Genomic DNA, 114,349 nt, shown 5'->3' on the forward strand with positions numbered 1-114,349 from the left:
GACCCGTTCGGTGATCTGTTGTTGCAGGAAGTTTTCTATCCGATCGTGCAGCACGATAGCCTGGTCCAATACCGGGTCGGTGCCGGGGGCGTAGGCGCCGACGCTGATCAGGTCGCGGCTGCGCTCGTAACGCGAAAACAACTGTTTCAGGTGGCGCGCGCGTTGCTGGTGCTCGTGCGTGGTGATCGAGTGCATGGCGCGGCTGATCGATTGTTCGATGTCGATGGCCGGGTAGTGGCCCGACTCGGCCAGTCGGCGGTTGAGCACGATGTGGCCGTCCAGGATCGCCCGCGCCGAGTCGGCGATCGGGTCCTGTTGATCGTCGCCCTCGGTCAGCACGGTGTAGAAGGCGGTGATCGAGCCGCCGCCGACCTCGCCGTTGCCGGCCCGTTCGACCAGCACCGGCAGCTTGGCGAACACCGACGGCGGATAGCCCTTGGTGGCCGGCGGCTCGCCGATGGCCAGCGCGATCTCGCGTTGCGCCATGGCGTAGCGGGTCAGCGAGTCCATGATCAGGAGCACGTTCTGGCCCTTGTCGCGGAAGTGCTCGGCGATGGCCGTGGCGTAGGCCGCGCCTTGCAGGCGCATCAGCGGCGGCGTGTCGGCCGGCGCGGCCACGACCACCGAGCGCGCCAAGCCTTCGGGCCCGAGGATCTGCTCGATGAATTCTTTCACTTCCCGGCCGCGTTCGCCGATCAGGCCGACGACGATGACGTCGGCCTCGGTGTAGCGCGCCATCATGCCCAGCAGGACGGATTTACCGACGCCGGAGCCGGCGAACAGGCCCATGCGCTGGCCGCGTCCCACCGTCAGCATGGCGTTGATCGAGCGCACGCCGACGTCGAGCGTGTCGACGATGGGCGCGCGGCCGAGCGGGTTGGCGGGGCGGGTGTTGATCGGCGCGCTGTCGGAAGCGTTGAGCGGGCCGAGGTTGTCGAGCACGCGGCCGGCGCCGTCGAGCACGCGGCCCAGCAGCTCGGGGCCGACCGGCAGGTGGCGCGCGCGGTCGCTGGGGCGGCGGCGCGGATGGGCCACGGTGCCGGGTTTCGGAATGGCTGGCTCGACCGGGAACACGCGGGTGCCCGGCACCACGCCTTCGACATCGCTTTGCGGCATCAGGAACAGGCGGTCGCCTTCGAAGCCGACGACTTCGGCCTCGATCTTGCCGCCGCCGGGCAGCGGCACGGTGCAGGCGGCGCCGACGGCCAGGCGCAGGCCGACCGCCTCCATGACCAGGCCGGCCACGCGGGTGACGCGGCCGGAGATCTGCATCGGTTCGACGAAGCCGACCAATGCGCCGCAGTCGCCCAGGTAGGATTTCCAGCGGCCGGCGTGCGGGCTGGCGGCGGCTGCATCGTCGGGTTTTTTGTCGCGGGCGGCGCTCATGTCAGTCCAGCCAATCCACTTCTTTGCCCAGCGCGTGGCTCAGGCGTTGCCAGCGCGCGGCGGCGGTGGCGTCGATCTGGTTGGTGGCGGTGTCGACCTTGCAGCCGCCGCGTCCGACGTTGGCATCCTCGATCACGCGCCAGCCGCTCTTGTCGAGCTCTTCGCCGATGGCGGTGCGCACGATGGCGGCGTCGTCCGGATGCAAATGCAATTGCGCCGGCTGTTGCAGCGCCGGCAGGTAGTCGATGGCGTCGCGCACGATCGGCAGCACCAGTTCCGGCTTGACCTGCAGCGCGTTTTTGAGCATGCCCTTGGCCAGTTGCAGCGCCAGGTCCAGCACGTCGTTGGCGATCAGCTGGTCGGCGTCGCGCAGGGCGCCGCTGAAGCCGTCGGCCAGCGCGCGCATCTGTTGCAGTTCTTCCCTGGTGGCGATTTCGCCGGCGGCGATGGCGTCGGCGTGGCCGGCCGCGTGGCCTTCCTCGTAGCCGGACTGGCGCGCCTCTTCGCGGATCTGTTCGAGTTCTTCGACAGTCGGATACTCGAGCGGCGGCGGCAGCGGCGGGCCGATTTCGACCAGTTCCTGCTGCTCCAGCAGCGCCTCGTGCACGCGCTGCTCGGCTTCGATGCGCGCGTTCTCGGCGTCGCGTTCGCGTTGCTCGGCGTCGCGCAGCGCTACCACGCTGGGGCGCTCGTCGCCGAACGAGCGCATTTCCCAGCGCTGGAATGCGGTTTGCTGCTCTTTGGGCAAATTAGACAAACGAATCCTCGCCTTTGCCGCCTAACACGATCTGGCCTTCGTCGGCCAGGCGGCGGACGATTTGCAGGATCTGCTTCTGTTGCGTTTCGACTTCCGACAGGCGCACCGGGCCTTTCGATTCCAGGTCTTCGCGCATCATCTCGCTGGCGCGCGCCGACATGTTCTTGAAGATCTTGTCGCGCAATTCCTGCGACGCGCCCTTGAGCGCGATGATCAGCATTTCCGACTGCACTTCCCGCAGCAGCAACTGGATGCCGCGGTCGTCGATGTCGATGAGGTTGTCGAACACGAACATCTCGTCCATGATCTTCTGCGCCATGTCGTTGTCGTAGTTCTTGATGTTGTCCATCACAGAACCTTCCTGCTCGCCGCTCATGAAGTTGAGGATCTCGGCGGCCGTGCGCACGCCGCCCAGCGACGATTTCTTGATGTTCTCGTTACCGGACAACAGCTTGGTCAGCACGTCGTTCAGTTCGCGCAGCGCGGCCGGCTGCACGCCGTCCAGGGTGGCGATGCGCAGCACGGCGTCGTTGCGCAGGCGGTCGGTGAAGTGGCTGAGGATTTCGCAGGCCTGGTCGCGCTCCAGGTGGACCAGGATGGTGGCGATGATCTGCGGGTGCTCGTTGCGGATCAGCTCGGCGACGGATTGCGAATCCATCCACTTGAGCGACTCGATGCCGGAGGCGTCCTTGCCGCCCAAAATGCGCGACAGCAGCACCGAGGCCTTGTCGTCGCCCAGCGCCTTGGTCAGCACCTGGCGGATGTACTCGTCCGAATCGAGGCCGACGGTGGAGGCGGCCGCGACCATCTCGCGGAAGTTGTCCAGGGTGCCGACCACTTCCTCGTGCGGCACGTTCTTCATGGTCGCCATTGCCGCGCCGAGTTTCAGCACTTCGCGCGGGCCGAGGTATTTCATCACTTCGGCCGCTTCGCTCTCGCCCATCGCCAGCATCAGGATGGCGGCTTTTTGGAGTCCGGTATTCTCAGTCATTTGCGCCTATCCATTCCTTGATGACGTTGGCAACGATGCGTGGGTCTTCGACGGCGAGTTTTTTCGCCATCGCCAGGTTTTCGCGGTAAGTCTTGACGGTGTTCTCTTCCATCTTGCGCAGTTCTTCCTCGGCGATGAGGGCCTCGTCGGGGCCTTCCTCGACGACTTCCTCCGGCTCTTCCGGTTCCGGCTCCGGCGCGTTGATCTCGTCGATCTTCTTGAAGACCGGACGCATCATCGGACGCACGATGCGCAGCACGATGTACAGCAGGATCAGCGCGGTGATCAGGAACTTGGCCAGGTCCTTGGCCATCGGCAGGTTGGCCGGATCGCGCCACCAGTCGAGCGCCGGCTCGAACGGACGGTCGACGCCGTCGAACGGCGAGTTGGCCACGCTCACGGCGTCGCCCCGGTCCTGGTTGTAGCCCATCGCCTGCTTGACCAGATCGTTGATCTTGGACATCTCTTCTGGAGTATAGGCTTTAATGGTGACTTTGCCGTCCTTGTCGACCAGGCGTTTGTAATTGACCACAACGGCGACCGTCATGCGGCGCAGGCCGCCCATGCCGCGCGTCTCGTAGCGCACGGTCTTGTCGACTTCATAATTGGTAGTCGATTCCTTGTGCTTCGGACCGGCCGCATTGGCGTTAACGCCGCCCGGCGGGGTGCCCGGCGCCGGCGCGTTGGGGCCGTTGGCGACGGCTTGGTCGAGCGGGGCGGTGGCGGTGCCCGGCGGCTGGTTCGACAGCGCGCCCGGAATGCCGCCCGGATTGGCGTTGGCGTCGCCGCTGGTTTCGCTGCTTTGCTGGCTGCGGATGGCCGAGGCCGCCGGCGGCGAGTTCGGCTTGTAGGTTTCGGCGGCCTGCTCGACTTTTGAAAAATCGACGTCGGCGGTCGCCTCGGCGCGCACATTGCCTTCGCCGACGATAGGGATGATGATCGATTCGACCTGCTTGATGACTTGCAGCTGCATGTCCTTGACATACTTGAGCTGGGTTTCATCCATGTTCTTGGCGTTCAGGCCGCCGCTGCCGTTCTTGTTCTGGTCCGAGATCAGGTTGCCGGCCTGGTCGACCACGGTGACGTTGGCCGGCATCAGTTCCGGCACGCTGGAGGCGACCAGGTGGACGATGGCGGCGGTCTGGGCCGGGTCGAGCATGCGGTTCGGGTGCAAGGTCAGCAGCACCGACGCTGTCGGTTTTTGCTGGTCGCGCACGAACACGGACGGCTTCGGCAGCGCCAGGTGGACGCGGGCGTTCTCGACGGCGGCCAGCGACTGGATCGAGCGCGCCAGCTCGCCTTCGAGCGCGCGCTGGTAGTTAACCTGTTCAAGGAACTGGGACACGCCCAGTTTCTGGTTTTCCATCAGCTCGAAGCCGACGTTGCCGCCCTTGGGCAAGCCTTGCGCGGCCAGTTTCAGGCGGGCGTCGTGGACCTGCTCGGTCGGCACCAGGATGGCGCCGCCGTTGTCCGAGAACTTGTGCTTGATGTTCAGCTTATCCAGCTCGGCCGTGATGGCGCCGCCGTCGCGGTCGGTGAAATTGGAGAACAGCACGCCGTAATCGGGCGGTTTATTCCACAAATACAGGCCGATCAGCAGCGCCACGATCGCGGCGGCGGCGGCCGCGCGCATGAAGTTGCGGCCCATCGGGGTCCGGATAAAGGGCAGCCGTTCCGCACCGTCGTCGCCGGATGCTGGCGGGGCTGCTGTGTCGTTATCGATTGCTTCGGCTGCGGCCATGATGGTTGGGTTCCGGGTAACTGGGTCTGAAATGGGGGAGTGCAGAACAGATTATTGCTTGTCGTCCGGAAATTTAATGCTTGGAATAGAGCGCCCTTTACCGTCTTGCTCGTGCATGTGGTGTTGCGCCGGGCTTGGTATTCTGGCAGGACTGATAGAGCCGTTCCGTATTGTAACGCCGGGTTCGGCCATGTCGCGGAATTTGTTTCGCGACAGCAACAGATAGGAGTATCAAATGAAAACAGGTGGCATCGACAGCAGCCAGATCCAGGCCATGATCGCCCAGTTGAAGGCGCACGCCACGCGCCCGAGCCTGACGCCGCCGGTGATCCAGACCGAGGCGCCGGCCGTGCCCAAGGCGCAGTTCTCGGACGCGTTGGAAAAATCGCTGGCGGCGGTCAACGCCAGCCAGGTGCAGGCGGCGGACATGGGCAAGCGCTTCGCCATGGGCGACGACAGCGTCAGCCTGTCGGACACCATGATCGCCATGCAAAAGGCCAGCATTAACTTCCAAGCAACGATCCAGGTGCGCAACAAGCTGGTGTCGTCGTATCACGAGATCATGAATATGCAAGTCTAACCCGGGGGTCAGTGCCGACATTCGGACACGAGCTCTACTCTACAAAGCTTTTACCGATCAGCCCGTGTCCGAATGTCGGCACTGACCCCGCTGGTGTTACTGACCCCGCTGGTGTTAGTCTTGGTTTCGGGCGCGCTGGTTGGAGAGATAGATGTTGTCGCGCTCGATGGTTTTGCCCTCTTGCATGGCCTTTACCCAGTCGGCGGTGCTGGTCACCGCCGCGAAGTTCGAGTGAAACACCGTGCTGTAGACCCGGTGGATCTCCTCAGCACTGGCCCTGCCCGCCGCGTTTTGGTACGGCAGCGAGCCGGTCGCATCGGCCAAAAACTCCACCGTCAGACCGTCGTGCGCGGCGTGGTAGATCGTTGCCGCGTCGCAGTTGTGCGTCATGTAGCCGGCGATGGTCAGGGTGTCGATTTGCTTGTCTTTGAGCCATTGCGCCAGATCAGTGCCGGCGAACACGCTCGAGGCTTGCTTGTGGATGTGATGGTCGGCGCGGCGGCCTGCCACATCCGGGTGCAATTGCCATGCCGGCGAGCCGACCGCGAACACCGGCGACTCGGCGGGCGCGTCATGCTGGACCGTGATTACCGGGATGCCCGCCGCCGTGGCGCTGTCCATCGCCAGCGTAATGTTGGGCAGCGAAGTCGATACGGGCGGGAACTCGATCGGCAACTGGCCGCTGAAGTATTCGTTTTGCACGTCGATGACGAGCAGGGCGCGGCGAGGGGAGGTGGACATGGTGGCTTCCTTGGATGGTGGATGATAGGTCCATTGTCGGCCCATGCCGCGCGCGCGGCCAGTGGCCCGAAGGCACTGTTGCGATATAATCGGGCCATGACCACTTCAGACCGTCCCATCAGCGTCGCCGTGATCGCCTTCGACGGCATCACGCCTTTCCATCTGTCCGTGCCGTGCCTGGTGTTCGAAGCGGGCCAGGAAGCGGGGCAGGCGGGCTTCGACGTGCGCGTCTGCGCGGCCGATGGCACGCCGCTGCGCACCTCCGCCGGCTTCGCCATCGCCACCGACTACGACCTGGGCGCGCTCGACGATGCCGACATCGTCATCATGCCGTCGTGGCACAACGATTGCCGGGCGGCGCCGCCCGTGCTGCTGGCGGCCCTGCGCGCCGCCCATGCCCGTGGCGCCCGCGTGGTGGGGCTGTGCCTGGGAGCGTTTCCGCTGGCCGAGGCCGGCCTGCTGGACGGCAAAACCGCGACCACCCACTGGCAATTCGCCGCCGCGCTGGCCGCGCGCCATCCTGGAATCGCGGTCGATCCCGACGTGCTATATGTCGATGCCGGGCAGGTGTTGACGTCGGCGGGTGTCGCCGCCGGCCTCGATTGCTGTTTGCATCTGCTGCGCCAGCTAAGCGGCGCCGATGCGGCCAACCGGGTGGCCCGCCAGCTGGTGATCGCGCCGCACCGGCAGGGCGGCCAGGCGCAGTTCATCGAGCGGCCATTGCCCGTGTCCAGCAGCGATGGCCGCTTTGCCGACGTGCTGGAATGGGTCACGCAGCGCCTCGGGCAACCCCACAGCATCGACGCGCTGGCGGAACGGGCGGCCATGAGCCGGCGCAACTTCACCCGTCATTTCCGCCAGGCGACCGGCACCTCGTTCAAGCAGTGGTTGCTGGGCCAGCGGCTGGCGCACGCCCAATGGATGCTCGAAAGCGGCGACGCCTCGATCGAGGTGGTGGCGCAGGAGGCGGGATTCGGCTCGGCGTTGTCGTTGCGGCAGCATTTCCGCGCGGTGTTGCAGACCTCGCCGTCGGCCTACCGTGGGACGTATCGCCGCTAACCCTGACTACATCATGCCGGCGATGCGGGCGTTACGTTCGCGTTCGAGCTTGGTGATGTAGCGCTGCACATAGGCCAGCGTGCTGCGCTGGATGTTGACGAACTCGCAGCCGAGGCGGCGGTTGGTCTTGTTGTTGAGCAGGGTCAGGTCGAGCGAGTTGCGCACCTGGAGCGCGGTGGTGACTTGCCCAATCTCCGGCAGGTCGATGCGGCAGTTCGGATATTCCTTGCCGATGGCGTCGCCCAGGATCATCTTGTTGTCCAGGATAGCGATGCCGCCGCAGCTGATGTCGGCCAGCGGGAAGGTGGTGATGCCGCCCAGTTCCTCCGGGAGCGTGACGACCACGCGCACCGGATTGGTCACCGGCGTGGCGATGCGGTAATACTCGCGCCGCTGCAGACGGATCAGCGTGGGCGGCACGGCGATCTTGAAGACCGGATTGCCTTCGAAAACGGCCGCTTCGACTTTTTCGGCGGCGAACAGGATGCGTACCTTGTCAAGCGTGGTTTCAAACGACAAGCCTTGCGAGGCCAGGATGCGCTTGTTTTGCTCCGGATCGATCGAGCAGTCGAGCACGACCGTGTCGAGCTGGTCGTCGACGTCGAGGATGGCGGTGACGCAAACGTCGGACTCGCCCTGGATCAGCATGCGGATCAGCTGGTTTTTCTCACCGATGCCGCGCAGCAGGGAAATGATCTCCTTGCGCGACTCGATTTCATAGTCATGCCAGTTTTCCAATTCGACATCCTGAAAGTGTGGATACATCTGGGGCCGGCGTCAAATTTCGGTGAGTGGGAGGCTGGTGTCCGGTGCTTCGGGAAGCGGCAAGCCGGACTTTTGCGCTGATTCAATATGATATAGCCATGCCAATAGTTCCGCAATCGTCCTATAGAGGGTGGGCGGAATTTGTTGATCTAAATCCACATCCATGAGCAGAGAAACAAGTTCCCTGGATTCGTGGATAAACACGCCGGCCTCCTTGGCGACGCCGATGATCTGCTCAGCCACCAGCCCGCGCCCCTTGGCGACGACCTTGGGTGCTGGCGCGCCCTCCTGGTAGGCCAGGGCCACCGCCTGCTGCAGCGGCCGGCGCGGGGCGTCATCCGCCATCGCCGCCTCCGTTATCCTGGGTGATCAGCAGCGACGACAGCGGCGCCCCGGCCGCCTCCATCGCCTGCTCCAGCCGGCCGGCGTTGGTGCGCAGGGTGTCGGCGGTGCCGTCGCTACCGGTCTGCACCTGAATGTGGACTTGGTCGCCGACCAGCGTGACCGAGGCCGACACCTCGCCCAGCAGCGGGAAGCGGAAGCGCACGCCGCTGCGCCAGATCTGTTCCGGCGTGTCGTCGCCGGCGCCGCCGTCCTGCTTGCCTTTTTCGCGCTGTTCGCGCCGCACGTCCCACTGCATCGGCTGGCCCGGCCACGCCTCGCCCTGCCACTGGACGCGGCCCTGCTCGTGGGTGTGGAGCTGCTGGTTGATCATCTGCGCGGCCGTCAGGTCGGGGCCGTTGGCGGCCGCGCGCGCGGCCGTCTGCTCGCCGGCTTGCGCCATGCGCTGCATCTGCGGCTCGCGCATCAGTTCGGGCAGGGTGCGCTCGCCCTTGACCCATTCCGTGACATGGGACTCGTAGAACAGGCCGCTCTTGGAGATGGTGTCATGCAGCTTTTGCGCCAGCGCATCGGTGTCCGGCAGGCCGCTGCCGAGCAGTGCGGTCTTGCCGATCAGCGCCAGTTGCGCCACCTGGCCGCTCTGGGCCGTCGTCAGCACGGTGGTCAGCACGCGCGCGGTGTTGCTCAAGGTCGATTGCGGGGTGGTGTGGTCGAGCTCCGGCAGTTCGCTGGACGGCGTCAACGGCGCCTTGCCCAGCAAGGTGGCCGCCAGGCTTTGCGGCTTGACGGCGTCGGCGGGCAGCGGCGTGCCGGCCGCTTGCGCTGCTTGCGCTGCGGCTGGCTGGCCGGCGGCGGTGGGCAAAGCCCGTCCCGCCGGCCCGGCCGCTGCGGCGTCGGCGGGTTTTCCCTGCGCGGCCGCCGCTTGGGCCGCCTCCGTGCCCGGCCGCGCCACGGCGGGCTGCGTGGCGGGCTGGGCGGCCGGACCACCGGGCGCGACACCGGGGCGGGCCTGGCCGGGAACGGCGTCCGGGTCGGCGGCGGCGCCCGCTTCAGCCTGGGCCGGCCGGCCCGGCTCGCCGGGGACGGCGGCGGCCGGCGGCCGGCCGGTGCCGGCGGGCTGGCCGGCGGCTTGCTGCGATGGCAGCGACGGCGAATACAAGGCCTCGCCGCCCTCGGTGGCGGCGCCTTCGCTGTAGACCACGGTGGGGGAGGCGCCCGGTGTGCCGGTGCCGAGCTGGAAGGTCGGACGGGGCGAGGCGGATAGGACCGTCAGCGGCACCTGGTCGCCGACGTTGACGCCCGGCGGCAACATCATCCGCACCGCGTTGTCGGCCACCTTGACCAGCGAGCTGCCGTCCTTGAAGCGGGACATGACCTCGGCCGTCACCGACTGGCCGACCATGCTCTGCATGGCGCGCTGGAAGGCGACCTGGCGCTCCTCGCCGACGGCCGCGCCGGCGCCGATGCCGTCGGCCGGCCGGACGGGCATGACGGCGGCGTCAAAGCGCGGCAGCATGACGCCGGCCTGCTTTAAACGCTGCCGTAGGCGTTAACCACGCGCCGTTCCGTGCCCGTCGAGTTGATCAGTTTGGACAATTGCTCCATCCACGGCATCGTCAGGTCGCGGATCCGGCGGTCGGCGTTGAGCATCTGGCGTATCAGTTCGATCTTGCGTTCGCGCTCGGCGCCGCGCATCGGCGCCGGCGGCTCCTGCTCGCGCAGCGACTTGGCGTGGGCGGCCACGCGCTCCTCGAGCAGCGCCAGCATGTCCCAGTCGCTGCGGGTGGCGGCCTGCAACATCTGCTCGGTCAGGGCGGCCATGGCGGCGTACACGGATAGAATTTCTTGGCTCGTCATCATGGATCAGGCGCTCGCGAGGTTGGGTTGTTTGATGCCGGTGACGGCGGGGGTGTCGGCGATGGCGTTCCAGGCGTCGCGCAGCTCGATGAGCAGGCGCTGCACTTCCTCCAGGATGGCCGGGTCGTTGGTGATGTTGGCCGTCACCAGGCGCCCGCTCATGTATTCGTACAGGGAGTCGAGCCCCTCGGCGATCTCGCCGCCGGCCTTTTTATCGAGCGCGGCGCGCAGGCCGCTGTCGATGATCATGATGGCCTTGGAGATCGACTTGCCTTTCTCGGCGATATTGCCACTGCGCATGCCGTTCAACGCCGTGCTCAGCGCGACCAGCGCGCCGTCGAACAGCATCACGATCAGCTTGTGGGGGCTGGCGGCCACTACACCTGTTTCCATGCCGACCTTGGCATAGGCATGCACGCCAGTTTGTCGAGATCCGAACATATTCCGTCTCCTGTGAATGGGTTCGTGTTACCTGTTGGCCGCCAGGGCGGCCAGTTGTTGGGTCAAGAACGACGTTGTCGTGTTCATGCTGGCGATCATGGTGTCGAGCGCCGAATACTGCTTGCGGTAGCGCGCCTCGATATCGACCAGGCGCACGCTGAAGGCGTCGCGCTGCTTGGTGATGTCGGCCACGGTTTTGTTCAGGCCGGAAGTGCGGCTGGTCAGCGCGCCTTGGGCGCCCAGATAGCCGGCCGCCAGCGTGTTGAGCTGATAGGCATAGCCTTGCGAGAAGCCGAAGGTGCCGCGCGAGCCGATCTTGTCGCCCTCCACCGTCAGTTTCAGGCCATCGACGTCGGCGCCGGGGGCGCCGGTGAGCGTCTGACCGTCACCGGTGGCGCTGAAGCCGCCGATGGTGCCGGCCACGTCGACACCCTTGACCGGGGCGCCGGCACCGAAAACGGTGGAGACCGGGCTGCCGCTGTCGCTCGAGACGGTGATGTTCGACTTGGAACCGTAGCGCGTCGATTCAAGCTTGAGCTTGCCGTCATCCCCTACCGTGGCCGCCACGGTCGCGCCGGCCGTGGAGAACTGGCTCACACCGTTGATCGCCGACTGCAGCATGGTCGCCAATTGGCTCGGGTTGTAGGTGCCGGCCGGGATGCTCACCGTTTGCGTGTTGTTCAGGTTGGCCGGCACGGTGTCGTTGAGCGTGATGGTCCAGCTGGTGCCGGCGTCGATCGTGGTTTCGGCCGGCAGCGCGGCGCTGCCTTGCAAGTTGCCCTTGGTGGCCAGCTGCGTGATATTGACCGCGTAATCGCCGGCCTTGGTCTTGGCGCTGGAGCTGACGAATTTCACCTCCGGATCGGTGCTGCGCCCGACCGCCGCAAACAAACCGGCGATATCGTTATAGTTGTTGTCGATGGCCTTTTGCAGCTTGGAACTGTCCAGGGTCAGCGTGCCGTCCTTTTGGAACGCGATACCGAGCTGCGACAGGTTCGTCAGGCTAGTCCCTTGCAAGCCCGTGATGGGGCTGGACATCTGGGCGCGGATCGACGCTTGCAGCGTGCGCAAGGTGGTGTCCCCAAGCAGCGGGCCGCCGGTTTTCGTGTCGGCGTTGTAGCCGCCCAGCGCGGTCATCTGCGTGTTGAGTTCGTTGTACGCCTTGACGAAACCGTTGACGGAATTGGTCAACGCCCCGGTGTCTTTGGACACCGTCAAGGTCGACGCGCCCACTTTGAGCGTGCTGATGGTTACGCCCTCGATCGCGCCCGAGATGCCGAGGCTGGAGCTGGTGACATCGATGCCGTTGACGGTGGCCTTGGTGTCCGAGGCGGCCGCTTTCTGGCTCAGGTTCTGCACGCCCTTGGGATCGTAGGCCAGCAGGCTCTCCAGCGCCGGATCGGCCGGGTCGCCGCCGGTGCCGGCCAGCGTGATTTTCATCGTCGAGCTCTGGCCGCTGTTGGTGGACGTCAGGATCAGGCGGTTCGGGGTGGCGTTTGGACCCGTCGAGCCGTCCTTGACGATGGAGGCGGTGACGCCGAAATTGCCTTTGTTGATGGCGTCCCGGATGCCCTCCAGCGTGTTGTTCGAGCTGTCGATGACGATGTTGCCGCTGGTCCGGTCGGCGTCGGCCGCGAAGTCGGCGCCCAGGTAGGCGCCGCCGGTGCCGGCGGTCAGGCCGGCGCCTTCCGGGTTGGTGCCGCCGATCTTGATCGGGCTGCCGTCGGCCGACACCAGTGAAATCGACGCGACCGCCGTGGTGCTCGAACCGATGTTGGCCGTGCCGCTGTTGCCGATGCCGCCGGTCACTGTGCCGGAGACCGCTTCGGCGACGGCGATGTTGCTGCCGTCGGCGTTGGTGAATTTCAATGTGCCGTCGGCGGCGCTGCCGGTGTAGGTGATGTTGGCGTCGGCCAGCGCGCGCGCGGTGGCCGTGTTGCCGGTCAGGGCGGCGTCGATCGAGGCCGCCGTCACGCCGGCCCCGCCTGCCACGCCGTCGGCCTGGACGGCGATTTCCACGCCGCCGACCGACAGCGAATAGGTGCCGCCGCCGCTGGTGTCGACCTGGCCGAAGCTCGACGCGCCGCCGGCGCCGAACAGGGTGGCGCTGGTGACGGTGGCAGCCGCCTTGGCCGACACCCCGGTGGTGGTGCTCTTGGCGTTGATGGCGTCGGCCAGCAGGCGCGCGCTGCGCGTGGTGCCGTCGGTGGCGATGGCCGTGCCGTTGATGCTCAGCGCGCCGGGCGTGAGGCCGCCGGTGTTCAGGCTGGCGCCGAGCGCGGTGCCGGTGATGCCGAAGGTGCCGCCGCTGACGGCGCCGAGCGAGAAATTGATGGTGGTCTTGGCGCCCAGGCCGATGGCGGCCGTGGTCGATTTGTAGCCGTTCGAGGCCAGCACCTGGGCTTGGGCGATCTGCGTGACGTTGACGCGGTAGCTGCCCGGTTTGGCGCTGCTGGTGGCGGTGGCGGTGAAAATGGAAGCGTCGCCCGGCGTCGTCGACATGGTCTGGAAGCCGCTCAGCGATGTCAGGCTCGACAGCGACGACTGGAACGCGCCGAGCGCGCTCGACAGGTTGCCGAACGCCGACACCTGCGCCAGATAGCTGGCCGACTTCTTGTCGAACTGCGCCAGCGGCGCCGATTCCGCCACCATCAGCTTGCTGATGATCTCGTTGACCGGAAGGTTCGAGCCGATGCCTGGTGATGAGATGGCCACAATGCGCTCCTAAGTAAAGCAATAATATAAGACAATATCGGCAGAATCAAACCGGACTTGAGAGGGGAGATTACCGGCCTGTTCGGGCAAAGCGGAAAAAACAGGCGGCAGCGCCGCGTCGGCGGGCGCCAACCACGTTGGCGCGAGGGGAAAAGCTGGGCATTGCCTCTAAGAAGCATGCCTGAAAAGAAGAAAAAGCGGCGCGCGCTCGGCGCGGCCGCTTCATGCGGTTTGCTGGATCAGCAAACCGGCGGTGCTGGATTTCGACTCCAGCGCTTTGGCAATTTCCAGCGCTTCCGGGGTCGGAATCTGGCGCAGCACTTCCTTGGTGGTCTGGTCGATCACCTTGACGACGGTGCGCTTGCTGTCATTGTCGATGGAAAACTCCAAGCCTTGCGACTTGTCCTGCGACGCCTTGTTGAGCTGCGAGACGGCCTCCTTGAGCTGCTCGGAGGTCGGCACGCTGGCCGGGCCCTTGACGGCGGCCGCCGTTTCGACCGCGGTGGCCGGCGCGCGCGGGGCGCCCAGCGACGTTGCCGCATCGCTGCCGACGGCGGCGCGATCGGCTTGGCGGGCCGGGGTGGCGGAGCCTATGGTATCGATAGTCATGATGCTTTTCCTTTACGAAAAATCCCCGGCTGACGAAAATCAGCCGGGGAACCTAGTCAGAGTGCGGCGCTCAGGTGCGCCGGCTCATCCCCGGATCTTAACCACGCAGCAGCGACAGCACGCCGTTCGGCAGCGAGTTGGCCTGGGCCAGCATCGCGGTGCCAGCCTGTTGCAGAATCTGGCCGCGGGTCAGGGTTGCCGTTTCCGCAGCGAAGTCGGTATCTTGAATCCGGCTACGCGAAGCGGACAAGTTTTCCGTCGTCGTGTTCAGGTTGGCGATGGTCGAAGCGAAACGGTTCTGGATCGCACCGAGCGCAGCGCGGTTGCTGTTGATCTGGTTCAACGCCGAGTCGATGGTTTTCAGTGCCGCGTTCGAGCCGGCGACGGTGCTGACGTCCAGCTTGGCAACCGATTGCAGATCCGAACCGAACGAGTCGGCCGCCGTACCGCCCAAAATCGCGGTGCCGGTCGAGCTGATCGAGAAACCCGAGTCCGACGAGAAAGCCAAGGTGCCACCCACGGTTGCCGAGGTGCCGGCCAAGGCCAGCGCGCCGGCCGGCGAGGCTGCGGTCGTTCCTACGGCCGGGGTATCGGCACCAGCCACTTCGGCGGCGGCCAAGGCATTGGTGGTGGCCGTGCCCAGCGAGTCGCTGATGTTGATGTCGTCGCCGTTCTTGTTGTTCAGCACGAGCGAGGATGCGCCGGTCGCGCCGTCTTTCTTGATCGAGGCGGTGATGGCGGTGGTGCCACTCTGGGCGTTGATCGCCTGTGCCAGGGCCGACAGATCGCCACCGACGACTTTGGCCGAGATCGTGACAGCTTTCGAGGTCGCGTCGTTGGCGGTCGAGTTAGCGCCGCGCAGGTCGAATTGCACCGAGCCGTCGCCGATCTTGGTCAACGTTGCGGTGGTCGACGCTTGGGCGGTGACGCCGGTCGTGCCGCTCAGCGCGTTGACGTTGGCGGCGATTTTCGCCGCGCTCGCACCGGTGGAACCGGCCACTGCCGCGTCAGGACCTTTGATCAGCACGCTGGTGCTGACGCCAGAGCCCGATTTAATGGTCAGCGTTTCATCGGCAGCGATGTTGTTGGCTTTGTCGCCGACAGCACCGATTTTGACTTGGGACAACGCAGTGGCGCTGCCTGCGCCGGTCGCCGATTTCAGCGAGTTATTGCCGAGGTCCGTCGCTTTGGCCGACTGCACGCCGACGTTGATGGTCTGGCCGGAGTTGGCGCCGACCTGGAACTGGGCCGAGGTCAGCGAGCCGTCCAGCACGTTTTGGCCGTTGAACTGGGTGGTGTTGGCGACGCGGTCCAGTTCTTGCGACAGCGACGAGACCTCGTTTTGAATCGATGCGCGGTCCGAATCGGAGTTGGTGCCGTTGGCGGACTGGACAGCCAGTTCGCGGATACGTTGCAGCAGATCGCCAGCAGTGCTCAAGCCACCCTCGGCCGTTTGAGCCAGCGAGATACCGTCGTTGGCGTTACGCGCAGCCGTTTGGTTACCGCGAATCTGCGACGTGAAGCGCTCGGAAATGGCCAGACCGGCGGCATCGTCCTTGGCGCTGTTGATGCGCAGGCCGGAGGACAGACGTTGCAACGAGGTCGACAGGGAAGCTTGCGAGGTGCTCAGGTTACGTTGCGAGTTCAGCGATGCGATGTTGCTATTGATGACTTGTGCCATGATGTTTCTCCAGAATACTTCGATTTGGGCTCGATGCTCATTTCACTTTGGTCTGTCTCCCTGTTCCGAGACAATCAAACCGCTGTTGTAATGATTAACGGTTGCCCTATGGGAAGCTTTAGGGTGGGAAACAGCATGAAATGTTCACGCCACCCCCTCAAGTTCGTCCGGTGTGCCCGCTTAAACGACCGCGAAACGGGAATCTTTAGGGCCAAAATAATTATTTTTCACCCGGATTTAGATGAAAAAAAAGCCCGGCGACGGCCGGGCTGGGGGCGTTTCGAAGGGCGGCAGCACCCGTTCGTGGTCGGTTTGACCACTAGTCGGCAGTCACCACCCGGTTCTTCCCGGTCTGTTTGGCAGTGTACATCGCTTTGTCGGCCCGTTTGACCAGTTCGGTTTGCTCCTCGTTGGGGCGGCGCAACGCCACCCCGGCCGAGAACGTGATCAAGACCTTCTCGTTATCGTGCAGGAAGAAGTGCTTGGTCAGCTCGCGCTGCAGGCGGGTCATCGTGGTGGCGGCCGCCTCGACCGAGGTCTCCGGCATCAGAATCAGGAATTCCTCGCCGCCGAAGCGGGCGATTACGTCCATCGAACGCAAGGTGTCCTTGACGATCTTGACCAGGTGCTTCAACGCCGCGTCGCCGGCGATGTGGCCGTAGGTGTCGTTGAGCTTTTTAAAATCGTCCAGGTCGAGGATGGCGATGCACAGCGGCGTGCCGCGGCGGTCGGCGCGGGCGGTCTCGCGTTCGAAGACGTCGTCCAGGCCACGGCGGTTGAGGCTGCCGGTCAGCTGGTCCTCGCGCACCAGTTCGCTCAAATGCTGCAGCTTGGCCTCGAGCGCGTGGATGCGCGACTCGGCGTCCTGCACCTCCTGGCGCGCCAGGACCATCTTGTCGCGCGCCTTGAGGGCCTCGCTCTGCACCAGGCGGGTTTCCTTGAGCACTTCGTCGAGGATGCTGTTGAGCTCGGAGATATTGTCGGCCTTGCTGATCTTTTCCGAGTAGCCGCCGATCTTCTCGTGGAAGTCGCCGGTCGAGGCGGCGACCTGGCCCAGGCGGTCGATAAAGGTCATCATCATGTTCTTGACGGTGAGCTTGACGTCCGACAGGCTGTGCTTGAGCTGGCCCTGCTTGTAGATGACTTCCTTGAGGCTGCGCGTGGCTTCCTCCAGCGCGCGCACGTCGAGCGGGCCGGCGATCAGGTTTTGCACCGATTCGATCTGGCCGCGCAGCCAGCTGTCGTCGTCGAGCAGCTCGCTGACGTTTTCCAGCAGCAGCTTGAACAGGCGCAGCAGCAATTCCTGCTGCTCGCCGCTGTCGCCGCCGCGCAATTCGATCTGGAAGCACAATTGTTTCAGCCGCAGGCCGATCTCGGACAAGGCCTCCTCGCTGTGGGCCAGCTTGGTGGCCGCGCCCAGCGATTCGGCCTCGGCCACGAGCACCGGCGCGCCGCTCAGCAGCGAGGCCACGGCGAAGGTCAGGGTGCGGCTGAGCAGGTCGCGCAGCACGCGGCTCTGGTCGTCGTCGGTGTCGACGCCGGCGATCTCGATGCCTTTTTTGGCGACGAAGTGGCGCTCGACTAGTTGCGACAGCGTCTTGGCGTAGCCTTCCCAGTCGCGCGTCTTGACGGCGCGGTTGAAGCGGCGGCCGAACTCGGCCAGGTCGCCGGTGTTTTCGGTCAGGCGCGTGGCGAACTGGCTCAGCACCGATTCCGGGCCGGGGTCGACGCTGCCCAGCGGCGCCGCCGCCGCTGCTGCGGCGGCGGCCGGCTCGGTGATGCCGGCGATCTCGTTATAAATATCCCGGTACGCTTCCGGCGTCGGCGCGATGCGCCGCACGGCCAGGCGCTTGAACGCCTCGCGCGCGATGTCGGCCGGATTCTGCTCGGGAGTGGATGGTTTGGACATAGATGACACGCGGCCTTTTAAAAGGTTTTCTGATTACACCATATTAAGACCGTGCGCCGCATCGCCATGCCCGGAAAAGGGGGCGGAAGATGCCTTTCATCACAGCATTAAATATGTGTAATCCGTCAACCATGCCGGTGGGGCGCCAGCGATGGATTACCCGCCATCTTACCCGCGCGGCCGGGGCGGCCGCGTCCGATTACTCGATCAGTTGGTTTTTGATCGCATAGTGCGTCAATTCGGCACTATTCTTCAGTTTCATCTTGACCAGCAGGCGCGCGCGGTATTCGCTCACGGTCTTGACCGACAGCGACAGTTCCTTGGCGATCATGCCCACCGTTTTGCCGGAGGCGATCATCGTCAGGGTCTGGTATTCGCGGTCCGACAAGGTGTCGTGGGGCGGCGCCTCGTGGTCCTCGCCGACGTGGTTGGCCAGTTCCTGCGCCAGCGCCGGGCTGATGTACTTGAGGCCGCCGGCCACCTGGCGGATCGCCGTCACCAGCTCGCGCGGCGCGCTCTGCTTGGTCAGGTAGCCGGAGGCGCCGGCCTTGAGCGAACGAATCGCGTACTGGTCCTCGCGATGCATCGACAGCATCAGCACGGCCAGCTCCGGCTTTTCCTTCTTGATCTGCTTGAGCACCTCGATGCCGCTGCGGTCCGGCATCGAAATGTCGAGCAGCATCACCTGGCATTCGGACTTGCGGAACAGCTTGACCGCGTCGAGACCGTTCTCGGCCTCGCCGGCCACCACGATGTCGCGCGTCTCGGCCAGGATTTGTTTCAAGCCCTCCCGCACGATGGCGTGGTCGTCGGCGATGAAGACCTTGATGATGGCTTTCTCTGTCATTATTGTTTTCTTTTACGTTTGCGCGATGCCCGCCGTGACATTATTTCACAATGGTAATGTTTTCTCCAGCTATTGTAGTGCCGGCCGCTGCCGCAATGAGGGTTTCGCGCGACGTATCTTGCTTAATCTTGATGGCAACAACGGTTCCGCCCCCGACGGCGTGGCTAAGCGTTAACGTTCCGCCCAGCGCGCGGGCCCGTTCGGCCATGCCGCGCAGGCCGAACGAAGCCGGCTTGGCGCGGTCGGCCTGGCGGATGCCGCGGCCGTCGTCGGTGATTTTGAGCGACACGTGGTGCCGCAACCGCGCCAGCTTGACCGTCACCCGGGTGGCGTTGGCGTGCTTGGCGATGTTGGTCAGCGCCTCCTGGGCGATGCGGAACAGCGCCGTGGCCTGGTCGTTGTCGAGCGCGATGTCGCGCTGGTTGGCGCAGAAGGTGCTCGGCACGCCGGCCTGCTTCTCGAATTCCTTGACCTGCCACTCCAGCGCCGCCACCAGGCCCAGGTCCAGCAGGGCGGGGCGCAGGTCGAGCGAAATGCGGTGCACGGCGTCGATGGTGCGGTCGACCAGCGCATCGACGTAGTCGGTTTTTTCGCGCAGCGCCGGATCGGCGTCGTCGAGGCGGGCCGCCAGCATGGCCAGCGCCATCTTGATCGCGGTCAGGTTGCCGCCCAGTTCATCATGGATTTCGCGGGCGATGCGGGTGCGCTCCTGCTCCTTGACGCGGTCGGTGTGGGCGCTCAGCTCGGCGAGCCGCGCGCGCGACTGGCGCACCTCCATTTGCTCCAGTTTGCTCTCGGTGATGTTGGTCATCATGCCGTCCCAGCGCACGTCGCCGCCGGGCAGCGCGTGCGGCGTGGCGCGCAGGTTGATCCATTTGACGTCTTTCCAGGCGTCGACCCAGATGCGGCCCTCCCAGTTCCAGCTCCACATCGCCGACGCCGACGCCTGCATGGCGTCGCGGTACGACCGGCGGTCGTCCGGCAGGATCAGGTCGAGGAAGCGGCCGGGCTCGGCGTGCAGCTCGGGCGCCGTCACGCCCAGTAGCGCCAGGCAGCCGTCGCTCAGGTAGGGGAAGGAGACGGCGCCGTCGGCGTGCAGCACGAACTGGTAGACCAGGCCGGGCGTGTTGGAGACGATGGCGTCGAAGCGAGCGCGCATCTCGGCCAGTTCGGCCGCCAGCGCCGCGCTGTCGTGGGGATTGTCGGAAGGTGCGTTCATGGGCAGGCCATCGATCATGGTGTCGGGGTAGGGCGCGTCAGCGCGCGCGGAAACGTTTCAGCAGGCGGCGAAAGCGCGCCGTCCAGCTGCCGGGTGCGGGGGCGGACATGGGCGCCGCCTGGCGCCAGCGCCGCACCCTGGCCGCGAAGGCGTCGAACTGGCGCCAGGCGGCCGTGGCGCGCAGGCTTGCAACCCAGCGCTGTTTCAAGGCCAGGAACCAGCCCAGCAGCCGGGCGAACCAGAGGATGGTCAGCAGCACCGGCCGCGTGAGCAGGTAGAGCCGCGCAACCGCCGCCGCGCCGACGAACTTGGCCACGACGATGACAATCAGGCCGGTCAGCGCATGGCCGTTGCCCATCGCCCACAGCGCCAGCAGCTTGACGGGAAACAGCAGCACCGCCGGCAGCGCGAACAGCACCAGCGCCGTGTACGGTCCCAGCCGGCAGATCCAGGCCTCGAGCCGGTGCAGCGGCGGCCATGCGGTGAGCCGGGCCATCAGGCGCGCGCCGAGCGTCCAGAGCCAGTCTTCCAGCAGCAGCAGCACGGCGGCGAGATACACCAGCGGCGCGAACAGTCTGCGTGCGTAGCGGCGGATGGGTTTCATTGTTTGTTATGTTGTTCCTCTGACAGCATGATACGTGAAAGCACCGCCGGCGCGGGGAATGTCGTCACGCGTGCGGCGCGGCGCGGCGTGGCGGGGGCGACAGGGGTTACAATGGCCCGCATGAATAAAGCATTTGTCAAAGAATCGGACGGGGACGACGACGAGGAAGCCGCCGCGCTGGCGCTGGCCATCCCGGCCGGGTCGAAGAACTACATCACGCCGGCGGGCTACCAGCGCATCAAGGATGAGCTGTTGCAGCTGATCGACGTCGACCGGCCGGAGGTGGTGCGCATCGTGCACTGGGCGGCGTCGAACGGCGACCGCTCCGAGAACGGCGACTATATCTACGGCAAGCGGCGTCTGCGCGAGATCGACCGGCGCATCCGTTTCCTCACCAAGCGCATGGATTCGGCGGCCATCGTCGATCCCAGCGTGCACCATGGCAGCGACCAGATCTTCTTTGGCGCCACCGTCACCTATTGCAACCAGAACGACGAGACCCGCACGATCACCATCGTCGGCATCGACGAGCTCGACCCGCTGAACGGCAAGATCAGCTGGGTGGCGCCGGTGGCGCGCGCGCTGACCAAGGCGCGCGAAGGGGACGTCATCACCTTCCAGGCGCCGCACGGGGTGGAGGAGCTGGAGATTCTGGAAGTGAGCTATCCCGCGCCGACAAGCGATTGACGTTGCGGATCACTTTGATCTTGCAACAGTTTTAACGGTGAAGGCGAGGGGCTTTCTCATGCCTTGTTGTCCCACGGCAGCAAGAGCCGGGAAAGCCGTTACAATGCCAAAATGAATATGGCAATTGTTAATATATCGCACGCCAAGGATGACGACGGGTCGCCCGGGATCGCCCGCCGGGCGCTCGGGCGCTGGCTGGCGGCATTGGCGATGCTGGCGCTGTGCGGCGCTCCGCTACACGCCGGGGCGGTCGATTCCTACACGCTGGACTTCAACTTCAGCCGGCCCAATTACCGGGATCGTCACGCCTTGCAGGTGTTGCAGGCGGCGTTGAAGGCGTCCAGCGCCAAATATGGTCCTTACGAACTCAGTGTTTCTCCTATGGTCATGGAGCGCGACCGCCTGGTGCTGGAAATGGTACGCGGCAAGCTGGTTAACCTGAGCGCGCAAATCTCGTCGCCGGAATGGGAGCGCAAGCTGATACCCATTCGTGTCCCCATCGACAAAGGCTTATCGAGCTATCGGATTTCGCTGATCAATGGCAGCCGCCAGGCGCAATTCGACGCGATCACCAGCGTGTCCCAGTTGAAGGCCTTTTCGTTGGGCGCCGGGCGGCAGTGGAGCTCGACCGCGGTGTTCAGCGGTGCCGGCTTCGATGTGGTGCCAGGCAATTCGACCGACAACCTGCACAGCATGCTGGCGGCGAACCGCTTCGTGCATTTTCCGCGCGGGGTGGACGAGGTGGTCTTCGAGTACGACAGCCACGTGGCGGCGTTTCCGGCGCTGGCCATCGAAAGCGGCATGGTCGTTTATATGCCGTTGCCGCGCTATTTCTTTGTCGCGCCCGGCCACAAGCGGCTGGCGCAGCGCCTGGAATACGGCCTGAATTTACTGGTCGCAGATGGCAGCTTCGACAAGATGTTTCACCAAGCCTATGACGGCGTGATCGAGAAGGTGGCGCTGCGCAAACGCCGCGTCTTCAAACTGCACAACCCCCTGCTGTCGCCGGAGACGCCGTTGGCCCACAAGGCGTATTGGTACGACCCGTTCGCACAAAAGTAGGCTACCCGCTTCGTTCGCCCATTCGTTTCATGGTGGAATCAGGAACTCGCTACAATGGACAAAATGAAAACGCCAATTGTCCAGAGGTCGGATCGGCATGATGACGGGCGCGCCCGCCGTCCGATCCGCCGCGCGCTGTTGGCGTCGACGCTGGCGCTGCTCTGCTGGGCGCCGCCGGCGCGCGCGCTCGATACCTATTCGCTCGACTTTGTCTTCGCCAACCCCGACTATCGGGACCGCTATGCGATGGGCGTGTTGACGGCGGCGTTGGAGGCGTCCAGCGCCAAATATGGACCGTTCGATTTGAACGTTTCAAAACGCATCATGGAGCGGGACCGCCTGATGCTGGAAATGGTCAGGGGCGACCTGGTCAACCTGACCGCGCAGATTACGTCGGTGGAGTGGGAGCGCAGGCTGATTCCGATCCGCATTCCGCTCGACAAGGGTTTTTCCGGTTACCGCATCTTCCTGATCGACGGCCGGCGCCAGGCGCAATTCAGCGCGGTGAACACGCTGCAGCAGTTGCAGGTGCTGCCGGTGGGATCGGGTCGGCAGTGGAGTTCGACGCCGGTGTTGCGCCACGCCGGCTTCGACGTCGTGGCCGGTCCTTCCACCAACGGCTTGCTCGCGATGCTGGCGGCCCAGCGCTTCGCCTACTTCCCGCGCTCGATAGAGGAAGCGTTGTTTGAGCGGGATTCGTTCGCGGCGGAGTTTCCCGCGCTGGCCGTCGAGGGCGAGCTGGCGTTGTACATGCCGTTGGCGCGGTATTTTTTTATCTCGCCGAGCCACCAGCGATTGGCGGAACGGCTGGAATATGGGATGCAGTTGATCGCCGCCGATGGCCGTCTGGACCGGTTGTTTCACCAGGCGTACGATGGGCTGATCGATAAGGTCGGCTTGCGCAAGCGGCGGATTTTCCGGTTGGAGAATCCGTTTTTGCCGCCCAAGACGCCGTTGGCGAACAAGGCGTATTGGTATGATCCGGTGGTTAAACCGTAGGGGTAATTGTCGCTTGGGGCCGCAGCCTAGCTGCGCTCGCGCAGGATGCGGTTGACGCCGGCCACGCGGCGCACGTTGCGCAGCAGGCCCGCCAGGTGCACGCGGTCCTTGACCTGGATCGTGAAGCGCAACTGGTGCAGCACGTGTTCCTTGTCCTCGTCCATGCCGACGTAGGTGATGTTGGCGTCGGACTCGCCGATTTCCGCCGCCACGCGCGCGAGGATGCCTTTTTCGTTGTTGATCAACAGCTTGATGCGGCTGTCGAAGCGGCGGTTCAATTCCGTGCCCCACTTGACGGCGATCCAGCGGTCCGGCTCCTTGATCTTCTGGCGCTTGGCCACGGTGCAGTCGTTGGTGTGCACCAGCAGGCCCTGGTCGCGGCGCAGCTGGCCGACGATCGAGTCGCCCGGGATCGGCAGGCAGCACGGCGCCAGCTGCACCGACACGCCCTCGCTGCCGCAGATCGTCACCGGATCGAGTTCGGCGGCGCTGTTGTGGTCCACCGGCGCGCTGGCCGATTCGCCGCCGCGCAGGCCGAAGATGTGGCGCGCCACCAGGGCCGCCATGCGCTTGCCGATGCCGATGTCGGCATACAGTTCGTCGAGCGACTTGGCGCTCGATTCGTTAAGCAGCCGGTCGATCAGGTGCTCTTCCAGGTCGGCGCCCATGCCCAATGACGTCAGCGCCTGCGACAGCAACTGCTGGCCGAGCGTGATCGATTCCGGCAGGTTGATGGTGCGCAGATGGTGGCGGATCGCCGAGCGCGCCTTGCCGGTGCGGACGAACGACAACCACGTCGGGCTCGGCCGCGACGACGAGTCGGTGACGATTTCGACGATGTCGCCGTTGCGCAGTTCCGTGCGCAGCGAGGCCGGCTCGTTGTTGATGTTGACCGCGATCGTGTGGTCGCCGATGCCGGTGTGGATCGAGTACGCGAAGTCGATCGGCGTGGCGCCGCGCGGCAGGGCGATGATCTTCGACTTCGGCGTGAACACATAGACCGAATCGGGGAACAGGTCGACCTTGACGTGTTCGAGGAATTCGGCCGAGTCGCCGGTCTGCTGCTGGATGTCGAGTAGCGACTGCAGCCACGCGTGGGTGCGCTGCTGCAGGTCGGTCAGGTTCGATTCGCCGTTTTTGTACAGCCAGTGCGCGGCCACGCCCGATTCGGCGGTGCGGTGCATTTCCTGGGTGCGGATCTGGAACTCGACCGGCGTGCCGTATGGGCCGATCAGGGTCGTGTGCAGGGACTGATAGCCGTTCAATTTGCGGATCGCGATGTAGTCCTTGAACTTGCCCGGCATCGGCTTGTACAGCGAGTGCAGGGTGCCCAGCGCGACATAGCAGTTGGGGAAGCTGTCGACCACCACGCGGAAGCCGTAGACGTCGAGCACCTGCGAGAACGACAGGTGCTTGCTGCGCATCTTCTTGTAGATGCCGTACAGGGTTTTTTCGCGGCCGTAGACTTCCGCCTCGATGTCGGCGATCTGCAGGGTGGTCTTGACCGAGTCGAGGATCTTCGACACCACTTCGCGGCGGTTGCCGCGCGCCGCCTTCACGGCCTTGGCCAAGGTGCGGTAGCGCAGCGGATACAGGTGCGAGAACGACAAGTCCTGCAGCTCGCGGTAGATGTTGTTCAGGCCGAGGCGGTGCGCGATCGGCACGTACACTTCCATGGTCTCGCTGGAGATGCGCGCCTTCTTGGCCGGCGCCATGACTTCCATCGTGCGCATATTGTGCAGACGGTCGGCCAGCTTGATGAGGATGACGCGCACGTCCGACGCCATCGCCAGCAGCATCTTGCGGAAGTTCTCCGCCTGCGCCTCGATCTGGCTTTGGAACTCGATTTTTTCCAGCTTCGACAGGCCGTCGACCAGGTTGGCGACCGGCGCGCCGAAGCGCTCGATCAACTCGTCCTTTTTGACGTCCTGGTCTTCCATCACGTCGTGCAGCAGCGCGGCCATGATGGCTTGCGCGTCGAGCTTCCAGTCGGCGCAGATCTCGGCCACGGCGATCGGGTGCGAGATGTACGGCTCGCCCGATTTGCGCACCTGCCCGAGGTGCATCTCGTCCGAGAAGCGGTACGCTTCCTTGACCTTTTTCAGGTCGGCGGCCGTCATGTACTCGGCCAGTTTTTCGGTCAGGTGCGTGACGGAGGCGACACCGGCGGTCAGGGTGGGCGTGGCCAGGGGCGACGAGGAAATCACTGGTTGAACGGGGGCTGGTGCGGAGGAGGCGATGGTGGAGGCAGTGCTGTCGCCCGCGTTGGCGCCCGACGTGGCTGCGGCCGGCGCTTTGGCCGGCTGCTTGCCCGGTTGCTTGGACCGGGGCTTGCCGCTTAGTGTCGGATCGGCGGGGATCAGATTCATACGTGTGCGTTCCGTCGTCATGAGAATGTCAATGTAAATACTACCTGATGGCGCGCGCTACTGCTCAACCGCTGCTCAATCGCTGCCAACGCGCATCATTCACATTGTTCGGGAACGCGGGCCCAACTTACATTGGGACCTTTTTCAACATTTCCAGACCGACCTTGCCGGCGGCGATTTCGCGCAGCGCGACGACGGTCGGCTTGTCCTTGGCTTCCACTTTAGGGGTGTGGCCTTGCAGCAGTTGGCGGGCGCGGTAGGTCGCGGCCAGGGTCAGCTGGAAACGGTTAGGAATGGTTTTGAGACAATCTTCAATAGTAATACGGGCCATGATAACTCCTAAAATCTTGTGTATTTATTCAGCGTGGATACCCAATTGGGCAAATAGCGAGATGTTGCGTGCCGCTTGTTGCGCAAACCGGCAACGGGCCGCTCTGACAATCGCCGTCAATTCCGACAGGGCGACCGCGAATTCTTCATTGATAATAGCATACTCGAACTCGGGAGCGTGGGCGATTTCGCCGCCCGCCGCCAGCATGCGGCGGGTGATCACGTGGGCTTCGTCGGTGGCGCGTTTTTTCAAGCGTTGTTCGAGCGCCTCGATCGATGGCGGCAGGATGAAAATGCCGGCCGCCTGCGGGAACTGCTTCTTGACCTGGCGCGCGCCCTGCCAGTCGATTTCGAGCAGGATGTCGGTGCCGGTTTTCATCTGCTGCTCGACCATGATGCGCGAGGTGCCGTAGTAATTGCCGTGCACTTCAGCCCACTCCAGGAACTCGCCGGCGTCGGCGCGCGCGACGAAATCCTCGGCGTTGGTGAAGTAGTACTCCTTGCCGTGGGTTTCACCCGGACGCGGCGCGCGCGTGGTGGTCGAAATCGACAGCTTGATCGTCGGTTCCTGCGCCAGCAGCGCGTTGACCAGCGTCGACTTGCCGGCGCCCGATGGCGCCACCACCATGAACAGGCTGCCGGCGAATGCGTTGGATGAGCTCATGTGTGTAACTTTCAAATGCGTTTCAAATGCGGTTCAAATACTTGTTCGGGCAGCGCCCAAAGACGTATTTTACCAAGAGCAACGGTCGGCATTCAATTCGCCTTTGAATTTGCGGTCAATCGGCCCGCGATTACAGCAGTCCGATCAGATGCTGGGCGGCGGCGGGCGCGCGTTCCTTGGCCCCGTTGATGAAGTAGACGAACACCGCGCGCGCCTTGCCGGCGGCCTTGGCCGATGATGGCGGCGGCGCCACATACGGCAGTTCCGGCGGCAGCGCGCCGGCCTGCCACTGCTGCGCGAGCGCCGCCCATTTCTTCAGCGCCGGCTTGGTGTAGCCGGTCACCTGTTCGCTTTGCGCGTTCATCAGACGGGCGTAGACGAAATCGCTGGTGACGTCGGCGAAGGAGGGGAACTTGGGCGAGTCGGTGAACACGCTGGCGACTTTGTATTTGCGCGCCAGCTTGACGTAGTCCGCGCACATGAAACTCTCGTGGCGGGTGTCGAGCACGTGGCGCAGTTTGCGCGTGCCCAGTTTGGTGGGCAGCAGTTTGAAGAACGCTTCCAGGTCGTCCGGATCGAACTGCTTGGTCGGCGCCAGTTGCCACAGCAGGGGACCGAGTTTGTCGCCCAGTTCCGCCAGGCCGCTGCCGATGAAGCGCTCGATCGATTCGCCCGCCTCGCCGAGCACTTTGCGGTTGGTGGCGTAGCGGCTGGCCTTGACGGAGAAGATGAAATCGTCCGGCGTTTGCGCGTTCCACGAGGCGAAGTGTTCGGGCTTGGCGGTGCGGTAAAAGGTGCCGTTGATTTCGATGCTGGTGACGTGCCGGCTGGCGTATTCGAGCGCCTTCTTTTGCGTCACGTCTTTCGGATAAAACGTCTCGCGCCACGGCGCGAAATCCCAGCCGCCTATGCCCACGCGTATCATCGGTGTTGCGTTCGATGCGGCCATGCCTCGCTCCCCGGAAGTTGTTGCGCCGATGATAGCGGATTTCGCCCGGCGGGCCTTTTCGTTTCGCAATCCGCCCCAACAATGCAATTTCCCCCATTCACAGGATAGAACATGTCAGATCTGATCATCGTCGCCACCATCACCGCCCATTCGGGTTCCGAACTGCTGGTGCGTTCCGCGCTGGACCAAATCGTGCCGCCAAGCCGCGCGGAGGCCGGCTGCATCCGCTACGACCTGCATCAGGACCTGGGCGATCCCGCGACCTTCGTCATGCTCGAAGCCTGGGACGACGCCGAAGCGCACGCGCTGCACGAAACCACGCCGCACTTCCTGGAGCTGGTCAAGACCATCGGCGAGGTGGCCGACATCAAGGTCGTCAAGCTGAATCAGCTGCTGTAATTTTTGATGGACAATTGGTCTGATTGAGAGGCTCACGTCTTATAACCAGGGATTGAGCACGGCGACGCCGGTCGACTGAAAATCGCAGACGTTTCTTGTGACGACGGTCATGCCGTGTACCAGTGCGGTGGCAGCGATCAATGCGTCGGCCCACGGGCGAGTCCTTGGTACATGCAAGGTTGCGCCCCGCCGCGCTACAGACGTGTCGACAGGTAGGATGCGACCAGAGTATGACGATAAGACGTGAGCATCCATCCAGGTGCGCAAGGCGACGGCGTTAGCGGCATTGCGTCGTTCCGATAGCAGGATGCCGATTTCCAGTTCATGGATGGTGATGGCGGACACATAAAGCGTACTAGCGTTGGCCGCTACCCGCCAGCGTACAACATTGCTGTTGGCCTTGCCTTGTCGTGCTTTTCGTAATTCCGATACGACATTGGTATCGACGAGGAACATTACGACAAATCCGCCGGTGTAGCGGTTTCACGTGACCTGACCGGTTCAAAGTCGATGTCGGCCATGTCGGGAACCGATAAAAGCTCGGCCATGTTGCGGTGCTCTCGGATCAAACGTTGGTAGTCGGAAAATTTGATGAGAACATGCGTGGGGCGGCCCCGCTCCGTAATGAATACCGGATCGCTATCAGCCGCATTGGTCGCATCGCTGGGCTTGCGAAGGAACTGTTCGATGGGCAGGGTTGTAATGGTCATGGCAGCACCTCATACTGGCTAGTACGACGAAATTACTACACCCGCCGTGGTGCCGCAAGCGGGTGTGTCAATCGGGCGACCGGTTGGGAGCGCGTTTAAAAGAAAAGGGAGCCGAAGCTCCCTTTTTTTGATACCGGCGTTACTCCAGGTTTTGCACCTGCTCGCGCATCTGCTCGATGAGCAGCTTGAGCTCCATCGAGGCGTCGGCCAACTCTTTGACGGAGGCCTTCGCGCCCAGCGTGTTCGCTTCGCGGTTGAGCTCCTGCATCATGAAGTCAAGGCGCTTGCCCACCTGGCCACCCTTTTTCAGGATGTGGCGCGTCTCGGTCAGGTGCGCCGACAGCCGGCCCAGCTCCTCGGCGACGTCGATGCGGATGCCGTACAGGATCACTTCCTGGCGGATGCGCTCGAGCGCGTCCTGGCGCGACAGCGCCGAATTCGAGCCCTGGCAGGCCAGGCCCAGCGCGTCCTGCATGCGCTCGACGGCCTTTTGCTGGAAGGCGGCGACCACCTGCGGAATGAGCGGGGTGATGCGCTTGACGATCACTTCCATCGCCTCGATGCGCGAGGTCAGCATCGCTTCGAGCGCGGCGCCTTCGCGCTGGCGGCTGATGACGAAGGCTTCGACCGTGCGCGCGGTCAGCGCGGCGACGTCGGCCTGCAGCGACTCCTGGCCGATCTGGGCTTCCTCGATGACGCCGGGCCAGCGCAGCAGTTCGGCCACGGACATGGTCGGCGCGGCGGGGAAGTGCGCGCCGACTTCCTGTTGCAATCGTTGCAATTCAGTTAACAGAGGCAGGTTGAGCGCCTGCGTGCCGGCCGTGGCCGCCTTGCGGCCGAAACTGAGCCGCAGCTCGACCTTGCCGCGCGTGATGGCGGCCATGATCGCCGAGCGCAAATCGGGTTCGAGCGCGCGCAAATCGTCGTTTATTCGAAACTGAAGGTCGAGAAAGCGCGAGTTGACGCTCTTGATTTCGATCGTCAGTGTGCCCGCCGCGCTTTCACTGGTGGCGACTGCGTAGCCCGTCATGCTGGAAATGCTCAATGGATGTCCCCGATTTAATCTTTACAAAACAGTGATTTATCCACACAATCCGGTGTGTTGAGGCGAGGAATCCTATGGCTGCACAAAACAACGCCCCGTTACCAGATGGTCTGGAAATTGCTGGATATCGCATTGTAAAGAAAATTGCGTCCGGCGGGTTCAGTATTGTTTACCTCGCGTACGACCCCGACGGCGTGGCCGTCGCCATCAAGGAGTATTTGCCCAGTTCGCTTGCGCTGCGCCGGGACGGCGAGCTGGCGCCGGCCGTTCCGCGCGCCAACCTGCCGGTGTTCCGGATCGGCCTGAAATGCTTCTTCGAGGAGGGCCGGGCGCTGGCCCGCATCTCCCATCCCAACGTCGTCAGCGTGCTCAATTTCTTCCGCGCCCACGATACCGTCTACATGGTCATGGCCTACGAATCGGGCCATTCGCTGCAGGAGCATATCCAGGGCCAGCGCGCCAAGGGCGGCAAAGTGGGCGAGGCCTTCATCCGAACGATCTTTATTCAGGTGCTCAAGGGCCTGCGCGAGGTCCACGCCAACAAGCTGCTGCACCTGGACCTGAAACCGGCCAATATCTACCTGCGCACCGACGGCACGCCGATGCTGTTAGACTTCGGCGCGGCGCGCCAGACCGTCAACAACGACATGCCGACCCTGGCGCCGATGTACACGCCGGGCTTCGCGCCGCCTGAGCTGTACGCCAAAACCGGCGGCCTGGGGCCGTGGTCGGACGTCTACAGCATCGGCGCGTCGATGTTCGCCTGCATGGTCGGCTCGCCGCCGCAGCCGGCCGACCAGCGCAAGACCGACGATAAAATGGCCGCACACTTTGAAAAGCTCGCCGGCGCCTACACCCCGGAGCTGGTGCGGCTGGTGCAATGGTGCCTGATGGTCGACCCGCTGGAGCGGCCGCAAAGCCTGTTCGCGCTGCAGAAAGTGCTGCAGGCGGTGGCGGCGCCGGCGCCGGCGCCACCAGCGCAGGCGCGGCGGGGTATCATCGAAAAGCTGGGCGGCGGCCTGCGCGGCCTTGTCGGACGGCTGGGCGGCGCGGCCGGACCGAAGGCGAAGGCCGGACCGGATACGCTGGTCTGAGCCGACCGGGCACCGAATGCGTTAAACAAGGCGACAGGCAAACAATGCAATTCTCCGTGTATCAGGAAAGCCACATCGGCGGCCGCAAGGTCAACCAGGACCGCATGGGCTACAGCTTTACGCGCGACGCCTTGCTGCTGGTGCTGGCCGACGGCATGGGCGGCCACCTGCGCGGCGAGATCGCCGCCGCCGTCGCGCTGCAAACGATATCCGCCATGTTCCAGCAGCAGGCCACGCCCTACGTCAAAAAACCGCAGCGCTTCCTCGAGGAGGCCTTCATGGCGGCGCACCACGACATCCACGACTATCGCAGGGCCCATGCCATGCCGGAGACGCCGCGCACCACCATCGTCGCCTGCCTGATCCAGCACAACACGGCGACCTGGGCGCACTGCGGCGACTCGCGCCTGTACTGGCTGCGCGCAGGGTGCATCCTGGCGCGCACGCGCGACCACTCGCATATCGAAAGCCTGATCGCCAAGGGGCTGGTGCCGGCGTCGGAGCGCGCCACCCACCCGGACCGCAACAAGCTGTATAACTGCCTCGGCGCCGACAGCCTGCCGAAGGTGGAGATGTCCAGCGGCGGCGGCCTGCTGCCGGGCGACCAGATGCTGTTGTGCTCCGACGGTTTGTGGTCTATGCTGCCGGACGATGAAATGGCGCGCCGCATGCATGCGCATACGGTCGTGCGGGCGGTGCCGGATCTGCTGCGGGCGGCGCTCGACGCCGCCGGCGATGGCAGCGACAACGTCACCGCGCTGGCCATCATGTGGCAGGGCGGTTCGGTCGCCGGCGACATGGGCGCGACGACGGCGGCCGGGATGCCGACGGTGATCTCGACGGAAGCCCTGCCGCAGGACCTGCACAGCACCACCATCCAGGGCGGGCCGGTCCAGGCGCCGGCGGAACCGCCGGCCACGGATATGGATGCCGCCTTCAATGACGATGACATTGAAAAAGCCATCGCCGAGATACGCGGCGCGATCGAAAAATCCTCCCAGATTCTCAAATAATCCCCACACAATTTACAAGGACACCGTATGACCTTAGCAACACCCACCTTCGCCCGTCCCAGCGGCCGCCCGGTCGATGCCTTGCGCGCCCTGCGCCTGACCCGCGACTACACCAAGCACGCCGAAGGCTCGGTGCTGATCGAATGTGGCGACACCAAGGTCATTTGCACCGCCAGCATCGAGGACAAAGTTCCCGGCTTCTTGAAGGGCAAGGGCCAGGGCTGGATGACGGCAGAATACGGCATGCTGCCGCGTTCGACCCATACGCGCATGGACCGCGAGGCCGCGCGCGGCAAGCAGTCCGGCCGCACGCAGGAGATCCAGCGCCTGATCGGCCGCTCGCTGCGCGCCGCCTTCGATCTGCAGGCCTTCGGCGAACGCACCTTGCACCTCGATTGCGACGTGATCCAGGCCGATGGCGGCACCCGCACCGCGTCCATCACCGGCGCCATGGTCGCCGCGCATGACGCGTTTTCCAAGCTGGTCGCGCGCGGCGCCGTGCCGGCCATTCCGCTCAAGGGTTTTGTGGCGGCGATCTCGGTCGGCGTGTACCAGGGCGTGCCGGTGCTGGACCTCGATTATGTCGAGGATTCGGGCTGCGATACCGATATGAACGTGGTGATGAACGACGCCGGCCACTTCATCGAGGTGCAGGGCACCGCCGAAGGCGCGGCGTTCGACCGGGCCGGCATGAATCGCCTGCTCGATCTGGCGCAGGGCGGCATCGCCGATTTGATCAAGTTGCAAAAGCAGGTGCTGGGCGTCGCTTAACGGACGCCGGTTCGCCACAAATCCACGTAGGGCGGATTAGCGAAGCGTAATCCGCCATGCATGCGCCGCTGACGGCTCATGGATTGGCGGATTACGGCGTTCCGCCTAATCCGCCCTACGTGGTTCCGTTGGATGGCGACCGCCTTGGTGGAGGAGACATTCATGAAAAAGTGGCCGTTAGTGCTGCTGTTGTGGGCTTTCTTTCTTGCGGGCTGGCCGTTCGCGGCCTTGTCCAAAGACCTCAATATCGTCTTCATCCCCAAGTCGCGCGACCAGGATTTCTGGACCTTCATGCGCCAGGGCGTCGACAGGGCGGTGCGCGAGGAGGGCGGCGTCAAGCTGACCTGGCGCGGCCCGGCCTACAACGACGATATCGATTCGCAGATCGATATCCTGCGCCTGTACTCCCGGTCCGACGTCGACGCCGTCATCATCGTGCCGACCGACCGCGTGCGCCTGATGGAGCCGGTGCGCAAGGCGGCGGAGATGGGCGTGAAGATCGTCGTCGTCGATTCCGCGCTGGGTGGCAACTGGCACACCAACTTCGTCGGCACCGACAACCACGCCGCCGGCCGGCTCGCCGCCGAGCGCCTGTCGTCGCTGCTGAACGGGCATGGCGCCGTGCTGGTGATGCGCACCATCCCGGGCAGCGCATCGACCGAGGACCGCGCCAACGGCTTCGTCAACTATCTCGCCAGGCACGCGCCGCACATCACCGTCATCGACGAATACGGCGGCGGCACGCGCGGCAAGATCGCCCGCGCCGGACTGGCGGCGCTGACCAAGCACAAGCAGATCGACGGCATCTTCGCGGTCAACGAGTCGGCCAGCGACGGCATGCTGCGCGCGCTGCGCCAGACCGGGGAGGCAGGCAGGAAGAAGCTCATCGGCTTCGACACCAGCGATTTCCTGCTCGACGGCTTGAAAAAGCAGGAAATCCACGGTCTGGTGCTGCAAAACGCGCGTCAGATGGGCTATCAGGGCATGAAGGCGGCCATCGCCGCGGCCAGGGGCGCCCCCGTCAAAGGGCGCGATATCGTAACCGAGGCGGTGATGGTCACCCTGGAAAACCATCTGCGGCCCGAGATCCAGTCGTTGCTGGTGCCCTAGCGGCATATCGCCGGCGGGTGGGCGGCATGCAAAAGGTTTACAATGTCGCCTTCTCCGCATGACTCGATCGCAGCCCATACCATGACCCAACGCCTGATCCTCGCCTCCAACAACGCCGGCAAACTCAAGGAATTCAACGAACTGCTGTCCACGGTGGGCTTTTCCGTCCACGCGCAGGGCGAATTCGGCGTGCCCGAAGCGGATGAACCTTTTCACACGTTTGTCGAAAATGCACTGCAAAAGGCGCGCCACGCGTCGCGCCTGACCGGCTTGCCGGCCCTGGCCGACGATTCCGGCGTGTGCGTCAACGCCCTGGGCGGCGCGCCCGGCGTGTACTCGGCGCGCTTCGCCGGCGAGCCGAAGTCGGACGCCCGCAACAACGAGAAAATGATCGCCGACCTGGCCGCGCACGCCGACAAATCGGCCTACTACTATTGCGTGCTGGTGTTCGTGCGCCATGCGGACGATCCGCAGCCGGTCATCGCCGACGGCCGCTGGAACGGCGAGATGATCGCCACGCCGCGCGGCAACGGCGGCTTCGGCTACGATCCCTACTTCTTCATCCCGGCGCTGGGCAAGTGCGCGGCCGAGCTGACCGCCGATGAGAAGAACGCCCTGTCGCATCGCGGCCAGGCCCTGCGCGCGCTGGTAGAGAAACTGAAATGATCCCGATCAAAATCGTCGGCGCCGGCGGCAAGCCGGCTTCACCGGTGGCCCCCAGCGCCGACCTGGGCGACGCCGCCGGCGTCGCGCTCAAGTACCTGCAAAGCGGCGCGCTGAACCTGTCGGCGCTGCCGCCGCTGTCGCTGTACATTCACTTTCCGTGGTGCGTGAAAAAGTGCCCGTATTGCGACTTCAACTCGCACGAGGCCAAGGAGGGCGGCGCCTTCCCGGAGCAGGAATACCTGGACGCCATGCGCGCCGACCTGGAAATGGCGCTGCCGCTGATCTGGGGCCGCAAGATCTATACGATCTTCATCGGCGGCGGCACGCCCAGCCTGATGTCGGCGGCGGGCCTGGACCGCCTGCTGTCGGACGTGCGCACCCTGCTGCCGCTCGACAGCGACGTCGAGATCACGATGGAGGCCAACCCCGGCACCTTCGAGGCGGAAAAGTTCAAGTCCTACCGCGCCAGTGGCGTCAACCGGCTGTCGATCGGCATCCAGAGCTTCAACGCCCGCCATTTGAAGGCGCTGGGCCGCATCCATGACGACAACGAGGCGCGGCGCGCGGTCGATATCGCGCTGGCCAACTTCGACAACTTCAATCTGGATTTGATGTACGCGCTGCCGTCGCAGACGCTGGAGGAGGCCAGGCTGGATGTGGAGACGGCGATGGCTTTCAAGCCGCCGCACCTGTCGCTGTACCACCTGACGATGGAGCCGAATACGCTGTTCGCCAAGTATCCACCGTCGCTGCCCGACGACGACGCCAGCGCCGACATGCAGGACATGATCGCCGAACTCACCGCCGCCAATGGCTACCAGCAGTACGAGGTGTCGGCGTACGCCAAGGAAGGCCACCGCGCGCGCCACAATCTGAATTACTGGGAGTTTGGCGATTATCTGGGCATCGGCGCCGGGGCGCATTCGAAGATATCGTTCCCGCATCGCATACTGCGGAAGGCGCGCTACAAGCAGCCGAAAGCCTACATGGAGCAGGTCAGGCTGGGCGCTCCGGTGCAGGAGGAGGTCGAGATCGCCCGCGAGGACATGGGATTCGAGTTCATGCTCAACACCTTGCGCCTGCAAGGCGGCTTCGATCCGAACCTGTTCAGCGAGCGCACCGGTTTGAGTTTGAACGCGATCGAGAAGAGCCTCAACGCGGCCGAGGCCAAGGGCTTGCTGTACCGGGATTACAAGGTGATCCGGCCCACGGAGTTGGGCCAGCGTTTCCTCAATGATTTGCAGCAGATGTTCTTGACCAGCTGACCCGGAAGTTCGGGGTCTGACCCCGTGGGGTCAGACCCCAGCCGTGGCTTGGGGTCAAAACTCTTCCCAATCCTTATCGTTGCCGACGGTTGCCGGTTTGCGGGTGGTGCTGCTGGCGCTGGACGTAGCCAGACGCACGGCCGGCTTTTTCGGGGCCGCTGGCGCCGGACGGGCTGGCGCAGAATGCACCGGCGTGGCGATCTTGCGCGCGGCCGGCGGCGGCGCCAGCGACTGACGCGCCCCACCGTCATCGAGCTTGAACGACGACGCCACGTCAGCCAGGCGCTCGGCCTGTTCCTGCATGCTGGCCGCCGCCGCAGCGGCTTCCTCGACCAGCGCTGCGTTCTGCTGCGTGACCTGGTCCATCTGCGTGATCGCGGTGTTGACCTGATCGATGCCGATGCTTTGCTCGCTGCTGGCCGAGGTGATCTCGCCCATGATGTCCGTGACACGCCGCACGCTGTCGACCACTTCGTTCATCGTGCTGCCGGCCTGCTGCACCAGCTTCGAGCCGATGTCGACCTGCTCGACCGAATTGCCGATCAATTCCTTGATCTCCTTGGCCGCCGCCGCCGAGCGCTGCGCCAGATTGCGCACCTCCGAGGCCACCACCGCGAAGCCGCGTCCCTGTTCGCCGGCGCGCGCCGCTTCCACCGCCGCGTTCAATGCCAGGATATTGGTCTGGAAGGCGATGCCGTCGATGACGCTGATGATGTCGAAGATCTTGCGCGACGAGTCGTTGATCGTGCCCATGGTGTTGACCACCTGGCCGACGATCGAGCCGCCACGTTCTGCCACGTCGGAGGCGGCGTGCGCCAGCTGGTTGGCCTGGCGGGCGTTTTCGGCGTTCTGGCGCACGGTCGATGTCAGTTCCTCCATCGACGACGCGGTTTCCTCCAGCGAGCTGGCTTGTTCCTCGGTGCGCTGCGACAGGTCCATATTGCCGGCGGCGATTTCGTTGGACGCGGTGGCGATGGTCTTGGTGCCGACCTGCACCTGGCTGACGACGTTGCGCAGCGAGTCGTTCATGCCTTTCAGTGCCGTCATCAGCTCGCCGATTTCCGAGCGCGAGGTGGGGCCGTCGAAGCGCGTGGTCAGGTCGCCGTTGGCGACCGTCGCGGCGATGTCGATCGCCGACTTGAGCGGCGCGGTGATCGAGCGCGAGATGATCCACGCCGCCAGCGAGCCGATGGCGACCATCAGCACCGTCAGGATCAGCAGCAGCGTGTTGCTGCGGTCATTGGCGTCGTCGATCGCGTGCGCGGTATCGTCGATGGCCTTGCGCTGGTGGGCCAGCAGCTCGTTGACCTTGTTCTTGTACGCCTCGGCGGCCGGCAGGAATTTGTCGCGGTAGGCCGCTTCCGCGGCGGCGTCGTCGCCCGTTTTACGGATGTCGCCGACGTCGTTCTTGGCCTTCTGATAGGCGGCGCGCAGCGTGATGGTGGCATCGTACAGCTTGCGCTCCTCGTCGGTGGCCAGCAGTTCCTTGATCTTGCCGATCAGTTCGCTGCCGCGCTTGGTGCTGGCGGCGATGGTGTCGGCAAACACCACCGGCAAGGTGTCGTCCTTGCTGCGCGCGATCAGTTCGGTGCGGGCGACTGCGGAGTAGATCAGCACGTACCAGTCCGACACCAGGCGTTCCTTGGCCAGCGGCTGTTCCATCATCTGTCTGGTGGCGGCGGCATTGCTGCGGGCGTTGACCAGGCCGGCCGTGGTGGCGACGACCGCCAGCAGCAGGACGGTGGCGAAGGCGATGGCGAGGCGGGTGCCGATGCGCGTATGCGAGAGGAAATTCATGGTGGACTCCATTGACTATGTGCGTGCCAGAACGGCACGTGCCGCGGCGGCTTAGTTATGGTTGCAAGTATGCACCCGGCATCGCGGGCGGTCATGCGGTCAATGAAGGTCGGTGAATTATTGTTGCAAATATGAAACAATGTGTCTTGCTTAAAAAGACAATGTTGCCTTCAGGTCGGGTTTTTCGCACCAGCGGGCGAAGGCCTCGGCCATGCGTTCGCTCTCGGCGATGGCGCGCGTCCAGTCGCGGATGCGGCCGCCGTGGTTCTGGCCGTAGGCGGTGAAGTCCTTGCGGTCCGGCAGTTTGCCGTTGGGGAGCGCCGCGACGAAGGAGGCCGACGGCGAGACCAGGATCACGTTGTCCAGCGCGGGATCGGCGGCGCCGGCGCGGCGCCACGGCATCGACTTGTCCAGCCAGCCCGGCACGATGTAGTCGCTGAAGTGCGGGTAGAGCACCAGGCCGGGGTCGCGCTGGTAGGGCAGGTGCAGGTGGTAGTCGATCAAGCCGCCGTCCCAGTAGGCGCCGGCGGGCGCGCCGGCGATGGCGGTCACCGCCTCGAGCACCAGCGGGATCGAGCCGGAAGCCAGCAACGCGTCGCGCAGGTTCGCTTGCGACAGATCGACAAAGTGGCCGGCGAAGGCGTCGAACGGCTCGCGCAGCCAGTGCGCGTCGTCGTGGCGGTTGTGGAAGATCACGCGTTCCATCGCCCCGGCCAGGCGGTCGCGTGAAACGGCGTTGCCGGCGGCGGCCAGCAGGAAGCCGGCCAGTTCGCGCCAGCGCACGCCGTTGGCCCGGGCCAGCGATCCGGTGCCGCGCGCGGTCAGCACGCTGACGTGATGGCGCGGATGCTCGACCGCCTCGGCGGCGCGGCCGTCGAGCAGTTCGTCGAGCAGCGCGCGGCAGGTCTGGCTGACATAGGCGGCGGTGACCTTGGCCGGATAGCGCTGGTGGGCGTACAGGTGGGCCAGGCGTTTGTGCGCGGCCACCGGGTCGTCGAAGGCGGAAGCTGCCATGCGCCAGGCGCCGATCGAGGCGCCGACCAGCTTGCGCGGGCGCGGCGCGGTCTTGAGCCAGGAACCGAACAGCCACAGATCGAGGCCGTTGAGGATCAGGCCTTTGGGGCCGCCGGCGGCGGCCGGAATGATGGCGATGTCGGAGGGCAGGACGCCCTCAGCGGCGATGCGCTGGCGGGCACGCTGACCAAGGCGGATGGTAATTGGCGACGACATGCGATGTATGCGTTAGGTGGGAGCGTTTTTAACCCGCACGGCGTGAACCGCATGGGGTCGTACCCATTGGGGGTACGACCCCGGTGTGCCGGGGTCGGTGGTGTTATTTTAAGCCGCCGCCAAGGGCGCGATACAGGTCGATCGCGCTGGTGGTGCGCAGCAGGCGCGCCTGCACCAGCGATTGCTGGGCGCTGAACAACTCGCGCTGCGCGTCCAGCACGTCGAGCGAACTGGCGACGCCGTTGTCGAAGCGCAGCTGCGACAGCTTCAAGCGGTCCGCCTGCGCGTCCTGCACCGCGCGCTGCGCCGCCACCTGTTCGCCCAGGTAGTCGCGCGCGGCCAGCGCGTCTGCCACTTCGCGGAAGGCGGTCTGGATGGTCTTCTCGTAGTCGGCCACCGCGATGTTCTTGCGCACTTCGCTCAAGGTCAGGTTGGCGCGGTTGCGGCCGGCGTCGAAGATCGGCAGCACCAGTTGCGGCGCGAACGACCAGCTGCCGGTGCCGCTGTCGAACAAGCCGCCCAGGGTGGGGCTGGTGCTGCCGATGGCCGCCGTCAGGCTGATGCGCGGGAAGAATGCCGCGCGGGCGGCACCGATGTTGGCGTTGGCCGATTTGAGCCGCTGCTCGGCGGCGCGGATGTCCGGCCTGCGCGCCAGCAGGTCGGACGGCAAGCCGGCCGGCAAGGCGCTGAGCGCGTCGATCTGGGCGTCGGTCGGCATCGCGTTGGCGTTGGCGTTGGTGCCGGCGGCGCCGGCGGCCAACGGCTGGCCGACCAGCAAGGTCAGGGCGTTTTCGGCTTGCGCGCGCTGGCGCGCCAACGTCAGCGCGGCGGCGCGCGCCGTCTCCATCAGTGTTTCGTTGGAGCGCAGGTCGAGGCGCGACGAGGCGCCCGCTTCGGCGCGCTGCTGCGTGAGCTTGTAGGTGCGGGCGCGCGCCTCGTAGGTCTGCTGCGCCAGCGCATACTGTTCGGCGTAGGCGCGCTCGGTGAAGTAGGCCTGCGCCACTTGCGCGACCAGGCTGATTTGCGCCGCTTGGCGTGCTTCGTCGGTGGCCAGGTAGGCCGCCAGCGCGGCGTCGTTCAGGCTTTTCACGCGGCCGAAGAAATCGAGCTCGAACGAGGAGATCGACAGGCCGGCGTCGACGCGGCGGCCGATCACGGTCTCGCCGGTTGGCGAGACCGTGGCCGGCGTCCTGGCGCGCGTGGCGCCGACGCTGGCGTTCAGGTTGGGCAGGCGGTCGGCCGACTGCACGTTGTACAGCGCGCGCGCTTCTTCGATGCGCAGGGCCGCGGTGCGCAGGTCGCGGTTGTTCTCCAGCGCCGCGGCGATCAACTGTTGCAGGCGCGGCTCGTTGAAGTACTCGCGCCAGCCGGTATCGACGGCGTCGCGCTGATTCGGGGCGGCGGCTGGCGCCGCGCCGGTCTTGGCGGCCTTGCCGGCGTCGTCGGCCGGGAAGGTCGCGGCCACCGGTGCGTCGGGACGCTGATAAGTCGGCGCCAGCGAGCAGGCCGACAGCAGCGCCGCGCCCACCAGGGCCGCCGCCAGCAGCGTGGTGCGCGGGGCGGGAGAGGATGCGCGGGCCGGGTTAGTCATAAGTCTCATGCTTTTTGTCGTCCATTTCGTGAGCGGCCAACTTGCGTTGGCGTTCGCTGCCCTTGAAGATTCTGCGGATCACCACGAAGAATACCGGCACCAGGAACACCGCCAGCACCGTCGCCGTGATCATGCCGCCCATGACGCCGGTGCCGATGGCGCGCTGGCTGGCCGAGCCGGCGCCGGTGGCGATCACCAGCGGCAGCACGCCGAGGATGAAGGCGAGCGAGGTCATGATGATGGGGCGGAAGCGCAGGTGCACCGCCTCCAGCGTCGCCTCGATCAGGCCCATGCCCTGCGCCTGCAGGTCCTTGGCGAATTCGATGATCAGGATCGCGTTCTTTGCCGACAGCCCGATAATCGCGATCAGGCCCACCTTGAAGTACACGTCGTTGGGCAGGTCGCGGATGTGGGCGCCGAGCAGCGCGCCCAGGATCCCCAGCGGCACCACTAGCAGCACGGCGACCGGAATCGATTCGCTTTCATAGAGCGCGGCCAGCACCAGGAAGGCGGCCAGCATCGACAGCGCGAACAGCGCCGGCGCCTGCGAGCCGGAGGTTTTCTCCTCCAGCGACTGGCCGGTCCATTCGATGCTGAAGCCGGGCGGCAGTTGCGTGGCCAGGCGTTCCAGTTCGGCCATCGCCTCGCCGGTGCTGCGGCCGGGCGCGGCGTCGCCGGTCAGCTTGATGGCCGGATAGCCGTTGTAGCGCACCAGCTGCACCGGGCCGTTGATCCAGCGCGTGGTGGCGAAAGCCGACATCGGCACCATGCCGCCGGAGGCGCTGCGCACGTTCAGGCGCATCAGATCATCCGGTTGCAGCCGCTGCGGCGCGTCGGCCTGCACGATGACGCGCTGTTGTCGTCCGCTGCTGGTGAAGTCGTTGACGTAGCTCGAGCCCAGGCCCACCGATAGCAGGCTGTTGATGTCGGCGAAGGCCACGCCCAGCGCGTTGGCCTTGTCGCGGTCGACGTCGATCTGCAGCTGCGGCGCGTCTTCCAGTCCCTCGGGGCGCACGCCTTTGAGGACGTCGCTCTTGGCGGCGAGTCCCAACAGCTGGTTGCGGGCGTCGAGCAGGCCGGCGTGGCCGGCGCCGGCGCGGTCTTGCAGGCGCGCGGTGATGCCGGTGGCGTTGCCCAACTCGCGGATCGGCGGAGGGCTGAGCGGGAAGACCACGGCGTCGGCGATGCCCGACAGCGCCTTGAGCGCGCGCGCGGCGACCTTGTCGGCGGCGTCGTCCGGACCGCGTTCGTCCCAGTCCTTCAGCGGCACGAACACCAGGCCGACGTTCTGGCCGGCGCCGGAGAAGCTGAAGCCGGCCACCGCGATGGTGCGGGCCACGGCCGGCTGCTTGTGCAGGTAGTCTTCGACCTGGGCCAGCACGGCCTCGGTGCGGCTGCGCGAGGCGCCCGGCGGCAGCTGGACGTTGGCGATGATGTAGCCCTGGTCCTCGTTCGGCAGGAACGACGACGGCAGGCGCGCGTACAGCCAGCCGACCACGCCGCAAATCAGCAGGAACACGATCATGAAGCGGCCGGTGCGCGTGAGCATCTTGGCGATCATGCCCTGGTAGCCGGTGGCGGTGACGGCGAACTTGCGGTTGAACCAGCCGAAGAAGCCTTTCTTCTCGACGTGGTGGCCCGCTTCGACCGGTTTCAAAATGGTGGCGCACAGCGCCGGCGTCAGCGTCAGCGCCATCAGCGCCGAGAACACCATCGCCGACACCATCGCCAGCGAGAACTGGCGGTAGATGGCGCCGACGGCGCCGCCGAAGAAGGCCATCGGGATGAACACGGCGATCAGCACCAGGGTGATGCCGACGATGGCGCCGGTGATCTGCGACATCGCCTTGCGGGTGGCGTCGCGCGGCGACAGGCCTTCCTCGCTCATAATGCGCTCGACGTTTTCGACGACGACAATGGCGTCGTCGACCAGGATGCCGATCGCCAGCACCATGCCGAACATGGTCAGCACGTTGATCGAGAAACCGGCCAGCTGCATGACGGCGAAGGTGCCCATCAGCGCGATCGGCACGACGATGGTCGGGATCAAGGTGTAGCGCAGGTTCTGCAGGAAGATGTACATGACGATGAACACCAGCAGCACCGCCTCGAACAAGGTCTTGACCACTTCCTCGATCGAGATCTTGACGAAGGTCGAGGTGTCGTACGGCACCGTGTACTTGAGGCCGGGCGGGAAGAACTTGGACAGCTCGTCCATCTTGGCGCGCACCAGGGTGGCGGTGGCCAGCGCGTTGCCGGTCAACGACTGCTGCACGGCGACGGCGACGAACGGTTTGCCGTCGAGGCGGGCGCTGCGGCTGAAGTTGGCGCCGGCCATTTCGATGCGGGCCACGTCGCTCAGGCGCACGAAGGAGCCGTTGGTGTTGGCGCGCAGCACGATCTTGCCGAATTCCTCCGGCGACGTCATCTGGCCCTGCACCACGATGGGCGCGGCGTAGGCCTGCGATTCGGGCGACGGCAGGTCGCCCAGGGTGCCGGCGGTGACTTGGGCGTTCTGGGCGCGGATGGCGGCGGTGACCTCGGCCATCGTCAGGCGCAGGCCGAGCAGCTTGGCCGGATCGACCCAGATGCGCATGGCGCGCTCGGTGCCGAACAGCTGGGCCTGGCCCACACCCGGCAGGCGCTTGATTTCATTGACGACGTTGCGCGCCAGGTAGTCGCCGATGGCGGCCGTGTCCATCTTGCCGTCGGTCGACGAGGCGCCGACGAACATCAGGATGTTGCTGCGCGCCTTGTTGACGTTGACGCCCTGTTGCGTGACCGCTTGCGGCAGGCGCGACTCGACCCGCTTGATGCGGTTTTGCACGTCGACCGAGGCCAGGTCGGGGTTGGTGCCGGGCAGGAAGGTGACGGTGATCGACACCGCGCCGTTGCCGTCGCTGACCGACTCGACATATTGCAGGCCGTCGGCGCCGTTCATTTCCTGTTCGATCACGCTGGTGACGGCGTCGTCGAGGATCTGGGCGGTGGCGCCCGGATAGTTGGCGTCGATGACGATCGACGGCGGCGCGATGGTCGGGTATTGCGCCACCGGCAGCAGCGAGATCGACAGCGCGCCGCCGATCAGGATGAACAACGCGATCACCCACGCGAAAACGGGGCGGTCGATGAAGAACTTTGCCATCTGGTCTCCCGATTATTTGGTGGCGGCGGCCGGGGCGGCTGCGGGAGCGGCGGCGGCAGGTGCGGCGCCGACCGGGCCCTTCCAGGCTGCCGGCGTGACGGTGGCGCCGGGCTTGGCCTTCTGGAAGCCCTCGACGATCACGCGCTCGCCGCCTTTGAGGCCGGAGCTGATGACCCAGCTGCCGTTTTGCGCGGCGTCGGCCTTGACCGGCTGGGCGCTGACCTTGTTGTCGGCGCCGACGATGAGCACGGAGGCGCCGTCGGTGCCGCGCACCACGGCCTGCTGCGGCACAGTGATGGCGGCCTCGTTGACGCCTTGCTCGAGGCGCGCGCGCACGTACATGCCCGGCAGCAGGGTGCGGTTCGGGTTCGGGAATTCGGCGCGCATCGACACCGAGCCGGTGGTCTGGTCGACCGAGACGTCGGCGAACAGCAGCCTGCCCGTTTGCGGATAGGTTTGGCCGTCCTCGGTCACCAGCGAGACGCGTGCTTCGTCCTTGCCGGCGCTCTTCAGCTTGCCGTCGGCCAGCGCCCGGCGCAGCTTGAGCAGTTCGGTCGACGATTGGGTGATGGTGACGTAGATCGGATCGAGCTGCTGCACGGTGGCCATCGGCGTCGCTTCGCCCTGGCCGACCAGCGCGCCCTCGGTGACCAGCGCGCGGCCGATGCGCCCGGAGATCGGCGCGGTGACGGTGGCGTAGCCCAGGGTCAGGCCGGCGTTGGTGCGCGCGGCCTTGGCGGTGGCCAGGTCGGCGCGGGCCTGCTTCTGCGAGGTGATGGCGTCGTCGTATTCCTGCTGGCTGACGGCCTGCGCGGCCAGCAGCGGCGTGTAGCGTTTGACGCGCAGGTCGGCCTGGGCCAAGTTGGCCTCGGCGCGGCCGACGGCGGCCTGGGCGCTGTCGAAGGAAGCCTGGAAGCTGGCCGGATCGATGCGGAACAACACCTCGCCCGCCTTGACCTCGCCGCCCTCCTTGAACACCCGTTTCAGCACGATGCCGGCGGTTCGCGCGCGCACCTCGGCGATGCGCGAGGCCTCGGTGCGGCCCGGCAGTTCGCTGGTCAAGGTGATGCTGGCCGGCGCCACCGTGACGACCGCCACTGTCGGCGGCGGCGGGGCGGCGGGCGCGGCGTCTTTCTTGCCGCAGGCGCTCAGCCCTGCAGCGGCGAGAGTGAGGGCGGCGCAGGCGAATACGGTGGAACGAGGGACGGATCTCATTGGATGGTCTCTGAAAAGAATGGTGTTGGACGTATGCCAGCCGAAGCGGTTGCCGGCTGAGGCTGCAACATTGTAATACAGTCAGTTATGTAACGTTTTGTATATATCATCTTGTATCAAATTGCGCGAAATTGCCGCATTTTGGTGCAAGATGGCCGTGCGCCGGTGGCCGGATGTTAACCAATGGTTTCCGGGAAGTGCCCTGAAAGACAAAGGGCGGGAGGACGACCGCCGCCGTGCTCCCGCCCCTTCCGGTGCGACCCGGCCGTCACGCCGGGGTCAGCGCATGCCGGAGATGATTTGTTTCAGCTTGCCCGAATCGGCGCAGAAGGCGCGGATGCCTTCGGCCAGCTTCTCTGACGCCATCTGGTCCTCGTTGAGCTGGAAGCGGAAGGTCTTCTCGTCCTGGGTCAGTTTGATGATGCCCGAGGCCGGCACTTTGTCGGCGCTGAGCTTGCGCTCGACCGGGGCGTCGGTGTCGGCCAGCTTTTGCAGCAGCTCCGGGCTGATGGTCAGCAGGTCGCAGCCGGCCAGTTCCAGGATCTGGCCGGTGTTGCGGAAGCTTGCGCCCATGACCTCGGTCTTGTAGCCGAACTTGCGGTAGTAGTTATAGATGCGCTTGACCGACTGCACACCCGGGTCTTCGGCGCCGGTGTAGTCGAGGCCGGTGGATTTCTTGTACCAGTCGTAGATGCGGCCGACGAACGGCGAGATCAGTTGGGCGCCGGCGTCGGCGCAGGCGATCGCCTGGCCCAGCGAGAACAGCAACGTCATGTTGCAGCGGATGCCTTCCTTTTCCAGGATCTCGGCGGCGCGGATGCCCTCCCAGGTGGCGGCCATCTTGATGAGCACGCGTTCGCGCTCGATGCCGGCCGCCTCGTACAGCTTGATCAGGTCGCGGCCCTTGGCCACCGAGCCTTCGACGTCGAACGACAGGCGGGCGTCGATCTCGGTCGACACGCGGCCCGGGATGATGCGCAGGATCTGCTTGCCGAAGGCCACCAGCAGGTGGTCGATGGTGTCCGGGATCGAGCGGTCGAGGTTGTCGCGCACGGCTTTTTCCAGCAGCGGCTTGTACTCGTCCTTTTGCACCGCCTTGAGGATCAGCGACGGGTTGGTGGTGGCGTCGCGCGGGGTGTAGGCCTGGATCGACTGGAAATCGCCGGTGTCGGCGACGACGGTGGTGAATTGCTTGAGCTGTTCGAGTTGGTTCATGTGCGCTGCCAATCAGAGGTAAGGGGATTGCGTTGTCTTATTGTACTCAAGGCAGCGCCCGAGAGAAAGCAAGCGTGCGCGATAGTGGTTATATCAAGACGCCGCGCGGGCGGCGATCAGGCGGGCGATTTCGTCGAGCAGCACTTCGAAGCGGATCGGTTTGCGGAAGAAGGTGTCGTAGGGCACCACTTCGTCCTTGCGCGGGATGCCGGCGCTGGCCAGGATGAAGGGGATGGCGGCCAACGCGGGGTCGGCGCGCCATTGCAGGCACAGCTGGGCGCCGTCCATCACCGGCATCATGTAGTCGGAGACGACGATGTCCGGACGTTCGCGCGCGGCCAGCTCCAGCGCCTCGGCGCCGTTGCCGGCGGTGCGCACGCGGTAGCCGCGGTATTCGAACAGCATCGTGTACGCCGACAGGACGTCGAACTCGTCGTCGACCACCAGGATGATTTTTCCATCCGGGTTGGCGTCCATGATAGCCGGGGAGTCGCTCATGTCATCTCGCTATAACGTCTGCGAGGGCCCGACGGAGCCGGACACGGCGCCCTCGATCGTCATGCCCTGGTCGCTGATGAGCAGGATGTGGTTGGCCGCGTCGTAGCTGTTTTCGCGCAGCTTGAGCACGCCGATCTGGCGGCGGTTGATGCCGCGCACGTCGACATAGCGCATCAGGATGATGTTTTCAAACAACATCGAGGCCGACACTTCGCTGTGCGCCGGCCCGTTGCCGAAGTACGGCAGCTCTTGCGTGAAGAAGCTGGTGACGTTGCGGCAGCGCAGCTCGTTGACCAGCGCGGCCAGGAAGGAGCGCGAGCGGCCGTCGTGGATGACGATCTCGCGCAGGCCGTCGAGGCCGTCCATCAGCAGGCGCGTGACGCCGCGCCGCTCGACGTTGCGCAGCATGTCCTGGGCCATGGCGTCGACCAGCACCTCGAGCGGCGGGTGCCAGATGATCTCCAGCGCCCCGCTTTTATAGTAGGGCGTCATGTCCATGCCGACGGTGGCCGACTTTTCCAGCAGCCGCAGCGGCGACTCGTAAAAGCCGGCGATCAGGCAATTTTCCCCGCGTTGCAGGCCCTCGTAGATGAAATGCAGGCCCATCAGGGTCTTGCCGACGCCGGGGTTGCCCAGCAGCGCCGTGGTCGAGCCGCGCGCCACGCCGCCGTTGGTCAGCTTGTCCCAGCCGGCGATGCCGAAGCCGAGGCGCTGGCGCGACACGGCCGGGGTGGCGCCGGAGACGGTGCTGACGGCCTCCAGGCGCGGGTAGATGGCGACGCCGTCGACGCCGACCTCGAACACGTGGCGGCCCAGCAGGTGCTTGCTGCCGCGCAACTTAAACACCTTGATTTCGCGGATCAGCTGCAAGCCCTGCTCATACTGGCTCAGTTCGATCAAGCCGTCGACCAGGGTGTTTTCCGAGTCGGCCACGTTGCCCTCGGTGGGGGAGAGCAGGAAGGTGGTGCACTGCATGGTCGCCACCAGCGAATTGAGCGACAGCATGAACTCAGACAGCGCCACGTCCGACGGCTTGGCCTCGCGCACGGTGCGGAAGCCGTCGATGATCATGATGTCGGGGCGCTGGTCGGCCAGCGTGGCGGCGATCGATTTGAGCAGCTCGCGCAAGCCGCCCTTGAGCAGTTCGTTGTAGGCGCCGAGGAAGATGATGCGCTCGCCGACCAGCTTTTCGTCAAAGAAGGAAAAGCTGCTCAGGTGGTTGAGCATCTTGCCGTGGGTTTCGGCGATCAGGGTCAGGATCAGCACCTTTTTGCCCTGGTGGGCGTGCTGGAAGCCGATCTGGCAGGCCAGGGTGGTCTTGCCGCTGCCGGCCAGGCCCTGGATCAGATACAGGCTGTGGGCCGGAAAGCCGCCGCCGAGGATCTGGTCGAAACCGGACACGCCCGTCTGCAGCAGCGGCATGCGCACTGCGGGTTGGGCGGTATGGGAGGTAAAGGTAGTCATGTCCACTCTCGGGGGCTCGTCGGCCACGAACGTACTGCGTGTGCAAAAAAAGCAATATTGCGTCTGCGTAAAAACAGACACACTGTAGCACAGCAAGAATTATAGGAGGCCTCGCGCGAAGCCCACGTACGCCAGCACACCCACGGGAGCAGGTAGTGGTTTTTTTGTAAGCCGAGAGCTTAGCCGATGAAGGAGTCGAATTGCAAGTCGAACTCTTGCAGCGCCTTTTGGGCGTTCTGCATCTTCTTGCGGAATTCGGGGCCGCGCTGCAAAGCCAGGCCGACGGCCAGCACGTCGATGACGACCAGGTAGGCCAGGCGCGCCGAGATCGGCGTGTAGGGGTCGATGTTGAAGATCAGGTCGATCGGGATGAGCACCGTGGCCAGGTCGGCCAGCGGCGTGCCCGACGGCGCCAGCACGATGACCTCGGCGCCGCCGCGGCGGGCCAGCTTGATCGAGCGCACCAGCGACGGGCTGTTGCCGCGCTGGGAAATGGCAACCACGGCGTCGCCGGTGCGCAGCAGGGCGGCGGCGATGCTGTGGATGTGCGGGTCGGCGTAGGCCACCGTCGGCACGCCGGAGCGGAAGAACTTGTGCTGGGCGTCGGCGGCGACGATGCCGGACGTGCCCTGGCCGTAGAATTCGATCTTGTTGGCCTTGGCCAGGATGTCGAGCGCCTTCTGGATGGCGTCCGGGTCGAGGTTGTTGCGCAGGTCGAGCAGGGTGTTGATCGAGCGGCTGCAGATCTTGTTGACCAGGTCGGCCGCGAGGTCGTCCTGGGTCGGTTGCTCGTTGAGGCCCGGCAGGGCCAGCGCCAGCCCCTGCGCCAGCTTCAGCTTGAACTCGTGCCAGCCGTCGTACCCCAGGGTGCGGCAAAAGCGCACCACGGTCGGCTCGGACACTTGCGCGCTCTTGGCGAGCGCGGTGATGTTCTGGCTGACCGTCTGGCCGGGGTGGTCGAGCACCGCCAGCGCGACTTTGCGCTCCGATTTGGAGAGCGAGTCGAGCTGGGTGCGGATGGAGTCGAGCAGCATCGGAGCGGTCGGGCTGTCAGTCTTCCGGCAGCGCTTCTTCGCGCCACTGCAGGCCGTCCCGGCCGATCAGCGCGGAGGCGGCTGCCGGACCCCAGGTGCCGGAGGCGTACGGGATCGGGTAGCTGTCGTCGCTTTCCCAGTTGTTGAGGATCGGCTCGACCCATTCCCACGCCGCTTCCAGCTCGTCGCCGCGCATGAACAGCGTCAGCTGGCCGCGCAGCACGTCGAGCAGCAGGCGCTCGTAGGCGTCCATGCGGGGCGACTTGAACGATTCGCGGAAGTCCAGTTCCAGCTCGGCTTGCTTCAGGCGCATGCCGTCGCCGGGCGTCTTAGCCATCAGGTTCATGCGCAGGCCCTCGTCGGGCTGCAGGCGGATGACCAGGGAGTTCGGCTGGAAGCTGTTGGTCGGCTGGGCGAAGATCGAGTGCGGGATCTGCTTGAAGCGCACGACGATCTCGGCCAAGCCGTCGGCCATGCGCTTGCCGGTGCGCAGGTAGAACGGCACGCCGGCCCAGCGCCAGGTGTCGATTTCCGCCTTCATGGCAACAAAAGTCTCGGTGCGCGAGTGTTCCGGCGCGTCCGGCTCGTCGCGGTAGCTCGGCACGGCCTTGCCGTCGACGTGGCCGGCGCGGTACTGGCCGCGCACGATGTTTTGCGCCAAGGTGGTCGGCGTGAACTTTTTCAGCGAGCGCAGCACTTGCAGCTTGGCGTCGCGCACGGCGTCCGGGGCGATCGAGGTCGGCGGCTCCATGGCGACGATGCACAACAGTTGCAGCAGGTGGTTTTGCAGCATGTCGCGCAGCGCGCCGGAGGTGTCGTAGTAGCCCATGCGGTTGCCGACGCCGAGTTTTTCGGCGATGGTGATCTGGACGTCGGAGATCCATTCGCGGCGCCACAGCGGTTCGAACAGGATGTTACCGAAGCGCAGGGCCAGCAGGTTCTGCACGGTTTCCTTGCCCAGGTAGTGGTCGATCCGGTAGATCTGCGATTCCTCGAACACTTTGCCGACTTCGGCGTTGATCTGCTTGGCCGAGGCGAGGTCGCGCCCGAGCGGCTTTTCCAGCACCACGCGCGAGTTCTTGGTGACCAGGCCGTTCTCTTTGAGGTTGTCGCAGATTTGCGAGAAGATCGCCGGCGGCGTGGCCAGGTAGTAGACGCGGGTAATGGCGTCGTCCTTGCGCAGCGCCTCGACCAGGTTTTTGTAGCTGGCGCTGTCGGTGGCGTTGAGCGACACGTAGACGATGCGCGCGGTGAAGCGGCTCCAAGCGGCCGGGGTGATGGCCGGCGACTTGACGTGGGGCTTGGAGGTGGTTTCGACCGTGTGCAGGAAGTCTTCCTGGCTGGCGTCCGCGCGGCCGACGCAGATGATGCGCGCGGTGGGGGGCAGGTCGTTGGCCACATCGCGGGCGTACATCGCCGGCAGCAATTTGCGCATCGCCAGATCGCCGCTGCCGCCGAACAGAACCAGATCAAAATCGGTAAGAGCCATAATAGAGAGTCGTCGCATGAGTAAGTAGTGCCTGAAAGGGAAGTCGCTGCACAGCGGCGCCACCGGTTTGACACTATACCCGGAGGCGATTTTTCGTTGTGTAAATTTACTACGGCAAGCAGTGAAATGCAAGTAATTTTACTACATTTTGCTGCCGTTTTCGGTCGCTTTAAATGGCGATTAGTTACGATATTGTGGATTCACGCGGCCGGCGACATCGACCTTGATTGCCAGCAGCTTGCCGCTGAGCGGGTACTGCGCCAGCTCGGCGGCCGGGCGTTCGCCGGCGCTGGTGACATATAAGGTGCGCAAATCGGCGCCGCCGAAGGCTAGCATCGTCGGGCAGCGCAGCGGCAGCTTGATCTCGTCGAGCAGTTCGCCGTCCGGCGACAGCTTGACCAGCCGCCCGCCCTCGAACAGCGCGCACCAGTAGTTACCGTCGCTATCGACCGCCGCGCCGTCGGGCCGGCCGCCGTAATTATTGGCCTTGTCGGCCGAAAACTGCATCAGCGGCCGCTGGTTCTCCACCGTGCCGGCGTCGACGTCGAAGTCGAAGCGCCGCACCAGGTGCGCCGTGGTGTCGGCGTGGTACATGGTTTTGCCATCGAGGCTGAAAGCGAGGCCGTTCGAGTTGGTCATGCCGCACGACCAGGCCTTGCGGATCTCGCCTTGCTCCAGCACGAACATCTCGGCGGCCGGACGGTCGCGCGGCTCGTAGATGGTGCCGACCCAGAAGCGCCCGGCCGGATCGACCCGGCCGTCGTTGAAGCGGGCCAGCGAGGTGTCGTACGGCGCCGGCGCGATCTCGGTGATGCGCACCTCGTCGCTGCCGGTATCGAGGTGATAAAAGCCGCTGCGCATGGCGACGATCAAACCGCCGTTGTCGCTGACCGCCAGGCTGGCCGGCTCGCTCGAGAGTCGCCACGCGCGGTGCCCGCCGCTTGCCGGGTCGAGCCGGTGCACGGTGAAGGCGGGGATGTCGACCCAGTACAGCGCCTGCTCCCCCTCGTGCCACAGCGGGCATTCGCCGGTTTGCATGACGGCGTCGTAGGCCACTTCGATGTGCGGTGCGCTCATGGTCATCCCTGGATTAAATGTGCTGGGCCGCTTTGGCCATGACGATCAGGCCATTGGTCGAGCTGTCGTGGCGGTCCGGCTGGACTTCGCCCGTCAGTTCGGCGTGGATGTTCTTGGCCAGCACTTTGCCCAGCTCCACACCCCACTGGTCGAAGCTGTTGACGTCCCACAGCACGCCTTGGACGAAGGTTTTATGTTCGTACAGCGCGATCAGCGCGCCCAGGGTGGTTGGCGTCAGCTGGTCCATCAGGATGGTGTTGGACGGGCGGTTGCCGGGGAAGGTCTTGTGCGGCACCAGCGCTTCGATTTCCTCGGCCGGCAATTTCTGCGCGGTCAGGTCGGCGCGTACTTCGTCGGCGGTTTTGCCCGTCATGAAGGCTTCCGACTGGGCGAAGCAGTTGGCCAGCAGCGAGTCGTGGTGGCCCGGCAGGTCGTGCGTGGCGCGCAAGGTAGCGATGAAGTCAATCGGCGTGACGTCGGTGCCCTGGTGCAGCAGCTGGAAGTAGGCGTGTTGCGCGTTGGTGCCGCATTCGCCCCAGACCACCGGGCAGGTGGGCGTATCGACTTCGGCGCCGTCGCGGGTGACGCGCTTGCCGTTGCTTTCCATGTCGAGCTGCTGCAGGTAGGCCGGGAAGCGGTTCAGATCCTGGTGGTAGGGCGCGATCGATAGCGAGCCGGCGCCGAGGAACTGGCGGTTCCAGAAGCCGACCATGGCCAGCAGCACCGGCATGTTTTGCGCCAGCGGGGCGGTGCGGAAGTGCTCGTCCATGGCGTGGGCGCCGGCCAGGAAGTCGCTGAAGTAACCGTAGCCGACCGCCAGCGCGACGGCCAGGCCGATCGCCGACCAGACCGAATAACGGCCGCCGACCCAGTCCCAGAACGGGAACATGTTGGCAGGGTCGATGCCGAAGGCCTTGACCGCCTCGGTGTTGGTGGAGACGGCGACGAAGTGGCGCGCCAGGTCTTCCTCCTTGGCCGTTTTGAGGAACCAGGTGCGGGCGGTGCCGGCGTTGAGCATGGTCTCGGCGGTGACGAAGGTCTTGGAAGCGATGATGAACAAGGTGGTCTCGGGATCGACCAGGGCCAGCGCGGCGTCCATGTCGTGGCCGTCGACGTTGGAGACGAAGTGCATCTTCAGGCGCGGATGGGCGTAAGAGCGCAGCGCCAGTACGGCCATTTTCGGGCCCAGGTCCGAGCCGCCGATGCCGATGTTGACGACGTCGGTGATCGGCTTGCCGGTGTGGCCGAGCCAGGCGCCGGAGCGGACCTGGTCGGTGAATTCCTTGACGTGGTCGAGCACCGCGTGGACGTCGGCGCCAATATCCTGGCCGTCGACCGTTAAACTCTTCCCGCGCGGCAATCTCAATGCGGTATGCAGCACGGCGCGATGTTCTGTAATATTGATCTTCTCGCCATTGAACATGGCGTCGCGTTTCGCTTCGACGCCGCGCTCGCGTGCCAGGTCCAGCAATAAATCGATGGTGGTGCTGGTCAGGCGGTTCTTGGAATAGTCGAGAAACAGGCCGGCCGCGTCGACCGTCAAGGTCGGGAATCGCTTGGCGTCGTGCGCGAACAGTTGGCGCAATTGCCAGTGTTTGGCGTCGGTGGCGTGCGATTCGAGGGCTTTGAAGCTGGCGAGGGTGGTCAGGGCGGGCTGGCGCATAATAGTCGGGCGTCTTCGTCTGATGGGTAGGAGGGGATGGCCTGAATAATACAGGAAAACCCGGTAAATTCACTACGACACTGTTGAAAGAATAGAATTTTTATCGCTCTGGAGGTAGTTTTTCCTGCATGACAGGATGCTTTTCCGGTGCCGGCCAGTCGCCAGCGTTTGCCAGCGTGTGTGTGCTTAAACACGAGAAAAAACAGTCGGTTTTGAGATTTTGTAGTAAAATTTCACGGAATTCATTCATAAGGAACAATCATGGCGTTGCATCCGGTCTTGGAAACTGTCACCGCTCGCATCATCGAGCGTAGCAAACCTTCGCGCGGCGCGTATCTGGCGCACCTGGAGGCGGCGCGCGTGAAAGGCGTGCAACGCGGCACCCTGGCGTGCACGAACCTGGCGCACGGCTTCGCCGCCTTCCCGGCCAACGACAAGCTGTCGTTGAAAGAATTGAAAAAGCCATCGGTGGCGATCGTCTCGGCCTACAACGACATGCTGTCGGCGCACCAGCCGTTCGAAGGCTTCCCGGCGCTGATCAAGGACGCCGTGCGCGAAGTGGGCGCGGTGGCGCAATTCGCCGGCGGCACGCCCGCCATGTGCGACGGCGTCACGCAGGGCCAGCCGGGCATGGAGCTGTCGCTGTTTTCGCGCGACGCCATCGCCATGGCGACCGCCATCGCGTTGTCGCACAATATGTTCGACTCGGCCGTCTACCTGGGCGTGTGCGACAAGATCGTGCCGGGCCTGCTGATCGGCGCGCTGCACTTCGGCCACCTGCCGGCCGTGTTCGTGCCGGCCGGCCCGATGACGACCGGCCTGTCGAACTCTGAGAAAGCCAAGATCCGCCAGCTGTACGCGCAGGGCAAAGTCGGCCGCGCCGAGCTGCTCGAAGGCGAATCGCAGTCCTACCACGGCGCCGGCACCTGTACCTTCTACGGCACCGCCAACAGCAACCAGATGCTGATGGAAGTCATGGGCCTGCACCTGCCTGGCGCCGCCTTCATCACTCCGAACACGCCGCTGCGCGACGAACTGACCAAGGCCGCCGCCCGCCGCGCGGCCGTCATCACGGCGCAATCGAGCGAGTACCTGCCGGTCGGCCACGTGGTCGACGAGAAGTCCATCGTCAACGCCATCGTCGCGCTGCTGACCACCGGCGGCTCGACCAACCACACCTTGCACCTGGTGGCCATCGCCAAGGCGGCCGGTATCGTCATCGACTGGGACGACTTCGACGAGCTGTCGAAAGTGGTGCCGCTGCTGACGCGCATCTACCCGAACGGCAACGCCGACGTGAACCACTTCCACGCCGCCGGCGGCACCGGCTTCGTCATCCGCGAACTGCTCAACGGCGGCCTGCTGCACGAAGACGTCACCACCATCCTGGGCAAGGGCCTGCGCGCGCATTGCACCGAACCGTTCCTGGGCGAAGCCGGCCAGGGCGTGGTCTGGCGCGACGCGCCGGCCGAATCGGGCGACGAAGCGGTGCTGCGCAAAATCACCGCGCCGTTCTCGCCGGACGGCGGCACGGTGCTGGTCAAGGGGAACCTGGGCCGCGCGGTGATGAAGGTGTCGGCCGTCAAGCCGGAACATCAGACGGTGGAAGCGCCGGCGCTGGTGTTCAACTCGCAGGAAGATTTCATGGAAGCCTACAAGGCCGGCCAGCTCGATCGCGACTTCGTCGCCGTGCTGCGCTTCCAGGGCCCGCGCGCCAACGGCATGCCGGAACTGCACGCGCTGACGCCGGCGCTGGCCAACCTGCAGGACGCCGGCCGCCATGTGGCGCTGGTGACCGACGGCCGCATGTCGGGCGCTTCCGGCAAGGTGCCGGCGGCGATCCACGTCTCGCCGGAAATTTTGGCCGGTGGCCCGCTGGGCCGCGTGCGCGACGGCGACATCATCCGCGTCTGCGCCAAGAACGGCACCCTGGAAGCGCTGGTGGAGCCGGGCGTCTGGGCCGCGCGCGAACAAGCCACGGCCGACCTGACGCCGAACGGCGTTGGCATGGGCCGCGAGTTGTTCGCCATGTTCCGCAACAGCGTGTGCGAAGCGGAGAAGGGCGCGACCACGTTCCCGCTGCCGTCGCCGATTCCGACGATCGTCGGCCTGCATGACAAAGACCCGGTCGGTAATACCGTGCCGGGTTCCGATGAAGATTTCTCGATGAAGAAAGAAGCGTAAATCATGACTATGACTTTGCTGGATATTATGCGTACCTCGGCCGTGATCCCGGTGATCGCGATTGACGAACCTGAACACGCCGTGCCGTTGGCGCGCGCGCTGGTGGCTGGCGGCATCCGCGTGCTGGAAGTGACCTTGCGCACCAAGCATGGCCTGGGCGCGATCCGCGCCATGTCGGAAGTGGAAGGCGCCATCGTCGGCGTCGGCACGTTGACGCAGCCGGAAGAATTCGCCGCCGCGCGTGACGCCGGCGCGGTGTTCGGCGTCTCGCCTGGGTTGACGGCCGCGCTGATCGCCGCCGCCAAGAGCAGCGGCCTGCCGCTGCTGCCTGGCGTGATGACGCCGTCGGAAGTGATGGCCGCGCGCGAGCAGGGCTTCCGTCAACTGAAGCTGTTCCCGGCGGTGCCGGCCGGCGGCATCGGCATGCTCAACGCGATCAACGGCCCGCTGCCGGATGTGACGTTCTGCCCGACGGGCGGCATTTCGCAGGAGACGGCGTCGCAGTTCCTGGCGCTGAAAAACGTCGCCTGCGTGGGCGGCTCGTGGTTGACGCCGAAGGACGCCATCGCCGCCGGCGACTGGGGCCGCATCACCGACCTGGCCAAGGCGGCCAGCGGTTTGCGTTAATACCTGACCCCGCTGAAACGACGCCAAGGCGTCGAAGCCGTCCGGTGCAAGCCGGGCGGTTTTTTTTTGGCCTTGGCGCTTTAATCACAAAACAGCCTACCGTCGGGGTCAAGTCTGTCATTCGGACACGAGCTCAAGCTTAAGGACACTCTACGGTAGGGGCCGTGTCCGAATGTCAGACTTGACCCCCGTTGTGCGGTTGCGTTTGTGTGGAAATGGTAGACCTAGCACCGGAGTTGCATCCTTAAACCGATTTCTGGATGTGGTCGCGTAGCCATTGGTGGGCGGGGTCGCGGTGCGAGCGTTCGTGCCATAGCATCGCCATTTCGTAGCCGGGGATGTCGACCGGCGGCTCGACTACCTTGAGCGCCGCGTTGTCGCGCACCAGCCGTTCCGGCAGCATCGCCACCAGGTCCGTGCTTTGCAGTACCGACACCATGAACAGAAAGTGCGGCACCGACAGCGCCACACGGCGCGACAGGCCGACTTGCGCCAGCGCCGCGTCGGTCACGCCATGAAAGCCGCCGCCATCCGACGATACCAGCACGTGCTCCAGCGCGCAAAACTGCTTCAGGGTCGGCTTGCGCTTCAGGCGCGGATGATCGGCGCGGCCGGCCAGCACATAGCGCTCGGCGAACAAGGTGCGGCGTCGCATGCCCGGGGGCGAGCCTGCGACGGTGTGGAAGGCGAGGTCGATTTCTCCTTGCTCCGCTTGTCGCGCGATGCGCGCCGGGTTCATCTCCAGCACCGCCAGCCGGGTGCCCGGCGCCAGGGCGCGCAGCTCGGAAAGTACCGGCAGCAGGATTGTCGATTCCCCGTAGTCGGTCGCGGCTACGCGCCAGGTCTGATCCGCGTTCGACGGTTCGAAGGGCTGCGCGGGCGACACCGCGCGGCCGAGCGCTTCCAGTGCCTGTCGCAAGGGTTCGCGCAGCTCCTCGGCCCTGGCGGTCGGCATCATGCCGCGCGGTCCGGGCAGCAGCAGCGGATCGCCGAAGATGTCGCGCAGTTTAGCCAGATGAACGCTGATCGATGGCTGCGAAAAATTGAGCCGCCGTGCCGCGCGGGTGACGTTGTGCTCCGAGAGCAGGACGTCGAGCGTCACCAGCAGATTGAGGTCGAGCCGCCGTAAACTATCCATCGAAATTATTCCTGTTGATACCTGCTATGTTGGGAATTCATTTCCAATATACCTGAGGCGGGCCTACGCTGTGTGCTTTCCATCAGGAGCCACCGTCATGAACGTCCTTATCGTCTACGCCCATCCCGAGCCGTTGTCCCTGAACGGCTCAATCAAAAACTTCACCGTCGAACGTCTCGAAGCGGCCGGCCATGCCGTGCAGGTGTCGGATCTGTATGCGATGCAGTGGAAACCCGCGCTCGACGCCAACGACAGCCTCGATGGCGCGGCGACCGAACGCTTCGACGCCGCGTTCGATTCCAAGCGCGCCTTCGACAGCGGACGGCAAAGCGCGGACATCGCCCTCGAACAGCAAAAGCTGATGTGGGCCGATACCGTGATCCTGCAGTTTCCGATGTGGTGGTTCTCGATGCCGGCGATTTTAAAGGGCTGGGTCGAGCGGGTCTACGCCCATGGTTTCGCCTACGGCGTGGGCGAGCATTCGGACCTGCGTTGGGGCGACCGCTATGGCGAGGGCAGCTTGGCGGGCAAGCGCGCGATGCTGGTCGTGACCACCGGCGGCTGGGAATCCCACTACAGCCCGCGCGGCATCAACGGCCCGATCGACGACATCCTTTTCCCGATCCAGCACGGCATTTTGTACTACCCGGGCTTCGAGGTTCTGCCGCCGTTCGTGGTGTACCGCACCAGCAAGGTGGACGAGACGCGCTTCGACACCATCCGTCAGGAGCTGGGACGGCGTCTCGACACGCTGGCGACGACCGCGCCAATCGCCTTCCGTCCGCAGAATGACGGCGATTACGACATCCCGCAACTCACGCTGCGCGACGACGTAGCGCCGGGCCTAACCGGGTTCGCCGCGCATCGGAAGGCGTGACGCCGCGTCATTTTAGGCCGCGTCGCCCTCGAGGACAAACAGGCCGGCCTTAGTTGCCAGTTCCAGCACCGGCGCGGCCTGCGCCTTATCGTGGAAGTACAGGATGTTGGTGTCGTCCCAACCGGCCGCGCAGATGCAGCCCAGTTCCGGCATGATCAGGAACTGGGACGGCGGGTGGTGTTTGTCGTAGCGCGACTGGATCAGGAAGCCGTCGCGGTTGGTGTAGCGCTTGATTACGGTGTTGGCCTTGGCGGGCCAGCGCCCGCGATAGCGCAACGTGTACACCGGCGTCAGGTCGTACAGCGCGGCCCAGTGGGCCAGCATTTTCTGGTTCCTGCGTTCGCGCTCCTCGCCTTCGAAACAGGCCATCAGGTGCCATTCGGATTCGTCGTCGAGCCAGTGGTCGAACACGGAGATGGCCACGCGCTGCATGCCGCCATCGGCGCCGAGCTGCCAGATGTCGTTCAGGTTGGGGAATTGCTTATTAATTTGTTCTGCAAGGTTCGCGTCAACGCGAGACAACATCTTCATACTATCCTTTGAATCATACTGGGCGACGCTCGAGTATATACTTCTCTATCAAAAGGGGAGGGCGCAAATGAAGGAGTTTCGCTTCAATGTATTCGGGCGGTTGATCGCGATATGCGGCGAAGCCGGTGAGCGGCGCACGTTCGAACTTGGCGTGGAGGGCAAGCGCCGCCCGGCGGACTTCATCGTTCCCGACGACGTCGCCGACGAGCAGTTGTGCGAATACCTGTTTGACCTGTTCCACGAGGACGCGACGCCGCGAAACAGCGCTGTCACGCGAATAGTCTAAAGGCTGCTGATTTTCCTCGGCATCCTACCCGGTTGGCGCATCGTTTAAAACCTTGGCCATGCGACTCTGCCAGTCAGGCCCGGTCGCTTTCCAACGCTCTATTACCGTCGCTGGCAGCCGCAATGAGATTTCAACGGTTGCTGCCGCTGTGTCGACGGCAGTGACACGCGCCGACTCTCCAGCGCGCATTTGTTTGACAGATTCAAGCAGGTCGCGTTGAAACTGGTCTTTTTCAGATGACATCTTCGATTCCTTTCCGCAGCTCGGACAAAAAGGCTGCTGACAACGTACCCAATTTGGCTTTGGTATAGACGATCAGTAACCAGATGATGTCGTTGGAGGCACAAAAATAAATGACGCGTGCGCTGCCGCGTTTGCCTTGGCCTTTTATCGACCAGCGCACCTTGCGACACCCGCCACTTCCAGGTATCACATCACCGGCAGTCGGATTTCTCGCGATCCATGAGATGAATTCCGATAGTTCCGCATCGGTCCAGATTTCCGCCGCGTAGCGGCGGAAAACTTTGGTTTCAGCGACGATGCGCATATGTTAATTCTACGCGCGTAAAAACGTGATTGGCAAACTTTCCCATCGGTATCTCCATGAGCTTGGATTGTCATGGAATGATATGTCGAGGATGTTTAGATTGTATTGATCCCGCTGAGACGCATGCGTAATCCAATCGGCGACATCGTAAACCCCATCAATTCCTCCGGCTCCTTGCCATCCACCGTGTCGATCGACGCGATCTCGAAGCTGCTCAGCAGCATGGCGCTGGCGAGCTTGATCTCCAGCAGCGCCAGGTAGCGTCCGGGGCAGGTGCGCACGCCGGCGCCGAACGGCATCGACAGGTGCTTGTCGACCGCGCCCTCGCCGCTGCGCAGCCAGCGCTCCGGCTCGAAGGCGTCGGCGCGCGGCACATGTTTCTCGTCGACGCTGTCGTTGCGCATCACGCACCAGACCAATCCTCCCTTGGGGATGCGCACGTCGCCGATGACGGTCTCGCGCAAGGCTTCGAGCGGAATGAACGGCGCCACCGGCTTGAGGCGCATGGCCTCCTGCGCGCAGGCGTCCAGGTAATCCATGCCGTCCATCTGCGCGATCGTCAACGTCGCCGGATCGGGCGCCACGCGCGCCACTTCCTCGCGCGCCTTGCGCAGCGCCGCCGGATTTTTCTGCAACAGATACAGCATCCAAGCCAACGTGTGGCTGGTGGTGTCCTCGCCGGCCAGCAGCATCGTCATGACGTTGCCGGCGATGACGCGGTCGTCGATGCCGCCGCCTTCGTCGGCCGCGCAGATCATCGCGTCGAGCAAGTGGGCGGGGCGCTCGCGCCGCGCCGGCTCGGCGACGAGCTTCGCGCGCGCCGAGGCGATCAGCGCGTCGATCGAGTCGTTGAGCGCGGCCACGCTGGCGTCGAGCTGCCGGTCCTGCGGCAGGCGCACGTAGCGCCAGTACGGCACCAGTGCGATGGAGCGGCGCGCAACGGCAGGCAGGATGATGTCCAAGTGGCGCTGGATGACGTCCTCGCCGCCGTCGATGGTGTTGACGTCGGTGCCGAACGCCAGCCCGGCGATGATGTCGACGCTGAAGCGTTTCAGGTCGTCGGTCAGGTCGATCGCGTGGTTGCCGGCCGCCGCGCGCCGCCAGTGCTCGCGCAGCCGCAACGCCACCGCCACCAGCGCCGGAAAGTAGGCCTTGACCGCGTGCGGCGACAACGCGGCCATCACCATGCGGCGCTGTTCGCGCCAGTTCGCGCCCTCGGACACGAACACGCCGGGGCGTCCGCCCATTTCCTCGCCGACGTCGCTGGTGATCGCGGGCCGGCGGAAGCCGTCGGGCCGGTCGCGCAGCGCGGCGCCGACCAGCTCGTGGCTGGCCAGTACCACGATGTCGGTGCGGCCGAAGCGGATCTTGAACAGCGGGCCGTATTGGCGGCTCCAGGCTTCGACATCCTGGTGGACGCGCAGCGGCCGGATTTGCGGCAGGTTGCCCACCAGCGGCCACGGGGCCGGGCCGGGCAGGTCGGCGATTTCACGCGCTGCTAAGGGTAAGGTGTGTTCCATCATTGGTTGTCTCCATGGTTCTGCATTGTGCCACTATGCGGCGTCGCCGAGGCGGTGTATTGAACGCTGGCGACAAAGCGGCGCGTTCGCCACGCTTTCGTATAAATTTTGGCGATGCCCGCCACCGTGCCCGACTCGACGCGCATCATCATGCCGCCCCTGGCGCGGGGTGCCTGCGTGCGCGCCTGCGTTTTGTCCGGAGGCGGCGCTTGGCGGATTACGGCGTGCCGCCTAATCCGCCCTACGTGTCTCTTTGGTCTCTCGGGGTTTGAGTCCGGGTGTGAGCGCGGCGGAGGCGATTCGCGTGCTTCGGCGCGCCTATGGCAGGCGCGCGGCGCTGCGGTTGCGGCCGGCGTTCTTGGCTTCGTACAGCGCGCGGTCGGCGGCGCCGATCAGCGCTTCGATGTCGACCGGCGCTTCCGGCCGCTGCGACGTCACGCCGATGCTCACCGTGACGTACGGCACGTCGCCGTTGCGCTCGTGCGGGATCGCCAGCTCCAGCGCGCGGGCGCGGATCGTCTCGGCGATCTGGCCGGCCTGCCCGATGTCGAGCTCGGGCAGGATGACGGCGAACTCCTCGCCGCCGTAGCGCGCCATCAGGTCGCAAGGGCGCTTGAGCATGGCCGCCAGCGCGGCGGCCACCTGAATCAGGCATTGGTCGCCCTTCTGGTGGCCGTAGTGGTCGTTGTAGGCCTTGAAATGGTCGATGTCAATCATCAGCAGCGACAGCGCCGCGCCGCCACGTTTGGCGCGCCGGTGCTCCTTTTCCATGGCCACGTCGAAGTGGCGCCGGTTGGCGATGCCGGTCAGGCCGTCGGCGAAGGTTTGCGAGCGCAGCACCATGGTTTGCTCGCGCAGCAGTTTTTCGCGCGCGACGGCCACGCTGACGTCGCTGATCTGCACCAGGCAGTGGCGCGGCGCGCCCTCGACCTCGATCGGCGTGACTTCCACCGCCTGCTGCAGGCGCTCGCCGCGCGCGGCCGCCGCCGCGTTGGCGTACAGCGCGAACGGCGCCTTATTCAGGCTTTGCGACAGCAGCGACGGGAAGTTGTCGCGCAGCGCCTGGCCGATCGCCGAGTCGACCCGGCCGCCGCGCAGCTCCGGGCAGGCCGCCAGCAGCTCGGCGCCGACGATGCCTTCCTGTGCCAGCCCCGAGTGGCGGCTCATCCAGGCGTTCCACAGCACCACGCGGCCCTCGGCGTCGACCACCACCACGCCCAGGTTGACCGCCCCGAGCACGCTGCGCAGCACCTTGAGCCGGTGCGCCTCCGGCAGCGTGCTGTCCATCGCCCGCACGGCTCAGGCCTGCCCCATCGCGCGCGCGATGTACTGGTTGATCTGGGCCTTGAGGTCGTGCATGGCCGACAGGTCGAGCACGAACGCGACGTAGCCCTGGATCTGGTGCTTTTCAAGCACGAAGTCGATGTGCAGCATCAGCACCACGGCGTCCGGCTCGCTGCCCGAGGCAGTCAGGATTTCGTCGCTGGTGCCGACGTGGTAGGCCGGCAGCGAGCCGCGCAGCTCGTGCTGGAAGATGTTGGCCAGCGTGCCGACGCAGGAGTTCAGGATGATGTTGCCGATCTCGCACATGGCTTCCTGCTCCATGTCGGTCAGCTCGGCCAGCGGCACGCTCTCGCCGACCATCAGGCGCACGATCTCGAGGCTTTTATCCTCGGGGAACATCAGGATCGCCTCGGTCTCGAAGGCGCCCTCGTAGTGCTGGCTCACGCCGCAGATGCGCTCGGGCTCGAACACCCGGTTGCGCAGCAGGCGCGCGGCGTCGGCGCGGTGGACGAAGGTGATCGACGGCACCGACATGCGCACCGCCTCGTTGACGATGGCGCTCATCGAGGCGGCCGCCTGGCCGACGCCGATGTTGAAGATCTCGATCAGGGCGTCGTTTTCCAGCTCGGACAGCACGATCATGGCCCGGCCTCTTCGAGCGGCGAGAGCAGGCGGGCGATGCGCGCCTCGGTGATGGGTTTTTCGACGAAGCCGACGCCGATCGCCTCGGCCGCCTCGCGCGTGGCCGTCTGCACGTTGGCCGTCAGCAGCGAAATCGGCAGGTCGGGATTTTCGCGCCGCAGCTGCTCGGCGGCGGCGATGCCGCCCATGCCGGGCATGTTCACGTCCATCAGCACCAGGTCCGGGTGCACGTCGCGGGACTTGACCAGCGATTCCTCGCCGGTGCCGGCCTCCTCGACGATCCAGTCGGGATGCAGGCCGGTGATGTACTGGCGGGCCATCAGGCGCGAGACGCGGCTGTCGTCGACGATCAAGACTGTTTTAGCTTGCGGCATGGAACTCCCCGGACGAGCGTTTGAATGGGATCTGCTGGGTTTATTTTCGCACAATCGGCGGCGCCGCTGGCGAGGTTCGTACCGTCCGCGCCACCGTTGTGCAAGTCTGCGACACCGGGTCCGGGTCGATGTTGTTCAAGCGCAATTTTTAGCGGAAATCGGGGGCGGGCGGGGGCGATCCGTTAAAATGGCGGCTATTCGGCCGCAATCCAGTCACTTTGCGGCCACACCGTTTTCCCTTTTAGATAGAAATAGCATCATGACTCAAGACGAACTGAAGCAAGCCGTGGCGCGCGCCGCCATCGATTACGTGGTCAAGAACGAGATCATCGGCGTGGGCACCGGCTCCACCGCCAATTTTTTCATTGACGAGCTCGCGAAGATCAAGGCCGACATCAAGGGCGCCGTGGCGTCGTCGGAAGCCACCGCGGCGCGCCTGCGCGGCCACGGCATCGCCGTGTTCGACTTGAACGACGTGCCGGAGATCGCCGTCTACATCGACGGCGCCGACGAGATCACCCACACCGGCGCGATGATCAAGGGCGGCGGCGCGGCGCTCACGCGCGAAAAAATCGTCGCCTCGGTGGCCAAGCGTTTTGTGTGCATCGCCGACGGCTCCAAGCTGGTCGACGTGATGGGCAAGTTCGCGCTGCCGGTCGAGGTGCTGCCGATGGCGCGCGCGTCGGTCACGCGCGAGCTGGCCAAGCTGGGCGGCGAGCCGAAGCTGCGTCTGAAGCCGGGCACGGACGAGGCTTTCATCACCGACAACGGCGGCATGCTGATCGACGTGGCCGGCCTGGCCATCACCGATCCGGTGGCGCTGGAAGCGCAGATCAACCAGATCGTCGGCGTGATCGCGGTGGGATTGTTCGCCGCGCGCGGGGCCAATGTGTGCCTGCTGGGCACCGCCGAAGGCGTGAAGACGTTGAAGTTTTAAGAGGCATACCCCCGGCCAAACCGGGGTCGTACCCAACTGGGTACGACCCCAAACCCGCGGCGGCCGCTGGCCACAACGCTGGTTCGGGGTTGTTAAGATTTACTCGGTCGGCGGCACGTAGCCCATGGCCGCGTCGGCGCCGTCGCCGAAGAAATGCTTTTCCATCTGCTGCGCCAGGTACTTGCGCGCGCGCTGGTCGGCCAGGTTCAGGCGGTTCTCGTTGACCAGCATGGTCTGGTGCTTGAGCCAGGCGGCCCAGGCTTCCTTGGAGACCGTCTCGTAGATCTTCTTACCCAGTTCGCCCGGATACGGTGGGAAGTCCAGTCCTTCGGCTTCCTTGTTGAGTTTGACGCATTGCACGGTGCGGGCCATCTGTGTTGCTCCTAAAACGGTTCGATAAACCGTGATTATAAAGATTTAATCAGGACCTGGGATTTGCGCTGCCAGTTATACATGCGCTGGCGGTCCTTCGGCAGCGAGTCGACCGTGGTCGGCACGAAGCCGCGCTTCTGGAACCAGTGCGAGGTGCGCGTGGTGAGCACGAACAACTTGGTCACGCCGATGGCGCGCGCGCGGTTTTCCATGTGCTTCAAAATGCGCTCGCCATCGCCCTGGGCCTGGACCTCGGGGTTGACGGTCAGGCATGCCATTTCGGCCATTTTCTGTTCCGGGAACGGGTACAGCGCCGCGCAGCCGAAGATCACGCCATCGTGCTCGATGACGGAGAAATAATCGATCTCGCGCTCGATCAGCTCGCGCCCGCGCTTGACCAGCGTGCCGTCGGCCTCAAGCGGCTCGATCAGCTTGATAATCCCGCCGACGTCCTCAATTGTGGCCTTGCGCAGCGATTCGAGGTTCTCGTGCGAAATCATGGTGCCCACGCCGTCGTGGGTGAACAGCTCGAGCAGCGCCGAGCCGTCCATCGCGAACGGCACGATGTGCGAGCGTTCGACGCCGTTGTCGCAGGCCTTGATGCAGTGTTTCAGGTAAAAGGCGGTCGAATCGGGCAGGAATCCCGCTTGCAGCACGGCCTCGGCCTGGTGCGACGACAGCTCGCGGATTTCGGTGCCGGCGGCGTCGACCATCATGTCGGTCTCGGTGATGAACACCAGTTTGTCGGCGTGCAGCGCGATGGCGGCGCTGCAGGCGACGTCCTCCATGGTGAGATTAAACGCCTCGCCGGTGGGCGAGAAGCCCAGCGGCGACAGCAGCACCAGGCCGTCGGAGCCGAGGATCGAGTGGATTGTCTCGGCGTCGACCTTGCGGGTGACGCCGGTCAGTTCCAGGTCGACGCCGTCGATGACGCCGAGCGGGCGGGCGGTGATGAAGTTGCCGGAAATGATACGGATGGCCGCGTTCGACATCGGCGTGTTCGGCAAGCCCTGGCTGAAGGCGGCCTCGATGTCGAGGCGCAACTCGCCGGCGGCCTCCTTGGCGCACTCCATGGCGGCCGTGTCGGTGATGCGCACGCCGTTGTGGAAGCGGCCCTCGACGTTCCGCAGGGCCAGTTGTTCGGCTACCTGCGGGCGCGAGCCGTAGACCACGGTGACGTTGATGTCGAGCGCGTGCAGCAGCGACAAATCGTGGGCCAGCACCTGCAGCGCGCCGGCGCTGACCAGTTCACCGGGGAAGGCGACCACGAAGGTCTTGCCACGGAAGGCGTGGATGTAGGGCGCGACGGAACGCAGCCATTGGACGAATTGGGTAGGGTTTTCCATTAGCCGCATTATAATTCGGTGCGCGAGTTCCGCGCTCCAATCTTGTAAAAAACAATGTCAGAAGCCAGCAATAAACCGAAAACCGCCGACAACCGCACGCCTGGCCAGCCCCGCAGCCCCCGCAACGACCCGTCCCGCACCCCGCAAGCGCCCGGCGCCCGGCAAGGGCAGGGCGGACCGCGTCCGCAGGGAGAGGCCCGCCAGGGCGGCCAGCCGGGCCAGGGTGGTCGTCCGCCGCAGGCGCGCGCGCCGCGTCCCGACGGCGAGGGCGGTTCGCGCGCCCAGCCGCGTCGGGAGCCCAAGCCCCGTCTGACACCCGAGGAGCAGGCCGCCCGCGCCGCCGAGCGCGCGTTCCGCAACCCGCTGCCGCCGATTACGTTCCCGGAAGACCTGCCGGTCTCCGGCCGCCGCCACGAAATCGCCGAGGCGCTGCAAAAGCACCAGGTGATCATCGTCTCGGGCGAAACCGGCTCCGGCAAGACCACCCAGCTGCCGAAAATCTGCCTGGAGCTGGGACGCGGCCAGAAGGCGCTGATCGGCCACACGCAGCCGCGCCGCATCGCCGCCTCGTCCACCGCCAAGCGCATCGCCCAGGAACTGGGCACGCCGCTGGGCGAGACGGTCGGCTTCAAGGTGCGCTTCGCCGACACTCTGATGAAGGGCGCTTCGGTCAAGCTGATGACCGACGGTATCCTGCTGGCCGAGACGCAAACCGACCCGCTGCTGAAGAACTACGACACCATCATCATCGACGAGGCGCACGAACGTAGCCTGAACATCGACTTCCTGCTTGGCTACCTGAAGCAGCTGCTGCCGCGCCGCCCGGACCTCAAGGTGATCATCACCTCGGCGACCATCGACGCCGAGCGCTTCTCGCGCCATTTCGGCACGCCGGACATGCCGGCGCCGGTGATCGAGGTCTCCGGCCGCCTGTATAAAGTCGAGGTGCGCTACCGCCCGATCGAGAGCGATGTCCAGAATCCCGCGGTCGCCAACGCCGAAGGCAAGGGCCAGCGCACCGCCGCCGCCCGCGAAAAGCGCGACCTGATGGACGCGGTGGTCGACGGCGTCGATGAACTGTGCCGCCTCGGCTCCGGCGACGTGCTGGTGTTCCTGCCCGGCGAGCGCGAAATCCGCGACGCCGCCGAGGCGCTGCGCAAGCACCATCCGCCGCACGTTGAGATCCTGCCGCTGTTCGCCCGCCTGTCGGCCGAGGAGCAGGAGCGCGTGTTCAAGCTGACCAACGCGCGCCGCATCGTGCTGGCCACCAACGTCGCCGAAACCTCGCTGACGGTGCCCGGCATCCGCTACGTGGTCGACGCCGGCCTGGCGCGCGTGAAGCGCTACAGCTACCGCAACAAGGTCGAACAGCTGCAGATCGAGCCGATCGCGCAGTCGGCCGCCAACCAGCGCGCCGGCCGTTGCGGCCGCGTCGCCGACGGCGTCTGCATCCGCCTGTACGAGGAGCAGGACTTCCTGCAACGGCCCAAGTTCACCGAGCCGGAGATCCTGCGCTCGTCGCTGGCGGCCGTCATCCTGCGCATGAAGTCCCTGCACCTGACCGATGTCGAGACCTTCCCGTTCATCGAGCCGCCGCTGGCGCGCGCCATCGCCGACGGCTACCAGCTGCTGCAGGAACTGGGCGCGGTCGACGAATACAACCAGCTCACGCCACTGGGGAACAAGCTCGCCAAGCTGCCGCTGGACCCGAGGGTGGGCCGCATGATCCTCGCCGCGCTGGACAACGCGAGCCTGAACGAAGTGCTGATCATCGCCTCCGCGCTGTCGGTGCAGGACCCACGCGACCGCCCCATGGAGCACCAGCAGGCGGCCGACGAGGCGCACAAGAAGTTCGCCGACGAGAAGTCGGAGTTCATCAGCTACCTGAAGATCTGGCAGTGGTTCGAGAACGCCATCGAGCACAAAAAAACCAACCGCCAGCTGATGGACAACTGCCGCGCCAACTTCCTGTCGCAACTGCGGCTGCGCGAGTGGCGCGACGTGCATTCGCAGCTGCTGACCATCGTCAAGGAGCAGGGCTGGCGCATCAACGAGGCGCCGGCCACGTACGAAAACCTGCACCTGGCGCTGCTGACCGGCCTGCTGGGCAACATCGGCTTCAAGAGCGAGGACGAACCGGGCGCCGGCTACCTGGGCGCGCGCGGCATCAAGTTCAATATCTGGCCGGGTTCCTCGCTGCTGAAGAAACCGGGCAAGTGGATCATGGCGGCGGAACTGGTCGACACCACGCGCCTGTACGCGCGTTGCGTCGCCCGCATCGAGCCGGAGTGGCTGGAGAAGGTCGGCGGCCACCTGCTGAAAAAATCGTGGGGCGAGCCGCGCTGGGAAAAACGCGGGGCGCAGGTCAGCGCGTCCGAGCGCGCCACGTTGTATGGCCTGGTGGTGTACAGCCAGCGCCGCATCAACTATGCGCTGCACAATCCGGCCGAGGCGCGCGAGATCTTCATCCGCGACGCGCTGGTCGGCGGCGACTACGACACGCGCGCGCCGTTCTTCGCCCACAACCACAAGTTGATCAAGGAGATCGAGAACCTCGAGCACAAGTCGCGCCGCCTCGACGTGCTGGTCGACGATGAATTGATCGCCGCCTTCTACGACAAGCTGATACCGGCCGACGTGGTCAACGGCGCCGGCTTCGAGAAGTGGCACAAGGACGCCACGGCGGCCGAGCCGAAACTGCTGTACCTCAATCGCGACGAATTGATGCGCCACGAGGCGGCCGGCGTGACGACGGACCTGTTCCCGAAGATGATGTCGGTGACGGGACTGGAAATGGCGCTGACCTACCACTTCGAACCTGGCAGCGTGCGCGATGGCGTGACGATGGCCGTGCCGCTGTTCGCGTTGAACCAGTTGCCGCGCGAGCGCTGCGAGTGGCTGGTGCCGGGCATGTTGAAGGAGAAGGTGCACCTGCTGCTCAAATCCCTGCCGCAAAAGCTGCGCCGCCATTGCGTGCCGCTGCCCGATTACGCGGCCAGGTTCTGCGAGCGGGTGCACGAGGCGGGCATCTTCGGCCGGGGCGACTTGATCGACGCGATCATCGCCGACATCCGGTCGCAAATCACGATCTCGGTGCTGACCACCGACTTCAAGCCGGAGACCTTGCCGGCCCATCACTTCATGAACTTCAAGGTGATCGACGAGCACGGACGCCAGCTGGAGATGGGCCGCAACCTGGCCACCCTGCAGGCCGAATTCGGCGCGCAGGCGCGCGAGAGCTTCCAGAAGATGGCCGAGACGTCGGGCACGCAGGGAGTGACGATGCGGGCGCTGGGCAGCGGGGGCGCTGCTGCGCCTTCGGTAGCGCTTTCGCGCGCGGCCGGCGGCAACGCGGCAGCGGCGTCGGCGCCGGGCAAGGGCAGCGATAAGGCCAAGGAGGCGTCCAGCGCCGCCAGCGGCATCACCTTGACGGGCCTCACCAGCTGGACCTTCGGCGAGCTGCCGGAGCTGCTGGAGATCGTCCAGGGCAAGCTGACCTTGATCGGCTTCCCGGCGCTGGTCGACAAGGGCACGCACTGCGACCTGGAGGTCTTCGACGATCCGACGGTGGCGGCGCGCACCCACCGGATCGGCCTGCGCCGGCTGTTCGCGCTGCAGATGAAGGACCAGATCAAGTTCATCGAAAAGGGCATCCCCGGCCTGCAGCAAATGGGCATGCAGTTCATGAGCATGGGCACGCAGGAGGAGCTGCGCGAACAGATCATCAACAAGGCGCTCGATATCGCCTGCCTGCAAGATCCGTTGCCGCTCGATGCCGCCAGTTTCGCCAAGCGCAAGGACGAGGGCAAGTCGCGCCTGGTGCTGCTGGTGAACGAGATCGCGCGCCTGCTGTCGCAGGTGCTGACCGAATTCCACGGCCTGCCCAAGCGCTTGCAGGGGCTGCCGGCGGCGGCCGCCGCCGACATGCAGGCGCAGTTGCAGGCGCTGGTCAACAAGCGCTTCCTGTCGGACAACGAGTACAGTCAGCTGGCGCACTTCCCGCGCTATCTGAAGGCGATCAACGTGCGCATCGAAAAGCTGCGCGGCGACCCCGCGCGAGACGCCAAGCTGATGGCCGAATGGCAGTCGGCGGCGGCGTTGTACCAGCGCGCCAACAAGGATAAATCGGCCGGCAAGAACACCGATCCGAAGATGGTCGAATTCCGCTGGATGCTCGAGGAGTTGCGCGTGTCGCTGTTCGCCCAGGAGCTGCGCACGCCGATGCCGGTGTCGGCCAAGCGCTTGCAGAAGGTGTGGGAGTCGATGTTGCGTTGATGACGCATCAATCGTCCGTAAGCGAGGTGGCGAACGCAGGCGGATGGAGTTTTCGGGGTAGACTTTATGGCAACAGGAGGTCGACCCGATGAAGAGTGCCGCTGGTTTGCTGCGTAGTCTGGTGCGTACCGGCACACGTCAGAGCAAGTCCGTCAACAAATTGATGACGGCGCTGTTCAAGGCCGCCACGCCGCCCGCGCCCAAGCGCAAGCGGGCGCCGGCGGCCAAGGTCGTCAAGGTGGCCAAACCCCCAGCCAAGAAGGGGTCGGACCCCGTACGGGGTCCGACCCCAAAACCGGCGGCGCGCGCGGTCCCGGATGCCGGGGTGCGGGTTAAACGTCCGGTTCGCGCCGCCAACCCGCCCACGCCCGCTCCCCACACTCCGCCGGCGCCGGGCAAGTGGCTGGCCTCGCACTACGCGACGCCGGCCGGCGTGGGCACGCCCGCGCATCGCCTCGGGTACTGGCTGTACCTGCCCAACAATATTCCCGCCCAGGCGATCCGCAAGGGCTTGCCGCTGGTGGTGATGCTGCACGGCTGCCAGCAGACCGCCACCCAGTTCGCGCAGGGCACGCGCATGAACCAGTGGGCCGAGCAGATGGGCTACGCCGTGCTCTATCCGCAGCAGTCGGTCAGCGCGCACGCGCAGCGCTGCTGGAAATGGTACGACCGCGCCACGCAGGAGGGGGGCGGCGACGTGCCGATGATCGTCGGCATGGTCAACAAGGTGATGACGGAATACGCGATCGACCGTTCGCGCGTCTACATCGCCGGGATCTCGGCGGGGGCCGGCATGGCCAACATCGTCGCGCTCAACCACCCGCGGTTGTTCGCGGCGGTGGGCATGCATTCGGGTCCCGTGTTCGGCGCCGGCCACAGCCAGATGGGCGCGCTCGGCGTCATGCAGCACGGCGGCGGCCTGCGCGCGGACATGGCGGTGCGGGAAGTGCTGATGCGCCAGCCGCAGTTCCCCGGCATGCCGATGATCCTGATCCAGGGCGAGGGCGACAGCGTGGTGCGCCCGATCAATCAGACGCAACTGGTCCGCCAGAGCCAGGCGTTCAACCGCATCGGCGCCGTCGCGCAACCGAAGACCACGCTCAAGTCGCAGGGGCGGGGCGGGCGCCACAACGCCCACCGCATCGACGACTTCTACGACGGCAGAAAGTTGCTATTGCGCGTGGCGCAGATCGAGCAGCTCGAGCACGCCTGGAGTGGCGGCGACGACACGTTGGCCTACAACACCAAAGCCGGCCCGGACGCCAGCAAGATGATGATGCAGTTTTTCAACCGCCACCAGCGCGCCTAACCCCGGGGTCAAGTCTGTCATTGGGACACGGGCTGAACGGCCGTGTGGTTGTGTTCGTGTCCGAAAGACAGACTTGACCCCCTTATAAAACGCGCCTAGTCGATTTGTTTGAGCACCTCCAGCACGGCGGCCGTCACGGCGGCCGGCTGGTCGCCTTGTATGCCGTGCGCGGCGCCGGCCACCACGCGTTGCGCGCCTTTGGTCGACAGCGCGGCGAGCTCCTTGTGGATCTTTTCGTTCTCGTCCTCCATGGCCTTGTTGATGGCGCTTTGCGGCTTGTCCGGAATGGCGTACGGGCTGACGCCGCGCGTGAGCACCAGCAGCGGCAGGTCGCCGAAGGGTTTGCGCAGCGCGCGCAGCTGGTTGTCGCTGGCCGGGATCGCCTTGTATTCGTCGACCCGCGTGCGCCAGTAGGCTGTCGTCTTCATCGTCTTGAGCACTTGCGGGCCGATCACCGGGCCGTAGTAGTCGGCGGGATTGCCGATGCAGTTGGCCAGCGCCTCGGCGCCGGCCTTGAATCCCTTGGCCGCCGCGCGCAGGCAGTCGTCATCATTCTGTTTGACCATGTCGTAGACTTTGCCGATCATGCCGCCGGAGGCTTTGTTCAGGCGCGTGGTCTCGTCCTCGGTTTGCGGTTCGACCAGTACCAGGCCTTTGACCTCGTCCGGATGGCGGTAGGCGTAGACCTGGGCGTTGCCGCCACCCAGCGAGTTGCCGACCAGCAGATAGGGTGGCTTGACGCCAGCCTTGGCCAGCGCCTTGTGCAGGTCCTCGACCGCGTTGTCCGACGTGTTGGGCCGGCTGGCCGGGTCGCTGAAGCCGTAGCCGGCGCGGTCGTACACGCAGGCGCGGGTGTGCTTGGCGACCTCCGGTTGCACCTTGAACCAGCTCCAGCCGCCGTCGCCCGAAGGGCTGTCGAACAGCACGGTGGTTTTGCCGGCGCCGCTGCAGTACAGGTTGAGCTTGCGCCCGCCGAGGTCGACCCGCAGCTGCGGTGTGGCGAAGGCGCTGTCGGTGGGCCGCGCCGCCGCCGCTTGGGCGGACGACGGCAGGCAGACGGCGGCGCCCAGCAGCAGGGCGGCTAGTGGTGGTGTTCTCATCATCGATCCTATCGCTAACAGTTGACGGGCAGTAAGGTTGCAGTTAGATACTAGGATATTTTTACCAATCGGGCATCATTTTTTGACAAGTACCGCCACGCGGCACCTTCCGGCTTACAGCAGCAGGAAGGCGGCCGCCGCGACGATGGTCGGGCCCAGCGCGCCGAGCAGCAGGCCGACGGCGCCGATCGATTCGTCGTTGAAGCCGCGCCGCAGCAGCGAGGCGCCGGCCGGATTGGGTGCGTTGGCGATCACCGTCAGGCCGCCGCCGGCCACCGCGCCGGCCATCAGCATGTATTGCGATTGTTCGGAGATGCCCACGATCAGCGAGCCGAGGTAGGTCAGCGCGGCGTTGTCGGTGATCGCCGTCAAGCCCAGCGCGCCGAAGAACAAGGCCACCGGCGACAGGCTTTCGACGATGGGCTGCAACCACCATTGCTGCATGCCGCCGAGCACCACCAGGCCGGCCAGGAAAAAGCCCACCAGCAAGCCTTCCTTGATGATCAAAGGATTCTGGTAGCGCTGGTAGGCCGACGTGAAGCCGAGGAACAGCATGAACAGGCCGAGGAACAGCACCGGATGGTGGCTGAGCAGCACCACGCCGGCCAGGAAGGCGAGGTGGATCAGGGTGACCGGCCATGGCACCGGCAACGGTGTATCGACGGCGACGGCGTCGCCGTCCGGGCCCGGCCCGGCGGCGCCGGCCAGCGCGCGCAGGTGCGGGCGCAGCAGCAAGCTGACGACGCTGGCGTTGAAGGCGACGGCGACGGCCGCCTTCCAGCCGAAGTGGCTCGCCATGTGGGCGCTGTCCCATTGCCAGGTGGAGGCGACCATCAGCACCGGCGGCGCGGCGTAGGCGGTGAGCGTGCCGCCGATCGAGACGTTGACGAACAGCACGCCGAGGGCGGCGTACTTGAGCCATTCGGGCATGCCCTGGCGGAAAATGAGCGGCGCCAGCATCAGCGCCGCCAAGGTCATCGCGGCCGGCTCGGTGATCAGCGAGCCCGTCAGCGGCACCAGCGCCAGGCCGAACCAGGCCAGCGCCAGGTCGGTCGACATCGGCAGCAGCCGGGCCAGGGTGCGCAGCACGCGCCGGACGATGTCGAGCACCGGGCGCGAGGCGGCCACCACCATCACGGTGAAGACGAACAGCGGCTCGGTGTAGTGGCGCGTTTCGGCGTAGTCGACGGCGGCTTGGGGGCCGTCGAGGAAGGCCATGGCAGTGATCAAAATAAAGGCCCAGAAGCCGAACACGACCTCCACTTCGCCCAGCAGGTGGAACAGGCCGGCGTGGCGCGGGTGGCGGCGCGAGAGCACCTCGAAGGATTTGGCGGTGAAGGTGTGGAGCAGGGCGAGGCCGAAAATGACCGCGCCGACCAGTTGTATTGTGTGCAAAATAATGTCCTGGTGATGTTTCCGTGGCGTCATGTTACAGCATGCCGCGCGCCATACAAATTCGGCCTTGCCAAAACGGGGTTGAAATAGTACTGTGTATTTATACAGTATTTGCGCTACAATGCGCTGGTGACATCATGAATCCTTCCACCCTTATTGCCGCGCCGGAAACCGTCCATCCGTCGCTGTGGCGGGCGTCGCAACTGGCGCACAGCGCCACGCGCTGCGTCGACACCGGCTTTGCCGCCTTGTCGGCGCAGTTGCCCGGCGGCGGCTGGCCGCTGGGCACCCTGATCGACTTGCTGCTGCAGCAGGACGGCATCGGCGAGTTGCGCCTGCTGCGCCCGGCGCTGGCGGCGCTGGGCAAGCGGCCCATCGTGCTGCTGCAGCCGCCGCACCCGCCGCAGGCGCTGGCCCTGGCCGCGCTGGGGCTCGAGCCGTCGCAATTGATCTGGATACGCGGCGGCGGCGCCCAGGGCAAAGGCGGCGGCGACGCCTTGTGGGCGGCCGAGCAGGTGCTGCGCAGCGGCTGTTGCGGCGCGCTGCTGCTGTGGCAAACCCACGCGCGCGGCGAAACCTTGCGCCGGCTGCACCTGGCCGCGCAAAGCGCGGACACGCTGTTTTGCATGCTGCGCCCGCTGGCGGCCGCGCAGGACGCCTCGCCGGCGCCGCTGCGCCTGTCGCTGACGGCGGCCGCCGGCGGTGTCGACATCGGTTTCGTCAAGCGGCGCGGGCCGCAGCGCGACACCCCCTTGTTCTTACCTTTGACCCCTTCTTTGCTACAACGCCATGCGCCTCTGGATCGCCCTGCACCTGCCCCGGCTGCCGCTCGAAGTGTTTTGCCCGCGCTGGTCTGACGACACCTGCACCGTCGTGCTCGAGCAGGAGCGGGTGGCGGCGATGTCGGCGTCGGCGCGCGCGGCCGGCGTCGCGCCGGGCATGCGGCGCGGCGGCGCGCTGATGCTGGCGCCGCACGCGCGCTTCCAGCAGCGCGCCCCGCAGCAGGAGGCCGAGGCGCTGCAGGCGGTGGCGATGGCGCTGCTGCGCTTCACGCCGCAACTGGCCATGGCCGAGGAGGCGACCCTGTTGCTCGACGTGGGCGCCAGCCTGCGCCTGTTCGGCGGCGTGCGGTCATTGTGCCGGCAGATCGCCGCCAGCCTGCGCGCGCTCGGTTTCAGCGCCGTCATCGCTTGCGCGCCGACCGCGCGCGGCGCCTGGCTGCTGGCGCGCGCCGAGGCCGGGCGCGCGCTGACGGTGGCGTCGATGACGCGGCGCCTGGCGCGCCTGCCGGTGGGCCTGCTGCCGCCGGCGCGGCCCTACCTGGCCTGGCTGGAGGGCATCGGCTGCCTGACCGTGGGCCAGGCGCGCGCGCTGCCGCGTCCGGGCCTGCAGCGGCGCTGCGGGCGCGCCTTGCTCGACATGCTCGACGACGCCCACGGCGAGCGCCCCGAAATGCACCAGTGGCTGGCGGCGCCGGCCAGCTTCCGCGCCAAGCTCGAGTTGTTCGACCGGGTCGAGAACGCCGAGGCGCTGCTGTTCGGCGCGCACCGGCTGCTGCTGCAGCTGACCGGGTGGCTCAGCGCGCACCAGTTCGCCGTCGAGCGCATCGTCCTGTTGCTCGAGCACGAGCGCGGCCGGGTGGCGCGCCCGCCGACGGCGCTCGAGGTGGTGCTGGCCGAGCCGACCTGGCGCGACGAGCATCTGGTGCGCCTGCTCAAGGAGCGCCTGGCCAAGCAGGTGCTCGAGGCGCCGGTGATCGGCCTGTGCCTGGAGGCGCCGCGGGTGCGGCCGATGGCGCCGCCGAGCGAATCGCTGTTTCCCGAGCCGGGCGGCAGCAAGGAGGACTGGCAGCGCCTGCTCGAGTTGCTGACCGCGCGGCTGGGGCCGGAGAACGTGCTGCAGGCGGCGCCGCGCGCCGATTACCGGCCCGAGCACGCCAACGCCTGGGTCGGCGTGCACGACAAGATACGCCCGGCCGACGCCCGCGCGCAGTTGCCGCCGGACCTGCCGAGCCTGCCGCGTCCGGCGTGGCTGCTGGCCAAGCCGATCGCCCTGCTGATGCGCGAGCACCGGCCGTTTTACGGCTCGCCGTTGAAGATCGTGTCGACCGGCGAGCGCATCGAGGCGGGCTGGTGGGCCGAGATGCAGAACCGCGATTATTTCATGGCCGAGGGGCGCGACCACGCGCATTACTGGTTGTACCGGGAACGCAGCGGCAACGACGCCGAGGCGGTCACGCGCTGGTATTTGCACGGGCTATTCGGCTGACATGGCGGCCGGGGTTTGATGTATTCTTGGCGGAACTCATCCAGGGAACCCCTATGCGATCACATAAACAGGCATTCCCCGGCGCCGACGGCGCCAAACTGGCCGCGCGGCTCGACGCGCCCGATGGCGACGCGGCCGACATCAAGGCCTACGCCTTGTTCGCCCACTGCTTCACGTGTGGCAAGGACGTGTTCGCCGCCAGCCGCATCGCGCAGGCGCTGACCGGCCACGGCATCGCCGTGCTGCGCTTTGACTTCACCGGCCTGGGCGCGAGCGAGGGCGAGTTCGCCAACACCAATTTCTCGTCCAACCTGGCCGACCTGGTGGCCGCCGCCGACTTCCTGCGCGACAATTTCGCCGCGCCGCGCCTGTTGATCGGCCACAGCCTGGGCGGCGCGGCCGTGCTGGCCGCCGCCGACCGCATGCCGGAAGTGAGCGCCGTCGTCACCGTGGCCGCGCCCAGCGACCCGTCGCATGTGACCGGCCTGTTCAGCGCGCACCTGGACGCGATCGCGCGCGACGGCGAGGCCCAGGTGCAACTGGCGGGGCGGCCGTTCCGCATCAAGCGCCAATTCGTCGAGGACGCCGGCGAGCATAATTTGAAGGTGAAGATCGCAGCCCTGAAGCGGGCCCTGATGGTGATGCACGCGCCCGGCGACGACACGGTGCCGATCAGCAACGCCGTCGATATTTTCACGGCCGCCAGGCATCCGAAAAGTTTTATCTCGCTCGACAGCGCCGACCACCTGCTGACCCGGCGCGAGGACGCCGTCTACGTGGCCGACCTGATCGCCGTCTGGAGCGGTCGCTATCTGGCTTGAACCAGTCAGTCGTCGCCGAATTCCTCGGCCAGGTCTTTCCAGCCCTTGCCGGCGGCGAAGGTGTTGAATTCGTCGGGCGATTCGAGCACCAGCAGTTTGCTCTCTTGCAGCACGGGATCGCCGGCCGTCAGCGCCGGTCCCTTGTAGCCGACCGTGCGCAGCTGCGCGACGACCGCGTCGATCAGCGATTTGTCCTTGTGCAAGCCGTTGATCGAGGCGGCGAAATCGACGTAGACGTCGATCGCGCCGTAGCCTTCGTCGAAGATGCGGATCGCCTTGGCGTCGTGGGCACGGCCGGAGCCGTCGGTGGCCTTGAAGGGGCCGCTCAGTTGGATGTCGGTGTCTTTGTTCATACCGCCAGCATACACCAAAACGTAGCAAAACCGCCCCGCGCCGCCCGTGCGGGACAGGCGCGGGGGCGACGTGTTCCTTTACTTCAGCGGCTTGAGGATGGCCTCGAGCCGGTCCGGCACGCCCTTGATGCGCTCCAGGCGCGGGTACTTCAGGCCGCCGTGATAGTCGAGCGCGTAGGTCTGGTACAGATTGCCCTTTTTGACCAGCAGCTGGATCGGCTCCTTGCCGTCCTTGGCGGCCGTGACCGCCGCGCGCAGCACGTCCGGCTTGTAGGCGCGGCCATTGACGGCCAGCAAAGTAGAGCCGCCGGACATGCCGGCCTTGAAACCGACGCCTTCCCACATGAATGCCTCGAGCTTGCCTTCGGCGCCCACCGAGAAGCCCAGCGAATACTGGAAGTTGGCCGACTTGCTCAGATCCTCCTGGGCCTTGAGGAACGCGGTTTGCTGCTCGGCGTAGACCAGTTTCCAGCCGGCGCGCGCCAGGCCGTCGAGCGGCGCGCCGGGGCCGTGGCTTTCCACGCGGCTGCGCAGAAAATCGGCCCAGTCGTACGGCTGCACCGCGTTCAGCGCCGCCACCAGTTGGTCGAACGTGTAGTGCCTGGCGACCCGGGCGCCGTCGTCGACGCCGAAGAAGGCGCGCGCGAAATCGTCGAGCGAGCGCTTGCCGTTGGACAGCTCGCGGATGCGGGTATCGGCGTCGAGCCAGATCAGCTGGCCTTCCTGGTAGTAATCCTCGCCGCGCTGCCAGTTGTTCCACACCTGCGGGCGGCGGGCGTTGACGATCGGATCGTAGGTGGTGTCCTGCACCGCGCGCCATTCGCGGCCCTTGACGTTGTCCAGCCGAGCGGCCGAGGCGGCCAGCAGGTCGCGCGTGTTCTCCGGCTTGATCAGCCCCGAGCGCGCGGCCAGTACGGCGCCCCAGTACTGGGTTTGGCCCTCGTACACCCACAGCAAGGAGTTGTCCAGCGGCGTGTTGAAGTTGGGCACGTCCTGGCCGGCCGGGCGGCGGAACTTGCCGTTCCACGAGTGCACGAATTCGTGCGACAGCAACTCGCGCCGCGCCTCGTACTTGGCCCATTCGGTGAAGTAGCCCAGCTTGACGCCGTTCTCGCTCGACTCGTGGTGCTCGCGGCCGATGCCGCCGAATTCGTCGCTGATGGCGAACAGGAAATCGTAGTGGCGGTAGTGCCTGGAATCGAACAGTTTATAGGCTTGCTGGATCAGCGCGCGGTGCGGCGCGATCTGCTCAGGCGTCGCCGCCAGCTGCTCGGCGCTGTCGGCCACCATGTTCAGGTGCACCGGCACCTTGGCGCCCGGATCGAGGTCGACGCGGCGGAAATAACGGCCGGCGAACAGCGGCGAATCGAGCAGCGTTTCCAGGTCGAGCGGCTTGAAGGCGATCTCGTCGCCGTTGCGCGCGGCCGTCTCCAGCGCGCTGCCGAACTGCCAGCCGGGCGGCACGGTCAAGTTCGGCTGCACGGTGATGTTGCGGCTGCGGTAGCCGGCCGGATACAGCGCCAGCGACTGCCACTGCACGCCCAGGATGTCGGCGGTGAAGGTGGTGCGGCCCTGGCTGGCCTCGATCGGCGACAGGTACTGGAACTCGACCTCGATGGCGCTGGCGTCGGCCGGCACGTCGATGGCGAAGGCCCAGACGTTGAGCGGGTCGCGCTTCCAGTCGAGCGGCTTGCCGTTGGCGCTCGCTTTGAGGCCGGCGAACTGGTTGAGCGCGCCGCTGGGGCCGTGGTTGGCCACCACCCATTGCGGATACAGCAAGGTCAGCTTGCCGGGCTTGGCCGGGATGGTCTGGCGCACGCGGAAGATTTGCTGGGCGAAGTTGCTGGCGTCGACCTTGAGCACGATGGTGCCCGGATAGGGCTGCTCGGAGATCGTTTCTGCCTGGGCGCTGAAGGCGGTGGCCAACAGGACGGCGAGTGCGGCACGGATAGGGAACATGGGGCGGCGTGATAGAGAGTTGAAAGGGAGGTTGAAAGGTTGGGCAAGAGAAAGAGTTTAGCACGCGCGCAAGCGGGTAAATGCTGCGGGAATACACAGGGGGGTATGCACCACCGGCCCCCTGCAGGAAGTGTTCGATTTATTTTTCTATTTCCTTCTATTTTTTTCTATTTTCCCGGCGGGAGAACCGACCGCGCCAAATTAGGTCTAACTAGAAGAAAGTAGAGGAAAGCAGAAGAAAATAGAAGGGGAAATCGAATGAAATCCACATTGACCGTGCAGCTGGACACCGCCACCCTGCTCAAGCTGATCAACCGGCTCAGCGAGCTTGGCGGCACGCAGGATTTATCGGAGGGCGTGTCGTCGGCGATCGAATTTTGGCTGGCCGAACAAGCCAAACTCGCTACCGGCTGCGACCCGGCGAGCGTGCGCGGCTACCAATGGAAATCGCTGTTTTTGCCCGAGGGAACCGTACTGCGCTCATGGAGCTACGGTGATCACAACTATGCCCGGGTCGAGGGCGACCAAATTATCCATGAAGGAAAGTCGGTGTCGCCCAACCAGTTCGCGCAATTGTTCGCGCGCACCACACGCAAGACGAACCTTCTGAGCCGCCACGCGATCCGACACCTGGCGCCGGGTGGACTTTGCCCGAGCGCCGCAAATTCCGTTTCCGGCTGGAAGACGTCGCGTTCGACTGAAAAATTTTTAAAAAAAAGTGGGCCGCTGGGGATGTTGAAGGCGTTTTTCAAGGCCTTGAAAGCCCCGAAAAGCGACCTATATCGAACTCAGTGGTTGCCCAGATGGGGGCCACGCTTCCATATCGCTTAACTTGAAAAGGATATTTATCATGCGTACTTTTGACCTCACTCCTCTGTATCGTTCCGCTATCGGTTTTGATCGTCTGGCACAACTGCTGAACGATGCCCAGCGGGGAGATTCCGCACCAAGCTACCCGCCTTACAACATCGAGCTGGTCTCCGAAGACAAGTATCGGATCGTGATGGCGCTCGCCGGTTTCGACCGGTCGGAAATCGACATCACCTTCGAACGCGATTCGCTGCAGGTTGTTGGCCGCAAACAGAAGGACGCCACCGAGCGCACCTATCTGCACCGCGGCATCGCGGCGCGTGACTTCGAGCAGCGCTTCCAGCTGGCCAACCATGTCAAAGTGACCGGCGCGTCCTTCGACAACGGCATGCTCACCATCGAACTGGTGCGTGAGATTCCGGAAGCCCTCAAGCCACGCAAGATCGTCATCGATGGCAGCGACAACGTCGCGGCCCTGGAGCAGCGCCAGGCGGCGTAATCCGATTGTAGGGTGTGCGCCTTCGGTGGCACACGAGTAGGACCAACTGGCCGGTTTATCCGGCCAGTTGCACGTCCACCATCTTAATAAATTTGCATTGTTTGTAAGTATTTGTATCGGTAACTCATGTTAAGTGGCGTCTAAGTTTTTTGCCTCATATTGAATACATCTAACCTCATTCAATTCAGGAGTGCATATGTCCCAAACTACTTCGTCCGGATCGAAGACCGCCAAGCGCGCCGTCGCCGCCGTGGCCGTACTGGCCGCGATCGGCGCGGGCGGTGCGGTGGTGGTCCACCAGAACAGCGCGACGGCCGCCGGCGGCGCTCCTGTGGCCGCCGTGGCAACAGCGGCTGCGCCCGCCGCCGCCCAAGCTGCGCCGCAGGCGGTGCCGGCGCCCAGCATCTCGCTGCCGGACTTTAGCGTCGTGGCCGCCCACAACGGCCCGGCCGTGGTCAACATCAACGTCACCGGCAGCGTCAAGACCTCGTACGACGGCAGCGGCCAGGCCGGTCCAGGCCGCGGCGACGCCTTCGGCGACGACCCCTTCATGGAATTCTTCCGCCGCTTCCAGGGCCAGCAGCAGCCGCGCGGCCAGCGCGAAATGCCGACCCACGGCATGGGCTCGGGCTTCATCATCAGCGCCGACGGCATCATCCTGACCAACGCCCACGTGGTGCGCGACGCCCGCGAAGTGGTCGTCAAACTGACCGACCGCCGCGAATTCCGCGCCAAGGTGCTCGGCTCCGATCCCAAGACCGACGTCGCCGTGCTCAAGATCGACGCCAAGAACCTGCCGGTCGTGCCGCTGGCCAAGACCGACAACCTGAAGGTGGGCGAATGGGTGCTGGCGATCGGCTCGCCATACGGCCTCGACAACACCGTCACCGCCGGCGTGGTCAGCGCCAAGGGCCGCTCGCTGCCGGACGATTCGTACGTGCCGTTCATCCAGACCGACGTCGCCGTCAATCCCGGCAACTCGGGCGGGCCGCTGTTCAACACCCGCGGCGAGGTGGTCGGCATCAACTCGCAGATCTACAGCCAGACCGGCGGCTACCAGGGCCTGTCGTTCGCCATCCCGATCGACGTCGCCACCAAGATCAAGGACCAGATCGTCTCCAAGGGCAAGGTCGAACACGCCAAGCTGGGCGTGACGGTGCAGGAGATCGACCAGAGCTTCGCCGATTCGTTTAACCTGGCCACGCCGGAAGGCGCGCTGGTGGCCAACGTCGAACGCGGCGGTCCGGCCGACAAGGCCGGCCTGCGTCCGGGCGACGTGGTGCGCACGATGAACGGCCAGAAGATCGTCAGCTCGATCGACCTGCCGGCCATGGTCGGCCTGGCCCAGCCGGGCTCGAAGATCAACCTCGAGGTGTGGCGCAACGGCAAACTGGTGCCGCTGACGGCGACCCTGGGCAATGCCAACGATAAAGTCGCCGCCCTGGCCGACCGTAGCGAGCGCGGCGAGCGCGGCGACCAGGGCGCCGCCAAGCTGCGCCTGGGCTTGTCGCTGCGTCCGCTCGACCAGATGGAGCGGCGCCAGTCCGGCATCCCCGGCGGCCTGGTGATCGAGGACGCCGGCGGCGCGGCCGCCAACGCCGGCATCCAGCCGGGCGACGTGCTGCTGTCGGTAAACGGGCTGGCGGTGAACACCGTCGACCAGGTGCGCCAGGTGGTCGACAAGTCCGGCAAGTCGGTGGCGTTGCTGATCCAGCGCGGAGATGAGAGAATCTTCATCCCGGTGCGGCTGGGGTAATCAAAAACCGGTCATTTGCAACCCCTCTGGCGGAATTCGACAATAACAAGAAAGGAAACACCATGCGACTTCTGCTGGTAGAAGACGACACGATGATCGGCGAAGTGGTGCTCGACCTGCTGCGGGCCGAGCACTACGCGGTCGACTGGGTCAAGGACGGCGACATGGCCGACACCGCGCTGCAAACGCAAACCTACGACCTGGTGCTGCTGGACCTGGGCCTGCCGCGCAAGGACGGCCTCGAAGTGCTGCGTTCGATGCGCGCGCGCAAGGAGCTGACCCCGGTCCTGGTGGCCACCGCGCGCGACGCCAAGGAGCAGCGCATCGCCGGCCTCGACGCCGGCGCCGACGACTACGTGCTCAAACCCTACGACCTCGACGAGCTGCTGGCGCGCATCCGCGCCTTGTTGCGCCGCTCGGCCGGTCGCGCCGAGCCGGTGTTTGAGCATGGCAACGTCTCGGTCAACCCGCAAACGCGCGAAGTGATCGCCGACGGCAAGCCGGTCAACCTGTCGGCGCGCGAATGGGCCGTGCTGGAAGCCTTGATCGCCCGGCCCGGCATCGTGCTGTCGCGGCACCAGCTCGAAGAGAAGTTGTACAGCTGGAAGGACGAGGTCAACAGCAACGCCGTCGAGGTCTACATCCACGGCCTGCGCAAAAAACTCGGCGCCGAGCTGATCCAGAACGTGCGCGGCCTCGGCTACATGGTGCCCAAGCTATGAAGGTGAAGGTCAAGATGCCCTCGCTGCCATCGTTGCCGCGGGTGCCGGTGGTGACGCACTCGCTGCGCGGCAGGCTGCTGTGGTTTCTGCTGGCGGCCATCACCATGGCGGCCATCGCCCAGGCGCTGATCGCCTACCGCAGCGCGCTGAGCGACGCCGACCAGATCTTCGACTACCACATGCAGCAAATGGCCATGTCGCTGCGCTCGAGCGCGACCCTGACCAACAAGGCCGCCGACGCCGTGGCCGACCCCGAAAACGACGACCTCGTGGTGCAGGTCTGGACCCCGGACGGCGCCCAGGTGTTCCGCTCGCTGTCGCGCGCGGCGCTGCCGCAGCGCGCCGTGCTGGGTTTTTCCAACGTCAAGGCCAACAACACCACCTACCGCATCTTCTCGGTGCAAACCAGCAACCAGACGGTGCAGGTGGCCCAGGACATGGCGGTGCGCCAGCGCATGGCCGGCACCCTGGCGCTGCGCACGGTCGGCCCGATCGCCGTGATGGCGCCGATTTTGATGCTGGTGGTGTGGTGGGTCGTCAGCGGCTCGCTCGCGCCGGTGTCGCGCGTCAAACGCCAGGTGGCCGCGCGCCAGGCCGACGATTTGTCGCCGGTGTCGGAAAACGATTTACCGGACGAGGTGCTGCCGCTGGTCCATGAACTGAACTTGCTGTTCGGCCGCGTGCGCACCGCCTTCGAGGCGCAACAACATTTTGTGGCCGACGCCGCCCACGAACTGCGCTCGCCGCTGGCCGCGCTCAAGCTCCAGGTGCTCAGCCTGGGCCGCGCGCAGGACGAGGCCGCGCGCAACGTCGCCATCGGCCGCGTGACGGCCGGCATCGAGCGCGCCACCCGGCTGGTCGAGCAATTGCTGGTGCTGGCGCGCCAGGAGGGCTCGGTCGACGACGCGCGGCTCGAGGCGCTGAGCCTGTCGGACCTGCTCAAGCGCACCCTGGGCGACATGGCCGGCCTGGCGCAGGCGCGCCAGATCGACCTCGGCCTGCACCACGCCGACGAGGCCGGCGTCGACGGCCAGCCCGACGCCCTCATCATCCTGATGCGCAACCTGGTCGACAACGCCATCAAATATACGCCGGCCGGCGGCACGGTCGACCTCGACCTGCGCCGCGTGCCGGGCGCCAAGTCGGCGCCGGGTCGGGTCATCCTCAGCGTCGAGGATTCCGGCCCCGGCATTCCCGCCGACGAGCGCGAGCGCGTCTTCAACCGTTTCTACCGCGTGCCCGGCAGCGAGGCCGGCGGCAGCGGCCTGGGGCTGGCCATCATCAAGTCCATCGCCGAGCGCCACGGCGCCGTGCTCACCCTCGACCAGTCCGCGCGTTTGGGCGGGCTGAAGGTCCAAGTCGATTTTCCCGAGACTGCGACGCCCACTCCGGTCTAAAATGCTCCTTTGACATCGGTTGGAGCGGCGTATGAAGAAGATCGGCTTTTCGGGCACCCTGGACCCGATCACCAACGGCCACATGTGGGTGATCAACGAGGCGCGCTCGATCGCGGACGAAGTGGTGGTGTTCCTGTCCGAAAACACCGCCAAAAAACCCAAGTTCACGGCCGAGGAGCGCAAAAGCATCATCGCGCTCAGCTGCGCCGAGCAGGGCTGGGACAACGTGCAGGTGGTCATCGTCAAGGGCGACTACACGGCGCGCGCGGCCAAGAAGCACGGCGCCGACTGCCTGATCCGCGGCATCCGCACCACGGCCGATTTCGACTACGAAAACCTGATCCAGCAGACCAACGTCGACGTGTTACAAGGCGCCAAGACCATCTTCGTCATGCCGCCGCGCGACCTCGGTTCGGTCAGTTCGAGCTTCGTCAAGGCGCTCGAGGGGCCGATCGGCTGGAACTGGATCATGAAGCAATTCGTGCCCGGGCCGGCCTACCACGCCTGGGTGCTCAGCTGGCTGCGCAAGGAATGGGAAACCTTGTGGGACTACGCGCACGCCGACGTGCCGGCCATCGCCCACGCCGACCAATGGTTCGTGCGCCTGACCGGCGCCACCGCCTACGGCGGCGCCGACCGCCACTACCACAACCTCGACCACCTGGTGCACGGCCTGTGCGAGATCCGCGCCTGGGCCGCCAACACCGGCCCGGACCCGCTCGATGTCGACATCGTCAAGCAGGCGTTCTGGTTCCACGACGCCGAATACGGCCGCCGGGGCGAGCCGGGCGAGTTGACCAACGAGGAAGCGAGCGCCCAGTTGTGGCTGGGCAGCCACCTGGCGCAGGAAATGGACGACACGGCGCAACTGATACGCGCCACCGACCACTTCCAGGAAGCGTCGATCACGCACCGGCTCAAGGACGTCATGCTCAGCGTCGACCTGGCCATCCTCGGCCAGGACGACGAGGTCTATCACAATTACGCGCGCGGCATCCGGCGCGAATACAGCCACCTGCCGGACGTCAAGTACCGCCAGGACCGGGGCGGCGCGCTGGCGCATCTGTGCCGCAAGGCCGAGGCGGGCCAGCTGTTCGGCAACGCCTACTTCGCCGACACCTACAACGAACGCGCCATCGCCAACATGCAGCGCGAAATGGCCACCCTCAGCAACGCCGGCAACTCCGGGGTCAGGTCCGCCATTTCTACACAAGCAGAACCGTAGAGCGGCGTAAATCGGCGGCCAGCCTTACGAGGGACGAGGCCGTGTAGAAATGGTGGACCTGACCCCGGAGTACGGGGCGCGGCGGTGTGGCGCTCTCTGCTACACTGGCCGCGCCGCTTATCGTCCCCCTTGCCGCCATGAGGAACGCCATGCCCTACCTGCAAACACTCGATTCCATCGTCCTGTCCACCGTCGCGCCGGCCGCGCAGGCGACCGACCGCGACGCCGTCTTTCCCCGCGCGGCCATCGGCGCGCTGGGCCAGGCCGGCCTGCTCGGCCTGATCAGCGCCGAGGCGGTCGGCGGCGGCGGCAAGGGCCTGGCCGAGGCGGCCCAGGTGGTCGAGCGCATCGCCCGCGCCTGCCCGTCGACGGCGATGGTGGTGTGCATGCATTACTGCGCCACCGTGGTCATCGAGGCATTCGGCGCCGAGCCGCTGCGCCGCGAGATCGCCGCCGGCCGCCACCTGAGCACCCTGGCGTGGTCCGACAGCGGTTCGCGCAGCCACTTCTGGGCGCCGATGGGCACGGCGCGGCGCGATGGCGACCACGTCGTGATCGACGGCAGCAAGACCATGGTCACCTCGGCCGCCGAAGCCGATTCCTATGTGTGGTCGACCGGGCCGGCCGACGGCGCCGGCGTCAGCAGCCTGTGGCTTGTCGAGCGCGACAGCGAGGGGCTCGGCGAGGCCAAATTCTTCGACGGCCTCGGCCTGCGCGGCAACCGCTCGTCGCCGTTGAGCGCCAGGGGCGTGCGGGCGCCGGCCGCCGCGCTGCTGGGCGCCGACGGCGGCGGCTTCGACATCATGGTCGGCAAGGTGCTGCCGGTGTTCGCCACCCTGACGGCGTCATGCTCGCTGGGCCTGATGGACGCGGTGCTGGAGGCCGCCTGCGGCCACGTCACCGCCAGCAAGCTCGAACACCTCGACAGCGCGCTGGCCGACTTGCCGACCATACGCGCCTACCTGGCGCGCGCCCGCATCCAGGCCGACCTGGTGCGCACCTTGCGCGACGACACCGTCGCCGCGCTGGCGGCCGGCCGCGCCGACGCCATGCTGCGCGTGATGCAGGTCAAGGCCGCCGCCGCCGAGGCCGCGCTGGAGGTGAGCGACACGGCCATGCGCGTGTGCGGCGGCGCCGCCTTCCGCAAGGACCTGGGCATCGAGCGCTACTTCCGCGACGCCCGCGCCGCGTCGGTGATGGCGCCGACGTCGGACGTGCTGTACGACTTCATCGGCAAGGCCGTCTGCGGCATGCCGGTGTTCGGCTGATGACGCCATTGAGAGCACAAGGGAGACACATGACAAGCACACCACTGATGATGGGCGCGGTCGCCTACGCGCCCAAGGTCGTGACGATCTGGGAAGGCTTCAAGGAATACTTCCGCCGCCACGGCCTGGCCTTCGACTACCTCCTCTATTCCAACTACGAGCGCCAGGTCGAGGCGCAATTCGACGGCAGCATCAACCTGGCCTGGAACTCGCCGCTGGCGTGGGTGCGCGCCGCGCGCATCGCCGCCGCGCGCGGCCTGACGCTCGACACGGTGGCGATGCGCGACACCGACCGCGACCTGACGTCGGTGCTGGTCACGCGCGCCGATTCGCCGGTGACCGAGCTGGCCTGGCTGGCCGGCAAGACCATCGGCTTCGGCGCCATCGACTCGCCGCAGGCGCGCCTGATCCCGCTCGACTATCTGCGCCACCACGGCCTGCTGGCCGGCCGCGACTTCATGGCGCGCCACTTCGACGTCCTGGGCGGCAAGCACGGCGACCACATCGGCGGCGAGCGCGACGCCGCGCAGGCGCTGGTCGCCGGCGAGATCGACGCCGCCTGGATGATCGACGGCAACCACATGGCATTCTCGCGCGAAGGCTTGCTGGCGGCCGGTACAACGCGCATCCTGGCGCGCACGCAACCCTTCGATCATTGCAACTTCACCGTCAGCCCGGGCGCCCCGGCCGAGCAGATCAAGCAGTTCACCGAGTTGCTGCTGGCGATGCGCTGGGACGACGCCGAGGTGCGCCCGCTGCTGGAGATGGAAGGGCTGCGGCAATGGCTGCCCGGCCGCACCAGCGGCTACGACGCCCTGATGCGCGCCGCCGACGACGAGCAGTTCTACGATGCAGCGGGGAATATCATTGCAAGCGACTATCGATATTGAGCAGCTGGGCTTTGACGCCGGCGCCCATGTGCTGGTCAAGCACGCGCTGGCGGCGTTGCCGCCGGGGCAAACCTTGCAGGTGCGCGGCCGGGCCCACGGCTGGGAAGGCCAGCTGATCGCGTGGTGCCGCACGCAAGGGCATCAATGCGCGTTCGCGCGAGACGGGGAGGGCGGCGGCAACGTCGCCACCGTGCGCCGGCACGCCGATAGCGTCGATGGCGCCGCTGGCCCCGACACCGCCGACACCGCAAACACCGCAAACACCGCCGGCACCGCCGACAACGCGCCCCACGCCGGCGCGGGCGGTCGTTGGCGCGGCGCCTTGCGTACCGGCCACGCCGACCCGTCCTTGCCCGGCGCGCTGGCCGAACGCGCCGACGCCCGCTGGGGCCTGGCCGCGCGCGGCGCGACGGTGGAAGCCGGCTCGCCGCCGATCGCCTTCCGCCTGGCCGAGCGCGACGAAGTCTGGGGTGAACGCGCCGCCGACCTGTACGCGCAGGCCGCCGCCGCCCAATGGGACCCGCAAACGGCGATCGACTGGACCGCCCCGTTCGAGCTGCCCGACATCGTCGAGGAGGCCGTGGTGCAGGTGCTGACCTATATGATCGAAAACGAGGTGGCCGCGCTGGTGGTGCCCGCGCGCTTCCTGGGCCAACTGCATCCGCACTACCGCGAAGTGCAGGCGGTGCTGGCGATCCAGGTCGCCGACGAGGCCCGCCACATCGACGTCTTCACGCGCCGGGTACTGCTCAAGGGCCGCGAGCCGGGCCTGTCGACCGCCGGCGGCCAGGCCTCGCTCAAGACGCTGCTCGACGAACCGGATTTCTCGGTGGCCGAGTTTTTATTGTCGGTGCTGGGCGAGGGCACGTTTGTCAGCCTGCTGCACTTCCTGCACGAGCACGCGCCGGACCCGGTCACGCGGCAGATCGCCCGGCTGGCCGCACGCGACGAAGCGCGCCACGTAGCTTTCGGCATGACGCACCTGGCCGCGCGGCTGGAAAACGATCCGGGTTTTCGCGCCCGGCTGGCCAACGCGGTGCAGTCGCGCAACGACGCGCTATCGACGACATCGGGCCTGAACGAGGAAGTGTTCGACGCGCTGATCCTGCTGGCGGCGGGGGAATTGACGGTGCCGGCCATCGCGGCCGGCTACCTGAAGGTGCAGCAGTTGATGCGCGACATGGCCGAGGGACGCCAGGCGCGGCTGGAAAGACTGGGCTTCAGCAAGGACGCCGCACAACACCTGTCGTCCCTGCACACCCGCAACTTCATGTAATGGTCGGCCATGGGCCAGATCAAGCCAAGATCAAACCCAGATCAAAAACGGTTCCAGTTGTTGTGGCGGTGCTCGGTCGCCTCCTTGAGCAGGTAGCCGGCGCGGCGCTCGTCCCTGGCGCTGTGGGCGTCGCCCAGCTGCACCGTCATCGCCAGTTCCTGCAGCGCCGGCGGGTACTCGTGCTCGGCCGACTCCTCCAGCAAGGCGCGCGCCTTGGCCGGGTCCGCCGGCACGCCGCGCCCCTCGCTGTAGAAGTACGACAGCAGGAACATCGCATGCGCGTTGCCGCCTTCGCTGGCGGCGCCCAGCCAGCGCGCGGCCAGCCGGTCGTCGCGCGCGACGCCGTCGCCGTTCTTGTAGAGCTGGCCCAGCACCAGCGCCGCCCGCGCGTGCCGCTGCTGCGCCGCCAGGGTGTACCACGGCGCGGCCGCCGCCGGCTGCGCGGGTACGCCGGCCACGCCCAGCCGCAGCAGCTCGCCCAGCTGGAACGCCGCCTCGACGTCGCCGCCGCGCGCGGCCTGCTCGAACAACTTCAGCGCCTCGGCGCGCTGGTCCGGCCGGGTTTTATATAGCAGCGCCAGCTCGCGCTGGGCCACCGGCATGTCCTGCCGCGCCCACGCCATCAGCTTGCGCTCGGCGCTGGCGTCGGCCTGCTGCAGCGCCTTCATGCCGACCGTCTCGATCTGCGCCGCGTCGGGCGGATCGCGCTGGATTTGGCAACCGAACAACAGCGCGGAGGCCAGCACCGTCGCCAGGATCGTCACCGAAGGTTTTTTCATCGCCGCGCTCCCCGGGTTTATTTGCTCAGATCGATCGTGTACTTGGCGAAGCCGCTCGCGTCCAGCGCGCCCTCTGCGGTGACGGCGGTGATGCCGCTGCTTTTGGCCAGCGCCAGGTGGCCCGGCGCCGAGCGCAGGATCACCGGACCGGCGGTGGCCGTCTTGACGAAGCTCCAGCTGCGCGCGCTGCCGTTGCCGGCCAAGGTGACCTTGCCGGTCGACGCCCCCAGCGCCGCCAGGTAGTTGCTCACCACGGTCTGGTTGGCGTCCGGCGACTTGATGATGGTCTTGCTGCCGTCGATGCCGGGCACGGCGCCGCCGCCGCCGGCGCGGTAATCGTTGGTGGCGACGATGAAGTCGTCGCCGTCGGCCACCGGCTTGCCCAGGTAGGTCAGGTTGGCGATGCGCGCGCCGGCCGGCTTGGTGACGTCGATCTGGTAGGTCAGCGCGTTGTTCTCGGCGTAGAACACGTCGTAGTTATAGATCGTGCCGTAGCTCGGCACCAGGTCCTGCTCGGCCGTCTTGGCCGGATCGATCTGGCCGAACTGCTTGGCGGCCGTCTCCAGCCACGCCTTCAAGTCCGAACCCTTGATCTTGACCGCCTGCAGGTTGTTATTGCTGTACAGGTAAAGGTCGCCCGGATTGCGCACCTGCAGCCCGACCGGCGCGGCGGCGCTGGCGCCCGGCGCGACGTCGGTGAAGTCGGACGGCCCGTTGCGCCCGGCCTTGAACGGCGCGCTGCACGAGATCACCGGAATATTCTTGTAGCTGGCGAGGGTGGCATCGGTGCTGGTGGCGATGAATTTTTTCACGTAGTCGAGCTGCGCCTGGTTGACCAGCTGGATCGCGCTGACGTCGCCGGCCAGCGCGAAGTAGGCCGACATCTCGAAGTCGGTGGCCACGCCCAGCGGCTGCTTGGCGTAGGCGATCGTGGCGGCGTGCTCGGCGGCGACCAGCGGCGCGATCGCCGGATCGGCCTTGACGTTGGTGGTGCCGTCGGTGTACTTGAAGCCGCGCGATTCGACCGTCGTCTTGGCCGGCTGCACCACCCACTTGCCGCGGGTGTAGGCCAGGGTCATCTTGATGATGCCCAGGCGCCGGCCCCAGCTTTGCGCCATGACGGTCGGCACGCCGTTGACGAAGCCGTTGACGGCGTCGATCTTGGCGCTGGCCGGGAAGGCGGCGAACGAGGCGTCCAGGGCGGCGGCGCCCGGCTCCTTGCCTTTCGGGAAGATCAGGTGCGAGTGGCCGATCAGCAGCGCGTCGATGCCGGTGGTGGTCAGGTGGTAGCTGCCGTTTTCCATCTTCGGGCTGTACGGGCTCGGATCGAGGCCGCCGTGCGACAGCGCCACGACCAGGTCGGCGCCCTTGGCGCGCAGCTCGGGCACGTACTGCTTGGCCGCCTCCTGCACGCCGGTGACGGCGACCTTGCCGGCCAGGTTCTTCTGGTCCCACTCGAGGATCTGCGGCGGCACAAAGCTCAGCAGGCCGATGTTCATTTTGACGTCGAACTTGCCGCCGTCGGGCGCGGTGGCCGAGAAGGTGCGCGGCAACACCACGTACGGCTGCACGATCGGCTTGCCGCTGGCCACGCCGGTGACGTTGGTCAAGGTCAGCGGGAAGGCCGGGGCGCCGCAGGTGCCGCTCGGCTTGGCCACGCCGGGGATGCCGAAGTCGGTGTTGGTGATCTGGCTCAGCAGCGGCAAGCCGTAGTTGAATTCATGGTTGCCGAAGCCGCCGCCGTCGTACTTCATGGCGTTCATGGCCTTGTGCACGGCCATCGTCTCCGAACACGGGATCGGCTTGGTGACGGCCTGCAGGTCGCCCAGCAGGGTGCCCTGGATGGTGTCGCCGTCGTCGAGCAGCACGTTGTTGGGGGTCTCGGCGCGGGCGGCGGCCACCAGGGTGGAAGTGCGTTCGAGGCCCAGGCTGGTGTCCTCGGCCAGCGAGTAATAGTTATAGCTCATCACGTTGGCGTGGATGTCGGTGGTCTCCATCAACGCCAGGGTCACGGTGGTACCCTCGGGAATCGCCGGGATCGGATTGGACTCGCCGCCGCAACCCGCCAAGCCGATCACGCCTGCCGCCACCAACGCCGCCACCATCACCGAATTCGTTCTCATCGCATCCCCAAAAATGTATAAAAATCAAGGTGGCGACTTTAACGAAACTACATGACCGCGTTGTGACAAACCGCAATAAACTGCGGGGTCAAGTCTGTCATTCAGAAACGAGCTGGTGCATACGACTGTTGTGCCGGTGTCCGAATGACAGACTTGACCCCGACTGTTGGGTCAGTAGGCCCACAGCGGGCCGGTCTTGCCGTTGACCGTTTGCCCTTCCATGACGACGAACACGCGGCGGCCGTAGAAGAATGGCAGGCCCCAGTCGAAGGCGTCGCCGTTGCCGGCGGTGGAAATGCCGGCAAGGGGGCCGCCCACGTGCGCGGCCTGGACGGTCGACGCCAGTTGCACCAGGTTGACGACGTTGAAGGCGACCGTGCCGCTGGCGCTGCCGTCGGCGGCCGTGTTGGTCGCGCTCAGCGCCAGCGCCGCGACCGGGCAGAAGAAGTCGCCCCCCGAGCAGGTGCGGATCGTCGCGTCGGTGAAGAAGTAGCCGTTCGAGCCGCTGTCGATGAAGCTCGATCCGTACGTTTTGCCCTTGTAGGCGGTGCTGAAGTCGCCGCCGCTGTCGGTCTTGAACACCGTTTCGCTGGCGATGGTGTTGTTGGCTTGCGTGTTGACGCCGAAGATCAGGGTGCCGCTGACCGACGTCAGGCCGGCCGCGCCCACCGCCGGCAGGCTCACCAGCACGCCGTTGTTGTTGACGGCGAACCCTGCGACCGGATTGCTGATCTGCGAGGCCAGCGGCATGGCGCTGGCCGTGCAGGTGCCGCCGGCGGCGGAACCGCAGGCGTAGTACACGCCGGATATGGCCGCTTGCGCGCAGGCGCTGCCGCAGTCGTGCTGGAACAGGCCGACGCCAAGGATGCCCTTGGCGCCCATGGCCGCCAGGGTGCCGAGGTTGTTGCCGGCGCTGCTGCACGTTGCGGGCGTGGCGGCGTAGCTGGCGCCGCTGTCGCCGATGACCTGGATCGGGATGCCGGCGGCCACCTCGTCGGCCATCTTGACGTCGGCCCGGCGCACCGCGCCCCACGTGTAGCCGCTGATGAACTTGCCGCATTCGGCGGCGTCGGCGCCGGACGGGGTCTTGACGGCCGGCAGCGCCAGGCCCGTGTTCAGCGCGGACGCCAGCAGGCGCAGGCCGTAGGAGCCGGTGTCGAGCAGCACGTGGTCGACCGTCTGGCAGGTGGCGGTGCCCGGCTGGCACACCGTCACGTTCACGTAGGGCACGTTGATGACGCCGCCCACGCCGGCCGGGCCGCTGTCGACGCTGATGGTGGTGCTGTTCGACAGCGCCGCCGTCACGCTCAGCGCGGCGCTGGCGCTGGCGGCGCCGCCGTCGCCGCTGCACGTCAGGCTGTAGGTGAAGTTGCCGGCGCCGGCCGGGGTTACCGTCACCGCGCCGGACGTGGCGCGGGCGCCGCTCCATGCGCCGCTGGCGACGCAGCCGGTGGCGTTGGCCGACGACCAGCTCAGCACCGAGGTTTGGGCGGTGGTGATGTTGGCCGGCGCCAGGGCCAGATTGGTGGTGGGGGCGGGCGGCGGGGTGCTCACGACCACCGCGGCGGTGCCGCTGGCGCCGCCGCAGGTGAGCGTGTAGTTGGCCGTGCCGGCGGCGCCGGCGGTGACCGTGAGCGTGCCGCTGGCGGCGCGCGCGCCGCTCCAGGCGCCGGAGGCGACACAGCCGGCGGCCGGCGGATTGCTCACGCTCCAGCTCAGGGTGACGACCTGGCCGCTGGTGGTGGCCGTCGGCGTGGCGCCGATGCTGACCACCGGCGTGGCGGCGACGACGCCGGCGTCGGCCTGGGTGGTGGTGGTGGTGGCCGCCGTGCCGCCGCTACCGCCGCCACCGCCGCCACAGGCGCTTAGCGCCAGGCAGAGCAGGGCGGCGGCCAAGCGGGCGGTCCAGGGCGCGCCGGCGCCGTGCTGGGGTAATCTCATGCGGCGGTCCTATTCGATGGTGGCGGTGTCGAAGCCGGCCGGCAGCGCGCTGGGAATCCAGGCGTGGCCGGCGAACGCGCGCATGTGGCCGCTCGAGACCAGCACCATGTCGGACTGGTTGAGCGCCAGCTGCGAGTGGCCGGCGCGGGCCCGCTGGCCGGCCGCGCCGGTCATGACGGCAAACTTCTCGCCCAGCAAAGTGCGCAGGTCCGGCAGGATCGGGCCGCGCCAGCTGACGGCGAACACCTTGCCGGCCGTGTCGCTGTATTCGCGCACGACGGTGCCGCTGTCGAGGGTGCTCTGGCTGACGGTGTAGACGGCATCGGTGGTGGCGGCCGTCGTGGCGGCCCCGGTAGCGGCCAGGCGCCGCGCGGTGGTGGCCGGCGTGCCGCCGAAGTCGGACGGCGAGCCGCCCAGCGCCGCGTAGGCGAGGGCGCCTTGCAGCAGTGTGAGGAATAACATGAGGGCGATCGCGTGGCGCATGGCGTGCTCCGTTGCCTTGATAAAGACCAGTGTAGGCCGCGATCGGGTTGAATTGCGTTAGTGAAATGTAAGCAAACGTAAAACGAATAAAAAAACGGCGCCCGAATGGACGCCATTGTCATCGTGGCCTGAGCACGTGCCTAACCTCGGATGCACGTAGGGCGGATTAGGCGGCACGCCGTAATCCGCCATCTACGCGCCGCCGACGGCGCATGCATGGCGGATTACGCTTCGCTAATCCGCCCTACGTGTCTCCGTTAGAACCGCACCCACAGCCGGCCGAAGTAGGAGGCGCCGTTCAGGCCGAACTGCACGCTCTCGTACTTGAAGCCGTTGTCGGTCTGGTCCGGGTCCTGCGAGGTCGGCTTGACGTTGAAGATGTTGTTGCCGCCCAGGGTGAACTTCATGTTCTTGTTGATCGTGTAGGTGAAGCTCAGGTCGGCCGAGGTTTTCGACTCGTAGCGCTGGTTGGCCACGCCGTTGGCGGTGCCGTCGAAGGTGCCCAGGGTCTGCGGGCCGAAGTGGATGATCTTGAAATCCGTCTCCAGCGCGCCGGTGACGAAGTCGAAGCCCAGGGTGACTTTCGATTTCGGCGCGCCCTGCTCGATGTACAGGCGTTCCTTTTCCGACAGCAGCACGTCCTCGAAGCCTTGCAGCGCGGCCGGCGCGTGGATGCCGGTGACCTCGGTCTTGCTGGCGTTGAGGGCCAGGTAGGTGGTCAGGCGGTTGGCGCCGAAGTTGGCCTTGTGCGAGGCGGTCAGGTCCAGGCCTTGCGTCTTGGTGTCGACCGAGTTGACGAAGAATTGCGCCTCGCCCACGCCCAGCGCGGCCAGGCGGTCGGCCAGGTCGGGGTAGTTGTCGGCGTTGAAGCGGCCCGACAGCACAATGCGGTCCTTGATCTTGATGCGGTACAGGTCGGCCGTGACGGAGATCGCCTCGCTTGGCGTCCAGGTCGTGCCCAGGGTGAAGCTGGTCGATTTTTCCTCTTTCAGTTTCGGGATACCGGCCGCGTTGGCGACCACGCCGCCGTTGGGCGCGAGCACCACTTCCTTCGGCACGCCGCCGATGAAGTCGGTGAAGGTGGTCGACAGGTGGCTTTGCTGCAGCGACGGCGCGCGGAAGCCGGTGCTGGCCGAGCCGCGCAGCAGGGTGCTTGGCGCCACGCGCACCGAGCCGGCCAGCTTGCCCGTCACGGTCGAGCCGAAGTCGCTGAATTTCTCGTAGCGCACCGCCGCCTGGGCCTTGACGGCGTCGGTCAGGTCGGCCTCGAGGTCGAGGTAGGCGGCGTTGCTGTGGCGCTTGGCCTTGGTCTCGTCGCCCGGCTGGAAGCCCGGGAAGCCCTGGCTGCCGGCGTTGCCGCCGTTGCCGACGCCGTCGGCGTCGATGTAGGAGCCGCGTTCGCCGGCGAAGATCTTGAATTCCTCGCTGCGGTATTCGCCGCCGAAGGCGACGTTCAGGCCACCCCCGAGCACGCCGTCGTAGTAGCGCGACAGGTCGACGTTGGTGGTCAGTTGCTGGAACGAGAAGCCGCCGGCGTCGAAGGCGCTGGCGCTGACGCCGCGGCCGCCGCCGAGCAGGTCCTGGTTGGCGATCGAGGCGTTGATCGTGTTGCTGATGTTGTACATCATCTTGTTGTAGCCGTAGGTCTGCGACAAGTCGGTGTTCCATTCACCCAGCTTGATGCGGTGGCCGATGGTGCCGTAGCGGTCGTCGATCTTGGCGTTGATGAACGGCACGAAGCCGTTCGGGTACATGGCCGCCGAGTTGCGGCTCGGGATGTCGTCCGAGCCGACGCCGCCGCGCGCGAACGCGGCCGACGAGCCGTCGCGCTTCTGGGCGCCAGCCGTGAAGTACAGTTTACCGGTGCCGGTGGTCGGCAGTTCGCCGTTCAGATAAATGGTCTGGTTTTCGGTCTTGGTGTCGCCGATGATGCGCGGGTTGTCGGCCTCGGCGCGGTTCGAGCGGCCACGGTCGAGGTATTCGCCGGTGATGCCGACCACGCCGCCGTTGCCGATGCTAAAGCCGCAGTAGGCCGAGCCCAGGTAGTTCTCGCCGTCGCCGGCCGAGTACTGGCTGTAGCCGGCGATGGCTTCGCAGCCGAGGCTCTTTTTGAGGCCGATGTCCATGACGCCGGCGATCGCGTCCGAGCCGTACTGGGCGGCGGCGCCGTCGCGCAGCACCTGCACGTCCTTGATGGCCAGCATCGGGATGGCGTTCAGGTCCGTGCCGGTGTTGCCGCGGTTGCGCGCGCCGAACAGGTTGACCAGCGCGGTGGTGTGGCGGCGCTTGCCGTTGACCAGCACCAGGGTCTGGTCCGAGCCCAGGCCGCGCAGCGCGGCCGAGTCCACCAGGTCGGCGCCGTCCGAGCCGCTTTGGCGGGTCGAGTTGAACGATGGCGAGATGTAGGTCAGCGATTGTGCCAGGTCGAACTGGCCGCCCTGTTCGGAGACCTTGTTCATCGGGATGATATCGACCGGCACCACGGTGTCGGTGGCCGACGAGGTGGCGCGGCGCGAGCCAACCAGGGTGACCGTTTGCATGGGAGCGGCGGCGTCTGCCGGCGCGGTGCTTTGCGCGTGGACGGCGGGGCTCAGGGTCAGCGCGGCGGCGCCGTAGAGGGTGAATAAGACGGCGTTGCGTAAGGTGGTGTTGGCTGGCACGTTTCGGCTCCCATGAAAAATTTGATTCTATTCAAATAATTTATATTGATATGGGTTTTCTGCCAATTTTGCGTTTAAACACTATTTAGTGTTGTTTTGACGCGCCAACCGGCGTCCCGGCCGGGTTCGCGTCTACGTAGTGCTACGGAGTGAGTCACGCGAATGTGATTAATGTCTGTACTGGAACTTGCCGTTGCACTGGAAGCCGAACTTGAACGGCGGGGGCTCGAAATCGCGCTCGCACAGGCGGCGCGGCACCTCGTCGTAGGCGACCAGCACGCCTTGTTCGCCGATGAAGACCTGGATCGTCCCGCCCCATTCGTTCTGCACGCGATCCGGCTCGGGATCGAGGCGCCTGAACACGGCGTAATAATTCGGTGTGTTCGGGTCGAAGCGGCTTTTATGCGGCATGCGGACCATGCGGCTAACCGCTGCATCGGGCATTTGCCTGAGCTTGCGCGCGGTTGCCCAGGCCCGCGACTCGGGTGTCAGGATGGACGGCGACAGCGCTCCCGCCGGCATCGGCTTCCCACCCCGGAACGTGGCATAAAAAGCGACGCCCTCGGCTTGCTCGTTCAGTCTCGGTCCCCCGATGAATGGACGGTAGACCTCCGTGTACGCTAAATAGATGGTGGCCAGGACCAGCAAAACTAGTGCGAGAAACACCCTGTCCGACATCGGCGGTTTCCGTATGCGCGCGGGCTTGGGGACGTGTTTGTGCAGCAGTGTGTACTTGTATTTGCGTTTGCGCCTGGACTTGCTCATCGGTTGTCCCCGGTGGCGGAGCGCGTCGCGCCGCCGATCAGGACCATGCCGCCTCTGCCCGCCCCGATAGTTGCGCGGATGCGGCACGGCTGGCCGAGATTCACGCCCTGGTACAAGGTCACGTCCGCGCCCAGGTGGACGGCGAGGGCGCCAGCGGCCACGCCGGTAGCGCCGTCTTCCATCGCGGGATCGAGGTGGTTGAAGCTGCGGCCTTCGAGCGCGCCGTCGGGCCGGCGGCACCAGGCGTAGCAGCCGTTAACGTGGTGCTCGCGGCCCCAATCGGCGATGGCTTGCAAGTCCGGACGCAGCGCGTGCAGTGCGGCGCTGTCGGCCACCTCCAGTAACAATTTGGGGCTGCCGACCGACGCCACGGCTGGCGCCGATGCCAATTCCAGCCCGGGCGCGGCCAGCAGGCGCGCCGCTAGCTCAGCGGCGATCGCAGGCTGCGGCACCGATTGCGGCGCCAGTTCGACAAATACGTCGTTGCCATTCGCGGGCAACGTGAGCGTCAGCGGCTGGCCGCGCATGGCGGTGTGCACGGTCAAGCTCGGACGCTCCGGCGACAGCAGCACGCGCGCCGCCGCCAGGGTCGCGTGCAGGCACAGCGGGCTGCGCGTGTGCGGATAGTAATAGTCGAGCACGACGCCGCCGTCGGGCGCGGTGTCGACGAACACGCAGGCGGGCAGGGCGCGTTCGCGGGCAAAGCGCTGGCGCTGCTCGGCGTCGCTGTGGTCGTGTTGGACGACGAGGGCGGCGTTGCCGCCGCCGGGGATGGTGCCGAAGCAAAGCAGTTGATGAATGAGCATGACTTGAGTATACCGTGCGCTTAGGGTGTAAAATACTGTACATAAACACAGTGCATCTATGAGCCCGCCACCGTCACCACTCCCGTCGTCGCAAGGACTGCCGGCCTACGCCGAGCTGTTCTGCATGAGCAACTTTTCCTTCCTGCAAGGCGCGTCGCGGCCTGAGGAGCTGGTCGCGCGCGCTGTCGAGCTCGATTATGCGGGGCTGGCCATCACCGATGAGTGCTCGCTGGCCGGCGTGGTGCGCGCGCATGCGGCCGCCAAAGAGGCCGGCCTCCCCCTGGTGATCGGCAGCCACTTCCACCTGAAGAACCCGGACGGCAGCGCCGCGTTGTCGCTCATCGCGCTGGCCAAAAACCGCGAAGGCTACGGCAATTTGTGCGAGCTGATCACCATCGCCCGCAACCGGGTCGCCAAGGGCAGCTATCTGCTGACGCCGGCCGACCTGGCCGCGCCGGCGCCGGCCTACGCGCATTTAAAGGGCTTGCCGGACTGCCTGATGATACTGCTGCCGCACTACCCGGCGCACCAGCCCGGCGACGTCGACCGGCTGCACGCGCAGGCGGCGTGGATGGAGGCGACCTTTCCCGGGCGCGCGTGGATGGGGCTGAACCTGCTGCAGCGCGCCTTCGACGAAGCGCACCGCCTCAGCATCGACGAGGTGGCGTTGCAGCATGGAATGTCCGTGGTGGCGCTGGGGCAGGTGTGCATGCATGTGCGCTCGCGCAAGCCGCTGCACGACACCCTGACGGCGGTGCGGGTAGGCAAGCCGGTCGGCGAGTGCGGCTACGCGCTGGCGCAGAACGCCGAGCAGCACCTGCGCCCGCGTCTGCGGCTGGCCAACCTGTATCCGCCGGCGGCGCTGTTCGAGACCTTGCGCATCATGCAGGAGTGCACCTTCAAGCTGACCGAGCTGCGATATGAGTATCCGCGCGAACTGGTGCCGGCCGGCCACACGCCGGCCAGCTACCTGCGCCAGGAGGTTTACGAGGGCACGGCGTGGCGCTTTCCGGCGGGTTTGTCGGCCAGGGTGCGCGGCCAGATCGAAAAGGAGCTCGAGCTGATCGCCGAGCTCGAGTACGAGCCGTACTTTCTGACCGTCTACGACATCGTGAAGTTCGCCCGCAGCCAGGGCATCCTATGCCAGGGGCGCGGCTCGGCGGCCAACTCGGTGGTGTGTTTCTGTCTTGGCGTGACGGCGGTCGACCCCGAGCGCAGCAACATGCTGACCGGGCGGTTCATCTCGCGCGAGCGCAAGGAGCCGCCCGACATCGACGTCGACTTCGAGCACCAGCGGCGCGAGGAGGTGATCCAGTATATCTATAAAAAATACGGCGCCGACCGCGCCGCGCTGGCGGCCGTTGTCATCAGCTACCGGCCCAAGAGCGCGCTGCGCGACAGCGGCAAGGCGCTCGGCGTCGACCTGGCCATCGTCGAGAAGGTGGCCAAGTCGCACCACTGGTTCGACAGCCGCCACGACCTGGTCGGACGGCTGGCCGAATGCGGGCTCGATCCGGATTCGCAACTGGCGCAGCAATGGGCCTCGCTGGCGATGATGTTGCTGGGCTTTCCGCGCCACCTGTCGCAGCATCCGGGCGGCTTCGTCATCTCGCACGAGAAGTTGTCGCGGCTGGTGCCGATCGAGGCGGCCACGATGGAGGGGCGCTGCGTGATCCAGTGGGACAAAGACGATCTGGAGGAGCTCGGCCTGATGAAGGTCGACGTGCTGGCGTTGGGCATGCTGTCGGCGCTGCGGCGCGCGCTCGACCTGGTGTCGGCCCGGCGCGGCGCGCCCTTGGCCCTGCACGCCATTCCGTCCGAGGACCCCGCCACCTACGCGATGATGTGCCAAGCCGACACCATCGGCGTGTTCCAGATCGAGTCGCGCGCGCAGATGAGCATGCTGCCACGGCTGCGGCCAAATAAATTCTACGATCTGGTGGTCGAAGTGGCGCTGGTACGCCCCGGGCCGATCCAGGGCGGCATGGTGCATCCGTATTTGCAGCGGCGCCAGAACCCGCGCCTGGTCGAGTATCCGGCCGGACTGGAGGAAGCGCTCGGCCGCACCCTGGGCGTGCCGATCTTCCAGGAACAGGTGATGCAGATCGCCGTCATCGCCGCCGGCTTCAGCGAGGGCGAGGCCGATCAATTGCGACGCGCGATGGCGGCCTGGAAACGCAAGGGCGGCGTCGATAAATACCACAGCCGCATCGTCGAGGGCATGACCGAGCGCGGCTACGATCCCGAGTTCGCCGAATCGATCTTCCGCCAGATCCAGGGCTTCGGCGAATACGGCTTTCCCGAATCGCACGCGGCCAGTTTCGCGCTGCTGACCTATGCCAGTTCCTGGCTCAAATGCCACGAACCGGCCGCCTTCCTGTGCGCGCTGCTCAACAGCCAGCCGATGGGGTTCTACAGTCCGTCGCAACTGGTGCAGGACGCCAAGCGCCACGGCGTGGTGGTGCGCGAGATCGACGTCACCATCAGCGGCTGGGAGTCGTCGCTGGAGGAGCCGGTGGGCAAGCTGGGACAGCCGGCGGTGCGGCTGGGCCTGTCGATGATGAAGGGGATGCGCGACGGCGCCGCCGAACGCATCGAAGCGGCGCGCGCCCAGGCGCCGTTCGCCAGCGTCGCCGACCTGGCGCGGCGTGCCGACCTGGACCGCCACGACCTGCAAGTGCTGGCCGCCGGCAATTCGCTGGTCCACCTGGCCGGCAACCGCCGGCAGGCGCTGTGGCAGGCGGTCGGCGCCACGCCGGACAAGGATTTGCTGCGGCCGACCACGCCGGACGAGGAGGCGCCCGTATTGAAGCCGCCGAGCGAGGGCGAGGAAATCCTCGGCGACTACCGCTCGCACGGCCTGACATTGGGACGCCATCCGCTGGCGCTGCTGCGCGCCAAGTTGCTCGAGCACCGTTTCCTGCCGGCGGCCACCCTGAACACCTACACCAACGGCATGCTGGCGCGCGCCTGCGGCATGGTCACGGTGCGGCAGCGGCCCGGCACGGCCAAGGGCGTGCTGTTCCTCACCCTTGAGGACGAGACCGGCAACGTCAACGTCATCATCTGGCCCAAACTGGTCGAGGAGCAGCGCCGCGAGGTGCTGGGCGCGCCGCTGCTGGGCGTGTACGGCGTCTGGCAGCAGGACGGCATCGTGCGCCACCTGGTGGCCAAGCGGCTGGTCGACATGTCGCACCTGCTGGGCCGGCTGCCGACCATCAGCCGTGATTTTTGTTGAGGTGGAATTTCCGGCGCGATGGCTGGCCGCAGTCGTTCGCGCGCGGAATTTGAGGAAGCCGGGTGCCACAGGCCCCCATTTCGGGGGGGGTGCGGGGAGCGAACTGGCGCCGCAACGCCACCGAGGATACGAATTCAGGCAAGCTGATTGGACGCGCGTTCCCGATCGTCCGCCGTCACTGTCACCACTGTCCAATCACGGAGAACCACCCATGCCAGACATTTCACACGCCAAACCCAGCGCCTTGCCCACAGGCGGCGGCGCCGCGCTGCTCGATCCCGCCGACACCCTGGTGCTGCTGTTGGACCACCAGGCCGGACTCTTCCAGACCGTCAAGGATATCGCGGTGGCCGACCTGCGGCGGAACGTGGAGACGATCGCCAGGCTGTGCACTTTGCTGAAGATCCCGGTGATCACCACCGCTTCGGAGCCGGCCGGCAGCAATGGTCCGCTGATGCCGGAGATCCACCAGTACGCGCCGCATGCCGTTTATGTGCCGCGCAAAGGCGAGGTCAACGCGTGGGACAACGTCGACTTTGTCGGCGCCGTGCGCGCCAGCGGCCGCAAGACGCTGGTGATGGCGGGCGTGTGGACCAGCGTTTGCGTGATGTTTCCCGCGCTCGACGCCGTGGCGGCAGGGTACGATGTCTACGCCGTCATCGACGCGTCCGGCGATCCGAGCGAGATGGTCTCGCGCGTCTCCGTTGCGCGCTTCGCACAAGGTGGCGTCAAGCCCACCTCGACCAACGCGTTGTTATCGGAGCTGCACCGCACCTGGGCGCGCCCGGAAGCGGCGGAGCTGGCCAAGCTATATGGCCTGGTCGCGCCCAACTATGCGGCGGTGGCGGAGAGCTATGCGCGCGCCCAGCAGGCGGTGCGGGACGCGGCCTAAGATCTGGGGCCCCCACCCCAACGGGCATATAAGGTGTCTGGTACAGGACCGTAAGAGGTGAAAGGGGCAATATCACACGACTCTATGCGGGAACCGTACTCTTTTGGTTGTCTGTTTCTGTCTCTTTTTGTCTTATTTGAACTCCAGCTCGGCCTCCGGGTCTAAAGAGACAGGAAGAGACAAAAACCGACAGAAACCGCAAGGAGAAAGAGTATGAATCCCCGACAGACTCGCTTACTCCCACCCGCCACTGAACTCCAGCTTGAAGAATTCCTGCGCAAGAGCGCCAGCTCTCTATCGGTCACCGAGGCGCTGGTGGCCGCCGTTAAATTGTGGATCGAGCGCGAGAAGGCGACCGCCCAGCCATCGCGCGGCTACCAATGGAAGATTTTATTTTTACCGGAGGGAACCCGGGTACGCATGCAATATGAGGAAGACTGGCACAGCGCCGAAGTGGTCGGTGATGATTTGATCTATCGCGGCCTTCCCGTGTCCCCGCATCAGTTGACCCAGGCCGTGGCCGGCGACGGCCGCAATGCCTGGCGGGATCTGTGGATACGCTTCCCTGGAGAAAAGAATTGGGCGTGTGCCGCGCAATTGCGCGCCCGTCTGCAAAAACGTGCCGCCACTACGCCGCCAACGCCGGCGGAAGCGATGGCTAACGCAGCCAAGACAATGAGCAATGCGCTGAACGCCGCACTGGTTTTGATCGAGCACGTCGACTTGCAGTCCCGAAACACTCTGGAGCGCCGCTTGCCCAAAAGCCGCCGTGAATACGATGAATTCGACGACATTCATTGATTAAAAAGACTTCGGCCGCCCGCTTTCACGGGCGGCCGAAGCCGTACTGCAACGATGCGTGGGAGGTGGTTATCCCGCCAACTCATCGCCTCTTGCGCCGCAGGTGGTCCGCCACCTGGTATTCACGACCGTCGGACCAGCTCGCCAGCGTGACGGGCACGCCGACCGGCGGCCGCGCCTGCGCCTGGCGGCGGCGCGCGATCCGCACCATCAAGGTCGCGGTCAGCGCGGCCGCGCCGGCCAGCATGATCAGGGCCGACATCACAGCGGACCGCTGTCGAGGTTGTCGTAGCGGGTGCCGTAGTAGCTATGGATCTGGCTCGCCCAGGTCTGGTTGGCCATGTTGGGCCAGTGGTCGGTGTCGAAACCGGGCGCGTTCTCGATGCGCTCCTTGTCGATGTTCAAGGTGAAGCGTTTGTTGACCGTGTCCAGGGTCAGCGCTTCCCATGGCACCGCGAATAATTTTTCGCCGATGGTCAGGATGCCGCCCGACGACATGACCGCATAGGCAATTTTGCCGGTGCGCATGTCGAGCATGATTTCCTTGATCTCGCCCAGGTGTTCGTTCTTCAGATTGTGAACGTGGTCGCCGATCAGCGTGTCTGCGCCCATCAGTTCAGGGCCGGGACCCTTGTTGCCGTTGTCGACATACATACCGTAAGCATCGCGTTCCGTGTAGCTCATGATGTTCTCCTCTAAGAATGAGTTGCTATTCTGACTTGGTTGATTGGGACGGTCTGTACGCTGAGACACAGTCGGATCGGATTGCCAAACCGGCCATTTTTGCCAGTCAGCTAAGCTGAGTTTTCCGATCCGTAAGGGATTTTTCCGGGGCTGATGCTGATGAAATAACCGTTTTAGGGTATAATTTCAATTTCCCGCACGTGCCGTTCGGCACTATCTGCAATGACCAAATTTGTCTTCGTCACCGGTGGCGTCGTGTCTTCCCTTGGTAAAGGGATTGCCGCCGCCTCCCTCGCCGCGATCCTCGAATCGCGCGGCCTCAAAGTCACCATGCTCAAGCTCGACCCGTACATCAACGTCGACCCCGGCACGATGAGCCCCATGCAGCACGGTGAAGTGTTCGTCACCGACGACGGCGCCGAGACCGATCTCGACCTCGGCCACTACGAGCGCTTCATCTCGACCCGCATGAAAAAGGTGAACAACTTCACCACCGGCCAGATCTACGAATCGGTGATCCGCAAGGAACGCCGCGGCGAGTACCTGGGCAAGACCGTGCAGGTCATTCCGCACATCACCAACGAAATCCAGGACTACATCCGCCGCGGCGCCGAAGGCTACGACGTGGCCTTGTGCGAAATCGGCGGCACCGTCGGCGACATCGAGTCGCTGCCGTTCCTGGAAGCCGCGCGTCAGCTGAGCCTGCGCGCCGGCCGCAAGAACACCGCCTTCGTCCACCTGACCCTGGTGCCGTACATCGCCTCGGCGGGCGAACTGAAAACCAAACCGACCCAGCACTCGGTGCAGAAGCTGCGCGAGATCGGCATCTCGCCGAACGCGCTGCTGTGCCGCGCCGACCGCCCGATCCCGGACGACGAACGCGCCAAGATCTCGCTGTTTTCGAACATCGAAGAGCAGGCCGTCATCTCCGTGTGGGACGTCGACACCATCTACAAAGTGCCGCAGATGCTGCACGACCAGGGCCTCGACGCCATCATCTGCGAGGCGCTCGACATCAACCCGCCGCCGGCCGACCTGTCCGTCTGGAGCCGCCTGATCTACACGCTCGAGCATCCGAAGAGCGAAGTGTCGATCGGCATGGTCGGCAAGTATGTCGATCTGACCGAGTCGTACAAATCGCTGACCGAAGCGCTGCGCCACGCCGGCATCCACAACGAATCGAAGGTCAACATCGAGTACATCGACTCGGAAGAGATCGAGACGACCGGCTGCGCTGCGCTGGCCAAGTACGACGCCATCCTGGTGCCGGGCGGCTTCGGCAAGCGCGGCGTCGAAGGCAAGATCATGGCGGCGCAATTTGCCCGCGAGAACAAGATCCCGTACCTGGGCATCTGCCTGGGCATGCAGGTCGCGCTGATCGAATACGCGCGCCACATGGCCGGCCTGACCACCGCCAACTCGACCGAGTTCGACCTGGAAACCTCGCAACCGGTGGTCGCCCTGATCGACCAGTGGCAGGGCCAGGACGGCAAGGTCGAAACGCGCGACGCCAACTCCGACTTGGGCGGCACCATGCGCCTGGGCGCGCAGACCTGCGCGATCAAGCCGGGCACCCTGGCGGCGGAGATCTACGGCCCGGTCGTGACCGAGCGCCACCGCCACCGTTACGAGGCCAACAACCACTACCTGCCGCGCGTCGAAGCGGCCGGCCTGGTGGTGGCGGCCCGCACGCCGACCGAGGACCTGTGCGAGATCATGGAACTGCCGCGCACCGGCGACAATTCGCACCCTTGGTACATGGGCGTGCAGTACCACCCGGAATTCAAATCCACCCCGCGTGACGGCCATCCGCTGTTCACGTCCTATATCAAGGCGGCACTGGCCCACAAGGCAGCCGGCGGCAATCGCCCGCACGCCGTCGCTGAGAGCACTGCGTTGCAAGGAGATGCGGCATGAAACTTTGTGGCTTCGAAGCCGGCCTCGATCAGCCGTTCTTCCTGATCGCCGGCACCTGCGTGATCGAATCGCGCCAGATGGCGTTCGACACCGCCGGCGCGTTGAAGGAAATGACGGCCGCGCTGGGCATCCCGTTCATCTACAAGTCGTCGTTCGACAAGGCCAACCGGTCGTCGGGCACCTCGTATCGCGGTCCCGGCCGCGACAAGGGCCTGGAAATCCTCGGCGACGTCAAGCGCGAGCTGGGCGTGCCGGTCCTGACCGACGTCCACTCGATCGACGAGATCGCCGAGGTGTCGGCCGTGGTCGACGTGTTGCAGACGCCGGCCTTCCTGTGCCGCCAGACCGATTTCATCACGGCCTGCGCGCAGTCCGGCCTGCCGGTCAACATCAAGAAGGGCCAGTTCCTGGCCCCGCACGACATGAAAAACGTCATCGACAAAGCACGCGCAGCCGCCAAGGCCAAGGGCTTGCCGGACGACGTCTTCATGGCGTGCGAGCGCGGCGCCTCGTTCGGCTACAACAACCTGGTGTCCGACATGCGTTCGCTGGCCATCATGCGCGAATCGAACTGCCCGGTCGTGTTCGACGCCACCCACTCGGTGCAATTGCCGGGTGGTAACGGCACCTCGTCGGGCGGCATGCGCGAGATGGTGCCGGTGCTGTCGCGCGCGGCTGTTGCCGTCGGCGTGGCCGGCCTGTTCATGGAAACCCACCCGAACCCGGCCGAGGCGCTGTCGGACGGCCCCAACGCCGTGCCGCTGGGCCGCATGAAGGAACTGCTGTCGACCCTGATCGAGCTGGACCGCATCACCAAAAAAGCCGGTTTCCTGGAAACTAGCTTCAACTAAAGCAATCGCAGGCAAAAATGCCCGGCGCGCGTTGGCAAACCCCTCTGCGCCGGGTTATATTCCCGTTATCCTTAAATTGTCCATCATGCAACACGCGATGGGCAAACACGTTTTCGTCTAACTTTGGAGAATGACATGAGTGCTATTGTTGATATTATCGGCCGTGAAATTATCGATTCGCGCGGCAATCCGACCGTCGAATGCGACGTCCTGCTCGAATCGGGCGTCATGGGCCGCGCCGCCGTGCCATCGGGCGCCTCGACCGGTTCGCGCGAAGCGATCGAACTGCGCGACGGCGATCCGAAGCGTTACTTCGGCAAGGGCGTGCTGCAAGCCTGCGAAAATATCAACACCGAAATCTCGGAAGCGATCATGGGCCTCGACGCCAATGAGCAAGCCTTCCTGGACCGCACCCTGATCGATCTGGACGGCACCGAAAACAAAGGCCGCCTGGGCGCCAACGCCATGCTGGCCGTGTCGATGGCCGTGGCCAAGGCCGCGGCGGAAGAAGCCGGCCTGCCGCTGTACCGCTACTTCGGCGGCTCGGGCGCGATGCAACTGCCGGTGCCGATGATGAACGTCATCAACGGCGGCGCCCACGCCGACAACAACCTGGACATCCAGGAATTCATGATCATCCCGGTCGGCGCCCCGTCGTTCAAAGAAGCCGTGCGCTACGGCGCCGAGGTATTCCACACCCTCAAAAAGATCCTGCACAAGAAGGGCCTGAGCACGGCCGTCGGCGACGAAGGCGGCTTCGCCCCATCGCTGGCCAACCATGAGGAAGCCATCAAGCTGATCATCCAGGCCATCGAAGAAGCCGGCTACGAGCCTGGCACCCAGATCGCGCTGGGCCTGGACTGCGCCGCCTCCGAGTTCTACAAGAACGGCAAGTATGAACTGGAAGGCGAGGGCCTGTCCCTGACGGCCACCGAGTTCACCAACCTGCTGGCGACCTGGTGCGACAAGTACCCGATCATCTCGATCGAAGACGCGATGCACGAAGGCGATTGGGACGGCTGGGCCATCCTGACCAAGGAACTGGGCAAGAAAATCCAGCTGGTGGGCGACGACCTGTACGTCACCAACACCAAGATCCTCAAGGAAGGCATCTCGAAGGGCATCGCCAACTCGATCCTGATCAAGATCAACCAGATCGGCACCCTGACCGAAACCTTCGCCGCCATCGAAATGGCCAAGCGCGCCGGCTACACGGCCGTCATCTCGCACCGTTCGGGCGAGACCGAGGACTCGACCATCGCCGACATCGCCGTTGGCCTGAACGCGCTGCAGATCAAGACCGGCTCGATGTCGCGTTCGGACCGCATGGCGAAATACAACCAGCTGCTGCGCATCGAGGAAGACCTGGGCGACATCGCATCCTATCCTGGCCGCGACGCGTTCTACAACCTGAAGTAATGCAGTCAGCGGCCGCCGACGTCCGGCGGCCGCGTTCGAACCCGAATCGACCATGCGCCTGATCACCCTCGCCCTGGCAGTGTTGCTGCTGCTGATACAGTACCCGCTCTGGCTGGGGAAGGGCGGCTGGCTGCGCGTGGCCGATCTCGAAGCGCAAGTGGGCACGGCGCATAAAAAAAACGCCGAACTGCTGGCCCGCAACGCCAAGCTCGACTCCGAAGTGCGCGACCTCAAGGACGGCACCGGCGCCGTCGAAGAACGCGCCCGCTACGAGCTCAGCATGATCAAACAAAACGAAATCTTCATCCAGATCGTCGGCAAAGGACAAGCCGCGCCGCCGGTGCCGCTGGCCGCCCCACCAGCCCCGCCAGCCGACCACTAACCCTGAATATGTTCTAAAACACGTAGGGCGGATTAGCGAAGCGTAATCCGCCAAGCGCCGTCGATGGCCCATGCCAACCCCCGTGACATTTCGCTAGATTTCCACATGGAAATAAACGCTATGATACCGACGAGCATCCAGCGAAGTGACCATACCGCCATGACCCAAGCCCCAGCACCAACCCGTAGACCAGCGGCCCGCCGCCAGCCCGGCCGCCTCCGGGCCGCCTTTGCTTGGGCGGCCATGCTCGTGGCCACCGCGCTGGCACCACTCGCCGCCGACGCCACCTGCATCCCCGTCCGCGTCGGCTACATGGACCAGCACCGCCCCCCATACTGGCTGGGCGAAGGCACCGTAGTCCCCGATCCGCCCGGTGCCGCCGTCGACCTGATGCACGACGCCGTGCTCGGCGCCGGCTTCGGCTGCCCGCCGGTCTGGGTGCGCCTGCCGATCGCCCGCCTGCGCGTGGCGCTGGCCAGCGGCGACATCGACATGTCGCCCATGGGGGAGCTACCCGTTTATCCGCCGGAGATAGCGCTACCACGCGACAAGGCCGGCAACATCGACCTCGACCGCGCCATGCACAACGCCCTCATCGTGCTGGTGCGCGCCAGCGACAAGCTACCGGCCAGCACCCAGCCGATGCAGCACTTCAAAGGCAAGCTGCTCGGCGTGGCGCAAGGCCAAAGCTACGCCCCCCGCCTGCGCGACGCCGGCCTGACGATCGACGACGGCGCGCGCGATCTCGAGCGCAACCTCGAAAAGCTGCGGCTCGGACGCATCGATGGCGTAGTCGTCGCCGCCGTCTCGCCCGAACACCTGAAGGCCACCTTGGCGCGCTACAAGGGCGCCTTTGTGCAATTGCCGCAGCCGCTGATCAACACCCGCGTCTGGCTCGCCTTCAACGACAACTTCTACCGCGCCCACCCGGCGCAGGTGGAGGCGCTGTGGACCTGGCTCGACCTCAACCGCCACCGGCTCGGCTACGTCATGCAGAAATACCGCAAGCAATAGTAGTGCGCGATTTGGGCCCGCGATTTGGTAGAATCCGGGTCCCTCATCCCGACCACCTCCAGGCCTGATTTGTCGAAGACGCTGTTTATAACCACCGCGACCATTACGCTCGCGCTGGCCGGTATCGCCGCCGCAACCCCTGTCACCGCAGCCAACCCCGCCGCCGGCGGCCACGACCTGCTGCGCGCGCAAGTGCTGCTCGACCGCGCCCATTTCTCGTCCGGCGAAATCGACGGCAGCAAGGGCAGCAACCTGCGCAAGGCCGTCATCGGTTTCCAGAAACTGCACCAGTTGCCGCTGACCGGCGTGCTCGACACGGCCACCTGGGCCGTGCTATCGACCGACACCGCGCCCGTGCTCGACGTCTACACCGTCACCGCCGGGGACGCGGCTGGCCCCTACCGGCCGGTGCCGGCTACGATGGCCGACAAGGCCAAGCTGCCGGCGCTCGGTTACGCCAGCATGGCCGAGGCGCTGGGCGAAAAATTCCACAGCAGCCCGGAGCTGCTGCGCCGCCTCAATCCCGGCAAATCGTTCACCCGCGCGGGCGAGCAACTGCTGGTGCCGAACGTGATGTCGGCCAAGCCGCTGCCCAAAGCGACCTCGATCCTGGTCGACGCCGGCGACGGCACCTTGACCCTGCTCGACGCCGGCGGCATGCCGATCGCGCAATTCCCGGCCAGCACCGGCAGCGCCCACGACCCGCTGCCGGAGGGGCGCTGGGAAGTGCGCGGCATCGCCCCCAACCCCGAATACCGCTACAACCCCAAGCTGTTCTGGGACGCCAAGGCCGGCGACACCGCCGCCCGCATCCCGGCCGGCCCCAACAACCCGGTCGGCGCTGTCTGGATCCAGCTGAGCAAGCCGCACTACGGCATCCACGGCACGCCGGAGCCGGGCAAGATCGGCAAGACCCAGTCGCACGGCTGCATCCGCCTGACCAACTGGGACGTCCAGACGGTGGCGCGGGCCATCTCGCGCGGCGCGGTGGTGTTGTTGCAAGGTTAGCGGACGGAATGGGGCGAGCCCCTTCCTTTGGTACACTAGCGCACGGCCACCACCAGACTAGGAAACCGGATGAGCGACACCCCGCTGCACGAAACCTTCGCCGACACCATGCTCAGCCCAAGGCTGCAATGGCATTGCGAGCCTGCCCACTGGCAGGTGGACTACGCTGCAAATAGCCTGCGCATCCACACCGACGCCGCCACCGACTTCTGGCAGCGCACCCATTACGGCTTCCAGGTCGACAACGGCCACTTTCTGAACCTGCAGGCCGAAGGCGACTTCGTGCTGACGACCAAGGTCACCTCGCGCCCGGCGCACCAGTACGACCAGGCCGGGCTGATGGTGCGGCTGTCGTCCGGTTGCTGGCTCAAGACCTCGGTCGAGTTCGAGCCGGACGGCGACAACCGCCTCGGCGTCGTCGTCACCAACGGCCATTATTCCGACTGGTCGACCCAGCCGCTGGCCAAGGACATCGACACCGTCTGGTTCCGCGTGCGCGCCGAGGCCAACGACTGCATCGTCGAATCGTCGCTCGACGGCGAGCAGTGGACGCAAATCCGCATGGCCCACCTGCACGAGCGCGCCGGCGCCGAGTCGGTCGCCTGCGGGCTGTACGCCTGCAGTCCCAACGAGTCCGGCTTCGAAGCGGAGTTCTCTTTCCTCAGCTTCATTCCTGGGCGCATCTGATGAAGACCATCGGCCTCATTGGCGGCATGAGCTGGGAATCGACGGTGCCGTACTACCGGCAAGTGAATCAAACAGTCAAGGAGCATTTGGGCGGGCTGCACTCGGCCAAGGTCGTGCTCGTTAGCGTCGACTTCCATGACGTGGAGAAGTTACAGCGGGCCGGCGACTGGGACGCGGCCGGCGCGCTGCTGGCCGACGCCGCCCGCTCGCTGCAGGCCGCCGGCGCCGACTTCATCGTGCTGTGCACTAACACCATGCACAAGGTCGCGCCGGCCATCGAAGCGGCCGCTGGCATTCCGCTGTTCCACATCGCCGACCCCACGGCCGCCGCCATCAAGGCCGCCGGCCACACCAGGATCGGCCTGCTCGGCACGCGCTTCACGATGGAGCAGGCGTTCTACAAGGACCGGCTGCGCGCGTTGCACGGCCTGGAGGTGATCGTCCCCGAAGCGGACGAACGCGACATCGTGCACCGGATCATCTACGAAGAACTCTGCCTCGGCAACGTCGTCGAGGCCTCGCGCGGCGACTACCGCCGAATCATCGCCGCGCTGGTGGAGCGGGGCGCGCAGGCCATCATTTTGGGTTGCACCGAGATCTCGCTGCTGATCGCCCAGGCCGACGCGGCCGTGCCGCTGTTCGACACCACCGCCATCCACGCCCGCAAGGCCGCCGAGTTCGCGCTCGGCCTTCCACCCGACACCACGGAGAAAAAATGAAACTGATCGGCATGCTCGACTCACCTTATGTCCGCCGCGTCGCCGTATCGCTGCAATTATTCGGCGTGCCGTTCGAACACCAGTCGCTGTCGGTGTTCCGCACCTTCGACCAATTCCGCAAGATCAATCCGGTGGTCAAGGCGCCGACCCTGGTGACCGGCGACGGCACCGTGCTGATGGACTCGACGCTGATCCTGCAATACGCCGAAACCCTGGCTACGCCGGAACGGCGCCTGACGCCATCCGACCCGGCAGCGCTGCTGCGCTCGCTGCGCGTGCTCGGGCTGGCCCTCGCCGCCTGCGACAAGGGGGTGCAAATCGTCTACGAACGCAACGTGCGCCCGGCCGAAAAGCTGCACCAGCCGTGGGTCGAACGGGTCACCCTGCAAATGCTGTCGGCCTTCGACGCGCTCGAAGCCGAGCAGCGCGAGAGGCCGCTGATCCTCGGTGGACCCGGCACGGAACATGGCGCGATCATGACCGCGATCACCTGGCACTTCATGCGGCAAATGCTGCCCGAGCTGGTGGCCGCCGAAAACTATCCAGCGCTGGACGACTTGTCGCGCCGCGCCGAGTCGCTGCCGCAATTTGCCGCCGCGCCGCACGGCGACAGCACCTATTCCCCCAACTGACTTTTCCGGACACCGCATGCCTTTATCCCCGTACCTCGACACCAGCCCCGTCCTTGCTGACGACATTTATTTGCACGCCACGGCGCAAGTGATCGGCGACGTTCGCATCGGCCGCGACAGCTCGATCTGGTGCAACACCGTGCTGCGTGGCGACGTCAACCGCATCGTCATCGGCGAATGCAGCAACGTGCAAGACTTCGCCATGGGCCACGTCGCCCACAAGCACCCGGGCAAGCCGGACGGTTCGCCGCTGATCATCGGCGACTACGTCACCATCGGCCACTCGGTGCTGCTGCACGGCTGCACCATCGGCAATGAATGCCTGATCGGCATGGGCTCCATCATCATGGACGACGTCATGGTGCAAGACCGCGTCATGATCGGCGCCGGCAGCCTCGTCTCGCCGGGCAAGGTGCTGGAAAGCGGCCACTTGTACGTCGGCCGTCCGGCGAAAAAGGTGAGGGCGCTGAGCGCAGAGGAAATCGCCTACCTGAAATATTCGGCCGAGCACTACGTCCGCGTCAAAAACAACCACATCAGCAGCGAGACCCAAGCAAAGCAAAGTCAGGCACCACAAGCGCTCTGACCGCCCCATGGCCTGAACACGTGAAAAAATCTACATCACGTAGGGCGGATTAGCGCAAAGCGCGTAATCCGCCAAGCGCCGCCAACACCGTCAAAAAATTTCCACCCGGGTTAGCCCATAATCGCTTTGATAATAATCAATCTTTACACGTTCACCACTTGTAAATGAGAATCATTATTGTTAGTATGCGTTTTTGCCAGCAATCGCTGTAAGTCCGAGAGCCAGCCGTCCACAACTCTCTCTTGGAACTCTATGGCCACCACCACCACGGGCGCCCGGCATCCGGCCGCGCCTACCCACAACTTGCGGCCGCGCCTGATGGGCGTCGCAGTGCACTCCGCCATGATCACCCTGATGGCCACGGCCATGCTCCCGGCACATGCCCAGCAAGCCCAAGCGGCAGGCGCCGCCAGCGCCCCGGCCCTCGGCGAAATCGTCGTCCAGGCCAAGCGTGACGAAGCCGCCTCCACCCGCAACGGCACCACCACCGTCGTCAAAGCCGAGCAACTGGAACAAAACAACGCCATCGACATGGCCAAGATCGCCCGCTACTCGCCGCTGATCAGCGTGCCCGCCGCCGCCAGCGGCGGCGCCAACGTCTGGGACAGCGCCGGCAACACCGGCATCAACATTCGCGGCGTCGAAGGCAACCGCGTCAGCCTCGAAGTTGACGGCATCGCGCTGCCGGACGCCGCGCCGCGTCCGGAAAGCACATCGATGAATTCGTTCGGCATCGGCCGCGACTACTTCGACCCCGAGATGTTCCACTACGTCAGCATCGGCTCCGGCGCCAGCCCGGCCGGCGGCGGCACACCCGGCCTGGGCGGGGCCGTCTCGTTCGTCACCAAGTCGCCGGAAATGTACCTCGACGGCACCCGCAAGCTCTACGCCGACTACAAGTTCGGCTACGCGTCGGAACAGGCGTCGCGCATGCACGCCGTCACCGCCGCCATCGCGCTTGGCGACAGCCTGCAAGCGCTGATCGTCGCCGTGCACCGCGACGGCGCCGAAACCAAGACCGAAGGCGACGCCGTCCCCAATCCGGACGACTGGTCCTCGGATGCGGTGCTGGCCAAGCTGAACTGGAAGCTGGCGCGCGACCAGGAACTGCGCTTCACCGTCGACCACTACAAGGCCGAGCACGATCGTATCTACAACAACAAGGTCGGCGCGCTGTAT

General features: G+C 65.6%; 105 protein-coding genes (2 of these 105 cut by a window edge). 45 read left to right on the forward strand and 60 right to left on the reverse strand.

The genetic code is table 11. The features are described 5' to 3' along the window. The 4 genes in view from fliI to fliF are tightly spaced (at most 1 nt apart) and all read right to left on the reverse strand, a layout consistent with a single transcriptional unit that may run on beyond the window. Positions 1–1,386: the 5' portion of a flagellar protein export ATPase FliI gene (gene fliI, locus NHH73_08225; protein USX28255.1), read on the reverse strand. 45 nt of this gene lie to the left of the window's left edge; only the first 1,386 of its 1,431 coding nucleotides appear in the window; its start codon is at positions 1,384–1,386; its stop codon lies beyond the left edge, outside the window. A 1-nt stretch (position 1,387) separates the two neighbouring features. Then, the gene (locus NHH73_08230) at positions 1,388–2,143 is read right to left on the reverse strand and encodes a flagellar assembly protein FliH (GenBank protein ID USX28256.1); all 756 of its coding nucleotides are present in this window, start codon (positions 2,141–2,143) and stop codon (positions 1,388–1,390) included. After that, the gene (gene fliG / locus NHH73_08235; GenBank protein ID USX28257.1) at positions 2,136–3,134 is read right to left on the reverse strand and encodes a flagellar motor switch protein FliG; all 999 of its coding nucleotides are present in this window, start codon (positions 3,132–3,134) and stop codon (positions 2,136–2,138) included. Before fliG ends, NHH73_08230 begins: the two co-directional genes overlap by 8 nt. Further along, the gene (gene fliF / locus NHH73_08240; GenBank protein USX28258.1) at positions 3,127–4,875 is read right to left on the reverse strand and encodes a flagellar M-ring protein FliF; all 1,749 of its coding nucleotides are present in this window, start codon (positions 4,873–4,875) and stop codon (positions 3,127–3,129) included. Before fliF ends, fliG begins: the two co-directional genes overlap by 8 nt. A 235-nt stretch (positions 4,876–5,110) precedes the next feature. On the opposite strand from fliF, the gene fliE reads away from it, so the two are divergent. Beyond that, positions 5,111–5,455, forward strand: coding sequence for a flagellar hook-basal body complex protein FliE (fliE, locus tag NHH73_08245; protein ID USX28259.1), 345 nt, complete (start codon positions 5,111–5,113; stop codon positions 5,453–5,455). 114 nt (positions 5,456–5,569) lie between these two features. Here the strand turns inward: fliE and NHH73_08250 are convergent, their stop codons facing one another. Beyond that, positions 5,570–6,196, reverse strand: coding sequence for a cysteine hydrolase (locus tag NHH73_08250; GenBank protein ID USX28260.1), 627 nt, complete (start codon positions 6,194–6,196; stop codon positions 5,570–5,572). Positions 6,197–6,292: 96 nt separating this feature from the next. Here NHH73_08250 and NHH73_08255 point away from each other — a divergent pair, with 96 nt between their 5' ends. Beyond that, positions 6,293–7,255, forward strand: a complete 963-nt coding sequence (locus tag NHH73_08255; protein USX28261.1) for a helix-turn-helix domain-containing protein — start codon at positions 6,293–6,295, stop codon at positions 7,253–7,255. A gap of 6 nt (positions 7,256–7,261) precedes the next feature. Here NHH73_08255 and NHH73_08260 read toward each other — a convergent pair whose 3' ends face one another. The 12 genes from NHH73_08260 to NHH73_08315 all read right to left on the reverse strand — a co-directional run bounded on the left by NHH73_08260 (position 7,262) and on the right by NHH73_08315 (position 20,244). Further along, positions 7,262–8,020, reverse strand: coding sequence for a flagellar brake protein (locus NHH73_08260; protein ID USX28262.1), 759 nt, complete (start codon positions 8,018–8,020; stop codon positions 7,262–7,264). A gap of 12 nt (positions 8,021–8,032) precedes the next feature. Beyond that, positions 8,033–8,365, reverse strand: coding sequence for an EscU/YscU/HrcU family type III secretion system export apparatus switch protein (locus tag NHH73_08265; GenBank protein ID USX28263.1), 333 nt, complete (start codon positions 8,363–8,365; stop codon positions 8,033–8,035). Next, the gene (locus NHH73_08270) at positions 8,355–8,660 is read right to left on the reverse strand and encodes a flagellar hook-length control protein FliK (GenBank protein USX29585.1); all 306 of its coding nucleotides are present in this window, start codon (positions 8,658–8,660) and stop codon (positions 8,355–8,357) included. Before NHH73_08270 ends, NHH73_08265 begins: the two co-directional genes overlap by 11 nt. 1,232 nt (positions 8,661–9,892) lie before the next feature. Continuing rightward, positions 9,893–10,222 carry a flagellar protein FliT gene (locus NHH73_08275; protein ID USX28264.1) on the reverse strand — a complete coding sequence of 110 codons (330 nt, stop codon included), beginning with the start codon at positions 10,220–10,222 and terminating at the stop codon, positions 9,893–9,895. A 3-nt stretch (positions 10,223–10,225) separates the two neighbouring features. Next, entirely contained in the window at positions 10,226–10,660 is a 435-nt protein-coding gene (gene fliS, locus NHH73_08280; protein ID USX28265.1) for a flagellar export chaperone FliS, read from the reverse strand. 27 nt (positions 10,661–10,687) lie between these two features. Then, positions 10,688–13,375, reverse strand: coding sequence for a flagellar filament capping protein FliD (gene fliD, locus NHH73_08285; GenBank protein USX28266.1), 2,688 nt, complete (start codon positions 13,373–13,375; stop codon positions 10,688–10,690). Between the two features lie 222 nt (positions 13,376–13,597). Next, entirely contained in the window at positions 13,598–13,984 is a 387-nt protein-coding gene (locus NHH73_08290) for a flagellar protein FlaG (GenBank protein ID USX28267.1), read from the reverse strand. Between the two features lie 97 nt (positions 13,985–14,081). Next, positions 14,082–15,665, reverse strand: coding sequence for a flagellin (locus NHH73_08295; GenBank protein USX28268.1), 1,584 nt, complete (start codon positions 15,663–15,665; stop codon positions 14,082–14,084). Positions 15,666–15,984: 319 nt separating this feature from the next. Further along, positions 15,985–17,574 carry a GGDEF domain-containing protein gene (locus NHH73_08300; protein ID USX28269.1) on the reverse strand — a complete coding sequence of 530 codons (1,590 nt, stop codon included), beginning with the start codon at positions 17,572–17,574 and terminating at the stop codon, positions 15,985–15,987. 199 nt (positions 17,575–17,773) lie between these two features. Beyond that, a complete protein-coding gene (locus NHH73_08305) occupies positions 17,774–18,421 on the reverse strand; it encodes a response regulator transcription factor (GenBank protein ID USX28270.1) in 648 nt (215 codons plus the stop codon). 40 nt (positions 18,422–18,461) lie between these two features. Further along, positions 18,462–19,640 carry a histidine kinase gene (locus NHH73_08310; protein ID USX28271.1) on the reverse strand — a complete coding sequence of 393 codons (1,179 nt, stop codon included), beginning with the start codon at positions 19,638–19,640 and terminating at the stop codon, positions 18,462–18,464. A gap of 37 nt (positions 19,641–19,677) precedes the next feature. Beyond that, positions 19,678–20,244: a hypothetical protein gene (locus NHH73_08315; GenBank protein ID USX28272.1), complete on the reverse strand. Its 567-nt coding sequence runs from the start codon at positions 20,242–20,244 to the stop codon at positions 19,678–19,680. A 120-nt stretch (positions 20,245–20,364) separates the two neighbouring features. Between NHH73_08315 and greB the strand changes: the two genes are divergently transcribed. The 3 genes from greB (at position 20,365) to NHH73_08330 (ending at position 22,992) form a co-directional block, all read left to right on the forward strand. Continuing rightward, positions 20,365–20,931, forward strand: coding sequence for a transcription elongation factor GreB (greB, locus tag NHH73_08320; protein ID USX28273.1), 567 nt, complete (start codon positions 20,365–20,367; stop codon positions 20,929–20,931). A 117-nt stretch (positions 20,932–21,048) separates the two neighbouring features. Beyond that, positions 21,049–21,993, forward strand: coding sequence for a hypothetical protein (locus NHH73_08325; GenBank protein USX28274.1), 945 nt, complete (start codon positions 21,049–21,051; stop codon positions 21,991–21,993). Between the two features lie 63 nt (positions 21,994–22,056). Beyond that, complete coding sequence (locus tag NHH73_08330; protein USX28275.1) at positions 22,057–22,992, forward strand: hypothetical protein; 936 nt, start codon at positions 22,057–22,059, stop codon at positions 22,990–22,992. Between the two features lie 26 nt (positions 22,993–23,018). Here the strand turns inward: NHH73_08330 and NHH73_08335 are convergent, their stop codons facing one another. The 4 genes from NHH73_08335 to NHH73_08350 all read right to left on the reverse strand — a co-directional run bounded on the left by NHH73_08335 (position 23,019) and on the right by NHH73_08350 (position 27,304). Next, positions 23,019–25,361, reverse strand: a complete 2,343-nt coding sequence (locus tag NHH73_08335; GenBank protein ID USX28276.1) for a bifunctional (p)ppGpp synthetase/guanosine-3',5'-bis(diphosphate) 3'-pyrophosphohydrolase — start codon at positions 25,359–25,361, stop codon at positions 23,019–23,021. Positions 25,362–25,488: 127 nt separating this feature from the next. Continuing rightward, on the reverse strand, positions 25,489–25,692 hold the full coding sequence (rpoZ, locus tag NHH73_08340) for a DNA-directed RNA polymerase subunit omega (GenBank protein USX28277.1): 204 nt from the start codon (positions 25,690–25,692) through the stop codon (positions 25,489–25,491). A gap of 24 nt (positions 25,693–25,716) precedes the next feature. Continuing rightward, entirely contained in the window at positions 25,717–26,355 is a 639-nt protein-coding gene (gmk, locus tag NHH73_08345) for a guanylate kinase (protein ID USX28278.1), read from the reverse strand. 130 nt (positions 26,356–26,485) lie between these two features. Further along, positions 26,486–27,304, reverse strand: coding sequence for a DUF72 domain-containing protein (locus NHH73_08350; GenBank protein USX28279.1), 819 nt, complete (start codon positions 27,302–27,304; stop codon positions 26,486–26,488). A 111-nt stretch (positions 27,305–27,415) separates the two neighbouring features. Here NHH73_08350 and NHH73_08355 point away from each other — a divergent pair, with 111 nt between their 5' ends. Beyond that, on the forward strand, positions 27,416–27,703 hold the full coding sequence (locus NHH73_08355) for an antibiotic biosynthesis monooxygenase (GenBank protein USX28280.1): 288 nt from the start codon (positions 27,416–27,418) through the stop codon (positions 27,701–27,703). 39 nt (positions 27,704–27,742) lie between these two features. Here the strand turns inward: NHH73_08355 and NHH73_08360 are convergent, their stop codons facing one another. The 3 genes from NHH73_08360 to NHH73_08370 all read right to left on the reverse strand — a co-directional run bounded on the left by NHH73_08360 (position 27,743) and on the right by NHH73_08370 (position 29,443). Further along, a complete protein-coding gene (locus NHH73_08360) occupies positions 27,743–28,159 on the reverse strand; it encodes a type II toxin-antitoxin system VapC family toxin (GenBank protein ID USX28281.1) in 417 nt (138 codons plus the stop codon). Further along, complete coding sequence (locus tag NHH73_08365; protein USX28282.1) at positions 28,159–28,413, reverse strand: type II toxin-antitoxin system Phd/YefM family antitoxin; 255 nt, start codon at positions 28,411–28,413, stop codon at positions 28,159–28,161. The genes NHH73_08360 and NHH73_08365 overlap by 1 nt, the downstream gene beginning before the upstream one ends. A 139-nt stretch (positions 28,414–28,552) precedes the next feature. Beyond that, positions 28,553–29,443, reverse strand: coding sequence for a YicC family protein (locus tag NHH73_08370; GenBank protein ID USX28283.1), 891 nt, complete (start codon positions 29,441–29,443; stop codon positions 28,553–28,555). Positions 29,444–29,532: 89 nt separating this feature from the next. Between NHH73_08370 and NHH73_08375 the strand changes: the two genes are divergently transcribed. From NHH73_08375 to hemW, 6 genes are all read left to right on the forward strand, one after another. Continuing rightward, complete coding sequence (locus tag NHH73_08375) at positions 29,533–30,552, forward strand: serine/threonine protein kinase (GenBank protein USX28284.1); 1,020 nt, start codon at positions 29,533–29,535, stop codon at positions 30,550–30,552. A gap of 44 nt (positions 30,553–30,596) precedes the next feature. After that, a complete protein-coding gene (locus tag NHH73_08380; protein ID USX28285.1) occupies positions 30,597–31,565 on the forward strand; it encodes a serine/threonine-protein phosphatase in 969 nt (322 codons plus the stop codon). 27 nt (positions 31,566–31,592) lie between these two features. Next, on the forward strand, positions 31,593–32,336 hold the full coding sequence (gene rph, locus NHH73_08385; protein ID USX28286.1) for a ribonuclease PH: 744 nt from the start codon (positions 31,593–31,595) through the stop codon (positions 32,334–32,336). A 162-nt stretch (positions 32,337–32,498) separates the two neighbouring features. Further along, positions 32,499–33,446, forward strand: a complete 948-nt coding sequence (locus tag NHH73_08390) for a substrate-binding domain-containing protein (protein USX28287.1) — start codon at positions 32,499–32,501, stop codon at positions 33,444–33,446. 81 nt (positions 33,447–33,527) lie between these two features. After that, positions 33,528–34,112: an RdgB/HAM1 family non-canonical purine NTP pyrophosphatase gene (rdgB, locus tag NHH73_08395; GenBank protein USX28288.1), complete on the forward strand. Its 585-nt coding sequence runs from the start codon at positions 33,528–33,530 to the stop codon at positions 34,110–34,112. Further along, the gene (hemW, locus tag NHH73_08400) at positions 34,109–35,377 is read left to right on the forward strand and encodes a radical SAM family heme chaperone HemW (GenBank protein USX28289.1); all 1,269 of its coding nucleotides are present in this window, start codon (positions 34,109–34,111) and stop codon (positions 35,375–35,377) included. Before rdgB ends, hemW begins: the two co-directional genes overlap by 4 nt. A 54-nt stretch (positions 35,378–35,431) precedes the next feature. On the opposite strand, the gene NHH73_08405 is transcribed toward hemW, so the two are convergent. From NHH73_08405 to pgi, 12 genes are all read right to left on the reverse strand, one after another. Next, positions 35,432–37,174: a methyl-accepting chemotaxis protein gene (locus tag NHH73_08405; GenBank protein USX28290.1), complete on the reverse strand. Its 1,743-nt coding sequence runs from the start codon at positions 37,172–37,174 to the stop codon at positions 35,432–35,434. A 150-nt stretch (positions 37,175–37,324) separates the two neighbouring features. Beyond that, positions 37,325–38,404 carry a patatin-like phospholipase family protein gene (locus NHH73_08410; protein ID USX28291.1) on the reverse strand — a complete coding sequence of 360 codons (1,080 nt, stop codon included), beginning with the start codon at positions 38,402–38,404 and terminating at the stop codon, positions 37,325–37,327. A gap of 103 nt (positions 38,405–38,507) precedes the next feature. Next, positions 38,508–39,995, reverse strand: a complete 1,488-nt coding sequence (locus NHH73_08415) for an efflux transporter outer membrane subunit (protein ID USX29586.1) — start codon at positions 39,993–39,995, stop codon at positions 38,508–38,510. After that, positions 39,988–43,140, reverse strand: coding sequence for an efflux RND transporter permease subunit (locus NHH73_08420; protein USX28292.1), 3,153 nt, complete (start codon positions 43,138–43,140; stop codon positions 39,988–39,990). Before NHH73_08420 ends, NHH73_08415 begins: the two co-directional genes overlap by 8 nt. 12 nt (positions 43,141–43,152) lie before the next feature. Next, on the reverse strand, positions 43,153–44,355 hold the full coding sequence (locus NHH73_08425) for an efflux RND transporter periplasmic adaptor subunit (protein USX28293.1): 1,203 nt from the start codon (positions 44,353–44,355) through the stop codon (positions 43,153–43,155). Between the two features lie 279 nt (positions 44,356–44,634). Beyond that, a complete protein-coding gene (gene tal / locus NHH73_08430) occupies positions 44,635–45,570 on the reverse strand; it encodes a transaldolase (protein USX28294.1) in 936 nt (311 codons plus the stop codon). A 93-nt stretch (positions 45,571–45,663) separates the two neighbouring features. After that, a complete protein-coding gene (locus NHH73_08435; protein ID USX28295.1) occupies positions 45,664–46,068 on the reverse strand; it encodes a response regulator in 405 nt (134 codons plus the stop codon). 9 nt (positions 46,069–46,077) lie between these two features. Continuing rightward, positions 46,078–47,532, reverse strand: coding sequence for a recombinase RecA (locus NHH73_08440; protein ID USX28296.1), 1,455 nt, complete (start codon positions 47,530–47,532; stop codon positions 46,078–46,080). Positions 47,533–47,711: 179 nt separating this feature from the next. After that, positions 47,712–48,566 (reverse strand): SIS domain-containing protein, encoded by an 855-nt coding sequence (locus NHH73_08445; GenBank protein ID USX28297.1) that lies wholly within the window; start codon positions 48,564–48,566, stop codon positions 47,712–47,714. 16 nt (positions 48,567–48,582) lie between these two features. Then, entirely contained in the window at positions 48,583–50,055 is a 1,473-nt protein-coding gene (gene zwf / locus NHH73_08450; GenBank protein USX28298.1) for a glucose-6-phosphate dehydrogenase, read from the reverse strand. A gap of 180 nt (positions 50,056–50,235) precedes the next feature. After that, a complete protein-coding gene (locus tag NHH73_08455; protein USX28299.1) occupies positions 50,236–51,132 on the reverse strand; it encodes an SMP-30/gluconolactonase/LRE family protein in 897 nt (298 codons plus the stop codon). Between the two features lie 13 nt (positions 51,133–51,145). Continuing rightward, the gene (gene pgi, locus NHH73_08460; GenBank protein ID USX28300.1) at positions 51,146–52,795 is read right to left on the reverse strand and encodes a glucose-6-phosphate isomerase; all 1,650 of its coding nucleotides are present in this window, start codon (positions 52,793–52,795) and stop codon (positions 51,146–51,148) included. A gap of 261 nt (positions 52,796–53,056) precedes the next feature. On the opposite strand from pgi, the gene edd reads away from it, so the two are divergent. Together edd and eda are read left to right on the forward strand one after the other, a co-directional pair. Next, positions 53,057–54,979 carry a phosphogluconate dehydratase gene (edd, locus tag NHH73_08465; GenBank protein USX28301.1) on the forward strand — a complete coding sequence of 641 codons (1,923 nt, stop codon included), beginning with the start codon at positions 53,057–53,059 and terminating at the stop codon, positions 54,977–54,979. 3 nt (positions 54,980–54,982) lie between these two features. Further along, positions 54,983–55,606, forward strand: a complete 624-nt coding sequence (gene eda, locus NHH73_08470) for a bifunctional 4-hydroxy-2-oxoglutarate aldolase/2-dehydro-3-deoxy-phosphogluconate aldolase (GenBank protein ID USX28302.1) — start codon at positions 54,983–54,985, stop codon at positions 55,604–55,606. Between the two features lie 244 nt (positions 55,607–55,850). Here the strand turns inward: eda and NHH73_08475 are convergent, their stop codons facing one another. Then, entirely contained in the window at positions 55,851–56,744 is an 894-nt protein-coding gene (locus tag NHH73_08475; GenBank protein ID USX28303.1) for a LysR family transcriptional regulator, read from the reverse strand. Between the two features lie 97 nt (positions 56,745–56,841). Here NHH73_08475 and NHH73_08480 point away from each other — a divergent pair, with 97 nt between their 5' ends. Beyond that, entirely contained in the window at positions 56,842–57,621 is a 780-nt protein-coding gene (locus NHH73_08480; GenBank protein USX28304.1) for an NAD(P)H-dependent oxidoreductase, read from the forward strand. 12 nt (positions 57,622–57,633) lie between these two features. Here the strand turns inward: NHH73_08480 and NHH73_08485 are convergent, their stop codons facing one another. Then, complete coding sequence (locus NHH73_08485) at positions 57,634–58,146, reverse strand: hypothetical protein (protein ID USX28305.1); 513 nt, start codon at positions 58,144–58,146, stop codon at positions 57,634–57,636. A gap of 73 nt (positions 58,147–58,219) precedes the next feature. Between NHH73_08485 and NHH73_08490 the strand changes: the two genes are divergently transcribed. Continuing rightward, the gene (locus NHH73_08490; GenBank protein ID USX28306.1) at positions 58,220–58,438 is read left to right on the forward strand and encodes a hypothetical protein; all 219 of its coding nucleotides are present in this window, start codon (positions 58,220–58,222) and stop codon (positions 58,436–58,438) included. A gap of 24 nt (positions 58,439–58,462) precedes the next feature. On the opposite strand, the gene NHH73_08495 is transcribed toward NHH73_08490, so the two are convergent. From NHH73_08495 to NHH73_08525, 7 genes are all read right to left on the reverse strand, one after another. After that, entirely contained in the window at positions 58,463–58,681 is a 219-nt protein-coding gene (locus NHH73_08495) for a BrnA antitoxin family protein (GenBank protein ID USX28307.1), read from the reverse strand. Continuing rightward, complete coding sequence (locus tag NHH73_08500) at positions 58,671–58,985, reverse strand: type II toxin-antitoxin system RelE/ParE family toxin (GenBank protein ID USX28308.1); 315 nt, start codon at positions 58,983–58,985, stop codon at positions 58,671–58,673. The genes NHH73_08495 and NHH73_08500 overlap by 11 nt, the downstream gene beginning before the upstream one ends. A 95-nt stretch (positions 58,986–59,080) precedes the next feature. Beyond that, positions 59,081–60,505, reverse strand: coding sequence for a cytochrome P450 (locus tag NHH73_08505; protein ID USX29587.1), 1,425 nt, complete (start codon positions 60,503–60,505; stop codon positions 59,081–59,083). Then, positions 60,505–60,657: a hypothetical protein gene (locus NHH73_08510; GenBank protein ID USX28309.1), complete on the reverse strand. Its 153-nt coding sequence runs from the start codon at positions 60,655–60,657 to the stop codon at positions 60,505–60,507. Before NHH73_08510 ends, NHH73_08505 begins: the two co-directional genes overlap by 1 nt. A gap of 166 nt (positions 60,658–60,823) precedes the next feature. Then, complete coding sequence (locus NHH73_08515; GenBank protein ID USX28310.1) at positions 60,824–61,792, reverse strand: GGDEF domain-containing protein; 969 nt, start codon at positions 61,790–61,792, stop codon at positions 60,824–60,826. Between the two features lie 12 nt (positions 61,793–61,804). Then, positions 61,805–62,431, reverse strand: coding sequence for a chemotaxis protein CheC (locus NHH73_08520; protein USX28311.1), 627 nt, complete (start codon positions 62,429–62,431; stop codon positions 61,805–61,807). After that, positions 62,428–62,805 (reverse strand): response regulator, encoded by a 378-nt coding sequence (locus NHH73_08525; GenBank protein USX28312.1) that lies wholly within the window; start codon positions 62,803–62,805, stop codon positions 62,428–62,430. Before NHH73_08525 ends, NHH73_08520 begins: the two co-directional genes overlap by 4 nt. A 259-nt stretch (positions 62,806–63,064) precedes the next feature. Here NHH73_08525 and rpiA point away from each other — a divergent pair, with 259 nt between their 5' ends. Further along, the gene (gene rpiA, locus NHH73_08530; GenBank protein USX28313.1) at positions 63,065–63,742 is read left to right on the forward strand and encodes a ribose-5-phosphate isomerase RpiA; all 678 of its coding nucleotides are present in this window, start codon (positions 63,065–63,067) and stop codon (positions 63,740–63,742) included. Positions 63,743–63,841: 99 nt separating this feature from the next. Here rpiA and NHH73_08535 read toward each other — a convergent pair whose 3' ends face one another. Both NHH73_08535 and argA read right to left on the reverse strand, forming a co-directional pair. Next, a complete protein-coding gene (locus NHH73_08535) occupies positions 63,842–64,114 on the reverse strand; it encodes an oxidative damage protection protein (protein USX28314.1) in 273 nt (90 codons plus the stop codon). A 35-nt stretch (positions 64,115–64,149) separates the two neighbouring features. Then, on the reverse strand, positions 64,150–65,460 hold the full coding sequence (gene argA, locus NHH73_08540) for an amino-acid N-acetyltransferase (protein USX28315.1): 1,311 nt from the start codon (positions 65,458–65,460) through the stop codon (positions 64,150–64,152). 54 nt (positions 65,461–65,514) lie between these two features. Here argA and hrpA point away from each other — a divergent pair, with 54 nt between their 5' ends. Beyond that, positions 65,515–69,735, forward strand: a complete 4,221-nt coding sequence (gene hrpA / locus NHH73_08545) for an ATP-dependent RNA helicase HrpA (GenBank protein ID USX28316.1) — start codon at positions 65,515–65,517, stop codon at positions 69,733–69,735. Positions 69,736–69,823: 88 nt separating this feature from the next. Further along, positions 69,824–71,044 carry a PHB depolymerase family esterase gene (locus NHH73_08550; GenBank protein USX28317.1) on the forward strand — a complete coding sequence of 407 codons (1,221 nt, stop codon included), beginning with the start codon at positions 69,824–69,826 and terminating at the stop codon, positions 71,042–71,044. A 95-nt stretch (positions 71,045–71,139) separates the two neighbouring features. Here NHH73_08550 and NHH73_08555 read toward each other — a convergent pair whose 3' ends face one another. Then, positions 71,140–72,144 (reverse strand): alpha/beta hydrolase, encoded by a 1,005-nt coding sequence (locus tag NHH73_08555; GenBank protein USX28318.1) that lies wholly within the window; start codon positions 72,142–72,144, stop codon positions 71,140–71,142. 114 nt (positions 72,145–72,258) lie between these two features. Beyond that, the gene (locus NHH73_08560) at positions 72,259–73,539 is read right to left on the reverse strand and encodes a putative Na+/H+ antiporter (protein USX28319.1); all 1,281 of its coding nucleotides are present in this window, start codon (positions 73,537–73,539) and stop codon (positions 72,259–72,261) included. Between the two features lie 137 nt (positions 73,540–73,676). Between NHH73_08560 and imuA the strand changes: the two genes are divergently transcribed. From imuA to NHH73_08575, 3 genes are read left to right on the forward strand one after another with little or no spacing between them, the layout of a single operon-like run. Then, a complete protein-coding gene (imuA, locus tag NHH73_08565) occupies positions 73,677–74,396 on the forward strand; it encodes a translesion DNA synthesis-associated protein ImuA (protein USX28320.1) in 720 nt (239 codons plus the stop codon). Then, entirely contained in the window at positions 74,329–75,807 is a 1,479-nt protein-coding gene (locus NHH73_08570) for a DNA polymerase Y family protein (protein USX28321.1), read from the forward strand. Before imuA ends, NHH73_08570 begins: the two co-directional genes overlap by 68 nt. A gap of 53 nt (positions 75,808–75,860) precedes the next feature. Further along, on the forward strand, positions 75,861–76,628 hold the full coding sequence (locus NHH73_08575) for an alpha/beta fold hydrolase (GenBank protein USX28322.1): 768 nt from the start codon (positions 75,861–75,863) through the stop codon (positions 76,626–76,628). A 5-nt stretch (positions 76,629–76,633) separates the two neighbouring features. Here the strand turns inward: NHH73_08575 and NHH73_08580 are convergent, their stop codons facing one another. Then, entirely contained in the window at positions 76,634–76,981 is a 348-nt protein-coding gene (locus NHH73_08580) for a hypothetical protein (GenBank protein USX28323.1), read from the reverse strand. 78 nt (positions 76,982–77,059) lie between these two features. Beyond that, positions 77,060–78,940 (reverse strand): peptidase M61, encoded by a 1,881-nt coding sequence (locus tag NHH73_08585; protein USX28324.1) that lies wholly within the window; start codon positions 78,938–78,940, stop codon positions 77,060–77,062. A 258-nt stretch (positions 78,941–79,198) separates the two neighbouring features. Between NHH73_08585 and NHH73_08590 the strand changes: the two genes are divergently transcribed. From NHH73_08590 to NHH73_08630, 9 genes are all read left to right on the forward strand, one after another. Next, a complete protein-coding gene (locus NHH73_08590; protein ID USX28325.1) occupies positions 79,199–79,771 on the forward strand; it encodes a hypothetical protein in 573 nt (190 codons plus the stop codon). Between the two features lie 19 nt (positions 79,772–79,790). Then, entirely contained in the window at positions 79,791–80,249 is a 459-nt protein-coding gene (locus tag NHH73_08595) for an Hsp20 family protein (GenBank protein ID USX28326.1), read from the forward strand. A gap of 196 nt (positions 80,250–80,445) precedes the next feature. Beyond that, positions 80,446–82,005 (forward strand): Do family serine endopeptidase, encoded by a 1,560-nt coding sequence (locus NHH73_08600; GenBank protein ID USX28327.1) that lies wholly within the window; start codon positions 80,446–80,448, stop codon positions 82,003–82,005. Positions 82,006–82,067: 62 nt separating this feature from the next. After that, the gene (locus NHH73_08605) at positions 82,068–82,727 is read left to right on the forward strand and encodes a response regulator transcription factor (protein ID USX28328.1); all 660 of its coding nucleotides are present in this window, start codon (positions 82,068–82,070) and stop codon (positions 82,725–82,727) included. Next, positions 82,724–84,124, forward strand: coding sequence for an ATP-binding protein (locus NHH73_08610; GenBank protein ID USX28329.1), 1,401 nt, complete (start codon positions 82,724–82,726; stop codon positions 84,122–84,124). Before NHH73_08605 ends, NHH73_08610 begins: the two co-directional genes overlap by 4 nt. A gap of 31 nt (positions 84,125–84,155) precedes the next feature. Further along, positions 84,156–85,349, forward strand: a complete 1,194-nt coding sequence (gene coaD, locus NHH73_08615; GenBank protein USX28330.1) for a pantetheine-phosphate adenylyltransferase — start codon at positions 84,156–84,158, stop codon at positions 85,347–85,349. A gap of 149 nt (positions 85,350–85,498) precedes the next feature. Further along, complete coding sequence (locus NHH73_08620) at positions 85,499–86,617, forward strand: acyl-CoA/acyl-ACP dehydrogenase (protein ID USX28331.1); 1,119 nt, start codon at positions 85,499–85,501, stop codon at positions 86,615–86,617. A 29-nt stretch (positions 86,618–86,646) separates the two neighbouring features. Further along, positions 86,647–87,507 (forward strand): PhnD/SsuA/transferrin family substrate-binding protein, encoded by an 861-nt coding sequence (locus tag NHH73_08625; GenBank protein USX28332.1) that lies wholly within the window; start codon positions 86,647–86,649, stop codon positions 87,505–87,507. Beyond that, positions 87,485–88,783 carry a ferritin-like domain-containing protein gene (locus tag NHH73_08630; GenBank protein USX28333.1) on the forward strand — a complete coding sequence of 433 codons (1,299 nt, stop codon included), beginning with the start codon at positions 87,485–87,487 and terminating at the stop codon, positions 88,781–88,783. Before NHH73_08625 ends, NHH73_08630 begins: the two co-directional genes overlap by 23 nt. A 41-nt stretch (positions 88,784–88,824) precedes the next feature. On the opposite strand, the gene NHH73_08635 is transcribed toward NHH73_08630, so the two are convergent. From NHH73_08635 to NHH73_08665, 7 genes are all read right to left on the reverse strand, one after another. Then, positions 88,825–89,562 carry a sel1 repeat family protein gene (locus tag NHH73_08635; protein ID USX28334.1) on the reverse strand — a complete coding sequence of 246 codons (738 nt, stop codon included), beginning with the start codon at positions 89,560–89,562 and terminating at the stop codon, positions 88,825–88,827. Positions 89,563–89,579: 17 nt separating this feature from the next. Continuing rightward, the gene (locus tag NHH73_08640) at positions 89,580–91,685 is read right to left on the reverse strand and encodes a bifunctional 2',3'-cyclic-nucleotide 2'-phosphodiesterase/3'-nucleotidase (protein USX28335.1); all 2,106 of its coding nucleotides are present in this window, start codon (positions 91,683–91,685) and stop codon (positions 89,580–89,582) included. A 171-nt stretch (positions 91,686–91,856) separates the two neighbouring features. Further along, positions 91,857–93,626, reverse strand: coding sequence for a DUF3443 domain-containing protein (locus NHH73_08645; GenBank protein USX28336.1), 1,770 nt, complete (start codon positions 93,624–93,626; stop codon positions 91,857–91,859). Positions 93,627–93,635: 9 nt separating this feature from the next. Beyond that, positions 93,636–94,109, reverse strand: a complete 474-nt coding sequence (locus tag NHH73_08650; GenBank protein USX28337.1) for a DUF2844 domain-containing protein — start codon at positions 94,107–94,109, stop codon at positions 93,636–93,638. Positions 94,110–94,366: 257 nt separating this feature from the next. Continuing rightward, the gene (locus tag NHH73_08655; GenBank protein USX28338.1) at positions 94,367–96,769 is read right to left on the reverse strand and encodes a TonB-dependent receptor; all 2,403 of its coding nucleotides are present in this window, start codon (positions 96,767–96,769) and stop codon (positions 94,367–94,369) included. A 168-nt stretch (positions 96,770–96,937) separates the two neighbouring features. Further along, a complete protein-coding gene (locus tag NHH73_08660; protein ID USX28339.1) occupies positions 96,938–97,534 on the reverse strand; it encodes a hypothetical protein in 597 nt (198 codons plus the stop codon). Continuing rightward, the gene (locus NHH73_08665; protein ID USX28340.1) at positions 97,531–98,340 is read right to left on the reverse strand and encodes a PhzF family phenazine biosynthesis protein; all 810 of its coding nucleotides are present in this window, start codon (positions 98,338–98,340) and stop codon (positions 97,531–97,533) included. Before NHH73_08665 ends, NHH73_08660 begins: the two co-directional genes overlap by 4 nt. 58 nt (positions 98,341–98,398) lie before the next feature. Between NHH73_08665 and NHH73_08670 the strand changes: the two genes are divergently transcribed. The 3 genes from NHH73_08670 to NHH73_08680 all read left to right on the forward strand — a co-directional run bounded on the left by NHH73_08670 (position 98,399) and on the right by NHH73_08680 (position 103,271). After that, on the forward strand, positions 98,399–101,578 hold the full coding sequence (locus tag NHH73_08670; protein ID USX28341.1) for an error-prone DNA polymerase: 3,180 nt from the start codon (positions 98,399–98,401) through the stop codon (positions 101,576–101,578). Positions 101,579–101,789: 211 nt separating this feature from the next. Further along, positions 101,790–102,470, forward strand: a complete 681-nt coding sequence (locus NHH73_08675) for an isochorismatase family protein (protein USX28342.1) — start codon at positions 101,790–101,792, stop codon at positions 102,468–102,470. Positions 102,471–102,683: 213 nt separating this feature from the next. After that, a complete protein-coding gene (locus NHH73_08680) occupies positions 102,684–103,271 on the forward strand; it encodes a hypothetical protein (protein USX28343.1) in 588 nt (195 codons plus the stop codon). Positions 103,272–103,353: 82 nt separating this feature from the next. Here NHH73_08680 and NHH73_08685 read toward each other — a convergent pair whose 3' ends face one another. Together NHH73_08685 and NHH73_08690 are read right to left on the reverse strand one after the other, a co-directional pair. Then, positions 103,354–103,533: a hypothetical protein gene (locus tag NHH73_08685; protein USX28344.1), complete on the reverse strand. Its 180-nt coding sequence runs from the start codon at positions 103,531–103,533 to the stop codon at positions 103,354–103,356. Then, positions 103,533–103,955 (reverse strand): PRC-barrel domain-containing protein, encoded by a 423-nt coding sequence (locus NHH73_08690; GenBank protein USX28345.1) that lies wholly within the window; start codon positions 103,953–103,955, stop codon positions 103,533–103,535. Before NHH73_08690 ends, NHH73_08685 begins: the two co-directional genes overlap by 1 nt. Before the next feature lie 222 nt (positions 103,956–104,177). On the opposite strand from NHH73_08690, the gene NHH73_08695 reads away from it, so the two are divergent. From NHH73_08695 to NHH73_08745, 11 genes are all read left to right on the forward strand, one after another. Further along, positions 104,178–105,872, forward strand: coding sequence for a CTP synthase (locus NHH73_08695; protein USX28346.1), 1,695 nt, complete (start codon positions 104,178–104,180; stop codon positions 105,870–105,872). Beyond that, on the forward strand, positions 105,869–106,723 hold the full coding sequence (kdsA, locus tag NHH73_08700; protein ID USX28347.1) for a 3-deoxy-8-phosphooctulonate synthase: 855 nt from the start codon (positions 105,869–105,871) through the stop codon (positions 106,721–106,723). The genes NHH73_08695 and kdsA overlap by 4 nt, the downstream gene beginning before the upstream one ends. Positions 106,724–106,858: 135 nt before the next feature. Beyond that, entirely contained in the window at positions 106,859–108,142 is a 1,284-nt protein-coding gene (gene eno / locus NHH73_08705) for a phosphopyruvate hydratase (GenBank protein ID USX28348.1), read from the forward strand. Between the two features lie 52 nt (positions 108,143–108,194). Next, positions 108,195–108,524, forward strand: a complete 330-nt coding sequence (ftsB, locus tag NHH73_08710) for a cell division protein FtsB (protein USX28349.1) — start codon at positions 108,195–108,197, stop codon at positions 108,522–108,524. A gap of 243 nt (positions 108,525–108,767) precedes the next feature. Beyond that, complete coding sequence (locus tag NHH73_08715; GenBank protein ID USX28350.1) at positions 108,768–109,538, forward strand: hypothetical protein; 771 nt, start codon at positions 108,768–108,770, stop codon at positions 109,536–109,538. A gap of 123 nt (positions 109,539–109,661) precedes the next feature. Then, positions 109,662–110,546 carry a L,D-transpeptidase gene (locus NHH73_08720; GenBank protein USX29588.1) on the forward strand — a complete coding sequence of 295 codons (885 nt, stop codon included), beginning with the start codon at positions 109,662–109,664 and terminating at the stop codon, positions 110,544–110,546. 69 nt (positions 110,547–110,615) lie between these two features. Beyond that, entirely contained in the window at positions 110,616–111,233 is a 618-nt protein-coding gene (locus tag NHH73_08725) for a DUF1349 domain-containing protein (GenBank protein USX28351.1), read from the forward strand. After that, complete coding sequence (locus NHH73_08730) at positions 111,233–111,952, forward strand: aspartate/glutamate racemase family protein (protein ID USX28352.1); 720 nt, start codon at positions 111,233–111,235, stop codon at positions 111,950–111,952. The genes NHH73_08725 and NHH73_08730 overlap by 1 nt, the downstream gene beginning before the upstream one ends. Then, positions 111,949–112,584, forward strand: coding sequence for a glutathione S-transferase (locus NHH73_08735; GenBank protein USX28353.1), 636 nt, complete (start codon positions 111,949–111,951; stop codon positions 112,582–112,584). Before NHH73_08730 ends, NHH73_08735 begins: the two co-directional genes overlap by 4 nt. A gap of 16 nt (positions 112,585–112,600) precedes the next feature. Beyond that, positions 112,601–113,170, forward strand: coding sequence for a gamma carbonic anhydrase family protein (locus NHH73_08740; GenBank protein USX28354.1), 570 nt, complete (start codon positions 112,601–112,603; stop codon positions 113,168–113,170). Positions 113,171–113,422: 252 nt separating this feature from the next. Continuing rightward, a protein-coding gene (locus NHH73_08745) for a TonB-dependent receptor (protein ID USX28355.1) crosses the window boundary here: on the forward strand, positions 113,423–114,349 show its 5' portion. Its footprint extends 1,425 nt past the window's final position; only the first 927 of its 2,352 coding nucleotides appear in the window; its start codon is at positions 113,423–113,425; its stop codon lies off the right edge, out of view.

Source organism: Oxalobacteraceae bacterium OTU3CINTB1 (genome assembly GCA_024123955.1).
GTDB lineage: Bacteria > Pseudomonadota > Gammaproteobacteria > Burkholderiales > Burkholderiaceae_D > Rugamonas.

Excerpts from the sequence above, each read along its gene's own strand:
- NHH73_08690 (USX28345.1), bottom strand. The coding sequence starts at position 103,955 with ATGAGCTACACGGAACGCGATGCTTACGGTATGTATGTCGACAACGGC.
- fliE (USX28259.1), top strand. The coding sequence starts at position 5,111 with ATGAAAACAGGTGGCATCGACAGCAGCCAGATCCAGGCCATGATCGCC.
- rpoZ (USX28277.1), bottom strand. The coding sequence starts at position 25,692 with ATGGCCCGTATTACTATTGAAGATTGTCTCAAAACCATTCCTAACCGT.
- NHH73_08600 (USX28327.1), top strand. The coding sequence starts at position 80,446 with ATGTCCCAAACTACTTCGTCCGGATCGAAGACCGCCAAGCGCGCCGTC.
- NHH73_08440 (USX28296.1), bottom strand. The coding sequence starts at position 47,532 with ATGACTACCTTTACCTCCCATACCGCCCAACCCGCAGTGCGCATGCCG.
- NHH73_08625 (USX28332.1), top strand. The coding sequence starts at position 86,647 with ATGACAAGCACACCACTGATGATGGGCGCGGTCGCCTACGCGCCCAAG.
- NHH73_08335 (USX28276.1), bottom strand. The coding sequence starts at position 25,361 with ATGAATCTGATCCCCGCCGATCCGACACTAAGCGGCAAGCCCCGGTCC.
- NHH73_08325 (USX28274.1), top strand. The coding sequence starts at position 21,049 with ATGGCAATTGTTAATATATCGCACGCCAAGGATGACGACGGGTCGCCC.
- NHH73_08355 (USX28280.1), top strand. The coding sequence starts at position 27,416 with ATGTCAGATCTGATCATCGTCGCCACCATCACCGCCCATTCGGGTTCC.
- NHH73_08575 (USX28322.1), top strand. The coding sequence starts at position 75,861 with ATGCGATCACATAAACAGGCATTCCCCGGCGCCGACGGCGCCAAACTG.
- NHH73_08375 (USX28284.1), top strand. The coding sequence starts at position 29,533 with ATGGCTGCACAAAACAACGCCCCGTTACCAGATGGTCTGGAAATTGCT.
- NHH73_08305 (USX28270.1), bottom strand. The coding sequence starts at position 18,421 with ATGACAGAGAAAGCCATCATCAAGGTCTTCATCGCCGACGACCACGCC.
- pgi (USX28300.1), bottom strand. The coding sequence starts at position 52,795 with ATGCGCCAGCCCGCCCTGACCACCCTCGCCAGCTTCAAAGCCCTCGAA.
- tal (USX28294.1), bottom strand. The coding sequence starts at position 45,570 with ATGAACCAACTCGAACAGCTCAAGCAATTCACCACCGTCGTCGCCGAC.
- NHH73_08680 (USX28343.1), top strand. The coding sequence starts at position 102,684 with ATGAATCCCCGACAGACTCGCTTACTCCCACCCGCCACTGAACTCCAG.
- NHH73_08510 (USX28309.1), bottom strand. The coding sequence starts at position 60,657 with ATGATGATGCGCGTCGAGTCGGGCACGGTGGCGGGCATCGCCAAAATT.
- NHH73_08645 (USX28336.1), bottom strand. The coding sequence starts at position 93,626 with ATGAGATTACCCCAGCACGGCGCCGGCGCGCCCTGGACCGCCCGCTTG.
- NHH73_08520 (USX28311.1), bottom strand. The coding sequence starts at position 62,431 with ATGATCGTGCTGTCCGAGCTGGAAAACGACGCCCTGATCGAGATCTTC.
- NHH73_08390 (USX28287.1), top strand. The coding sequence starts at position 32,499 with ATGAAAAAGTGGCCGTTAGTGCTGCTGTTGTGGGCTTTCTTTCTTGCG.
- NHH73_08525 (USX28312.1), bottom strand. The coding sequence starts at position 62,805 with ATGCCGCAAGCTAAAACAGTCTTGATCGTCGACGACAGCCGCGTCTCG.
- NHH73_08410 (USX28291.1), bottom strand. The coding sequence starts at position 38,404 with ATGTCGTCGCCAATTACCATCCGCCTTGGTCAGCGTGCCCGCCAGCGC.
- NHH73_08420 (USX28292.1), bottom strand. The coding sequence starts at position 43,140 with ATGGCAAAGTTCTTCATCGACCGCCCCGTTTTCGCGTGGGTGATCGCG.
- NHH73_08475 (USX28303.1), bottom strand. The coding sequence starts at position 56,744 with ATGGATAGTTTACGGCGGCTCGACCTCAATCTGCTGGTGACGCTCGAC.
- hrpA (USX28316.1), top strand. The coding sequence starts at position 65,515 with ATGTCAGAAGCCAGCAATAAACCGAAAACCGCCGACAACCGCACGCCT.
- NHH73_08610 (USX28329.1), top strand. The coding sequence starts at position 82,724 with ATGAAGGTGAAGGTCAAGATGCCCTCGCTGCCATCGTTGCCGCGGGTG.
- gmk (USX28278.1), bottom strand. The coding sequence starts at position 26,355 with ATGAGCTCATCCAACGCATTCGCCGGCAGCCTGTTCATGGTGGTGGCG.
- NHH73_08535 (USX28314.1), bottom strand. The coding sequence starts at position 64,114 with ATGGCCCGCACCGTGCAATGCGTCAAACTCAACAAGGAAGCCGAAGGA.
- NHH73_08550 (USX28317.1), top strand. The coding sequence starts at position 69,824 with ATGAAGAGTGCCGCTGGTTTGCTGCGTAGTCTGGTGCGTACCGGCACA.
- kdsA (USX28347.1), top strand. The coding sequence starts at position 105,869 with ATGAAACTTTGTGGCTTCGAAGCCGGCCTCGATCAGCCGTTCTTCCTG.
- NHH73_08290 (USX28267.1), bottom strand. The coding sequence starts at position 13,984 with ATGACTATCGATACCATAGGCTCCGCCACCCCGGCCCGCCAAGCCGAT.
- NHH73_08425 (USX28293.1), bottom strand. The coding sequence starts at position 44,355 with ATGAGATCCGTCCCTCGTTCCACCGTATTCGCCTGCGCCGCCCTCACT.
- NHH73_08650 (USX28337.1), bottom strand. The coding sequence starts at position 94,109 with ATGCGCCACGCGATCGCCCTCATGTTATTCCTCACACTGCTGCAAGGC.
- ftsB (USX28349.1), top strand. The coding sequence starts at position 108,195 with ATGCGCCTGATCACCCTCGCCCTGGCAGTGTTGCTGCTGCTGATACAG.
- NHH73_08480 (USX28304.1), top strand. The coding sequence starts at position 56,842 with ATGAACGTCCTTATCGTCTACGCCCATCCCGAGCCGTTGTCCCTGAAC.
- argA (USX28315.1), bottom strand. The coding sequence starts at position 65,460 with ATGGAAAACCCTACCCAATTCGTCCAATGGCTGCGTTCCGTCGCGCCC.
- NHH73_08445 (USX28297.1), bottom strand. The coding sequence starts at position 48,566 with ATGCTGCTCGACTCCATCCGCACCCAGCTCGACTCGCTCTCCAAATCG.
- NHH73_08725 (USX28351.1), top strand. The coding sequence starts at position 110,616 with ATGAGCGACACCCCGCTGCACGAAACCTTCGCCGACACCATGCTCAGC.
- fliG (USX28257.1), bottom strand. The coding sequence starts at position 3,134 with ATGACTGAGAATACCGGACTCCAAAAAGCCGCCATCCTGATGCTGGCG.
- NHH73_08605 (USX28328.1), top strand. The coding sequence starts at position 82,068 with ATGCGACTTCTGCTGGTAGAAGACGACACGATGATCGGCGAAGTGGTG.
- NHH73_08380 (USX28285.1), top strand. The coding sequence starts at position 30,597 with ATGCAATTCTCCGTGTATCAGGAAAGCCACATCGGCGGCCGCAAGGTC.
- fliF (USX28258.1), bottom strand. The coding sequence starts at position 4,875 with ATGGCCGCAGCCGAAGCAATCGATAACGACACAGCAGCCCCGCCAGCA.
- NHH73_08675 (USX28342.1), top strand. The coding sequence starts at position 101,790 with ATGCCAGACATTTCACACGCCAAACCCAGCGCCTTGCCCACAGGCGGC.
- NHH73_08485 (USX28305.1), bottom strand. The coding sequence starts at position 58,146 with ATGTTGTCTCGCGTTGACGCGAACCTTGCAGAACAAATTAATAAGCAA.
- NHH73_08570 (USX28321.1), top strand. The coding sequence starts at position 74,329 with ATGCGCCTCTGGATCGCCCTGCACCTGCCCCGGCTGCCGCTCGAAGTG.
- NHH73_08265 (USX28263.1), bottom strand. The coding sequence starts at position 8,365 with ATGGCGGATGACGCCCCGCGCCGGCCGCTGCAGCAGGCGGTGGCCCTG.
- NHH73_08740 (USX28354.1), top strand. The coding sequence starts at position 112,601 with ATGCCTTTATCCCCGTACCTCGACACCAGCCCCGTCCTTGCTGACGAC.
- NHH73_08685 (USX28344.1), bottom strand. The coding sequence starts at position 103,533 with ATGTCGGCCCTGATCATGCTGGCCGGCGCGGCCGCGCTGACCGCGACC.
- eda (USX28302.1), top strand. The coding sequence starts at position 54,983 with ATGACTATGACTTTGCTGGATATTATGCGTACCTCGGCCGTGATCCCG.
- NHH73_08435 (USX28295.1), bottom strand. The coding sequence starts at position 46,068 with ATGAGCGACTCCCCGGCTATCATGGACGCCAACCCGGATGGAAAAATC.
- NHH73_08595 (USX28326.1), top strand. The coding sequence starts at position 79,791 with ATGCGTACTTTTGACCTCACTCCTCTGTATCGTTCCGCTATCGGTTTT.
- NHH73_08590 (USX28325.1), top strand. The coding sequence starts at position 79,199 with ATGAAATCCACATTGACCGTGCAGCTGGACACCGCCACCCTGCTCAAG.
- NHH73_08660 (USX28339.1), bottom strand. The coding sequence starts at position 97,534 with ATGAGCAAGTCCAGGCGCAAACGCAAATACAAGTACACACTGCTGCAC.
- fliS (USX28265.1), bottom strand. The coding sequence starts at position 10,660 with ATGTTCGGATCTCGACAAACTGGCGTGCATGCCTATGCCAAGGTCGGC.
- NHH73_08620 (USX28331.1), top strand. The coding sequence starts at position 85,499 with ATGCCCTACCTGCAAACACTCGATTCCATCGTCCTGTCCACCGTCGCG.
- NHH73_08255 (USX28261.1), top strand. The coding sequence starts at position 6,293 with ATGACCACTTCAGACCGTCCCATCAGCGTCGCCGTGATCGCCTTCGAC.
- NHH73_08350 (USX28279.1), bottom strand. The coding sequence starts at position 27,304 with ATGGCCGCATCGAACGCAACACCGATGATACGCGTGGGCATAGGCGGC.
- NHH73_08365 (USX28282.1), bottom strand. The coding sequence starts at position 28,413 with ATGACCATTACAACCCTGCCCATCGAACAGTTCCTTCGCAAGCCCAGC.
- NHH73_08405 (USX28290.1), bottom strand. The coding sequence starts at position 37,174 with ATGAATTTCCTCTCGCATACGCGCATCGGCACCCGCCTCGCCATCGCC.
- NHH73_08695 (USX28346.1), top strand. The coding sequence starts at position 104,178 with ATGACCAAATTTGTCTTCGTCACCGGTGGCGTCGTGTCTTCCCTTGGT.
- zwf (USX28298.1), bottom strand. The coding sequence starts at position 50,055 with ATGGCTCTTACCGATTTTGATCTGGTTCTGTTCGGCGGCAGCGGCGAT.
- NHH73_08455 (USX28299.1), bottom strand. The coding sequence starts at position 51,132 with ATGAGCGCACCGCACATCGAAGTGGCCTACGACGCCGTCATGCAAACC.
- NHH73_08735 (USX28353.1), top strand. The coding sequence starts at position 111,949 with ATGAAACTGATCGGCATGCTCGACTCACCTTATGTCCGCCGCGTCGCC.
- NHH73_08490 (USX28306.1), top strand. The coding sequence starts at position 58,220 with ATGAAGGAGTTTCGCTTCAATGTATTCGGGCGGTTGATCGCGATATGC.
- NHH73_08250 (USX28260.1), bottom strand. The coding sequence starts at position 6,196 with ATGTCCACCTCCCCTCGCCGCGCCCTGCTCGTCATCGACGTGCAAAAC.
- NHH73_08300 (USX28269.1), bottom strand. The coding sequence starts at position 17,574 with ATGTCCAAACCATCCACTCCCGAGCAGAATCCGGCCGACATCGCGCGC.
- NHH73_08370 (USX28283.1), bottom strand. The coding sequence starts at position 29,443 with ATGACGGGCTACGCAGTCGCCACCAGTGAAAGCGCGGCGGGCACACTG.
- greB (USX28273.1), top strand. The coding sequence starts at position 20,365 with ATGAATAAAGCATTTGTCAAAGAATCGGACGGGGACGACGACGAGGAA.
- NHH73_08515 (USX28310.1), bottom strand. The coding sequence starts at position 61,792 with ATGGACAGCACGCTGCCGGAGGCGCACCGGCTCAAGGTGCTGCGCAGC.
- NHH73_08360 (USX28281.1), bottom strand. The coding sequence starts at position 28,159 with ATGTTCCTCGTCGATACCAATGTCGTATCGGAATTACGAAAAGCACGA.
- NHH73_08295 (USX28268.1), bottom strand. The coding sequence starts at position 15,665 with ATGGCACAAGTCATCAATAGCAACATCGCATCGCTGAACTCGCAACGT.
- NHH73_08270 (USX29585.1), bottom strand. The coding sequence starts at position 8,660 with ATGCAGTGGGACGTGCGGCGCGAACAGCGCGAAAAAGGCAAGCAGGAC.
- NHH73_08665 (USX28340.1), bottom strand. The coding sequence starts at position 98,340 with ATGCTCATTCATCAACTGCTTTGCTTCGGCACCATCCCCGGCGGCGGC.
- rpiA (USX28313.1), top strand. The coding sequence starts at position 63,065 with ATGACTCAAGACGAACTGAAGCAAGCCGTGGCGCGCGCCGCCATCGAT.
- NHH73_08505 (USX29587.1), bottom strand. The coding sequence starts at position 60,505 with ATGGAACACACCTTACCCTTAGCAGCGCGTGAAATCGCCGACCTGCCC.
- NHH73_08315 (USX28272.1), bottom strand. The coding sequence starts at position 20,244 with ATGAAACCCATCCGCCGCTACGCACGCAGACTGTTCGCGCCGCTGGTG.
- NHH73_08585 (USX28324.1), bottom strand. The coding sequence starts at position 78,940 with ATGTTCCCTATCCGTGCCGCACTCGCCGTCCTGTTGGCCACCGCCTTC.
- rph (USX28286.1), top strand. The coding sequence starts at position 31,593 with ATGACCTTAGCAACACCCACCTTCGCCCGTCCCAGCGGCCGCCCGGTC.
- rdgB (USX28288.1), top strand. The coding sequence starts at position 33,528 with ATGACCCAACGCCTGATCCTCGCCTCCAACAACGCCGGCAAACTCAAG.
- hemW (USX28289.1), top strand. The coding sequence starts at position 34,109 with ATGATCCCGATCAAAATCGTCGGCGCCGGCGGCAAGCCGGCTTCACCG.
- NHH73_08495 (USX28307.1), bottom strand. The coding sequence starts at position 58,681 with ATGTCATCTGAAAAAGACCAGTTTCAACGCGACCTGCTTGAATCTGTC.
- NHH73_08500 (USX28308.1), bottom strand. The coding sequence starts at position 58,985 with ATGCGCATCGTCGCTGAAACCAAAGTTTTCCGCCGCTACGCGGCGGAA.
- NHH73_08310 (USX28271.1), bottom strand. The coding sequence starts at position 19,640 with ATGAACGCACCTTCCGACAATCCCCACGACAGCGCGGCGCTGGCGGCC.
- NHH73_08635 (USX28334.1), bottom strand. The coding sequence starts at position 89,562 with ATGAAAAAACCTTCGGTGACGATCCTGGCGACGGTGCTGGCCTCCGCG.
- eno (USX28348.1), top strand. The coding sequence starts at position 106,859 with ATGAGTGCTATTGTTGATATTATCGGCCGTGAAATTATCGATTCGCGC.
- NHH73_08555 (USX28318.1), bottom strand. The coding sequence starts at position 72,144 with ATGAGAACACCACCACTAGCCGCCCTGCTGCTGGGCGCCGCCGTCTGC.
- coaD (USX28330.1), top strand. The coding sequence starts at position 84,156 with ATGAAGAAGATCGGCTTTTCGGGCACCCTGGACCCGATCACCAACGGC.
- NHH73_08275 (USX28264.1), bottom strand. The coding sequence starts at position 10,222 with ATGATGACGAGCCAAGAAATTCTATCCGTGTACGCCGCCATGGCCGCC.
- NHH73_08715 (USX28350.1), top strand. The coding sequence starts at position 108,768 with ATGCTCGTGGCCACCGCGCTGGCACCACTCGCCGCCGACGCCACCTGC.
- NHH73_08260 (USX28262.1), bottom strand. The coding sequence starts at position 8,020 with ATGTATCCACACTTTCAGGATGTCGAATTGGAAAACTGGCATGACTAT.
- imuA (USX28320.1), top strand. The coding sequence starts at position 73,677 with ATGAATCCTTCCACCCTTATTGCCGCGCCGGAAACCGTCCATCCGTCG.
- edd (USX28301.1), top strand. The coding sequence starts at position 53,057 with ATGGCGTTGCATCCGGTCTTGGAAACTGTCACCGCTCGCATCATCGAG.
- NHH73_08580 (USX28323.1), bottom strand. The coding sequence starts at position 76,981 with ATGAACAAAGACACCGACATCCAACTGAGCGGCCCCTTCAAGGCCACC.
- NHH73_08415 (USX29586.1), bottom strand. The coding sequence starts at position 39,995 with ATGACTAACCCGGCCCGCGCATCCTCTCCCGCCCCGCGCACCACGCTG.
- NHH73_08670 (USX28341.1), top strand. The coding sequence starts at position 98,399 with ATGAGCCCGCCACCGTCACCACTCCCGTCGTCGCAAGGACTGCCGGCC.
- NHH73_08640 (USX28335.1), bottom strand. The coding sequence starts at position 91,685 with ATGAGAACGAATTCGGTGATGGTGGCGGCGTTGGTGGCGGCAGGCGTG.
- NHH73_08330 (USX28275.1), top strand. The coding sequence starts at position 22,057 with ATGAAAACGCCAATTGTCCAGAGGTCGGATCGGCATGATGACGGGCGC.
- NHH73_08730 (USX28352.1), top strand. The coding sequence starts at position 111,233 with ATGAAGACCATCGGCCTCATTGGCGGCATGAGCTGGGAATCGACGGTG.